105 protein-coding genes and 1 tRNA gene are annotated in these 110,289 nt (G+C 73.7%); 48 read left to right on the top strand and 58 right to left on the bottom strand.

The features are described from left to right. Positions 1 to 60: 60 nt before the first annotated feature. Positions 61 to 729 carry an FHA domain-containing protein gene (locus AC1UE4_RS20355; RefSeq protein WP_482919160.1) on the top strand — a complete coding sequence of 223 codons (669 nt, stop codon included), beginning with the start codon at positions 61 to 63 and terminating at the stop codon, positions 727 to 729. A gap of 4 nt (positions 730 to 733) precedes the next feature. On the opposite strand, the gene AC1UE4_RS20350 is transcribed toward AC1UE4_RS20355, so the two are convergent. The 5 genes from AC1UE4_RS20350 to AC1UE4_RS20330 all read right to left on the bottom strand — a co-directional run bounded on the left by AC1UE4_RS20350 (position 734) and on the right by AC1UE4_RS20330 (position 5,970). Continuing rightward, positions 734 to 2,188, bottom strand: a complete 1,455-nt coding sequence (locus tag AC1UE4_RS20350; RefSeq protein ID WP_482919159.1) for a protein kinase domain-containing protein — start codon at positions 2,186 to 2,188, stop codon at positions 734 to 736. Continuing rightward, complete coding sequence (locus AC1UE4_RS20345) at positions 2,166 to 4,070, bottom strand: serine/threonine-protein kinase (RefSeq protein ID WP_482919158.1); 1,905 nt, start codon at positions 4,068 to 4,070, stop codon at positions 2,166 to 2,168. Before AC1UE4_RS20345 ends, AC1UE4_RS20350 begins: the two co-directional genes overlap by 23 nt. 96 nt (positions 4,071 to 4,166) lie before the next feature. Beyond that, positions 4,167 to 4,490: a thioredoxin gene (trxA, locus tag AC1UE4_RS20340; protein WP_482919157.1), complete on the bottom strand. Its 324-nt coding sequence runs from the start codon at positions 4,488 to 4,490 to the stop codon at positions 4,167 to 4,169. Between the two features lie 8 nt (positions 4,491 to 4,498). Further along, positions 4,499 to 5,200 (bottom strand): hypothetical protein, encoded by a 702-nt coding sequence (locus AC1UE4_RS20335; protein WP_482919156.1) that lies wholly within the window; start codon positions 5,198 to 5,200, stop codon positions 4,499 to 4,501. After that, positions 5,197 to 5,970, bottom strand: a complete 774-nt coding sequence (locus AC1UE4_RS20330) for a polyprenol monophosphomannose synthase (RefSeq protein ID WP_482919155.1) — start codon at positions 5,968 to 5,970, stop codon at positions 5,197 to 5,199. Before AC1UE4_RS20330 ends, AC1UE4_RS20335 begins: the two co-directional genes overlap by 4 nt. Positions 5,971 to 5,992: 22 nt before the next feature. On the opposite strand from AC1UE4_RS20330, the gene polX reads away from it, so the two are divergent. Continuing rightward, a complete protein-coding gene (gene polX / locus AC1UE4_RS20325) occupies positions 5,993 to 7,729 on the top strand; it encodes a DNA polymerase/3'-5' exonuclease PolX (RefSeq protein WP_482919154.1) in 1,737 nt (578 codons plus the stop codon). Here polX and pdxR read toward each other — a convergent pair. Further along, entirely contained in the window at positions 7,656 to 9,086 is a 1,431-nt protein-coding gene (pdxR, locus tag AC1UE4_RS20320) for a MocR-like pyridoxine biosynthesis transcription factor PdxR (protein ID WP_482919153.1), read from the bottom strand. The genes polX and pdxR overlap by 74 nt on opposite strands. A 68-nt stretch (positions 9,087 to 9,154) precedes the next feature. Between pdxR and AC1UE4_RS20315 the strand changes: the two genes are divergently transcribed. Continuing rightward, positions 9,155 to 9,892, top strand: a complete 738-nt coding sequence (locus tag AC1UE4_RS20315; protein ID WP_482919152.1) for a pyridoxamine 5'-phosphate oxidase family protein — start codon at positions 9,155 to 9,157, stop codon at positions 9,890 to 9,892. On the opposite strand, the gene AC1UE4_RS20310 is transcribed toward AC1UE4_RS20315, so the two are convergent. The 3 genes from AC1UE4_RS20310 to otsB are packed head-to-tail and all read right to left on the bottom strand — an operon-like array spanning position 9,781 to position 12,087. Then, positions 9,781 to 10,746, bottom strand: coding sequence for a glycosyltransferase (locus tag AC1UE4_RS20310; protein WP_482919151.1), 966 nt, complete (start codon positions 10,744 to 10,746; stop codon positions 9,781 to 9,783). The genes AC1UE4_RS20315 and AC1UE4_RS20310 overlap by 112 nt on opposite strands. Then, complete coding sequence (locus tag AC1UE4_RS20305) at positions 10,743 to 11,273, bottom strand: hypothetical protein (protein ID WP_482919150.1); 531 nt, start codon at positions 11,271 to 11,273, stop codon at positions 10,743 to 10,745. The genes AC1UE4_RS20310 and AC1UE4_RS20305 overlap by 4 nt, the downstream gene beginning before the upstream one ends. Positions 11,274 to 11,280: 7 nt before the next feature. Further along, positions 11,281 to 12,087 carry a trehalose-phosphatase gene (gene otsB, locus AC1UE4_RS20300; RefSeq protein ID WP_482919149.1) on the bottom strand — a complete coding sequence of 269 codons (807 nt, stop codon included), beginning with the start codon at positions 12,085 to 12,087 and terminating at the stop codon, positions 11,281 to 11,283. An 18-nt stretch (positions 12,088 to 12,105) separates the two neighbouring features. Here otsB and AC1UE4_RS20295 point away from each other — a divergent pair, with 18 nt between their 5' ends. Genes AC1UE4_RS20295 through AC1UE4_RS20285 form a run of 3 tightly spaced genes read left to right on the top strand, consistent with a single transcriptional unit; the run spans position 12,106 to position 13,175 of the window. Then, positions 12,106 to 12,468, top strand: a complete 363-nt coding sequence (locus AC1UE4_RS20295) for a sulfite exporter TauE/SafE family protein (RefSeq protein ID WP_482919148.1) — start codon at positions 12,106 to 12,108, stop codon at positions 12,466 to 12,468. Continuing rightward, a complete protein-coding gene (locus AC1UE4_RS20290) occupies positions 12,469 to 12,852 on the top strand; it encodes a sulfite exporter TauE/SafE family protein (RefSeq protein WP_482919147.1) in 384 nt (127 codons plus the stop codon). It begins immediately after the preceding gene. 20 nt (positions 12,853 to 12,872) lie between these two features. After that, positions 12,873 to 13,175: a hypothetical protein gene (locus AC1UE4_RS20285; RefSeq protein WP_482919146.1), complete on the top strand. Its 303-nt coding sequence runs from the start codon at positions 12,873 to 12,875 to the stop codon at positions 13,173 to 13,175. Here AC1UE4_RS20285 and AC1UE4_RS20280 read toward each other — a convergent pair. Both AC1UE4_RS20280 and AC1UE4_RS20275 read right to left on the bottom strand, forming a co-directional pair. Further along, positions 13,172 to 14,080 (bottom strand): SGNH hydrolase domain-containing protein, encoded by a 909-nt coding sequence (locus tag AC1UE4_RS20280; protein ID WP_482919145.1) that lies wholly within the window; start codon positions 14,078 to 14,080, stop codon positions 13,172 to 13,174. The two genes, AC1UE4_RS20285 and AC1UE4_RS20280, sit on opposite strands and share 4 nt — an antisense overlap. A gap of 94 nt (positions 14,081 to 14,174) precedes the next feature. Further along, complete coding sequence (locus tag AC1UE4_RS20275) at positions 14,175 to 15,491, bottom strand: glycosyltransferase (RefSeq protein ID WP_482919144.1); 1,317 nt, start codon at positions 15,489 to 15,491, stop codon at positions 14,175 to 14,177. A 133-nt stretch (positions 15,492 to 15,624) separates the two neighbouring features. Here AC1UE4_RS20275 and AC1UE4_RS20270 point away from each other — a divergent pair, with 133 nt between their 5' ends. Together AC1UE4_RS20270 and AC1UE4_RS20265 are read left to right on the top strand one after the other, a co-directional pair. Then, positions 15,625 to 18,402, top strand: a complete 2,778-nt coding sequence (locus AC1UE4_RS20270; protein WP_482919143.1) for an ATP-binding protein — start codon at positions 15,625 to 15,627, stop codon at positions 18,400 to 18,402. A 43-nt stretch (positions 18,403 to 18,445) separates the two neighbouring features. Continuing rightward, the gene (locus AC1UE4_RS20265) at positions 18,446 to 19,915 is read left to right on the top strand and encodes a calcium-binding protein (protein ID WP_482919142.1); all 1,470 of its coding nucleotides are present in this window, start codon (positions 18,446 to 18,448) and stop codon (positions 19,913 to 19,915) included. A gap of 5 nt (positions 19,916 to 19,920) precedes the next feature. On the opposite strand, the gene AC1UE4_RS20260 is transcribed toward AC1UE4_RS20265, so the two are convergent. Continuing rightward, complete coding sequence (locus AC1UE4_RS20260) at positions 19,921 to 21,369, bottom strand: phospholipase D-like domain-containing protein (RefSeq protein ID WP_482919141.1); 1,449 nt, start codon at positions 21,367 to 21,369, stop codon at positions 19,921 to 19,923. Positions 21,370 to 21,441: 72 nt separating this feature from the next. Between AC1UE4_RS20260 and AC1UE4_RS20255 the strand changes: the two genes are divergently transcribed. Then, positions 21,442 to 21,612 carry a hypothetical protein gene (locus tag AC1UE4_RS20255; protein WP_482919140.1) on the top strand — a complete coding sequence of 57 codons (171 nt, stop codon included), beginning with the start codon at positions 21,442 to 21,444 and terminating at the stop codon, positions 21,610 to 21,612. Positions 21,613 to 21,660: 48 nt separating this feature from the next. Here AC1UE4_RS20255 and AC1UE4_RS20250 read toward each other — a convergent pair whose 3' ends face one another. From AC1UE4_RS20250 to AC1UE4_RS20235, 4 genes are all read right to left on the bottom strand, one after another. Next, positions 21,661 to 21,828: a hypothetical protein gene (locus tag AC1UE4_RS20250; protein ID WP_482919139.1), complete on the bottom strand. Its 168-nt coding sequence runs from the start codon at positions 21,826 to 21,828 to the stop codon at positions 21,661 to 21,663. A 154-nt stretch (positions 21,829 to 21,982) separates the two neighbouring features. Next, positions 21,983 to 22,065 (bottom strand) — tRNA-Sec (locus tag AC1UE4_RS20245). 23 nt (positions 22,066 to 22,088) lie between these two features. Then, positions 22,089 to 22,262 (bottom strand): hypothetical protein, encoded by a 174-nt coding sequence (locus AC1UE4_RS20240; RefSeq protein ID WP_482919138.1) that lies wholly within the window; start codon positions 22,260 to 22,262, stop codon positions 22,089 to 22,091. A 25-nt stretch (positions 22,263 to 22,287) separates the two neighbouring features. Continuing rightward, the gene (locus tag AC1UE4_RS20235; RefSeq protein ID WP_482919137.1) at positions 22,288 to 23,154 is read right to left on the bottom strand and encodes an HDIG domain-containing metalloprotein; all 867 of its coding nucleotides are present in this window, start codon (positions 23,152 to 23,154) and stop codon (positions 22,288 to 22,290) included. Positions 23,155 to 23,182: 28 nt separating this feature from the next. Between AC1UE4_RS20235 and AC1UE4_RS20230 the strand changes: the two genes are divergently transcribed. Next, on the top strand, positions 23,183 to 24,064 hold the full coding sequence (locus tag AC1UE4_RS20230; protein WP_482919136.1) for a PAC2 family protein: 882 nt from the start codon (positions 23,183 to 23,185) through the stop codon (positions 24,062 to 24,064). Position 24,065: 1 nt separating this feature from the next. On the opposite strand, the gene AC1UE4_RS20225 is transcribed toward AC1UE4_RS20230, so the two are convergent. Beyond that, entirely contained in the window at positions 24,066 to 27,185 is a 3,120-nt protein-coding gene (locus AC1UE4_RS20225; RefSeq protein ID WP_482919135.1) for an ATP-dependent helicase, read from the bottom strand. 26 nt (positions 27,186 to 27,211) lie between these two features. Between AC1UE4_RS20225 and AC1UE4_RS20220 the strand changes: the two genes are divergently transcribed. The 4 genes from AC1UE4_RS20220 to AC1UE4_RS20205 all read left to right on the top strand — a co-directional run bounded on the left by AC1UE4_RS20220 (position 27,212) and on the right by AC1UE4_RS20205 (position 31,767). Beyond that, positions 27,212 to 28,054 (top strand): inositol monophosphatase family protein, encoded by an 843-nt coding sequence (locus tag AC1UE4_RS20220; protein ID WP_482919134.1) that lies wholly within the window; start codon positions 27,212 to 27,214, stop codon positions 28,052 to 28,054. Continuing rightward, positions 28,051 to 29,100, top strand: coding sequence for a zinc-dependent metalloprotease (locus AC1UE4_RS20215; protein WP_482919133.1), 1,050 nt, complete (start codon positions 28,051 to 28,053; stop codon positions 29,098 to 29,100). The genes AC1UE4_RS20220 and AC1UE4_RS20215 overlap by 4 nt, the downstream gene beginning before the upstream one ends. 632 nt (positions 29,101 to 29,732) lie before the next feature. After that, a complete protein-coding gene (locus tag AC1UE4_RS20210; protein ID WP_482919132.1) occupies positions 29,733 to 30,446 on the top strand; it encodes a hypothetical protein in 714 nt (237 codons plus the stop codon). A gap of 166 nt (positions 30,447 to 30,612) precedes the next feature. After that, positions 30,613 to 31,767, top strand: coding sequence for an Mrp/NBP35 family ATP-binding protein (locus AC1UE4_RS20205; protein WP_482919131.1), 1,155 nt, complete (start codon positions 30,613 to 30,615; stop codon positions 31,765 to 31,767). Here the strand turns inward: AC1UE4_RS20205 and mug are convergent. Then, the gene (gene mug / locus AC1UE4_RS20200; RefSeq protein WP_482919130.1) at positions 31,764 to 32,333 is read right to left on the bottom strand and encodes a G/U mismatch-specific DNA glycosylase; all 570 of its coding nucleotides are present in this window, start codon (positions 32,331 to 32,333) and stop codon (positions 31,764 to 31,766) included. The two genes, AC1UE4_RS20205 and mug, sit on opposite strands and share 4 nt — an antisense overlap. After that, positions 32,282 to 32,548 carry a 4Fe-4S dicluster domain-containing protein gene (locus tag AC1UE4_RS20195; RefSeq protein ID WP_482919129.1) on the bottom strand — a complete coding sequence of 89 codons (267 nt, stop codon included), beginning with the start codon at positions 32,546 to 32,548 and terminating at the stop codon, positions 32,282 to 32,284. Before AC1UE4_RS20195 ends, mug begins: the two co-directional genes overlap by 52 nt. A 35-nt stretch (positions 32,549 to 32,583) precedes the next feature. Between AC1UE4_RS20195 and AC1UE4_RS20190 the strand changes: the two genes are divergently transcribed. Further along, on the top strand, positions 32,584 to 33,207 hold the full coding sequence (locus tag AC1UE4_RS20190; RefSeq protein ID WP_482919128.1) for a sulfite oxidase-like oxidoreductase: 624 nt from the start codon (positions 32,584 to 32,586) through the stop codon (positions 33,205 to 33,207). Positions 33,208 to 33,220: 13 nt separating this feature from the next. Then, positions 33,221 to 34,105 (top strand): NAD(P)H-binding protein, encoded by an 885-nt coding sequence (locus AC1UE4_RS20185; protein WP_482919127.1) that lies wholly within the window; start codon positions 33,221 to 33,223, stop codon positions 34,103 to 34,105. Here AC1UE4_RS20185 and AC1UE4_RS20180 read toward each other — a convergent pair whose 3' ends face one another. Both AC1UE4_RS20180 and AC1UE4_RS20175 read right to left on the bottom strand, forming a co-directional pair. Then, complete coding sequence (locus AC1UE4_RS20180) at positions 34,106 to 34,492, bottom strand: cupin domain-containing protein (RefSeq protein ID WP_482919126.1); 387 nt, start codon at positions 34,490 to 34,492, stop codon at positions 34,106 to 34,108. Positions 34,493 to 34,512: 20 nt separating this feature from the next. After that, positions 34,513 to 35,946, bottom strand: a complete 1,434-nt coding sequence (locus tag AC1UE4_RS20175) for an amidase (RefSeq protein ID WP_482919125.1) — start codon at positions 35,944 to 35,946, stop codon at positions 34,513 to 34,515. A 73-nt stretch (positions 35,947 to 36,019) separates the two neighbouring features. On the opposite strand from AC1UE4_RS20175, the gene AC1UE4_RS20170 reads away from it, so the two are divergent. Next, positions 36,020 to 37,114, top strand: coding sequence for a citrate synthase 2 (locus AC1UE4_RS20170; RefSeq protein WP_482919124.1), 1,095 nt, complete (start codon positions 36,020 to 36,022; stop codon positions 37,112 to 37,114). Positions 37,115 to 37,118: 4 nt separating this feature from the next. On the opposite strand, the gene AC1UE4_RS20165 is transcribed toward AC1UE4_RS20170, so the two are convergent. Continuing rightward, entirely contained in the window at positions 37,119 to 38,603 is a 1,485-nt protein-coding gene (locus AC1UE4_RS20165) for a hypothetical protein (protein WP_482919123.1), read from the bottom strand. 51 nt (positions 38,604 to 38,654) lie between these two features. Continuing rightward, positions 38,655 to 39,083, bottom strand: coding sequence for a MarR family winged helix-turn-helix transcriptional regulator (locus AC1UE4_RS20160; RefSeq protein WP_482919122.1), 429 nt, complete (start codon positions 39,081 to 39,083; stop codon positions 38,655 to 38,657). 69 nt (positions 39,084 to 39,152) lie between these two features. Between AC1UE4_RS20160 and AC1UE4_RS20155 the strand changes: the two genes are divergently transcribed. Genes AC1UE4_RS20155 through AC1UE4_RS20145 form a run of 3 tightly spaced genes read left to right on the top strand, consistent with a single transcriptional unit; the run spans position 39,153 to position 41,691 of the window. Next, positions 39,153 to 40,166, top strand: a complete 1,014-nt coding sequence (locus AC1UE4_RS20155; RefSeq protein WP_482919121.1) for an ATP-binding cassette domain-containing protein — start codon at positions 39,153 to 39,155, stop codon at positions 40,164 to 40,166. Next, the gene (locus AC1UE4_RS20150; protein WP_482919120.1) at positions 40,163 to 40,939 is read left to right on the top strand and encodes an ABC transporter permease; all 777 of its coding nucleotides are present in this window, start codon (positions 40,163 to 40,165) and stop codon (positions 40,937 to 40,939) included. The genes AC1UE4_RS20155 and AC1UE4_RS20150 overlap by 4 nt, the downstream gene beginning before the upstream one ends. Next, positions 40,936 to 41,691, top strand: a complete 756-nt coding sequence (locus AC1UE4_RS20145; RefSeq protein ID WP_482919119.1) for an ABC transporter permease — start codon at positions 40,936 to 40,938, stop codon at positions 41,689 to 41,691. The genes AC1UE4_RS20150 and AC1UE4_RS20145 overlap by 4 nt, the downstream gene beginning before the upstream one ends. A 3-nt stretch (positions 41,692 to 41,694) precedes the next feature. Here the strand turns inward: AC1UE4_RS20145 and AC1UE4_RS20140 are convergent, their stop codons facing one another. From AC1UE4_RS20140 to AC1UE4_RS20120, 5 genes are all read right to left on the bottom strand, one after another. Beyond that, complete coding sequence (locus tag AC1UE4_RS20140; RefSeq protein WP_482919118.1) at positions 41,695 to 43,479, bottom strand: DUF4394 domain-containing protein; 1,785 nt, start codon at positions 43,477 to 43,479, stop codon at positions 41,695 to 41,697. A gap of 31 nt (positions 43,480 to 43,510) precedes the next feature. Then, positions 43,511 to 44,710 carry an MFS transporter gene (locus AC1UE4_RS20135; protein ID WP_482919117.1) on the bottom strand — a complete coding sequence of 400 codons (1,200 nt, stop codon included), beginning with the start codon at positions 44,708 to 44,710 and terminating at the stop codon, positions 43,511 to 43,513. A gap of 75 nt (positions 44,711 to 44,785) precedes the next feature. Then, complete coding sequence (locus AC1UE4_RS20130; RefSeq protein WP_482919116.1) at positions 44,786 to 46,426, bottom strand: bifunctional AfsR/SARP family transcriptional regulator/alpha/beta hydrolase; 1,641 nt, start codon at positions 46,424 to 46,426, stop codon at positions 44,786 to 44,788. 4 nt (positions 46,427 to 46,430) lie between these two features. Beyond that, positions 46,431 to 46,607 carry a hypothetical protein gene (locus AC1UE4_RS20125; RefSeq protein WP_482919115.1) on the bottom strand — a complete coding sequence of 59 codons (177 nt, stop codon included), beginning with the start codon at positions 46,605 to 46,607 and terminating at the stop codon, positions 46,431 to 46,433. 3 nt (positions 46,608 to 46,610) lie between these two features. Next, positions 46,611 to 47,297, bottom strand: a complete 687-nt coding sequence (locus AC1UE4_RS20120) for an MOSC domain-containing protein (RefSeq protein WP_482919114.1) — start codon at positions 47,295 to 47,297, stop codon at positions 46,611 to 46,613. 22 nt (positions 47,298 to 47,319) lie between these two features. Here AC1UE4_RS20120 and AC1UE4_RS20115 point away from each other — a divergent pair, with 22 nt between their 5' ends. Then, on the top strand, positions 47,320 to 47,724 hold the full coding sequence (locus AC1UE4_RS20115) for a PPOX class F420-dependent oxidoreductase (protein ID WP_482919113.1): 405 nt from the start codon (positions 47,320 to 47,322) through the stop codon (positions 47,722 to 47,724). A 61-nt stretch (positions 47,725 to 47,785) separates the two neighbouring features. Here AC1UE4_RS20115 and groL read toward each other — a convergent pair whose 3' ends face one another. Both groL and groES read right to left on the bottom strand, forming a co-directional pair. Continuing rightward, complete coding sequence (groL, locus tag AC1UE4_RS20110; RefSeq protein WP_482919112.1) at positions 47,786 to 49,411, bottom strand: chaperonin GroEL; 1,626 nt, start codon at positions 49,409 to 49,411, stop codon at positions 47,786 to 47,788. Positions 49,412 to 49,428: 17 nt separating this feature from the next. Then, positions 49,429 to 49,716 carry a co-chaperone GroES gene (gene groES, locus AC1UE4_RS20105; protein ID WP_482919111.1) on the bottom strand — a complete coding sequence of 96 codons (288 nt, stop codon included), beginning with the start codon at positions 49,714 to 49,716 and terminating at the stop codon, positions 49,429 to 49,431. A 190-nt stretch (positions 49,717 to 49,906) separates the two neighbouring features. Here groES and AC1UE4_RS20100 point away from each other — a divergent pair, with 190 nt between their 5' ends. After that, positions 49,907 to 50,758, top strand: a complete 852-nt coding sequence (locus AC1UE4_RS20100; protein ID WP_482919110.1) for an alpha/beta fold hydrolase — start codon at positions 49,907 to 49,909, stop codon at positions 50,756 to 50,758. Positions 50,759 to 50,765: 7 nt separating this feature from the next. Next, on the top strand, positions 50,766 to 51,359 hold the full coding sequence (locus tag AC1UE4_RS20095) for a TetR/AcrR family transcriptional regulator (protein WP_482919109.1): 594 nt from the start codon (positions 50,766 to 50,768) through the stop codon (positions 51,357 to 51,359). On the opposite strand, the gene AC1UE4_RS20090 is transcribed toward AC1UE4_RS20095, so the two are convergent. Further along, positions 51,356 to 51,871 (bottom strand): hypothetical protein, encoded by a 516-nt coding sequence (locus AC1UE4_RS20090; protein WP_482919108.1) that lies wholly within the window; start codon positions 51,869 to 51,871, stop codon positions 51,356 to 51,358. The two genes, AC1UE4_RS20095 and AC1UE4_RS20090, sit on opposite strands and share 4 nt — an antisense overlap. Positions 51,872 to 51,930: 59 nt before the next feature. Here AC1UE4_RS20090 and AC1UE4_RS20085 point away from each other — a divergent pair, with 59 nt between their 5' ends. Next, positions 51,931 to 53,007, top strand: a complete 1,077-nt coding sequence (locus tag AC1UE4_RS20085) for an AbrB family transcriptional regulator (protein ID WP_482919107.1) — start codon at positions 51,931 to 51,933, stop codon at positions 53,005 to 53,007. Here the strand turns inward: AC1UE4_RS20085 and AC1UE4_RS20080 are convergent. The 7 genes from AC1UE4_RS20080 to AC1UE4_RS20050 form a co-directional block, all read right to left on the bottom strand. Continuing rightward, on the bottom strand, positions 52,986 to 53,717 hold the full coding sequence (locus tag AC1UE4_RS20080) for a hypothetical protein (RefSeq protein WP_482919106.1): 732 nt from the start codon (positions 53,715 to 53,717) through the stop codon (positions 52,986 to 52,988). The genes AC1UE4_RS20085 and AC1UE4_RS20080 overlap by 22 nt on opposite strands. Before the next feature lie 99 nt (positions 53,718 to 53,816). After that, complete coding sequence (locus AC1UE4_RS20075) at positions 53,817 to 55,295, bottom strand: HD domain-containing phosphohydrolase (RefSeq protein ID WP_482919105.1); 1,479 nt, start codon at positions 55,293 to 55,295, stop codon at positions 53,817 to 53,819. Positions 55,296 to 55,378: 83 nt separating this feature from the next. Next, positions 55,379 to 55,777 (bottom strand): ASCH domain-containing protein, encoded by a 399-nt coding sequence (locus AC1UE4_RS20070; RefSeq protein ID WP_482919104.1) that lies wholly within the window; start codon positions 55,775 to 55,777, stop codon positions 55,379 to 55,381. A 12-nt stretch (positions 55,778 to 55,789) separates the two neighbouring features. Further along, positions 55,790 to 56,227: an NUDIX hydrolase gene (locus AC1UE4_RS20065; protein ID WP_482919103.1), complete on the bottom strand. Its 438-nt coding sequence runs from the start codon at positions 56,225 to 56,227 to the stop codon at positions 55,790 to 55,792. Then, positions 56,193 to 56,888 (bottom strand): Crp/Fnr family transcriptional regulator, encoded by a 696-nt coding sequence (locus AC1UE4_RS20060; RefSeq protein ID WP_482919102.1) that lies wholly within the window; start codon positions 56,886 to 56,888, stop codon positions 56,193 to 56,195. Before AC1UE4_RS20060 ends, AC1UE4_RS20065 begins: the two co-directional genes overlap by 35 nt. Positions 56,889 to 56,897: 9 nt before the next feature. Beyond that, a complete protein-coding gene (locus tag AC1UE4_RS20055; RefSeq protein ID WP_482919101.1) occupies positions 56,898 to 57,977 on the bottom strand; it encodes a DUF4349 domain-containing protein in 1,080 nt (359 codons plus the stop codon). Continuing rightward, the gene (locus tag AC1UE4_RS20050) at positions 57,970 to 58,476 is read right to left on the bottom strand and encodes an RNA polymerase sigma factor (protein ID WP_482919100.1); all 507 of its coding nucleotides are present in this window, start codon (positions 58,474 to 58,476) and stop codon (positions 57,970 to 57,972) included. Before AC1UE4_RS20050 ends, AC1UE4_RS20055 begins: the two co-directional genes overlap by 8 nt. Before the next feature lie 36 nt (positions 58,477 to 58,512). Here AC1UE4_RS20050 and AC1UE4_RS20045 point away from each other — a divergent pair, with 36 nt between their 5' ends. Next, complete coding sequence (locus AC1UE4_RS20045) at positions 58,513 to 59,013, top strand: hypothetical protein (protein WP_482919099.1); 501 nt, start codon at positions 58,513 to 58,515, stop codon at positions 59,011 to 59,013. On the opposite strand, the gene AC1UE4_RS20040 is transcribed toward AC1UE4_RS20045, so the two are convergent. Both AC1UE4_RS20040 and AC1UE4_RS20035 read right to left on the bottom strand, forming a co-directional pair. Beyond that, positions 59,003 to 59,704: a glycerophosphodiester phosphodiesterase gene (locus AC1UE4_RS20040; protein WP_482919098.1), complete on the bottom strand. Its 702-nt coding sequence runs from the start codon at positions 59,702 to 59,704 to the stop codon at positions 59,003 to 59,005. The genes AC1UE4_RS20045 and AC1UE4_RS20040 overlap by 11 nt on opposite strands. Continuing rightward, complete coding sequence (locus AC1UE4_RS20035) at positions 59,701 to 60,477, bottom strand: DNA-formamidopyrimidine glycosylase family protein (RefSeq protein ID WP_482919097.1); 777 nt, start codon at positions 60,475 to 60,477, stop codon at positions 59,701 to 59,703. Before AC1UE4_RS20035 ends, AC1UE4_RS20040 begins: the two co-directional genes overlap by 4 nt. Positions 60,478 to 60,507: 30 nt before the next feature. On the opposite strand from AC1UE4_RS20035, the gene AC1UE4_RS20030 reads away from it, so the two are divergent. Further along, entirely contained in the window at positions 60,508 to 61,221 is a 714-nt protein-coding gene (locus tag AC1UE4_RS20030; RefSeq protein ID WP_482919096.1) for an MBL fold metallo-hydrolase, read from the top strand. On the opposite strand, the gene AC1UE4_RS20025 is transcribed toward AC1UE4_RS20030, so the two are convergent. Then, the gene (locus tag AC1UE4_RS20025) at positions 61,218 to 66,149 is read right to left on the bottom strand and encodes a S8 family serine peptidase (protein ID WP_482919095.1); all 4,932 of its coding nucleotides are present in this window, start codon (positions 66,147 to 66,149) and stop codon (positions 61,218 to 61,220) included. The genes AC1UE4_RS20030 and AC1UE4_RS20025 overlap by 4 nt on opposite strands. A 140-nt stretch (positions 66,150 to 66,289) precedes the next feature. Here AC1UE4_RS20025 and AC1UE4_RS20020 point away from each other — a divergent pair, with 140 nt between their 5' ends. Together AC1UE4_RS20020 and AC1UE4_RS20015 are read left to right on the top strand one after the other, a co-directional pair. Next, positions 66,290 to 67,639, top strand: a complete 1,350-nt coding sequence (locus AC1UE4_RS20020; protein WP_482919094.1) for an FAD-binding oxidoreductase — start codon at positions 66,290 to 66,292, stop codon at positions 67,637 to 67,639. Between the two features lie 9 nt (positions 67,640 to 67,648). Further along, on the top strand, positions 67,649 to 68,365 hold the full coding sequence (locus AC1UE4_RS20015; RefSeq protein ID WP_482919093.1) for a metallophosphoesterase family protein: 717 nt from the start codon (positions 67,649 to 67,651) through the stop codon (positions 68,363 to 68,365). On the opposite strand, the gene AC1UE4_RS20010 is transcribed toward AC1UE4_RS20015, so the two are convergent. Continuing rightward, positions 68,362 to 68,784 carry an NUDIX hydrolase gene (locus tag AC1UE4_RS20010; protein WP_482919092.1) on the bottom strand — a complete coding sequence of 141 codons (423 nt, stop codon included), beginning with the start codon at positions 68,782 to 68,784 and terminating at the stop codon, positions 68,362 to 68,364. The genes AC1UE4_RS20015 and AC1UE4_RS20010 overlap by 4 nt on opposite strands. Before the next feature lie 58 nt (positions 68,785 to 68,842). On the opposite strand from AC1UE4_RS20010, the gene AC1UE4_RS20005 reads away from it, so the two are divergent. Next, positions 68,843 to 69,289: a COG4315 family predicted lipoprotein gene (locus AC1UE4_RS20005; protein ID WP_482919091.1), complete on the top strand. Its 447-nt coding sequence runs from the start codon at positions 68,843 to 68,845 to the stop codon at positions 69,287 to 69,289. A 28-nt stretch (positions 69,290 to 69,317) separates the two neighbouring features. Here AC1UE4_RS20005 and AC1UE4_RS20000 read toward each other — a convergent pair whose 3' ends face one another. Beyond that, a complete protein-coding gene (locus tag AC1UE4_RS20000; protein ID WP_482919090.1) occupies positions 69,318 to 73,727 on the bottom strand; it encodes a DEAD/DEAH box helicase in 4,410 nt (1,469 codons plus the stop codon). A 96-nt stretch (positions 73,728 to 73,823) separates the two neighbouring features. Between AC1UE4_RS20000 and AC1UE4_RS19995 the strand changes: the two genes are divergently transcribed. The 3 genes from AC1UE4_RS19995 (at position 73,824) to AC1UE4_RS19985 (ending at position 78,874) form a co-directional block, all read left to right on the top strand. Next, complete coding sequence (locus tag AC1UE4_RS19995; RefSeq protein WP_482919089.1) at positions 73,824 to 77,717, top strand: hypothetical protein; 3,894 nt, start codon at positions 73,824 to 73,826, stop codon at positions 77,715 to 77,717. 82 nt (positions 77,718 to 77,799) lie between these two features. Next, positions 77,800 to 78,042: a hypothetical protein gene (locus AC1UE4_RS19990; protein ID WP_482919088.1), complete on the top strand. Its 243-nt coding sequence runs from the start codon at positions 77,800 to 77,802 to the stop codon at positions 78,040 to 78,042. A gap of 31 nt (positions 78,043 to 78,073) precedes the next feature. Next, positions 78,074 to 78,874, top strand: coding sequence for an SDR family NAD(P)-dependent oxidoreductase (locus AC1UE4_RS19985; protein ID WP_482919087.1), 801 nt, complete (start codon positions 78,074 to 78,076; stop codon positions 78,872 to 78,874). Here the strand turns inward: AC1UE4_RS19985 and AC1UE4_RS19980 are convergent. Both AC1UE4_RS19980 and AC1UE4_RS19975 read right to left on the bottom strand, forming a co-directional pair. Beyond that, entirely contained in the window at positions 78,867 to 79,529 is a 663-nt protein-coding gene (locus tag AC1UE4_RS19980; RefSeq protein WP_482919797.1) for a uracil-DNA glycosylase, read from the bottom strand. The two genes, AC1UE4_RS19985 and AC1UE4_RS19980, sit on opposite strands and share 8 nt — an antisense overlap. Next, a complete protein-coding gene (locus tag AC1UE4_RS19975) occupies positions 79,526 to 80,188 on the bottom strand; it encodes a TetR/AcrR family transcriptional regulator (protein ID WP_482919086.1) in 663 nt (220 codons plus the stop codon). Before AC1UE4_RS19975 ends, AC1UE4_RS19980 begins: the two co-directional genes overlap by 4 nt. 28 nt (positions 80,189 to 80,216) lie before the next feature. Here AC1UE4_RS19975 and AC1UE4_RS19970 point away from each other — a divergent pair, with 28 nt between their 5' ends. Further along, a complete protein-coding gene (locus AC1UE4_RS19970; protein WP_482919085.1) occupies positions 80,217 to 80,612 on the top strand; it encodes a hypothetical protein in 396 nt (131 codons plus the stop codon). Positions 80,613 to 80,621: 9 nt separating this feature from the next. Here the strand turns inward: AC1UE4_RS19970 and rfbB are convergent, their stop codons facing one another. The 5 genes from rfbB to AC1UE4_RS19945 all read right to left on the bottom strand — a co-directional run bounded on the left by rfbB (position 80,622) and on the right by AC1UE4_RS19945 (position 85,622). Then, positions 80,622 to 81,608 (bottom strand): dTDP-glucose 4,6-dehydratase, encoded by a 987-nt coding sequence (rfbB, locus tag AC1UE4_RS19965; RefSeq protein WP_482919084.1) that lies wholly within the window; start codon positions 81,606 to 81,608, stop codon positions 80,622 to 80,624. Then, the gene (gene rfbD, locus AC1UE4_RS19960; RefSeq protein WP_482919083.1) at positions 81,605 to 82,417 is read right to left on the bottom strand and encodes a dTDP-4-dehydrorhamnose reductase; all 813 of its coding nucleotides are present in this window, start codon (positions 82,415 to 82,417) and stop codon (positions 81,605 to 81,607) included. Before rfbD ends, rfbB begins: the two co-directional genes overlap by 4 nt. Positions 82,418 to 82,421: 4 nt before the next feature. Then, entirely contained in the window at positions 82,422 to 83,486 is a 1,065-nt protein-coding gene (locus tag AC1UE4_RS19955) for a glucose-1-phosphate thymidylyltransferase (protein ID WP_482919796.1), read from the bottom strand. Between the two features lie 35 nt (positions 83,487 to 83,521). Beyond that, positions 83,522 to 85,081, bottom strand: coding sequence for a hypothetical protein (locus AC1UE4_RS19950; protein WP_482919082.1), 1,560 nt, complete (start codon positions 85,079 to 85,081; stop codon positions 83,522 to 83,524). A 73-nt stretch (positions 85,082 to 85,154) separates the two neighbouring features. Beyond that, complete coding sequence (locus AC1UE4_RS19945; RefSeq protein WP_482919081.1) at positions 85,155 to 85,622, bottom strand: pyridoxamine 5'-phosphate oxidase family protein; 468 nt, start codon at positions 85,620 to 85,622, stop codon at positions 85,155 to 85,157. Positions 85,623 to 85,672: 50 nt separating this feature from the next. Here AC1UE4_RS19945 and AC1UE4_RS19940 point away from each other — a divergent pair, with 50 nt between their 5' ends. Further along, positions 85,673 to 86,287 carry a glutathione S-transferase family protein gene (locus AC1UE4_RS19940; protein ID WP_482919080.1) on the top strand — a complete coding sequence of 205 codons (615 nt, stop codon included), beginning with the start codon at positions 85,673 to 85,675 and terminating at the stop codon, positions 86,285 to 86,287. A 41-nt stretch (positions 86,288 to 86,328) separates the two neighbouring features. Here AC1UE4_RS19940 and AC1UE4_RS19935 read toward each other — a convergent pair whose 3' ends face one another. Continuing rightward, the gene (locus tag AC1UE4_RS19935; protein WP_482919079.1) at positions 86,329 to 88,371 is read right to left on the bottom strand and encodes a helix-turn-helix transcriptional regulator; all 2,043 of its coding nucleotides are present in this window, start codon (positions 88,369 to 88,371) and stop codon (positions 86,329 to 86,331) included. Positions 88,372 to 88,479: 108 nt separating this feature from the next. Between AC1UE4_RS19935 and AC1UE4_RS19930 the strand changes: the two genes are divergently transcribed. Both AC1UE4_RS19930 and AC1UE4_RS19925 read left to right on the top strand, forming a co-directional pair. Continuing rightward, the gene (locus tag AC1UE4_RS19930) at positions 88,480 to 89,151 is read left to right on the top strand and encodes a response regulator (protein WP_482919078.1); all 672 of its coding nucleotides are present in this window, start codon (positions 88,480 to 88,482) and stop codon (positions 89,149 to 89,151) included. Continuing rightward, a complete protein-coding gene (locus AC1UE4_RS19925; RefSeq protein WP_482919077.1) occupies positions 89,144 to 89,326 on the top strand; it encodes a histidine kinase dimerization/phospho-acceptor domain-containing protein in 183 nt (60 codons plus the stop codon). Before AC1UE4_RS19930 ends, AC1UE4_RS19925 begins: the two co-directional genes overlap by 8 nt. Here AC1UE4_RS19925 and AC1UE4_RS19920 read toward each other — a convergent pair. Together AC1UE4_RS19920 and AC1UE4_RS19915 are read right to left on the bottom strand one after the other, a co-directional pair. Beyond that, entirely contained in the window at positions 89,323 to 90,015 is a 693-nt protein-coding gene (locus AC1UE4_RS19920) for an HD domain-containing protein (RefSeq protein WP_482919076.1), read from the bottom strand. The two genes, AC1UE4_RS19925 and AC1UE4_RS19920, sit on opposite strands and share 4 nt — an antisense overlap. 30 nt (positions 90,016 to 90,045) lie before the next feature. Beyond that, positions 90,046 to 90,681 (bottom strand): EcsC family protein, encoded by a 636-nt coding sequence (locus AC1UE4_RS19915; RefSeq protein WP_482919075.1) that lies wholly within the window; start codon positions 90,679 to 90,681, stop codon positions 90,046 to 90,048. Positions 90,682 to 90,701: 20 nt separating this feature from the next. Between AC1UE4_RS19915 and AC1UE4_RS19910 the strand changes: the two genes are divergently transcribed. Genes AC1UE4_RS19910 through AC1UE4_RS19890 form a run of 5 tightly spaced genes read left to right on the top strand, consistent with a single transcriptional unit; the run spans position 90,702 to position 97,312 of the window. Continuing rightward, positions 90,702 to 92,234 carry an MFS transporter gene (locus AC1UE4_RS19910; RefSeq protein ID WP_482919074.1) on the top strand — a complete coding sequence of 511 codons (1,533 nt, stop codon included), beginning with the start codon at positions 90,702 to 90,704 and terminating at the stop codon, positions 92,232 to 92,234. A gap of 6 nt (positions 92,235 to 92,240) precedes the next feature. Beyond that, positions 92,241 to 93,089 (top strand): alpha/beta fold hydrolase, encoded by an 849-nt coding sequence (locus AC1UE4_RS19905; protein ID WP_482919073.1) that lies wholly within the window; start codon positions 92,241 to 92,243, stop codon positions 93,087 to 93,089. 43 nt (positions 93,090 to 93,132) lie between these two features. Further along, positions 93,133 to 95,148: an ATP-binding protein gene (locus tag AC1UE4_RS19900; RefSeq protein WP_482919072.1), complete on the top strand. Its 2,016-nt coding sequence runs from the start codon at positions 93,133 to 93,135 to the stop codon at positions 95,146 to 95,148. Between the two features lie 38 nt (positions 95,149 to 95,186). After that, positions 95,187 to 96,284 carry an alpha/beta fold hydrolase gene (locus AC1UE4_RS19895; RefSeq protein WP_482919071.1) on the top strand — a complete coding sequence of 366 codons (1,098 nt, stop codon included), beginning with the start codon at positions 95,187 to 95,189 and terminating at the stop codon, positions 96,282 to 96,284. Between the two features lie 26 nt (positions 96,285 to 96,310). Beyond that, the gene (locus tag AC1UE4_RS19890; RefSeq protein WP_482919070.1) at positions 96,311 to 97,312 is read left to right on the top strand and encodes a L,D-transpeptidase family protein; all 1,002 of its coding nucleotides are present in this window, start codon (positions 96,311 to 96,313) and stop codon (positions 97,310 to 97,312) included. On the opposite strand, the gene AC1UE4_RS19885 is transcribed toward AC1UE4_RS19890, so the two are convergent. Both AC1UE4_RS19885 and AC1UE4_RS19880 read right to left on the bottom strand, forming a co-directional pair. Next, the gene (locus AC1UE4_RS19885) at positions 97,305 to 97,742 is read right to left on the bottom strand and encodes a Fur family transcriptional regulator (RefSeq protein ID WP_482919069.1); all 438 of its coding nucleotides are present in this window, start codon (positions 97,740 to 97,742) and stop codon (positions 97,305 to 97,307) included. The two genes, AC1UE4_RS19890 and AC1UE4_RS19885, sit on opposite strands and share 8 nt — an antisense overlap. Further along, positions 97,739 to 98,662, bottom strand: coding sequence for a LysR family transcriptional regulator (locus tag AC1UE4_RS19880; protein ID WP_482919068.1), 924 nt, complete (start codon positions 98,660 to 98,662; stop codon positions 97,739 to 97,741). Before AC1UE4_RS19880 ends, AC1UE4_RS19885 begins: the two co-directional genes overlap by 4 nt. A 71-nt stretch (positions 98,663 to 98,733) precedes the next feature. On the opposite strand from AC1UE4_RS19880, the gene AC1UE4_RS19875 reads away from it, so the two are divergent. After that, a complete protein-coding gene (locus AC1UE4_RS19875; protein WP_482919067.1) occupies positions 98,734 to 99,660 on the top strand; it encodes an EamA family transporter in 927 nt (308 codons plus the stop codon). A gap of 13 nt (positions 99,661 to 99,673) precedes the next feature. Here the strand turns inward: AC1UE4_RS19875 and AC1UE4_RS19870 are convergent, their stop codons facing one another. Next, complete coding sequence (locus AC1UE4_RS19870; protein WP_482919066.1) at positions 99,674 to 100,627, bottom strand: YihY/virulence factor BrkB family protein; 954 nt, start codon at positions 100,625 to 100,627, stop codon at positions 99,674 to 99,676. Positions 100,628 to 100,704: 77 nt separating this feature from the next. Here AC1UE4_RS19870 and AC1UE4_RS19865 point away from each other — a divergent pair, with 77 nt between their 5' ends. Beyond that, positions 100,705 to 102,156, top strand: coding sequence for a TLP1 C-terminal extension domain-containing protein (locus tag AC1UE4_RS19865; RefSeq protein WP_482919065.1), 1,452 nt, complete (start codon positions 100,705 to 100,707; stop codon positions 102,154 to 102,156). A gap of 265 nt (positions 102,157 to 102,421) precedes the next feature. Here the strand turns inward: AC1UE4_RS19865 and AC1UE4_RS19860 are convergent, their stop codons facing one another. Next, complete coding sequence (locus AC1UE4_RS19860) at positions 102,422 to 103,117, bottom strand: VOC family protein (protein WP_482919064.1); 696 nt, start codon at positions 103,115 to 103,117, stop codon at positions 102,422 to 102,424. Between the two features lie 22 nt (positions 103,118 to 103,139). Here AC1UE4_RS19860 and AC1UE4_RS19855 point away from each other — a divergent pair, with 22 nt between their 5' ends. From AC1UE4_RS19855 to AC1UE4_RS19840, 4 genes are read left to right on the top strand one after another with little or no spacing between them, the layout of a single operon-like run. Then, complete coding sequence (locus AC1UE4_RS19855; RefSeq protein WP_482919063.1) at positions 103,140 to 103,949, top strand: enoyl-CoA hydratase; 810 nt, start codon at positions 103,140 to 103,142, stop codon at positions 103,947 to 103,949. After that, the gene (locus tag AC1UE4_RS19850) at positions 103,946 to 105,079 is read left to right on the top strand and encodes an aminotransferase-like domain-containing protein (protein WP_482919062.1); all 1,134 of its coding nucleotides are present in this window, start codon (positions 103,946 to 103,948) and stop codon (positions 105,077 to 105,079) included. The genes AC1UE4_RS19855 and AC1UE4_RS19850 overlap by 4 nt, the downstream gene beginning before the upstream one ends. 48 nt (positions 105,080 to 105,127) lie before the next feature. Next, positions 105,128 to 106,867 (top strand): S15 peptidase family protein, encoded by a 1,740-nt coding sequence (locus tag AC1UE4_RS19845; RefSeq protein WP_482919061.1) that lies wholly within the window; start codon positions 105,128 to 105,130, stop codon positions 106,865 to 106,867. A 2-nt stretch (positions 106,868 to 106,869) separates the two neighbouring features. Beyond that, a complete protein-coding gene (locus tag AC1UE4_RS19840; protein WP_482919060.1) occupies positions 106,870 to 108,351 on the top strand; it encodes a peptidoglycan-binding domain-containing protein in 1,482 nt (493 codons plus the stop codon). Between the two features lie 43 nt (positions 108,352 to 108,394). Here AC1UE4_RS19840 and AC1UE4_RS19835 read toward each other — a convergent pair whose 3' ends face one another. Beyond that, a complete protein-coding gene (locus AC1UE4_RS19835; protein WP_482919059.1) occupies positions 108,395 to 108,988 on the bottom strand; it encodes a dihydrofolate reductase family protein in 594 nt (197 codons plus the stop codon). 60 nt (positions 108,989 to 109,048) lie between these two features. On the opposite strand from AC1UE4_RS19835, the gene AC1UE4_RS19830 reads away from it, so the two are divergent. Then, the gene (locus tag AC1UE4_RS19830) at positions 109,049 to 109,789 is read left to right on the top strand and encodes a dienelactone hydrolase family protein (protein ID WP_482919058.1); all 741 of its coding nucleotides are present in this window, start codon (positions 109,049 to 109,051) and stop codon (positions 109,787 to 109,789) included. The last annotated feature ends 500 nt before the right edge of the window (positions 109,790 to 110,289 follow it).

The raw sequence follows: 110,289 nt of genomic DNA, 5'->3' as shown, positions 1-110,289 counted from the left end.
GGCGCGGATCCAGCCCCCAGAGGGATGGAATCCCGCATCCCGCCCCGGGAGGATCGGGCCGTGGAGCCACCGGTCCCGCAGACGCCGTCGGAGCTCAAGCGCATCGTCGAGGCGGGCCGCCAGGGCGCACCCTTCCTCGCGTACCGCGATGACGGCGACGCGCTGCGCGTCGAGCCGCTCGGCGGGCGCGCCTCCGTGACGATCGGGCGGTCCACCGACAACGACCTCGCGCTGGTCTGGGACGGCGCCGCGTCGCGCGTGCACGCGCAGCTCGAGCGGCTCGCCGACGCCTGGACGCTCGTCGACGACGGGCTCTCGCGGAACGGGTCCTACGTCAACGGCGAGCGCGTCCTCGGGCGCTGTCGCCTGGCCGACGGCGACGTGGTGCGCCTCGGGCACACGGCGTTCGCGTTCCACGCTCCGCCGCGGGCGATGGAGAGCACGTCGGCCGCCGAGCCGGCAGCGCTCGTGCGGTTGACGCCGGCCGAGCACCGGGTCCTGGCCGCGCTGTGCCGCCCCGTCGTGGTCCCCGGCGGCAGCGGCATGCCGGCCACGAACCGTGAGATCGCCGAGCAGCTGCATCTCACGATCCCGGGAGTGAAGACCCACATCCGCTCGCTGTTCACCAAGCTCGGGGTCGACGCGCTGCCGCAGTACAGCAAGCGGGCGGAGCTTGCGAAGCGCGCGATCGGCGCCGGGCTCGTGCGCCCACGCGACCTCGAGGGCTGACCGCTCAGCTGCGCGGCGTCAGCGTTGCCGCCCCGATGCCGTAGTCGTGGCTGACGATGCGGCCGGCCCGGTTGCGCCACTCCACCCGGGCGACCGGCCGGGTCAGCACCGCGAGCCCGAGCGGTGCCCCGCGCGGGTCGGCGCCGTCCACCGGGACGCGGCTCGAACGCCGCGTCCCCGCGAAGAGGTCGAGCGCCACGCGATCGCCGAGGCGCACGAGCACGAGCCGACGACCGCCCGCGAGCTCGGCCGTGGCCACGCGGCGACCCGGCAGCGCAGCGGCCGCCGTGCGGCCGGTCAGCCGTCCGGGGACCTGCCAGCGCGCGCCGGGTTGGTGCTCGACGCGGAGGAGGAGCTCGTGGTCGAACCCGCTGCCGGGCGGTCCCTCCGGTGCACGCGGCGTCGCGGAGAGCGGGCCGAGCCAGCGCCCGGTCGCCGCTCCGCGCGCGCCCGGACGCACGCCGACCGCGGCGCCGGGCGTGACGACGAGGCCGACGAGATCGCCGCGCCGCACGGGGAGGTTCGTGCGGAAGGCGTGGACGCCGCCGTCCGGGACGTGCTCGTAGACGCTGCGCGCCACGGAGTCGAACCGCGTTCCGAGCGGGCGGAGGACCTGCAGGGCGAGATCGCCGCGGGCCGCGCGCACGACCCACCGCCGCACGACGCCGCTGCGCGGCACGGCGACGGCCCGGCCGCCGAGTCGCACCTGCGCCACCGTGCAGGCGACGGACGCCCCGGACGGCGGGCCGCCCGTGCAGTCGACCGACCGCGCGTCGCCGGCGGCGACGTCGCTGCCCATCGGCTCGGTGCCACGGAGGACCGGCGGCGCGGCCGCCGGCTCGTCGCCGGGGAGCACGAGGAGCGCCGCCGCCCCCGCCGCAACGACGACGAGCCCCGCGAGGGCGACCGGCGCGAACCGCCGCCCCGGCCGCCGCGACGCGCTCACGGCGGCCTCGAGCCCGGCGAAGGCCGCGCGATCGGCCGCCGCGGTCGCGGCGCCGGCCGCGCCGAAGTCGGACAGCAGGGCGTGGCCGTCCGCGTCGATGAGGACGTTGTTCGCGTGCACGGCCCCGTGGGCGCCGCCCGCGCGGTGCAGCGCGTCGAGCACGGCGGCGACGTCGCGGAGGATCGTGGCCGCTGCTTCGCGGTCGAGATCGCCGCGGTCCAGCCGCTCGGCCAGCGTCGGGCCGGGCACGAGCTGCATCGCGAGGAAGCGGTGGCCGCGCTCCGTGCCGGCGGCGTAGAGGCTGACGGCGTTGCGGTGCTCCGGCCAGCGCGGCGCGACGGCCGGCTCCGCGCCCGCGGGAAGGACCTTCAGCGCGACGCGGCGGCCGAGGCTGAGCTGGGTGGCCTCGTAGACCACCGCACGGCGGCTGCATCCGAGGACGCGCTCGATGCGGAAGTCGTCGATCTCCGTTCCGAGGTCGAGCGCCCGCTCAGTTGACCTGCTGGAAGCCACCGGGCAGGACGGCGTAGTAGTGGCTCAGGACGCGCGCGCTGTCGGCGTTGACGTACTCGATGTAGAGGCCGAAGTCGTTGACGCCCGGGTCGTTCGGCGTCAGCTCGAAGATGAGGACTCGACCGTCCGCGGGCCGGAAGTCGGGCACCTCGATGCGTGCGAGGCGGCGGCCGTCGCGCAGCTGGTCGGCGGCGACGCGGCCGCCGACCGCGACGAGGCGGTGCTCGTAGACCTCGCCGTTGGGGAACCGCGTCGTTCGCTTGGCGAGGACGCGCCCGCGGGGCAGCGATGCGGCGGCCGCTCCGGCAACGCGATCGGGCATGCGCTGCCGGGCGCCCGGCACGACTTCGGCGCGCAGCAGCAGCTCACCCTCGGCGCCGCCGCCGCGATCCGGCGGCTCGACGGTGCCGCTGAGGCGCGGGGTCCAGTGCAGCGTCGTCGCGCCGTCGACGCCGGGCCGGGTGCCGGCGGCCGAGCCGGCGGTCGCCACGACCCCGAGCCGGTCCCCCTGCTCGACGGCGACGTCGGTCGGGAAGGCGTGCACGCGTCCGTCCTCGACGAACTCGTTGCGCGAGCGCGCGACCTGGAACTGACCGCCTTCTCGCGAGCGCAGCACCACGAGCGCGAGCTCGCCCCGGGCGGAGCGCACGGCCCAGCGGCGCACGACCCCGTTCTCGGGAACCACGACGGTGCGCTGCGGCAGCGCGTCCTGGGCGATGGTGCAGCTCGGCGAACGCGGTCCCGGTGCCTCGCCGCGGCAGTCGAGCGCGCGTCCCGGTTCCGCGAGGTCGCTCCCGAGGACGGTGGCGCCGCGCAGCGGGGCGGGCGCCGGGTCCGCGGCCGGCTCGGCGGACGTGTCCGGGTCGTCGAGCGCGAGCGTCACCGCGGTGGCGACCCCTGCGGCGGCGAGCGCGACCGCGGCGAACGCGAGGAGGCGGCGCCACGGGCGCGCGGCCGCGACGATCGGCGGCGACGCGGCGGCGGGCGGCTCGATCGTCGCCGTGTCCGTGTCGCCCGTGGGTGGGTGGGACGGCGGCGGGCCGAGCTCCGCGCCGCCGCCGCGTTCGAGGGCTCGGGTGACGGCGTCCACGAGCGCGACGGCGGTCGCCGGCCGGCGCGCCGGGTCCTTGGCCAGAGCGCGGTCGAAGACGGGATCGAGCGCGGCGGGCAGCTCGGGGCGCCGCCCGCTGATCGGCGGCGGCGGCTCGCTGACGTGCGCGAACATCGTCGCCGCCGCCGAGCGCCAGGGGAAGACGCGGCTGCCGGCGAGGCACTCGAACGCGATCGCGGCGAACGCGTACCGGTCCGAGGCCGGCGTCGCCGCGCCGCCGCGGATGACCTCGGGCGCGAGGTAGGCGACGGTGCCGAGCAGGCGCCCGGTCGCCGTCAGCGCCTCCGTGTCGCCGACCCTCGTGAGCCCGAAGTCGCCGAGGTACGCGTCGTGGTTCTCGTCGACGAGGACGTTCTGGGGCTTGACGTCGCGATGCACGAGGCCGGCCGCGTGCGCCGCGTCGAGCGCGCCGGCGACTTGGCGCAGCAGCCGCAGCGCGCCGGCCGCGGTGAGGCCGCCGGCGTGCAGCAGCTCGGCGAGCGTCGAGCCGGGCACGAGCTGCATCGCGAGGTACAGCCCGTCCTCGGCTTCGCCCGCCTCGTAGACGGTCACGACATGCGGGTGCTCGAGCGAGGCCTGCAGCCGCCCCTCGCGGCGGAAGCGCGCGGCGAACTCCGGATCGTCGCTCAGATCGGCCGACAGGACCTTGAGCGCGACGTCCCGGTCGAGCGAGCGCTGGTGCGCCCGGTACACGACGCCCATGCCGCCGCGCCCGAGGACCTCCTCGATCCGGAATCCGGGAACGGTGACCGTGCCGAGCACGAGTCGCATGGCTCCTCCTGCTTCGCCATGCCAAGTAGACCACGGCGGACGGGGCCGCGGCAAGGCCCGGCGCCGATGGCACCGGGCCGTGAGCCTGCCGGAGGGCTAGGCGAGGACCGGCTCGAGCTCCGCCTCGAGCCGCTTCTTCGGGTAGGCGCCGACGATCGTCTTCGCGGGCTGGCCGTTCTTGAAGACGATCATCGTGGGGATCGACATGACGCCGTACTGCGCGGCGGTGCGCTGGTTCTCGTCGACGTTCAGCTTCACGATCCGGAGGTCCTGGCGCTCACCCGCGATCTCCTCGAGGACCGGGGCGACCACGCGGCACGGACCGCACCACGGCGCCCAGAAGTCCACGAGCACGGGCTGCTCGGACTCGAGCACCTCGGCCTGGAAGTTCGTGTCGGTGACGGCAAGGAGGTCGCTCATGAGACCCACTATACGAAGTGAAGCGCCAGAAGGAGACGTGGCGTGAGGTAGACCTCGACGAACGCCGCGAGGACCAGGACGGGCAGCGCGATCGCCGTCGTGGCGAACGTCGCGGCCATCAGCTGGTGCCACGCCTGCGCACGTGCGGCGACCAGCCAGGCGGCGAGCGGGAGGAACAGCGCAACGAGCTCCGGGATCGCGTGGGGCAGCAGCCCGAGCAGCAGCGGCGCGGGCTGCGTCTGCAGCTGGTTGGCCAGCGACGAGAGGCCGAAGCCGAGCGCCCACGCCTGGGTGGCGAGCGAGAAGAGCGTGGCGCCGGCGACGAACGCGATCGCGAGCGGCCCGGCGTGGTCGTGGACCTTGCGCCACACGCCGCTGTAGTCCTCGGCCTCGAGCGGCAGCGACGACTTCGCGATGAACCCGGCGAGGCACGCCATCGCGTGCAGCGCGAGCACGAGCAGGTTGCGCCCGAGCACCTCGGCGACGTCGCGCACCGACGGCGGCGTCATCAGGCCATGGAGGAAGCGCGGGGTGCTGTCGGGCGTCGAGACGGACGCGATGAGGACGACAGAGAGGAGCAGGAGCCCGGCGATGCCGGCGCTGACGCCGACCCACGGGATCAGCACCGACCCCGGCGTGCGGTTCCACGCGCGGAGCGTCCGGCGGGTGTCCTCCCAGCCACGGGCGACGGCGAGCTCGCGTCCGGTCACCCCCGAGCGATCGGCTGCTCCGCCCGTTCCTTGATCGGCGGCGACGGCGGGCCGGGCGCCTTGCGCAGCTGCGGCAGCAGCCACACGGCCTCGCGTGCGATCCGCCAGTTCATCTTCGACCGGCCGAGCTGTCGCTCGCGGAACGTGATCGGCACCTCGACGACGTTGAAGCCGGCGTTGAGCGCGCGGTAGGTCAGCTCGACCTGGAACGCGTAGCCGCGCGAGCGCACGGTGGGCAGGTCGATCGCCTCGAGCACCTCGCGGCGGAAGCACTTGAAGCCGCCCGTGAGGTCGCGGACCGGGACGCCGAGCACGGCGCGCGCGTACCAGCACCCGCCGCGGCTGATGACCCGCCGCATGAGGCCCCAGTCGGACACGCCGCCGCCGGAGACGTACCGCGACCCGAGCGCCAGGTCCGCGCCGTCGGCGACCGCCGCGATGAGGCCCTCGACCGCGGCCGGGTCATGCGAGAAGTCGGCGTCCATCTCCAGGAGGAGCTCGGCGCCGTGCTCCAGCGCGTACGCGAACCCGGCGAGGTACGCGGGCCCGAGCCCCTCCGGCGTCGCGCGGTGCAGCACCTCGACGGCGTCGATCTCGGCCGCCAGCCGGTCCGCGATCTCTCCCGTCCCGTCCGGCGACCCGTCGTCGACCACCAGCACCTTGTGCCCGTCGCAGCGGCTGCGCTCCAGCACGGGCAGCACGGCGCGGACGATGCGCTCGAGGTTCTCGCGCTCGTCGTACGTGGGCAGGATGAGCCAAGCCGGACCCATGAGGGCGACGTAGCCTAGAGCCATGCCCGAGTTCTCCAACGCGGCGATCGCGCAGTACTTCGACGAGCTCGGCGACCTCTACGAGCTCGACGGCGCGGTCATCCACCGGGTGCTCGCGTACCGCAACGGTGCGAAGGCGGTTCGCGACGCGCCGGTGAGCGTCGCGTCGATGACGCGGCAGGGCCGGGTGACCGAGCTGCCGGGGATCGGCAAGACGCTCGAGGAGAAGATCACGGCGCTGCTCGACACCGGGACGATCCCGGCGCTCGAGAAGCTGCGGGCGAAGTTCCCGCCCGGGCTCGTCGACATGACGCGGCTGCCCGGGCTGGGGCCGAAGCGGGCGCGCAAGCTGTTCGACGAGCTCGGCATCGACTCGCTCGAGGCGCTGCGCGCGGCGGCGGAGGGAGAGAAGCTGCGCGACGTCCGTGGCTTCGGCCGGAAGTTCGAGGAGACGGTGCTCGCGGCGTTCGCGGCCGGGATCGCCGAGAAGCCCGCTCCGCGGACGCTGCTGCCGAAGGCGCTGGCGATCGGGGCGCAGATCGAGGACGGGCTGCGCGCGGCGGGCGCGGTCGACGTGGCGGTCGCCGGCTCGGCGCGGCGGCTGGCCGACAGCGTCAAGGACCTCGACGTGATCGCCGCCGCCTCCGATCCGGCCGCGCTGACGCGGGCGTTCGCCGAGCTCGACGTCATCGAGTCGTCGGGCACCGCCGGCGAGAACGCGGTGCGCGGCCGCACGCACACCGGGCTCGCCGTCGACGTCCGGGTGGTCGAGCCGGACCAGTTCGGCAACCTGCTGCAGCACTTCACGGGGTCGAAGGACCACAACATGCAGCTGCGCGACGCCGCCGTCCGCCGCGGGCTGCACGTCTCCGAGTACGGGATCCTCGACGACGCGACCGGCGAGACGACGCGGTGCGCGACGGAGGAGGAGGTCTACGAGCGGCTCGGCCTCGAGTGGATCCCGCCGGAGCTGCGCGAGGGGCGCGGCGAGCTGGAGGCGGCGCTCAACGGCGGCCTGCCCGACCTGGTCGTCGAGGACGACCTGCGCGGCGACCTGCACTCGCACACCGTCGCCAGCGACGGGCGCAACACGATCGAGCAGATGGCCGAGGCGGCCATCAAGCGCGGCTACGAGTACCTGGCGATCACCGACCACTCGGCGACGCACGGCTTCGGCAACCACGTCGAGCCCGACGAGCTGCGCCGGCAGATCGAGCGCGTCCGGGCGATCAACGCCGAGCTCGACGGCTTCGAGCTGCTGATCGGCACCGAGACGAACATCCTCCCGGACGGCTCGCCCGACTACGAGGACGACCTGCTCGCCGAGCTCGACTGGGTCGTCGGGTCGGTCCACACCTCGTTCGGGATGGCCGAGGCGGAGATGACGAAGCGCATCGTCGCCGCGTGCGAGCACCCCTGGATCGACGCGATCGGCCACCCGACCGGCCGCAAGATCGAGCGGCGCAAGCCCTACGCCGTGGACATGCACCAGGTCATCGACGCGGCGGCGCGGTCGGGCACGATGCTCGAGATCAACGCCGCGCCCGACCGCCGCGACCTCAACGACGTCCACGCTCGCCACGCCGCCGAGGCCGGCGTCCCGATCCTCATCGACTCGGACGCCCACGGGATCCGCGAGCTCGCCCTCGTCCGCTGGGGCATCGCCACCGCCCGCCGCGCGTGGCTCACGCGCGACCAGGTCGCGAACACCCGCTCGTGGGCGGAGTTCGCGCCACTCCGCAAGCACGCGCGCCGCTGACCGCGAGCTCCCTCGCGGCTCTCTCGAGCGCGGGTTCGGCGACGGCGGCGTAGCCGAGGAGGAGCGCGGGCGGCCGGGGAGCGACGCAGGTGACGTCGTCGTGGAGAGTCTGGACGGCGATGCCTCGTTCTCGCGCTTTCGCTGCGACCGCTCGGGCGTCGGTGCCCTCCGGCAGCCAGGCGACGAGGTGGAGGCCGGCGGCGGCGCCGCCGATGCGCCAGCCGGGGGCGTGCTCTTCGAGTGCGGCGACGAGCGCGTCGCGGCGGGCCCGGTAGCGGCGGCGGTTGCGGCGCAGGTGACGGTCGACGTCGCCGCGGTCGAGGAGGTCGGCGAGCGCCGCCTGCTCGAGCACCGCGGTGCCGCGGTCGGTGAGGTCCTTCTCGCGCGCGACCTCGTGGGCGAGCCACGGCGGCAGCGCCAGCCAGCCGAGCCGCAGCCCCGGCGCGAGCGTCTTGCTGGTGCTGCCGGCGAACACGACGCGGTCCGGGTCGAGCCCCTGGAGCGCGCCGACCGGCTCGCGGTCGTACCGGTACTCCGCGTCGTAGTCGTCCTCGATCACGACCGCGTCGCGGCGGCGGGCCCAGTCGAGCAGCGCGGCGCGCCGCTCGGGCGCGAGCACCATCCCGAGCGGGTACTGGTGCGCCGGCGTCACCGCGACCGCGCCCGCGTCGTCGGGCAGCTCGTCGACCACGAGGCCGCGGTCGTCGACGCGGACGAGGACCGGCTCCAGGCCCGCCTGCTCGACGGCCCGCCGCTGCCCGCGCCAGCCGGGGTCCTCGATCGCGACCTTCCTGACGCCGCGCTCGCGCAGGACGCGGAGGAGGATCGGCAGGCCCTGGTAGAGCCCGCCCGTGACCACGATGTGCTCGGCGTCGGTGACGACCCCGCGCGTCCGCCCGAGCGTCGCGGCCAGCGCCTCCCGAAGCGCGGCGAGCCCGCGCGGGTCCCCGTAGCCGAGCGCCTCGTCCGGCAGCGTCCGCAACGCCCGCCCGAGCGCCGCCAGCCACGCCGCGCGCGGGAAGGCAGAGAGGTCCGGCCGCCCCGTCCGGAGATCGATCTCGATCCGCGGGGCCGTCTCCAACGACTTGGTGACTGGGGGCGCCGGCGACTCGATCGGCGCGCGCGGGGCGACGCGCGTCCCCGCGCCGGTCTTCGCGACGAGCCAGCCCTCGGCGACGAGCTGCTCGTACGCCTCGACGACGACGCCCCGGGAGACGCCGAGCTCGGTGGCGAGCGCGCGGGTCGCCGGGAGGCGCGTGCCGGGGCGCAGGCGGGCGTCGCGGATCGCCTCGCGGAGCTGGCGCTCGAGCTGGGGGCGGCGCGGCCGGGTGCGGTCGAGGTCGAGGTGGAGGGCCACTTGGTCCTCTGTTCTACCGCGTGATTGGACCTTCCCGCAAGACCAATTCGCGCCTACCGTCTCGGACCATGGCTCGCATCGACCCCACGCCGAAGACCCGCGTCAAGCGCGTGCCGCAGCGGGCCGACTACGACCGCTCCACCGTCGAGGCCATCCTCGACGAGGCCATCGTCTGCCACCTTGCGTTCGTCCACGAGGGCCAGCCGTTCTGCATCCCGACGCTGCACGCTCGCGTGGGAGACACGATCTACCTCCACGGCTCGGCGGCGAGCCGGATGCTCCGCACGCTCGAGCAGGGCGTTCCCGCGTGCCTGACCGTGACGCACGTCGACGCGCTCGTGCTCGCGCGGTCCGCGTTCCACCACTCGATCAACTACCGCTCGGCCGTCGTCGTCGGGACGCTGACGAACGTGCCCGACCCGGAGGAGAAGGAACGGGCGCTCGAGGCGTTCACCGAGCAGCTCGTCCCCGGCCGCTGGGCCGACATCCGATGGCCGAACCGCAAGGAGCTGAAGGGGACGAAGGTGCTGGCGATGCGGCTCGACGAGGCGTCCGCGAAGGTCCGCACCGGCGGGCCGGTCGACGACGAGGAGGACTACGCGCTCGACGCGTGGGCCGGCGTCGTGCCGCTGACGCTCACCGCCGGCGCTCCGGTCGCCGACGACCGGCTGCGCCCCGGCATCGAGCGCCCCGCCTACGTCGACGACTGGGACCCGAGCAGCCGCGGCAGCAGCTCGGACGCCACGGTGGCGTCGACCGCGCCGGGCGCGAACGGGGCGAGCAGCTCCGCCGCTCGTGCCGCGTAGCCCGGCGCCGGATCGTCGAGCGCCGTCCGCAGCGCGCCCGCGAGGTCGTCGCCGACGAGCCGCGGGTCAAGCTGCCGCGCGAGCTCGCGCGCCTCGTACGGACCGGGCGCGTCGGTCGTCACGAGCAGGCACCCGTCGGCGAGCGCCTCGAGCTGCGTGATCCCGAAGTCCTCGCGCCGCGGCGCGACGACGTAGACGCGCGTGCGGCGCAACAGCGCGCGGAACGCCTCGCCGCGCGCCTGCTCCACCCGTACGCCGGGCGCGCGGACGTCGTGCTCGGTGACGACGACGAGCTCCTCGCCGTCGCGCCGGACCTGCTGCCAGGCGGCGAGCACGCGCGCGAGCCCCTTCTTCACCGGATCCGACGCGTAGATGAGCGCGGCGATGTCGCGGTCGCCCGTGCCGGGCGGAGAGGGCGCGATCGGCGGCGGGACGACGACGCGCTTCGCGAGGTCTCCACCCTCGGCGACGCGGCTCATCGGAACGAGCAGCGGCGCCTGCGCGAGACGGCGCCGCTCGACTGGGCGCTGCCAGAGTCCATGCCGCCCCGGCCGGTTCTCCAGCGCGAGCGCGTCGTACCGGATCGCCCCCGGCCGCGGCCACAGGAGCGCGGCCGTGGTCGTCGAGTAGAGGATCGAGCGCGGGCCATGCTCGGCGATCGCCCGCGCCGCCGAGCGCCGGGCCGCCCGGGCCTGGAGGAAGTCGGTCGCCATGAACGTCCGCACCTCGGAAGGGAGCGGGACCGAGGCGACCTCGACCGTCGCGCCCGCCCGCCGCATGGAGGCCGCCAGCGCATCGTCCGCGACCCGCCACCCGTGCGTCGAGCCGAGCGAGACGAGCAGGACGTCGATCACACCGGGTCCGGGAGAGCCGGCGGTGCGACGCGGCGGAAGCCCGGCGTCCGGACGAGCTGGATCGGCCGGAACGGGGAGGTGCGCTCGAGGTAGAAGGCGACGCCGTCACGCTCCTCGATCGCCGTCACGGCGGCGTCCTGCTTGCGCCACGACAGCGACCAGATGACCGCGAAGCCCGCCGCGATCGCCGGCACCTGCGGCGTCACGAGCGCCAGCGCCGCGGACAGCAGCAGCACGACGAGCAGCGGCCACAGGCGGTTCAGCAGCACGCGCGTCGCGCTCTGCTGGTCGGGCAGCGACGACGACGCGCGCGCGCCGGCGAGCAGCCGCGCGATCGGCGGCGTCGTCTCCCCGCGCCGGCCCAGCACGATCCCGATCCCCGCCGCGACCGTCCACCACGCGGCCGCGAACGCGAGCAGCCCGATGTCCTGATCGGCGGCCGCCGCGGCGACGGACGCCGCCGCAAGCGCGGTCGCGGCCGCGGCGCACGCCAGGACGGTGGCCTTCAGGAAGTCGACGAACCGCACCGCCGTGTCAGTCCAGCAGCGCTTGGAGGAGCTCGCGCACCCCGCGCGTGCCGTCGACGAGCACGTCGGACGCGGACTCGAGCTCGGCGGGCGTCTCGTCGTCCGAGCGCACGCCCACGCAGACCGCGCTGTTCAGGCGGCCGCCGTCGACGAGCTCCCGCAGCCCGCGGAACGCGTCGAGGTCCGTGCGGTCGTCGCCGACGTAGAGCGCGGCGTCGAGGTCGGCGTCGCGCAGCAGCCAGTGGATCCCGCGGCCCTTGTCGAGCGCGACCGGCGGCCGCACCTCGAGCACCTTGCGGCCCCAGTGGATCGCGAGCCCGGCCGCCTCGGCCTGCGCCGCCAGCTCCTTCACCGCGACCTCCGCGGCGTCCTCGTCGGGCGCGCCGCGCCAGTGGAACGCGACGATCGGGCCTTTGTCCTCGACGCGCACGCGGAGGAACTGCAGCTGCTCGCCCGAGTGCTGCTCGACGAACTGGTGCACGCGGCGCTGCCACGCGGCGGCCTCGCGCTCCTGCTCGACGCGGGTGCTGCCGGGGCGCAGGAGCTCGGCGCCGTGGTTGCCGAGGTACGCGATCGACCCGAGCGACACGATCTGCCGCGCCATCGCCGCGCGCCGGCCGCTGACGCAGGCGACGACGCCGTACTTGCGGGCGACCTGGATGAGCACCGCCCGGGTGCCCTCCGGGACCTGCGCGTCGTCGGCATGACGGACGATCGGCGCGAGCGTCCCGTCGACGTCGAGGAGGACGGCCGAACGGGTCGGATCGGCGCGCAGCGGCGTCAGTGCCTCGCTGAGCGTGGCGGCGGGTGGCACGGGACCTAGTATGCCGCCATGCGCGGTCGCCGCACGTGGACCCTCGCGGCGATCGGGACGGCCGGCGGCCTGTTCAGCGGGCTCTTCGGCGTCGGCGGCGGGATCGTGATGGTGCCGCTGCTGATCCTGTGGCTCGGGTACGAGGAGCGGCTCGCGACGGGCACTTCGCTCGGCGCGATCGTGCTGATCGCCGGGTTCGCCGCGCTCGTCCAGGGCGTGTACGGGAACGTCGACGTCGGCAAGGGGCTGCTCGTCGGCGTGCCGGCGGTCGGCGGCGTGCTCGCCGGCACCTGGCTGCAACAGCGCGTGCACGTGCGGTGGATCTCGATCCTGTTCGCGCTGCTGCTCGTGGCGGTCGCGATCGACCTCGTCGTGTCGTAGGTGCTCTGGGCCGTCGTCATCGGCGTCCTCGCCGGCGTCGTCGCGGGGATGCTCGGCGTGGGCGGCGGGTCGCTGTTCGTGCCCGCGCTGGTCATCTTCCTCGGGCTGAGCCACGTCGAGGCTGAGGCGACGTCGCTGCTGGCGATCGTGCCGGTGGCGCTCGTCGGGTCGTGGCGCCAGCACCGGTACGGCAACGTCGACGTCCGCGACGCCGTGCTCCTCGGGGTGCTGGCGACCGTCGGTGCGGGCGCGGGGGTCGTCCTCGCGAACACGCTGCCGGAGCGCGCGCTGAAGCTCGGCTTCGCCGCCGTCCTGGTCTACGCCGCGTGGCGGCTGGCACGATCGGCGCTCCGCGGGGAGCCGGCCGCGACGGCGGAGCGGTAGCGCCGCCTACGCTGTCGGGCATGCCCACCTGGCCCGTCGCCGCCGGATCGATGGTGCTCGCCTTCGCCGTCGCGGACGTCACCGAGGTCCGCGGTTTCGGCGGTCTCGTGCTCGTCCTCGCCGCCGTGTGGTGCGCCCAACGCTGGATGGAGCGCGTCGGCCGCGCGGCCGCGATCGGCCTCATGACGTTCTGGCTCGTCGCGTTCGTCGTCTCGCACCTGCTCGGCGACGTGCTCGGCACGTGGGGGGCGGTGCTCTTCACGTCCTCGGCGGTCGGCGCCGCGGCGTGGTCGGTCGCCGACGCGCGGCCGGCCCGCGTCTAGCGCAGCAGCGGGAGCAGCTTGCGCCGCAGGTACGGCGCCAGCGTCGCGCCGTACGTCGCCGTGATGTGGCTCTCGTCCTTGTGCACGAGCGCGCCGCCGATCACCGGGTAGCAGAGCTGCGCGTCGCAGAACCAGCGCGTCATGTCGATCAGCCGGACGCGGCGGTCGGTCGAGCGGCGAGCGGCGATGGCGGCGGGATCGACGGCGAGGACGCGCGAGCGGCTGACGGCGCAGAGCCTGCCGGCGTCGCGCCCCCTCGCGAGCGCGGCCGTGACGCAGGACCGCACGTCGCCGGGGTTGCCGGGCGTGTCGCGGATGACGATCACGCGCTTCACCGACGGGGGCAGCGCGTGCCACGCGTCGAGGTACCCGTCGATCTCGGCCTCGAGGCCGCCCGCGACGTGCGGGCGGTGCTGCGAGACGATCACGGTGCGGACCTCGTCGTGCGCGCTCAGCCACGCGGCGAGCGCCGGTCGCCACTGCAGGCACTTCGCGCGCACGAACGGATCGAGCACCGGCGGCGCCGCCGAGAGCGGGCAGCCGAGCCGCGACATCCGGTAGCCGTGCCACTTCCGGTCGAGCGCGATCGGCCCAAGCGCGGCGCCCCAGTGCACGGCGTGGCTGTCGCCGATCAGCGCCACGAACCCCTTCGCCCGGTCCTCCGGCACCCCGAAGTGGCAGACCATCGGGAACGATCGCCGCCGGACCGAGCACGGCGCGTTCGGCAGCCGCAGCGCCTGCCGCGGCGTCGGCGTGACCATCGCCCGCAGCTTCGCGTTCGAGCACGGCTTCAACGGGTCCAGCGACGCCGCCCCGAAGCAGCGAGGGACGGCCTTCCCCGCGGCCGCCGAGGGCAGCGCGAGGAGGAGGAGCACGGCGAACAGCGAGAGCGGCAGACGACGCATCCGGGTTGCGGCAGTCTGCCGGAGCCCCGCCCGAACGCGCAACCGCCCCTCACCGCGGCGACCCTCCGAAGACCCTCTGGTGGCGGCGAGGCTCTCACCGCCGGGCGCGGGCGGCGAGGTCCTCGAGCTCCGCGACGGCGAGGTCGGTGCGGCGCTCCTCCTCCATCACCGCGGCGACCCTCCGGGCGTTCTCGGCGAAGGCGGGGCGCTCGAGGACGTCCCTCACGGCGCGGGCGATCTTCTCCGCGGGGGCGGTCTTCGGGAGGCGGAGTCCGGCGCCGGCCGCGACGACGCGGGCGGCGACGTCGGGCTGGTCGCGGCCCATCGGGAGGACGACGAGGGGGACGCCCGCCGCGAGGGCCTTCGCGGTCGTGCCGTGGCCTCCGTGGGTGACGACGAGGGACGCATGGCGCAGCACCTCGGTGTGCGGCGCGGACCGGACGACGCGGACGTTCGGCGGGGCGTCGATCGTCGCCGGGTCGATCGCGGGACCCGTCGTGACGAGCCCGCGGACGGGCAGCCCGCCGAGCGTGGCGGCCGCGCGCGCCAGGAGGTCCTGCTGGTCCATGAAGCTCGAGCTGAGCGCGACGAGGACGAGCGGCCCCTCGCCGGCCGGCGGCTCGAAGGGCGCCGCCCACGCCGGGTCGTCGAGCCGCGCGCCGGCGATCCGCACGTGCTCCGGCGGCGACCAGGTCGGCAGCTCGATCGCGCGGCTGGTCAGGACGAGCAGGCGGTCCCAGTCCTCGAAGATCCCGAACGCGTCGTGGAGCTCGGGCAGCCCGAAGGACCGCCGCGCGGCGTTCAGCGGCACGAGGCCCTGGCCCCAGATCCGGATGAGCACCCGTGCGGCGATCGCCCGTCGCAGCCGGGCGAGCGGACCGTTCTGCAGGCCGAGGCCGGTGCCCGCCGGCGGGACGCCCCAGCCGGGGACGCCCATGATCGTCGTCGCGATCCCGGCCGTCCGGACGCCCGCCGCTCGGGCGCCGACCAGCACGCCGGGCAGTAGGTGGTCCGCGGCCACGACGTCAGCGGGCCGGCGACGCAGCTCCGCCGCGGTGTCCTCCGCGAACAGCGCCGCCGGCCCGCACGTCAGCGCGTCGCGCAGCCGCGTGCCCGCCTGCATCGGGCTGCCCACCTCCCAGTCGCGCAGCACCGCCCCGACCCGCTCCTCCGAAGAAGACCGGTGCGGCGCCCGCTGCCACGGGACGAACGTGGCCCCCGACGCCTCGACCTCGTCGCGCAGCACCGGATCGGCGAGCACCCGGACGGCATGGCCGCGGGCAAGCAGAGAGCGGGCGATCGAGAGCATCGGCCCGGCGTGGCCGCCGCCGTCCCAGGTGGCGAGCAGGACGTCGCGCGGCGACGGAAGAGCGGCCTCGGAGGCGGGCGGGCGGAGGAGCGTCGTGGTCATGACGGCGACGCTCCCACCGGCGGAGAGACCCCGGAAGAAGCGAACCCCCCGCGGAACCCCCGCGCGCGGAGAGTGGGCGGCGGGCGGAGATCGCACGGGCGCGTGCGATGACGGTTAGGGTTCGCTGACCCGGATGACCCTCGTCGGACGCGACACGGAGCTGGGGGCCGTCGCCCGCGCGCTGGATGGCGTTCGGGCCGGTGGGTTCCACGCGCTCGTGATCACGGGGGAGCCGGGGATCGGGAAGACCTCCTTGCTTGCGGCGGCCGCGGAGGAGGCGACGGCGAAGGGCCTGACCGTGCTCAGCGCCCGCGCGGTGGCCCACGAGCGCGACGTGCCGTTCGCGCTGGCGGCCGCGCTGCTCGACGACCACGCCGGAAGCGCATCGACGGTGACGCTCGAGGCGTTCGCGCCCGACCTCGCCGCGGCGCTGCCGTCGATCGCCGCGCCCGCCGCCGCCCCGCCCGACTCCGCGGGAGAGCGCTTCCGCTACCACCGGGCACTGCGCGCGCTGCTCGACGACGTCGCCGCCGGACAGCCGTTCCTGCTCGTCGCCGACGACGTCCAGTGGGCCGACGAGGGATCGTTCGAGTGGCTGCTGCACCTCCTCCGTCGCCCCCCGAAGGCACCCGCCCTTCTCCTGCTCGGAGCCCGGCCGGGGGACGCGGCGCTCGCGCTCGTCGCCGCCGCGCGCGAGAGCGGCGAGCACCTCCCGCTCGCCCCGCTGACGAACGACGACGCGAAGGCGGTGCTCGGCGGGATCGACGACGCGCCGCTCATCGAGAAGCTCGTCGCGGAAGCCGGCGGCAACCCGCTCTTCCTGCATGAGCTCGGCCGCGCCGCCGCGCGCCACCCGGACGAGCTCCCCGCGACGATCGCGGCGGCCGTGCAGCAGGAGGCGGCGGACCTCCCGGACGATGCCCGCGCGCTGCTCGCCGCCGCGGCGGTCGCCGGCGACCCGTTCGACGACGACATCGCCGCGGCCGTCGCCGGGCTGGACCGGCCCGGCCCGGCGCTCGACGCGCTCGTCCGCGCCGACCTCGTCCGGCCCGCGCCGACGGGCCGCCGGTTCTCGTTCCGCCACCCGCTCGTCCGCCGCGCCGCCTACGACGTCGTCCCGCCCGCGCAGCAGCTCGAGCTGCACGCGAAGATCGCCCGCGAGCTGGGCCGGCGCGGCGCCTCGGCCGCCCTGCGCGCGCCCCACGTCGAGCGCAGCGCCGTCACCGGCGACACCGCAGCCGCCGACCTCCTCGACGCGGCCGCGACCGAGGCCGCCGACACCGCGCCCGCCAGCGCGGCGGGATGGTGGGCGACGGCGCTGACGCTCCTCGGCACCGCCGAACCGGAACGACGCCGGGAGCTGCTCACCAAGCGCGCCAACGCGCTCGCCGCCGCCGGCCGGCCCGACGAGGCGCTTTCCGCGTTCGACGCAGCGCAGCAGCTGGGCCCCGACGCGGCCGCCGCCGCCGCGGCAGCGGCGATCGAGCGGATGACCGGCCGCAACGGCGCGGCGCGCGGCCGGCTGCTGGCCGCGCTCGACCACGCGGAGGGGGAAGAGCGCGCGCAGGTCGAGCTGGAGCTCGGCGTCACCGCGTTCAGCACCGGCGACCTCGACGGCGCGCAGCACCACCTCCGCGAGGCGATCACCGCCTGGCCCGACGACAGCCTCGCCGCCCGCACGCTGCGCGGCGCCTTCGAGGTCTTCGCGGGGATGCTCTCCGGCGAGCGGCCGACCGAGGACCTGGCGCCGTTCGAGCGCGGCGCCCTGGAGCTGCCGCCCGACCGCTTCGACGTCGTCGGCTGGGTCGGCACGCTCGCGTTCCAGTGCGAGCGCTACCACCACGCGGCCCGCCTGCTCGCGCGCGCGACGGCGCCGTCGCGCAACCAGCGCGCCGGCACGATCGTCGCCCAGTACCGCGCGTTGCTCGCCGTCTCCCTGCTCTTCGACCTGCGCCCCGCCGAAGCGCTCGCCGAGGCCGAGGCCGCCGAGGAGGGCGGGCGCCTCCACGGCTCGCCGCTGCAGGCGGCGTGGGCGGGCTCCACGCGGGCGCTCGCGCTCGACGTCCTCGGCCGGCGCGCGGAGGCGGAGGCGGCCGCGACGACCGGGGCCGCGGACCTCACGGCCGCGGAGCCGGGGATCATCGCCAGCGTCTCGTCCGCGCTGAACGCGTCGATCCTGCACGCGCACGACCCCGAGCGGATGCTCGCCGAGATCCACGCGCTCGTCGGCCCGATGCTCGCCCGAGTCTCGAGCCTGCTCGGCCCGATGGTCGACGCCGCCATCGCGACGGGCCGGCTCGACGAGGCCGAGCAGTGGGTGGACGAGCTCGGCCGCGAGACCGACCGGTTGCGCCTGCAGGCCGGCCGCTCGCGCGTCGCCCGCGCGCGAGCCGAGCTGCGGCTCGCCCGTGGCGATGCCGCCGCCGCCCTGCCCCACGCCCGGACGGCCGTGCACATCGCGGACGAGGCGGTGCTCAGGCACGACGGCGTCCGGGCGGCGACGACCTACGGCCGGGTGCTGGTGGCGGCGGATGAGCGCAACGAGGCGCACGAGGTGCTCGAGGCCGCGCTGGCGGAGGCGAGCCGCGCCGGCGCCGAGGCCCTCGCCGCCGAGGCGTCGCGGGCGCTGCGCGCCGCAGGCCTGCGCCGCACCGCGCGCGGGCTGCGCGCGAGCGCCGCCGGAGGCGCCGCCGATCTGACGCCGCGCGAGCACGCGATCGCCGACCTCGTGGCCCGCGGTCGCTCCAACAAGGAGGTCGCCGCGGAGCTGTTCCTCTCGGCCAAGACCGTCGAGAACAACCTCTCGCGGATCTACGCCAAGCTCGGCGTGCGCTCGCGCGCGCAGCTCGCGAGCACCCTCGCGGCCGAACGGGAGAACGGCGGGGGATCCCCCTCTTCCGGCGGGGGGTGATCGACGGGGATCGTGGCTCCACCCACCCGGCAGGAGCCACCCGATGATCCACAAGACACCCATCACCCTCTTCACCGGCGCCGTCCTCGCGGCGGCCGTCTCCGCCGGCCTGCCCGCCGCCGCGAGCGCCTCGACCGTGTCGCTCGAGGGCGACGTGCTCGTCGTTCGCGCCGCGCCGGGCGAGACGAACTGGCTGACCGTCGGCCCCAGTGAGGACGAGCCCGGCAAGCTGCAGATCGGCGACAACAGCCTGCCCGAGGCGGACCCGTCGCTCTGCACGACGCCCGAGTGGTCGTACTCCTTCATCACCTGCGTCGCGCCCCCCGGCGGCGTCCGGCTCGAGGCCGGCGACGGCCAGGACATCATCGACGTCCACGACAAGCTGCCGGCGAGCGTCCACGTCGTCGGCGACGGCGGCGCGGGCAACGACACGCTCCGCGGCGCGAGCTTCACCGAGACGACGGACGAGCTGCTCGGCGGCGCCGGCAACGACAAGGTCTACGGCGGCCTCGGCGCCGACGCCATCGACGGCGGCCCGGGCGACGACGAGGTGGAGGGCCGCGGCGGCCCCGACGCCGTGCGCGGCGGCGACGGCAACGACAAGCTGCTCGCCGACTACTGGGAGGAGATGAGCACCGACGTCGTCGACGGCGGGCCGGGCTACGACCAGATCGAGATGAACTGGCAATCCGGTGGCTCGAGCACGTACCAGCCCCCGATCGACGTCTCGGTCGACGGCGTCGCCAACGACGGGCGGCCGGGCGAGAACGACGACGTGACGGGGATCGAGCGGATCTACCTGACCGCAGCGGCGACGCTGACCGGCTCGGACGGCAACGACGAGCTGACCGTCTTCAACACCGACGGCACCGGCAGCAAGCTCGTCGGCCGCGGCGGCGACGACCAGCTCTCCGGGTTCGACCTCGACGACGTCATCGACGGCGGAGCGGGCGCGGACGCGATCGAGGGCGGCTACGGCAACGACACGATCGTCGGAGGGCCCGGCCGCGACGTCATCAACGGCGACGTCAGCGGGACGTCGTGCCACTGGATCCAGTGCCGCATGCCGTACGGCAACGACACGATCGACGCCCGCGACGGCGAGGCCGATCAGGTCACCTGCGGCATCGGCGAGGACAGCGTGAAGGCCGACGCCGCCGACACCGTCGCACCGGACTGCGAGACGGTCGACAAGGGCGGCGCCGCTCCCACCGGCCCGACGGGCCCCGGCGGCGACCAGCAGTCGCAGGGCGGCCCGACCACGACCGCGGGCAAGCCGGTCGTGATCTCCTCGGTGCGCGCCCGCCGCCGCGGCGCGAGGATCACCGTCACCGGCCGCGCGACCGGCGCGGCGAAGGTGACGGTCACCGCGACGCGCGCAGGGCGCAGGGTGGCTCGCGCCTCGGCGCGCGTGCGCGGCGGCCGCTTCACCGCCCGCCTGCGGACGCGGGCGAAGCGCCTCAAGGTGACCGTCGCTGCCGGCGCGACGAAGGCTGCGCTCACCGTCAGGTGAGCGGCTCAGCTGTCGACGACGATCGCGTCCATCGGCCCCAGCAGCCGTTCGATCCTGCGCGAGCTCGGCTTGAGCTCGCGCAGGCGGTGGGTGCGCGGGCGACCCGCCGCGCGAAGCTCGTGCTCGCGCCGGGCGATCGGGATCCAGTGGCGATCGACCACGTCGGCCGGGTCGCCCTCGATCTGCTCAGCGGGCAGCGCGAGGTGCTCGCTCCACAGCCGCAGCCGGGTCTGGCGGGCGAGGCGCGGGTCGTGCACCTGGACGTTGACCTCGGTGTCGTTGAGGAACGAGTGGGCGTTGAGGTTCGCCGAGCCGATCGTCAGCCAGCGGTCGTCGACGATGCCGATCTTCGCGTGCACGTACACGGGATCGACGGTCGCGCCCGTCATCGCGTCGATCGTCGTGGCCAGGAAGCGCCCGCGCCCGTCGTCCGCGTCGGCCAGCAGGGCGAGCATGCCGCGCGTGTCCTCCTCGCCGTTGTTGGCCTTCGACGGCAGCAGCACCACGACGCGGAACCGGTCGCTCGGCGGGTCGCGCAGCTTCGCGCTCACCGCGTCGACGAGCTCGGGCAGCCAGAAGAACTGCGACTCGAGGTAGATGAGCTCGCGGGCACCGCGGATGGCGCGCAGGTAGCTCTCGAGGACGCCGAAGGCACCGTCGGGCAGCTCGTCGTAGGTCCGCTCGGGGATCGTGCGCACGAGCTGCACGGTGACGTCGCCCGCCGGCTCCGGAACCGGGACCGGCGGCAGCCGCTCGCCCGTCACCGCCGTCCAGCGCAGGTCGAGGTGCTCGGCGACGTCCGCGACGATCGGGCCGCGCAAGCGAGTCCCGGCGTCGTGCCAGCCGAGGCGCCCGCGCGCCGGATGGTCGGAGGTGTCCCAGCGGTCGCCGCCGAGGTCGGTCAGGTCGACGCCGCCGACGAACGCGAGCTCGTCGTCGACCACGACGAGCTTCTCGTGATGGCAGTGCAGCAGCCGCTCGCGGTCGTCGACGGCGACGCGGATCCCCGTGCCGTCGCTCAGCTCGCGGGCGTCGGCGCGGACGTCGGCTCGCGACGGGGTGAACGCGTGGAACGGGGCGCCGGCCCAGAGGAGCACGCGCACGTCGACACCGCGCGCGACGGCCTCGCGCAGCAGCTCCCGCAGGACGGCCGGCGGCTCGCCGCGCTCGAGCGCGAAGTGCGGCGCCGAGTGCCAACCGGCGATCCGCACCGATCGCCGTGCCGCGCGGATCGCCTCCGCGATGGCCGGCAGCACCGTGGCGCCGTCGATGAGCACCTCGAGCGAGCAGCCATCGCGCGGGGGCGGCGCCTCGCGGCACCACAGCGTGCCGTCGTCGGGCGGGTCCAGCGCGTCCATCCGGCCGTGCCGCCGCAGCCGGTACCGGTGATGGGCCGCCAGGGAGCGCTCGAGCGCGCGCCCGATGGCGAGGTCGACGCTGCCGAGCGGATCCACGCGTCTGATCATCGCGGGCCGGGCGGGATCGCGACGCTTCGCGGACCACGAAGCGGTACGGTCGAGGTCGACATGCCCGATCAGAGACCGCAGCAGTCGAATCGGCGACCGCCGAGCAAGACCCCGGCCGAGCGGTCGGAGGAGTTCACCTCCACGCAGCGCCGCCTCAAGGAGGAGGCCGCCCAGCGACGGGAGGCAGCCGCCGAGAAGGCGGCCGCCGAGAAGCCCGCCCGCGACGACTGACCGGCGCGGGGCGTCCTCCGGCGAACGCCCCGCCCACCCACTGCGTCGCTACTTGCAGAGCCCGTTCGAGCCGGGCGGCGTGTTCGGCCCGTGCGTGTGGCAGTCGCTGCTGCCCGGGGCGTCGTTGGCGCCCGGCAGCGTCGTCTGGGCGGCGAACGCGGTGCCCGACAGCGCGAACAGGCACGCGAGGGTGCCGGCCACGACCTTCTTGCGCATGGCTGCTCCTTTGGTTGAACAGTTGACAGCCAACGACGCGATCCTCTCTTCTGCCGCTGCGTGACCGACGGGGATCTTCCGTCTCGCTGAAGCGACGGCCGCCGCTCCCGTTGGTCAGGCGCCTCCCCGGGGGTGAGGGTCGATCAGCACGAGGCGGCGAAGGAATCGAACCTTCCAAGCGCGGGGTTGCCGCGCCCTGCCGGTTTTGAAGACCGGATCGGCCACCAGGCCGGTGCCGCCCCGCGGCGCAACCTAGATGGTCAGCGCGCGAAGCGGCCCGTGCGCTCCTCGAGCGCCGGGAAGACCTGCCGCGTCTCGACGCGGCCGCCGATCAGCGCGGCGTCGCGCTCGGCGTCCGCGCGCACGTCGTAGACCGCGCACTGGGCAGTGCCGTCGTCGTCGGTCCAGAGCAGGACGTGCACCTCGCGGTCCATGCCGCACGTCCTACCCCGAAGCGGTTCACGGCAAGCCGTGCTCCAGCGCGCCCTTGATCGAGGCGTCGAGGGCGTTCAGCCGGTACAGCGCCAGCGCCTCGGGCGAGACGAAGCGGCGCGCCGGGGCGCGGTCCGGACCGTGGTGCGTCAGGACGCAGTGCGACAGCGCCAGCCAGCGCGGCTCGTCGAGCACTCCGCGCGCCCGGTCGCGCAGCAGCTCCAGCCCCAGCTCCACGTGGCCGAGCAGCCGGCCGGCGTCGCTCACGGCGATCTCCGCGCCGTACGTGAACTCGCGCGTCTTGCCGAGGTCGTGGACGATCGCCGCCGTGATGAGCAGGTCGCTGTTGAGCCGCACGTGCAGCGTGCATGTCTCGAGCGCCAGCTGGGCGACCGCGACCGTGTGCTCCAACAGGCCGCCGAGGTACGCATGGTGCCCGTCGCGCGTACACGGCGCGCGCCGCCACTCCGCCCGCAGCTCCTCGTTGGCCAGCAGCCCCTCGAGCAGCGCGAGGAACGGCTTGTCGTGGACCTCGCGGGCGAGGTGCTCGAGGAAGCCGTCGAGCTCCTCGACGTCGCGGTAGGCGACGGGCAGGAACGCGGCCGGGTCGGCGGTCTCCTCCGGCGCCTTCGCGATGTCGGCGAGCTCGACCTGCAGCTCGTCGCGGAAGCGCTCGACGCGTCCGCGGACGCGCACGAGGTCGCCGCGCTCGAACCGCCCTGCCAGCACGTCGGCATCGCGGAACGCGCGGGCGCCGATGCGCCCAGTTGCGTCGCGGAGCTCGACCGCGAGGTACGGCGAGCCGGTCCGCGTCGTGAGGCGGTCCTTGCGGGTGCAGGCGAAGACGCCGGAGACGTCCTGGCCCGCGCGAAGCGTGGCGACGGAGTCGGCCATGGGCTGACCATCTTCTACTCTGACCCGGATGCCGCCGCTCGAATGGGAGAGCCGGCCGGACGGCCTCCGCGCCCCCGCGCTGGTGTGCGCGTTCAAGGGCTGGAACGACGCAGGAGACGCGGCCTCGGCGGCCGTGTCGTACGTGGCCTCGTCGCTGGGCGCGACCCGCTTCGCGCGCATCGATCCCGAGGAGTTCTTCGACTTCCAGGCGACCCGCCCGAAGGTCCGGATCGACGACGGCGCGACGCGCCAGATCGACTGGCCCGAGGTCGAGGTCTTCGCCGCTCGCATCCCGCGCGCCCCGCGGGACCTCGTGATCATCCAGGGCAGCGAGCCCTCGATGCGCTGGCGCACGTTCTGCCGCCTCGTGATCGAGCTGGCCGAGGCGCTCGGCACGCAGCTCATCGTCACGCTCGGCGCGCTGCTCGCCGACGTGCCGCACTCGCGGCCCGTCTCGGTGACCGGTATCACGACCGATCCGATGCTCACCGACCGGCTCAGCCTGATCCAGGCGACCTACGAGGGCCCGACGGGGATCGTCGGCGTCCTGCAGGACGCGTGCTCCAAGGCCGGCATGCCCGCCGCCAGCCTGTGGGCGAGCGTCCCGCACTACGTCGCGGCCGCGCCGAACCCCAAGGCGGCGCTCGCGCTCGTGCGCAAGCTCGAGCAGCTCGTCGGCGTGTCGGTCGACGCGGAGGAGCTCGAGTCCGCCGCCGCCGACTACGAGCGCCAGGTGAGCCTCGCGGTGCAGAGCGATCCGGACGTGCAGGCCTTCGTCGAGCGGCTCGAGGCCGCCGTCGAGGAGGAGGAGGCCGAGGCCGCGGCCGGCGACCTGCCGAGCGGTGACGTCCTCGCCCGCGAGTTCCAGCGGTTCCTGCGCCAGCGCGGCAACGAGCCGCCGCGGCAGTAGCTCAGCGCTCCGACGCCGGGCAGACGATCCGGTAGTCGCACATCGAGCATGCCGCGTACGACGGCGTCGGCTCGAAGCCCTGCGACAGGATCCCGTCGGCGACGGTGAAGACGGTCTCGCTGACCCACTCGCGGTCGACCGCGCCGGGCGGCAGCGGGACCTTCTCGTCGTCGAGCACGTAGAGGTAGGACTGCGACGACGCGTCGAGGTCCCACGCCTCCCGCGCCGCCATCGCGTAGACCGCGAGCTGCACGTCGTCGCGCAGCTGCGCCGGCGTCTTCGGGCGGCCGGTCTTGTAGTCGATGAGCTCGTAGCCGCCGTCGGGCAGCCGGTCGACGCGGTCGACGCGGCCGCGCAGCATGTGCGGGCCGAGGCGGAACGAGAACGAGCGCTCGAACCACACCGGCTCGGCGTCGGACGCCGACCAGCGCTCGAGGTAGCGCTGCAGCGCGCTGACGGCCTTGCCGTGCAGCTGGCGCTCCTGGTCGGTCGCGCCGAACCCGCTGCGCCGCCAGCCCGCCTCGAGCAGCCCCGCCATGTCGTCCCAGCTCGTCATGCCGCCGACGTGGAAGCGCTCGAGCACCTGGTGGACGACGATGCCGAAGCGCTGGTTGATCGTCGGCTCCTGCGGGATGCGGAAGACGCGCGCGAACTTGTACTTCAGCGGGCACGTCCGGTACGTCTCGATGTCCGAGGCGCTCAGCATCAGCCCGTCGCCGCGCTTGGGGAGGAACGGCTCGAGCGACGGCTCGGCTCGCGCGGCGATGGCGGCGGCGCGGGCGCGCTCGTCGCGCTCGGCCTCGAGCAGCGCGTCGTCGAGCGCGCTGGTCTGGAGGATGTCGCGCTGCTGCGGCGTGACCGCCTCGAGCAGCCGCGCGTTGACGCCGGGCAGCGCGTCGGCGACGGACTGGCCCGCCGGACGCTCGAGCAGCGCGGCGAGCTTGACGAGCTCGAGGTAGCGGACGACCGCGTGCGAGATGTCGAGGTCGGTGTCGAAGCGCAGCTCGCCGAGGCGGGTGCCGACTCGCGGCAGCTCCTCGAGCAGCTCGTCGCGCAACCCGCGGAACGTCGCGTGCAGCGTCTCGTCAGGGCCGAAGAGCTGCTCCTCGCGCTCCGCCCAGTCGGCGTGCGCGGCCACGCGCGCCTCCTCGAGGAACGGCGACGGCACCTGCTGCGTGCCGCGGTCCGAGCGCTCCGCGTACGCGAGCACGAGCCCGCGCCGCGCCCGTGTCATCGCCACGTGCAGCAGCCGCCGCATCTCGGCGACGTGGGCGGCGCGGCTGTCGGGCGGGAGGCGCTCGTGCAGCAGCGCGTCCGGGAGCGGCTCGTACGCGTGGCGCCGGGCGCCCGGCATGCGCGCGCTGTGGAGGCCGAGCACGAAGACGTGGTCGAACTCCATGCCCTTCGCCGCGCGCATCGTCATGACGGCAACCGACCGCGGACGGCCCTCGGGCGCCGCCTCCTCCTCGCGCAGCCCGGCCTCGGCGACGGCGGCGATCTGGCGGGCGAACTCGCGCGGCGTGGCCTGCGGCGCGCGGCGGACGTAGGCGGCGGCGAGCTCGCCGAGGCGGGCGAGGTTCTGCAGCCGCTCGACGACGTCGGCGCTGGCGCTGAAGAGCTGCTGGCGGCGCAGGCCGAGCCGCTCGACGAGCCGGTGGATGAAGAGGTCCGGCCGCGTGGTGTCGAGCTGGGCGACGGCTTGGCGGTGGAGCTTCAGGAAGCCGAGGATGCGCTCGCGCGCCTCGGGCGGCAGCTGGGGCGACTCGGTGGCGGCGACGAGCGCGCTGACCATGTCGAGCTTGCGCCGCCGGGCGATCTGGATGCAGCGGGCGAGGTCGGCGCTGCGCAGCTCGATCGGCGGGCGGGCGAGCGCCCTGACCGCCGCGCCGGCGTCGGCGGGGTCGACGAGCAGCCGCAGCCACGCGAGGACGTCGCGCACCTCGGCGCGCTGGAAGAACGCGGCGGCGCCGACGACGCGGAACGGCACGGCCCGCTCCTCCAAGGCAAGCGCGACGGCCTGGCCCTCGTTGCGGACGGACCGGACGAGCACCCCGATGCGCTCCGGCTTCTCGCCCTCGCGGATGAGCCGCTCGATCTCGGCGGCCGCGCCCTGGGCCTGGGCGCGCTCGTTCGCGCAGCGCCAGAACGCGATGTCGCCGCCGGGCGCGGCGTCCTCGATCTTCAGCCCGAGCCGGTCGGGGATCGGGGTGACGACCGAGCGGGCCGCCTCGAGGATCTTCTCGCGCGACCGGAACGACTTCTCGAGCGAGATGACCGTCGCCTGCGGGCGCCTTGCCGTGAAGTCGCGGAGGTTCTTCGTCGCGGCGGCGCGGAAGCGCGTGACCGCGGCGTCGTCGTCGCCGGCCGCCGCGATGGTGCCGCCGGCGGCGAGGAGGTCGAGCAGCTCGAGGTGCGCGAGGTCGAGGTCCTGGTACTCGTCGACGAGCAGGTGGCGGACGCGCGCGGTGACCCGCTCGCCCGCTCCCCCCTTCAGCAGCGCGATCGTGCGCAGGACGAGGTCGCCGGTGTCGAGGCTGCCCTCGGAGGCGAGCAGCTCGTCGTGGTCGGCGAAGAGCTGGGCGAACTCGCGCTCGCGCTCTCCCCGCTCCCCCTCGATGTCGGCGGCCCACCGCGCGTAGTCGTCGGCGGAGACGAGCTCGAGCTTGCAGCGGTCGATGCGCTCGATCACCGACGCGAGCAGGGCGCTCGGGTTGCCGAGGAAGTCGTGGCGGCGCAGCGTCAGCTCCTCGACGCGGTCGAGCAGCAGCGCGAGCCGGTCGGCTCCCGTGGCCGGCACGAAGAACGGATCCAGGCCGGCGGCGGGTGCGTGCTCGCGCAGGATCCGGGCGCAGAGGTCGGGGACCGTGGTGACGTTGAGCTCGCCGAACGGCGGGTTCAGGACGTCCTCGATCGTCCTGCGGAGCGTCTCGGCGGCGGCCGCGGTGGCGGTCACGGCGACGACGTCCTCGGCCGGCGCTCCCTGGTCGACCAGCCAGGCGAAGCGGTCCACGAGCACCCTCGTCTTGCCGGTGCCGGAGCCCCCGAGGACGAGCAGCGCATCGCCCTCGTGGGTGACCGCCCGCCGCTGGGCGGCGGTCAGCTGATCGAGGCGCTCGGACACGGCGCCTATCGTATGGAGCGGTGACCGTGACGCCGGAGGCTCTTCAGGCGGACTGGCTGGGAGCGTCCCGCCGGGCCACCGACGTCCTGCGCGGGATCCTGCGCGACAACCCGACGAGCCGCGAGCGCGTCGAGGAGACGGGCGAGCGCGGGGAGGGCGGCGATCGGACGCTGGTCATCGACCAGGCGTCCGAGGACGGCGTGTTCGCCGAGCTCTCGCGGCTGCACGACGCCGGCGCGCGGTTCTCCGCTGTCTCGGAGGAGCGCGGCGAGGTCGACTTCGGCGGCGACGACGTGCTCGTCGTCATCGATCCGATCGACGGGTCGCTGAACGCCAAGCGCGGGCTGCCGCACGTGGGCATCTCGATCGCCGTGGCCGACGGGCCGACGATGGCCGACGTCGCGTTCGGGTTCGTCGCCGACCTCGGGACCGGCGAGGAGTGGGTCGCCCGCCGTGGAGGGGGCGTGCTCTACAACGGCGCTCCGCTGCCCGCGCCGCCGCCCGAGCGCCGCGACCGCAACGGCCGGCTCGAGGTCGTGGCGATCGAGTCCGCCGACCCCCGCTGGATCGCGCCGCACATCGGCGCCCTCGAGGATCGCGTCCACCGCCTGCGGGCGATCGGGTCGATCGCGATCTCGCTGTGCCAGGTGTCCATGACCCGCGTCGACGGGATGCTGACGCTGTGGCGCACTCGCGCGGTCGACTGCGCTGCGGCGCAGCTGATCGTGCGCGAGAGCGGCGGCGTGGTCGCGTTCCCGGCGTGTTCCGACCCGCTCGGCGCGCCCCTCGACCTCGCTCCCCATTCGCCGCTCGTCGCGGCGCGAACCCCGGACGGACTCGAGGTGCTCAAGGCGGTGCTCGACCGATGATCGACTGGAAGCTCGCCCGGCGCATCGGCGGCTACGTCGCCGGCGACGAGCCGACCGAGAAGGCGTCGCTGCCGAACGACCTCCAGGGGCTCGTCGACGACGCGCGCACGCGGGTGAGCGACTACACGGGCCTGCAGCCGGCGCGCCCGGTCCCGCCGCCCGAGGCGGTCGACCGCGGGCGCTGGCTCGACTTGAACCTCGTGTCGATGCAGGCGGTCGTCGAGCCGCTGACCAAGAAGGTCGACAAGGGCACCACCGCGGCGTCGCACTTCCTGCGCGCCGTGACGGGCGCGCTGCTGGCCGCCGAGGTCGGCGTGCTCAGCGGCTACCTCTCGCAGCGCGTGCTCGGGCAGTACGAGCTCGTCCTGCTCGACCCCGACGCGCCCGAGCGGCTGCTGCTGGTCGCTCCCAACCTGAAGCAGGCGGCCGACCGGCTCGACGTCCCCGAGCACGACCTCGTCGCGTGGGTGGCGATCCACGAGGTCACGCACGCGGTGCAGTTCACGTCGGTGCCGTGGCTGCGCGAGCACCTCGCCGGCGAGCTGCGCGGCCTGCTGGAGAGCGTCGACGTGAAGATCGACTACGGCGCCGCGATCAAGCGGCTGCCGTCGACGGGCCTCGACGACGTGAAGGAGCTCGTCGCGCGCGTGAAGGAGGGCGGCCTCGTGACGCTCGTCGCCGGCCGCGACCGGATGGCGATCATCGACCGCGTCCAGGCGACGATGGCGCTGATCGAGGGGCACGCCGAGCACGTCATGGACGCCGTCGGCCGCGACGTCCTGCCCTCGTTGGACTCCCTCCGCGATGCTTTGGACCGCCGCCGGACCGAGAAGTCCCCCGCGGTCCGGCTGCTCGAGAAGCTCCTCGGCCTCGAGCTCAAGATGAAGCAGTACGAGCTCGGCCGCGCGTTCTGCGACGAGGTCGTCGAGATCGGCGGCATCGAGGCGCTCAACCGAGCCTGGTCGTCCCCCGAGGCGCTCCCCTCCCTGGAGGAGATCTCCGCGCCCCGCCGCTGGCTCGACCGCACCGCCAAGCTCGCCGCCTAGGCCCGCCCCGCGCCGCGCCGGCCGCCCCGGGGGTCCCCATCCGGGCGGCAACGGCCCGCCCGCCCACCCGAACCTCCCGGCCCATCTACGCACCGCCGCCGCTGGCTCGAACCGGTGCGACATCGTCGCGGCCACCCGAAGTCGCCTCCTCGCGGCCACGCGAAGTCGCCTCCCCCGGGTGCCTGTCACTCGGGTGCCTGGTACCTCGGTGCCACCCGGGCCGGTGGAGTCGCGCTCGAAGGTCAACAACGCGACAAGCGGCGCGCTCCCGAGACGCCGTGTCGCGTTAGGCACCGCATAGGTCAACAACGCGACACGCCCTCGATCCGGCGGTCGCCGTGTCGCGTTGTCCTCCCTCCAACGCCAAAAACGCAGCACGCGCGCACCTCGCGAGGAGGCTTGTCGCGTTCTGGGGCGCTCTACGCCCACTACGCAACACGGGCGAAGAAACCGGGGGGCGCCGTTCCCCTGACGCCACGGACGCCCCACAGAAGATGAGGAGCGAACCCTTGTGGCCGAGACGGGCGAACGGGCGTTCTGTGACGTAGGTCACTTGGGCGTTTCTCCGAACGCGTGTTCTGGTACCTTGTTCTACGGAGCTTAGATGTAAGCAAGTTACCGAGAGGGTGACCATGGCTACCACCAACGGCAGCACGAAGACCACGAAGACCACGACCAACCGGTCCACCGCGTCGCGCAGCGGCTCGACTCGCAGCGCTTCTACGCGCAGCACGTCGCGCAGCACCGCGCAGCGAAAGACCACCGCGACGCGTCGCAGCACCACGGCGAAGAAGGCCCGCACGACGGCCAACTCGCGCGCCGCTTCGCGGAACACGAGCCGTGCGACCGCGCGCACGCAGACGACCGTCGCCCGCGAGGCCGCTCAGGCTCGCAACGAGGCGAACACGATCGTCACCCGCGTGGGCGACGTCGCCGAGCGCACCGTCCTGACGTACGTCGGCGCGACCCTGACCGCGCGTGACGCCGTCACCGGCTTCGTCGGCACGTACAGCGACAGCGCCAAGCTGCAGCGCGAGCTGAAGTCGCGCCGCACCAAGCTCGAGCGCACCTTCAAGGGCTTCGAGCGCCGCGGCACGACCGCCCGCAACCGCGTCGAGCGTGAGCTCAAGCGCCGCCGCACGCGCCTCGAGCGCGAGATGCGCCAGCGCACCGGCCGCTTCGAGCGCGACGTCAACAAGCTCGTCGCCGACGCCCGCAAGTCGGACGTCGCCCAGCAGGCGAACCTCGTCGGCGCCACCGTCGAGAACGTCGCGCAGGGCGCCGCGCTGGCCGGCACGAAGGCCGCCCGCGAGGTCACGGCGCGCGTCGCCAAGGCCGTCGCGTAGCGACCGGCGCTTCCCCGCCCGCCGCGACCGGAGAGGCGCGGCGGTGCGGTAGAGCTCGCCGATGTGGAAGTCGGTGAGAGCAGCACCCTCTCCTCCCCAGACGGGCCGCCCTCGGGCGGCCCGTCGTCGTTCGGGGCCGAAGGGACCCTTCTCCTACACTCGAAGCATGTCCAGCCGCGACCACATCGTCGACGCGCTCCGGTCCGTCATCGACCCGGAGCTGCACAACAACATCGTCGAGCTGGACATGGTCCGGTCGATCGACATCGCCGAGGACGGGGCGGTCGCCATCACGGTGTCGCTCACGACCCCTGGCTGCCCGATCCGCAACCACTTCCAGACCGCCGTGCACGACTCCGTGATGGGGCTGCCCGGCGTCTCGCGCGTCGACGTCTCGTTCGACGTCCTCACCGACCAGCAGAAGGCGGCGCTGCAGCGCAAGCTCGGCCGCCCGCAGGGCCTTCCCGAGGGCGCGCTCGCCCAGGTCCACAACGTCATCTGCGTCGGCTCGGGCAAGGGCGGCGTCGGCAAGTCGTCGCTGACCGTCAACCTCGCCGCGGCGCTCACCGCCGAGGGCAAGCGCGTCGGCATCCTCGACGCCGACGTCTGGGGCTACTCGATCCCGCGCATGCTCGGGCTGGGCGGCCAGCGTCCGCCGGTCTCGCCGCAGCGGAAGATCATCCCCCTGGAGGCGGGCGGCATCAAGGTGATGTCGATCGGCTTCTTCGTGCAGGAGGACTCCGCTGTCGTCTGGCGCGGGCCGATGCTGCACAAGGCGCTCACCCAGTTCCTCGAGGACGTCGACTGGGGGGAGCTCGACTTCCTGCTCGTCGACCTCCCGCCGGGCACCGGCGACGTGTCGATGACGCTGTCGCAGCTGCTGCCGCAGGCGAAGTTCCTGCTCGTCACCACGCCGCAGCCGACGGCCCAGAAGGTCGCCCGCCGCGCCGCCGAGATGGCGAACAAGGTCGACCTCGAGATCGCCGGCGTCGTCGAGAACATGTCCGGCTTCACGACGCCGGGCGGCGAGCGCTTCCAGATCTTCGGCGAGGGCGGCGGGCAGGAGCTCGCCGACGACCTCGGCGTCCCGCTGCTCGGCAAGGTGCCGCTGACGATGGCCCTGCGCGAGCAGGCCGACGCCGGCGTGCCGCTCAACGCGGTCGACCCCGACGACGCCGCCGCGGTGGGGATCCACCAGGCCGCGCGCGGGCTCATCGCGATGACGCCGCAGACGCTCCCGCTCCTGGCGGTCAGCCAGGTCGGCGGGGACCTCCCGACGGGTCCCGCGCCCGCCGGCACGGCGCTGCCGATGGCCGGCTAGCCAGCGCGCAGGCCCTCCGCGAACACCCGCGCCTCCGCGTACACCTCCGCCAGGCGGGGGAGCTGGTAGTGCGCGTTCAGGCCGCTCGGGTTCGGCAGCACCCACGCGGGCCGGCCGCCGACGTCCTCCGGCTGCAGCCCGAAGGCCGCCTTCGGGCGCGCGAACGCGACGCGCCACGCGGTGACGCCGACGATGGCGACGAGACGCGGCGCCCACGCGCGCACCTTCGCCTCCAGCACGGTGGCGCCGGCGCGCAGCTCCTCCGCCGACAGCTCGCTCGCCGCGCGCGTCGGTCGCGCGACGAGGTTCGTGATCCCGGCTCCGAACGACGGCAGCAGGCCGTCCTCGTCGGGCTGCAGCCGACGCGGCGTGAAGCCGGCGGCGTGCAGCGTGGGCCAGAACCGGTTGCCCGGCCTGGCGAAGTGGTGTCCGACCTCGGCAGAGCGCAGGGACGGGTTGATCCCGACGAAGAGGACCCGGAGGCCGGGCCCGCCGACGTCGGGAAGCGGCTGCTCTACGCCTTCGACTTGAAGTAGTCGGCGTTGATCTGGATGAACCGGGTCCACTCGTCGGGGACCTGGTCCTCCGCGAAGCACGCGTCGACGGGGCACGCCTCGACGCAGGCGTCGCAGTCGATGCACTCCTCGGGGTCGATGTACAGCTGCTCAACCGAGTCGTAGTCGGGCTCGTCGGGGGTCGGGTGGATGCAGTCGACCGGGCAGACCTCCACGCAGGAGTTGTCCTTCTGACCGATGCAGGGTTCAGCGATGACGTAGGCCATTGGTCGCCGGATGCTAACGCCTAGAGTTCGGGTCCATGGCCATCACCTCGAAGATGCTCGGGGCCCGCGGGCAGAAGCAGGCGAAGGAGCGCGGGATCGACCCGGGCCGCATCCCGCCCGGCCAGTACCTGACCGAGCGCTTCCCGGTCCTGACGTACGGCCCGAACCCCGCCTACGACCTCAACGACTGGTCGCTGTCGATCTGGGGCGAGGTCGAGGAGCCGTACTCGCTGCGCTGGGACGAGCTCATGGCGCTGCCCCAGCACGAGATCACCGTCGACATCCACTGCGTCACCCGCTGGTCGAAGCTCGACACCACGTGGGTCGGGGTGAAGGTGAGCGACCTGCTCGACCGCGCGAAGGTCAAGCCGGCCGGGACGCACGTGATGGCGCACAGCGACGGCGGCTACACGACGAACATCCCGCTCGCGGCGCTCTACGACGACGACGTGATCGTCGCCCACACCTACGCGGGCGAGCCGCTCGAGCACGACCACGGCGCCCCGCTGCGTCTCATCGTCCCGAAGCGCTACTTCTGGAAGTCGGCGAAGTTCCTCCGCCAGCTCGAGGTGATGCCCAAGGACAAGGAGGGCTTCTGGGAGCTGAACGGCTACCACAACGACGCCGACCCCTGGCAGGAGCAGCGGCATTGGTTCTAGTCGCTGACTCCCGATGATCCTGCTCACGGGAGCGAGCGGGGACGTCGGCGTGCCGCTGCTGCGCCGGCTCGTGGCGCTGGGGCACCCGGTGCGCTGCCTCGTGCGCGACCCGCGCCGGCTGGGGAGCGAGCGCGTGCGCGTGCAGATCGCGCTCGGCGACCTCACCGACCCGCCGTCGTTCCGCAACGCGCTGCGCGGCGTCAAGACGGTCGTGCACCTCGCGGCGTCCGGGCGCGACCAGCCGCGCGGCTCGATCGAGGAGCTCAACGGCATCGCGACCTGGCGCCTCGTGCAGGCGGCCGAGCGCGCGGGCGTCGAGCACTTCATCTTCTTCAGCGCGCTGTCGGCCTCGATCCACGACCGCACGCGGTTCCTGCGCGCGAAGGCGCTCGCCGAGCAGGCCGTCGTCGAGTCGGGACTGCGCCACACCGTCTTCGCGCCGTCGCTCGTGTTCGCCGAGGGCGACCGGCTGCTGCGCTGGCTCGACCGGCTCTCGCTGCTGCCCGTCGTGCCGATGCCGGGCGGCACGCGCGCGCACTTCCAGCCGATCTGGGCCGACGACGTCGCGGCGTGCGTGGTCAACGCGCTCGACGGCCCGGCCGACCGCAGCAGCATGCGCTACGAGCTCGCCGGCCCCGAGACGATGACGGGCAACGAGGTGGCCGAGGCCATCCTTGCCGTCCGCCACCACGGCCGCCGCGTCCTGCCGGTGCCCGAGCCCGTCACGCGCGCCGGGCTGCGCGCCGCCGAGACGCTCATGAAGTCCAAGGCGCCCGCGACGTGGGACGAGGCCGAGCTGCTGCTCGTCTCGATGACGACCCCGCGCGGTACGGCGGACGCGGAGGCGCTCGGCGTGTCACCGCGCCCGATCCGCACCGTCCTCGCGGCCGTCGCCTAGCTAGTCGGTCCAGAAGCCGGGCTCGATCGCCCCGTCGCCCTCGTGGTGCGGGCCGAACGCGAGCACCTCGAGCCCGTCGTCCCCCGCCTCGAACGCGCGCATCACCTTCGGCGCGACCCGGATCGCGTCGAGCCGGCCGACCTCGCGGATCTCGTCGTCGAGCTTGATGCGGCCCGAGCCGCCCACGATGACGTAGACCTCCTCGGCCTCGTCGTGCACGTGCCCGAACCCCTGCCGCTTGCCGGGCTTGACGACGTGGAAGCTCACGCCGGTGGACTCGGCGCCGAGCGCCTTCATCGCGAAGCGCGCCTCCTGCCGGTCCTCGTAGCCGAACTTCGGCGCCGAGTCATCCACCTCGCGCAGGTTCGTGATCGTGAAGTCGCTCATGGCGACGGATGATGCCGCGGTCAGCTGATCCGCGGGCGCCGGTCGCGCCATGGCAGCGCCGCCTCGAGCTGCGCGGCCAGCGCGAGCAGAACGCCCTCGCCGGCGGGCTGGCCGGCGAGCTGGATGCCGATCGGCAGGCCGCTCGCGCTCTCGTGCAGCGGCAGCGAGATGCCGGGCGAGCCGGTGATGTTCAGCAGCGCCGTGAACGGCGTGAAGCGGCCGGCGCGCGCGAACGTCCCCTGCGGGTCGGGCCCGTCGGGATCGAGCACGCCCAGCTCCAGCGGCAGCTCGGCGAGCGTCGGGCTGAGCACGACGTCGACCTGCGCCGCCCACTGCACGAACGCGCGCGCGGCCCCCTGCAGCTGCAGCATCGCGCTGTACGCGTCGACCGACGAGATGGCCTGGCACGTCTCCCACAGCCAGAGCGTCAGCCGCTCGACGTCGTCCTCGGTCGGCGGCCGGCCGGCCATCATCGCGGCGAGGCTGATGAGCGAGCAGTTCATCGGCCCGAACACCGCGGTGAACCTCCGCAGGAGGTCCTTCGACGCGAGCTCGGTGTGCAGCTCGACGACCTCGTGGCCGAGCTGCTCGAGCAGCTCCGCCGTCGCGCGCGTCGCGGCGACGACCTCGGGGTCGAGCGGCGCGTCGGGCAGCGGCGGCTCGAGCATGAGGCCGATCCGCAGGCCCTTCGGCTCGTGGCCCATCGCCGCGGCGAACGGCTCGGCGGGCGGCGGCGCCCACGACGAGTCGCCCAGCTCGGGGCCGGCGAGGAGGTCGAGCGCCAGCGCCGTCTCGCGCACGGTGTGCGTCAGGACGCCGTCGATGGCGAGGAACTGCTCGCCCGCGCCGGGCGCCTGCGAGATCCGGCCGCGCTGCGGCTTGAGCCCGACCAGCCCGCAGCACGACGCGGGGATGCGCGTCGACCCGCCGCCGTCGTTGCCGTGCGCGAGCGGCACCATCCCCGACGCGACCGCCGCGGCGCTGCCGCCGGACGAGCCGCCCGGCGTGCGCGACGGGTCCCATGGGTTGCGCGTCGCGCCGAAGCGGCGCGTCTCGGTCGTGGGCTGGATGCCGTACTCCGGCAGCGTCGTGGTGCCCACGACGATCGCGCCGGCACGATCGCGCAGGCGCGTGACGACGTTGTGGTCGAAGGGCGCGATCAGGTCGCCGACGAACGGCGAGCAGAACGTGATCCGCTTGCCCGCGATCGGGATGTTGTTCTTGATCGCGATCGGCACGCCGGCGAGCGGGCGCTCGTCACCGGGCTTGACCGCCTCCGCGGCGGCCAGCGCCTCCTCGGCGAACACGTCGACGAACGCGTTGAGCTGCGGGTTGAGCGCCTCGATGCGATCGAGCGACGCCTGGACGAGCTCGCGCGACGACAGCTCGCCCGATCGCACCAGCCCCGCCAGCTCGTCGACGGGGCGGAAGAGCAGGGCTTCGGCGGTCGACATGCCGTCGAACCCTACGAGGGCGGGCACGTGGGCGCCCCGGGGCACTCGCGTAAGCGGCGTACGCTGTCCACATATGAGCGCGACCGTAGACACGTCCGGCGTCCAGTCGGGCCTCGAAGGCGTCGTCGCCTTCGCCACCGAGATCGCCGAGCCCGACAAGGCCGGCGGCTCGCTCCGATACCGCGGGGTCGACATCGAGGACCTCGTGGGCAAGGTCCCGTACGAGAAGGTGTGGGGCCTGCTGGTGGACGGCTCGTTCGAACCGGGCCTCCCGCCCGCCGAGCCGTGGCCGCTGTACGTCCGCTCCGGCGACCCGCGCGTCGACGTGCAGTCCGCGCTCGCCATGCTCGCGCCCGAGTGGGGCTTCGGCCAGCTGATCGACATCTCCGACGAGCAGGCCCGCGAGCAGCTGGCGCGCGCGTCGGTCATGGCGCTGTCGTTCGTCGCGCAGTCCGCGCGCGGCGCCGGCAAGCCGCCCGTCCCGCAGACGACCGTCGACCAGGGCACGTCGATCCCGGAGCGGTTCCTCATCCGCTGGCGCGGCGAGGCGGATCCGGATCACGTCAAGGCGATCGACGCGTACTGGATCTCCGCGGCGGAGCACGGCATGAACGCGTCGACGTTCACCGCGCGCGTCGTCGCATCGACCGGCGCCGACGTCGCCGCCGCGCTGTCGAGCGCGGTCGGCGCGCTGTCCGGCCCGCTGCACGGCGGCGCCCCGTCGCGCGTGCTGAAGATGATCGACGACGTCGAGCAGATGGGCGACGCCGAGAAGTACGTCAAGGACCTCCTCGACCGCGGCGAGCGGCTCATGGGCTTCGGCCACCGCGTCTACCGCGCCGAGGACCCCCGTGCCCGCGTGCTGCGCCGCACCGCCCGCGAGATCGGGTCGCAGCGCTTCGAGGTCGCCGAGGCGCTCGAGAAGGCCGCGCTCGCCGAGCTCCAGGCCCGCAAGCCCGACCGCGTGCTCGCGACGAACGTCGAGTTCTGGTCCGCGGTCGTGCTCGACACCGCCGAGGTGCCGGCCGACCTGTTCACCTCGATGTTCACCTGCGCGCGCGTCGCCGGCTGGTCGGCTCACATCCTCGAGCAGAAGCGCGAGGCCCGGCTCATCCGGCCGACCGCGAAGTACGTCGGCGAGGGGCCCCGCGGCATCGACGCGGTCTGAGGACCTAGGCGCAGATCGTGATCTTGGCCTGCACGGTCTTGGTGGGCGACTTCAGCTTGTTGCGCGTCGCGAGCTTCGCCTTCACCCGGACCGTGTAGGTCGCGCCCGGCTTCGGGCTCTTGATCGTCAGCTGCTGGACGAAGGGCGCCTTGCGGTCGGTCTTGACCCGCTTGGTCCCGATGAAGAAGTCGGCCTTCTTCACCCTGAGGACCACGAGCCGCCCGCGCGCGTTGCGGCGGAACCGCTTGAACGCGAGCTTCGCGTAGATCTTCCGGCCGAGCGGCACGCACGCCTTCGGCACGCTGAAGCTGAGCTGGCCGCCGGGCACGTCGCTCTTGACCGTCTTCGTCACCGGCGTGCCCGAGCCCGAGCCGCCGCCGCCCGTGCCGGACGTCGTCGACGGCGGGCCGTCGATCGGGACGACGCGGATCTGCGACGTCGCGCCGCCGCCCGTGCCCTCGTAGGTGGCGAAGCCCTTGAGGTCGCCGGCGATCGCGACGTCCATCGAGGCCATGACGACGTCCTCGCGGGCGATCGGCGCGTTCGTGAACGACGCGCCGCCGTTCGTCGACAGCGCGTACATCAGCCGGTGCGGGTCGTCGTTGCCCCGCCAGATCGCGGCGACCGCGCCCGACGGACCGACGAAGACGTCGTTGATGTACGGCTGCTCCGCCGCGACGACGACCGGGTCGCTCCAGCCGCTGCCGGTCCACTTGCGGACCTGGACGGTCTTGTTGCCCGGCGTGCCGGACGAGATCAGGACGTACGCGCCGCCGGAGCCGCCGGCCACGCGCGAGTCCTCGCCTTGCGCGAGCGGGAAGGGCCCGGTCCAGCTGGCGGTCAGGCTCGGGTCCGCGCTCGGCGCCATCCGCCACCAGCTGACGTTCGTCCCGTCGTGCGCGACCGCGACGAGACCTCCGTCGCCGGTGGGCGCGACCTGGAGGTCGCGGCCGCCGCCGGGCAGCGTGGCGTGGTCGGCCGCCGCCACCTCGCTGCCGTCGAACGCGGCCGACCACACGGCGTTGGCCGGGTTCGCGCCGGCAAGCGTGAAGCTTCCCGCCTGCGGGCCGAGGATCGGCTCGGTCGGGTCAGTGACGTTCGCGAACTTGTAGACGTCCTGCGCGGAGCCCCAGCTCGTGCCGCCGTCGTTCGACGTGAAGACGGCGGTCTTGTTCTGCGCGTAGATCGACTCGACGATCCGGACGGTCGAGCCGTCGAGCAGGACGAACGGGGTGCCGGGGCCGAGACCGCCGTTGGAAGCGTCGAGGTCGACCCGCGCGTCGCACGCGGCGGCGCCGCGCGGGATGCGGCAGTACGTGAGCTTGTTGCCCGGGCTGTTGCTCCAGACCAGGTGCGCGGTGCCGGAGGCGGGATCGACCGCGAGATGCGGCACCTTGCCGTCGCCGACGGTGAAGGGATCGGCGGCCGACGCCGTGGGGGCTGCCATCGCGAAGGCGGCGAGCGCGATGACCGGGAGCAGCTTCTTCATGCCCGCGGACCGTACGGGGGCGACGCACCGTTCGCCAGTGTCGAATGGGTCTCAGGCGCCAAGCGCGCGGCGGAGGATGTCGCGCAGCGCCTGCGCGTCCTCCGGCGCGAGAGCGCGCAGCGGCTCGGGCGGCTCGGCCATCCGCCGGGCGATCTTGCGCCGCAGCTCGGCGCCTTCCTCGGTCACCTCGAGCATCTTCACGCGGCGGTCGCGCTCGCCGGGCCGGCGCTCGACGAGCCCGCGCTTCTCGAGCCGGTCGACGATGCCGGTGACGTTCGAGTTGTCGCAGCGCAGCGCGCTCGCGAGCTCGCTCATCGGGCGCGGCTGCCCGGGCTCGAGAGCCTTCAGCGCCATGAGCTGCGCAGGCGCCAGCTCGAACTCCGAGGCGAGCGCGAGCATCCGCCCGCGCTGGCCGAGCATGAGCCGCCCGAGCAGCTCCCAGGCCTCGGCGATGGCCGGATCGGCGGTCCTCGTCGCCATCTGAGGTGGATGCTAGTTGACGGAGCGGACGGTTGGCAACTTCAACCATCGTGCTCTAGTCTCGCCGCCATGGACGCACGAGGGGGGACGGAGCGCCGGGGGATCGAGGTCGAGGGCCTCGTCCGCGAGTTCAAGGGCGGGATCCGGGCGGTCGATGGCATCGACCTGCACGTCGAGCCCGGTGAGATCTACGGGTTCCTCGGGCCGAACGGCGCGGGGAAGTCGACGACGGTGCTGATGCTCACGACGCTGCTGCCGCCCACGGCGGGGCGCGCGACGGTGGCGGGCTTCGACGTCGCGCGCGAGGGCCCGGAGGTGCGGCGCCGCATCGGCGCGGCGCTGCAGGAGGCCGCGCTCGACGGGTTCCTCACGGGCCGCGAGCACATGGAGCTGCAGGGCGGCCTGCACGGCCTGCCGGCGGCCGAGCGCCGCGCGCGCGGCGACGAGCTGCTCGCGCGCGTCGGGCTGACCGAGGCGGCGGACCGCAAGGTCGGCGGCTACTCCGGCGGCATGAAGCGGCGGCTGGACCTCGCGCTGGCGCTCGTGCACCGCCCGTCGATCCTCTTCCTCGACGAGCCCACGACGGGCCTGGACCCGCAGAGCCGGTCCGCGCTGTGGGACGAGGTCGCGCGGCTGGCGCGCGAGGACGGGGTGACCGTCTTCCTCACCACGCAGTACCTCGAGGAGGCCGACCAGCTCGCCAACCGGGTCGGCATCATCGACCGCGGCCACATCGTCGCCGAGGACACGCCGGTCGCGCTGAAGGCGCAGATCGGCAAGCCGACGCTGGACGTCGTGCCGGCGGAAGGCGTCGACCCGGCCGCGGTCGCGCGCGTGCTCGAGCGCTTCGGCGAGGAGTGCGGCGGCGCGCACGGCGCGCAGTCGGTGCGGCTGGCCGCGGGCACCGAGGGCCTCGCCGAGGTCGTCCGCGCGCTGGACGGCGAGGGGCTGCGCATCGCGAACCTCCAGCTGCACGCGCCGACGCTCGACGACGTCTTCCTCGCGAAGACCGGCCGCTCGCTCGAGGGCGCGGGCGCCGCGGACGACGGCACGGACGAGCAGGCCGAGGCGCTCGTCGCGTGAGCGGCGTCCTCGGGCAGGTCGGCTGGATCGCCCGGCGGTCCGTCCGCCGGGCGCTGCGCCAGCCCGCGATCGTGATCCCGACCATCACGTTCCCGCTGCTGCTGATGGCGGTGAACACCGCGGGCCTCGGCGACGTGACGCAGCTGCCCGGCTTCCCCACCGACGACTACATCAACTTCGCGGTGGTCGTCTGCTTCATGCAGGGCGCGCTGTTCGCGACGACATCGGCGGGGCTGGAGCTGGCGCACGACATCGAGACCGGGTTCCTCAACCGGCTGTCGCTGACGCCGCTGCAGGGCGTCGCGGTGCTCGTCGGGCAGCTCGCCGGCGCGGTCGTCGTCGGCGTGCTCGGCGCGCTCGTCTACCTGGGCGTCGGGCTGGCGTTCGGCGTGCACATCGAGGCGGGCCCCGGCGGCGTGCTCGTGCTGCTCGCGCTCAGCGTGCTCATCTGCGTCGCATTCGCCTCGATCGGGTCGGTCATGGCGCTGCAGACGGGCTCCGGCGAGGCGGTCCAGGGCGTCTTCCCGCTGCTGTTCGTCCTCTTCTTCCTCTCGTCCGCGAGCCTGCCGCGGCCGTTCATCGAGAACGAGTGGTTCCGCACGGTCGCGACGTGGAACCCGATCTCGTACATGGTCGAGGGGCTGCGGTCGCTCGTCATCACGGGCTGGGACGGCACGGCGCTGTGGCGCGGCTTCGCGGTCTCGATCGTCGTCGCGGGGCTGTTCTTCGCGGGCGCGAGCTCGCTGCTGCGCACGAGGATGGCCCGCACATGAGCGTCGCCCTCGCCGTCGCCCGGCGCAACCTCAAGCACGCGTTCACGAACCCGGCGCTGCTGCTGCCGTCGATCCTCTTCCCGCTCATCTTCCTCATCTCGTTCGCGGGCGGCCTGAGCGCGGTCGACGACGTGCCCGACTTCGGGTTCCGGTCCGGCTACACGTCGTTCCAGTTCGTCTTCGTCTACCTGCAGTCGGCGGCGTTCGGCGGGCTGTTCACCGGCATCGGGATCGCCGCGGACTTCGAGTCGAAGTTCATGCGCCGGCTCATGCTCGCGGCGCCGAAGCGCACCGGGCTGCTGCTCGGCTACGTGATCGCCGGGCTCGGGCGCTTCGCGTTCACGACGGTCTTCCTGACGGTCGTCGGGCTGCTCGCCGGCATGGACGTCGACGGCACGGCGGGCCAGTACTTCGGGCTCATCGGGCTCGGGTTCCTGCTGAACGTCGCCTCGACGCTCTTCTCGTGCGGGTTCTCCCTGCGCGCGCAGAGCATGCAGGCGGCGCCGGCGATGCAGACGCCGATCTTCCTGGCGCTCTTCCTCGCCCCGGTCTACGTGCCGCTGAAGCTGCTCGACGGGTGGATCCACGCCGTCGCGAGCTGGAACCCGCTGACCGCGCTGCTCGAGGGCGGCCGCGGGCTCATCTCCGGCGTGCCGGACCACACGGGCCTGGCCGTCGCCGTCGGGGTCGGGCTGGCCGCGGTGATGCTGGTGTGGGCGCTGACGGGGCTGCGGCGCGCCGAGCAGGGCTGACGCTCAGCGCTTGAGGCGGATCGTCCGCCTGCGCGTCGTGCTCTCGCCGCCGGCGTTCGAGCACGTCGCGGCGACGACCAGCTTCTGGCCCGCCCTCAGGCGCTTGCGGTGACGCTTGGCGATCTTCACGCGCACGCGGGTCGAGCCCTTGGGCAGCGACCGCTGCAGTCGCCCGATCCGCGTGCGGCCCTTGCGCACCGTGGCGGTCAGCGTGCAGGCAGCGTCGGCGGTGAGCGCGAGCGCCACGCCGCGACGGCGCACGGTCGCGACCCGCTGGCGGGCGGACCCGCCGAGGGTCACCTTCGGCCGGACGGCCGGTGCGACCAGCCCGTCGTTCGCGGGCACCAGGACCGCGAACGACGACGGGCTCCCGATCGTCGCGCCGGTCGGGCTGCTCAGCGCGACGGTGAAGCTCTCGTCCCCTTCGGCGAGGAGGTCGTCGGCGACCTGCACCGTGACCGTCTTGGACGCGCCGTCGCCCGCCTCCCACGTCACCAGGCCGCTCGTCGGCGTGTAATCCGCATCCGTCGCGGTGCCCGGCGCGGTCGCGACCGTCACGCTGACGGGACGCGTGACCGAGCCGACGCGGTCGACGGTGAGCGTTGCCTTCCCGCCCTCTGCGACCGTGGCGCCCGCGGACGAGAACTGCACGACGGGATCGGGGTCGCCGGTGTTGGCGGGGATGGTCACGCTCGTCGACGACGGCGCCCCGAGCGCGGCGTTCGCCCCGTTGAGCGCCGACAGCGTCAGCGAGAACGTCTCGTCGCCCTCGGTCGCGAGATCCGCGGAGACCGGGACGGTGATCGTCTTCGGACCGGACTCCGCCGCGCCCCACGACAGCGTGCCGGTCGTCGGCGTGAAGTCGTCGCCGCTCGTGGCCGTGCCGGGCGCCGTCGCGTACTCGACGCTCACCGCGCCGGACGGCAGCGCGCTGCGCGTGACCTGGAAGGTGGCGGTGCCGCCCTCGTTGACCGAGGCGGGCGCGGACGAGATGCGGATCCGGGCCGGCATGCCGGTGAGCCCGGGGTACGGGGTGGTTCCGGTTCCGATCGTGCCCGCCAACGTCGCGGCGCCGGTGGTGAGGTTGATGGTGAAGAGCCTGGTGCTCCCTGCGAAGACGATCGACGCGAACGCGGTGTTGCCCAGCGTGATGTCGAAGCCGATCGCCTCGGCGAGGTTCGTCCCGAGCCCGAGCGAGCCGATCGTCGTGAGAGCGCCGCCGTTGGGCGATGGCGGCGCGCCTGCCGCGCCGCCCTGGCGGACGAGCGTCCCCGCCGCCGAGTCGATGTCGAACAGCGTCGTGGACGTCGCGCCGGCGACGTTGCTCGTGTACGCCGCGGCTACGACGTTGCCGGCCGGGTTCAGCGCCGCATCCGTCGCGGTCAGCAACCCGTCGTTGGGGTTGAGCCGCAGGTTCTGCTCCGTGGTGGACACCTGGCGGATCCGATCGGCCACCGGGTTGAAGTCAGTCCCGAACCCGGTGCCGCTCAGCGTGAACGCGCCGGGGTTGCCGACTTGGGTGGCTACGCCTGTGATGGGGTCGAGCAGGTAGAGGCGGCTCGACGATCCAACGCCGTAGAGCTGGCCGGTGGCGGGGCGCTGGTCGATGCCGACGAGGGTCTCGCCTCCTTGCATGCCCGTCACGGGCACGGTCGTGGTGGTGCCGAGCGTGGTCGTGTCGAACCTGGTGAGGCTCATCCCGTTCGTCGCGACGACCGGCTCAGCGCTCGCCGCGGCGGGCACCGCGAGCATCACTGCGGTGCAGGTCATGGCGAGGAGGCGGCGCATCGGCCGACCCTCTCCGGCGGCCGTGGCGAAGTCAAGCCACGCCGCTCGCCTCGGCAGCCCACGGTGCGTGAAGGCGCCGCGCGGCGGGGCGTGTTCCGGCTCCCATGCTCCCGTGGGTGATCGCGCTGAGGGTGAAGAGGACGGCGAGGGTGGCGCCCCATGCGCTCCACCCGCCGGCACCGAGAGCGAGACCGCCGAGCGCGGCGCCGACGATCGCGCCGACCTGGACGGTGGCGGAGCGCAGACCGCTGACCTCGACGGGCCGGTCGGGCGCCGCCTGGAGGCCGAGCACGGCGCCGGCGAGGCCGCGGGCGCCGACGACCGCCATGAGCAGCGCGAGCAGCGTGACAGACGTCGCGGGCGTGTCCTCGACGGCGCCGAGCGCGGCGACGCCGGCGGCCGCGACGAGCGCGGTGCCCGTCGCCACACCACGGGCCGAGGCCGCGAGTGCCTTGCGCGCGACGAGCGTGGCGGGGAAGTAGGCCACGGCGACAGCGCCGAGCACGAGGCCGACGGTCGCGAGCGCCATCCCGTCGCCGTCATGCAACCGCGCGCCGGCGTAGACGAGCGTCCCGCTCCACGCCGACGACGCGAGCACCTCGCCGGCGACGTACGACTGGATCGCGGGGCGCCGCCAGGCGCGGACGCCTTCAACGGAGCGCTGCTCGCGGGCGACGTCGGGGCGGTGCTTCGCGCGGAGCTTGACGCCGGCGGCGGCGATGACGCTCGCAGTCAGCGGGACGGCGAGGAACGCGAGCCGCCAGCTGACGCCGGCCACGGCCCCGATCAGCGGCATCCCAAGCACCCACGCACCCGGCTGGCCGAGCAGCGCCCAGGCGAGCGTCCGCGACCGGCGCTCCTCGGCCGACCACGCGGGGACGGCGGCAACCCCGCCGGTCACCGCGGTCGCGAGCCCGGCGCCGAGCAGCGCCTCAGCGGGGAGGAAGAGCGCGTACGACGGCGCGGCCGCGCACCACACGCTTGCCACCGCGAGGGTCGTCAGGCCGGCGAGCAGCAGCCGGGATGGCACGACGCGCTCGCCGACCGCGGTGAGCACGAGGGCGACGATCGCGCCGCTCGCCCCGGCGACGGTATGAAGCTGGCCGGCGGTGGCGATCGAGACGCCGAACTCGCGCGCGACGTCGGGCAGCACGGGCGAGAGCGTCAGGAACGATGCCTGCGCGGCGAAGAAGCACGCGAAGAGGAGAGCGGCGGGGCGGTCGGGTCTCATGCGGCGCATCCGACCGGCGCCCGGTGAACCGGCGACTAACGGCCGGTGAACGCCTCTCCGTCTCCCGTGGCGAAGTCAAGCCGCGCCGCCGGGCACCTCACCGCGGTCGAGGAACGCGTCGAGCGTTCCGAGGAAGACGCCCCAAGCCATCTCGTCCGAAAGCAGGATGTGGTTGCGACTGTCCAGCTCGACGTACTGGGCGCCGGGGATCGTCGCCGCGATGAGCCGGCCCTCGTCGACCGGCACCATCCGGTCGCCGCCGGCATGGACGACGAGGGTCGGATGCGTGACCTGCCTCGCCAAGTCCGTCACCTCCATCCGGTCGCGCGCCTCGCGGAGCGTCGCGGCCGTATCGCCATCCGTCGTGCGCAGCTGCAGCTCGTCGAACCAGCGCATCTGCTCCTCGGTGCCGTCCGGCAGGTAGCGGCTCGTGAAGACGCGCCGGTAGGCGGGGCTGTCGGTGCCCCAGCCCGAGCGCATGAGCGCGGCAAGCGCCGCGGAGTCGCGCATCTGCATGGGGTCGCCGCGCCGCAGGCGGCCGCGCAGGTACGCGCCGTAGAGCACGATCCGCCGGACCCGCTCCGGATGGCGCACCGCGTAGGCGATGCCGATCGCGCCGCCCTGCGAGATGCCGAGCAGGTCGACGGTCTCGAGCCCCGCATCGTCGATGATCGCGGCGAGGTCGCCGACCCACTGATCGACCGAAGGCTCTCCCAGGGTACGGCCCGACAGGCCGCACCCGCGCTCGTCGTAGCGCAGCACCGTGCGCCGCGCGCCGAGCCCTTCGAGCCAGTGCCGCCAGACCGGGCTCTGCCAATCGAGGTCGAGCCTCGTCAGCCAGGTCGCGACGCGGACCAGCGGCGGTCCGCTGCCGTGGACGGCGTAGGCGAGCCGGCCGCCCGGGACGTCGACGTAACGGACCTCTTCCTCCGCGGTGCTCCGCGGCTGTCCCGTCGCACTGGGGCGCGCGGCCGGCGGATCGAGCGCCGGGTCCTGACGGAGGATCTGGGCCTGCAGCTGCTGCAGCCCGGGAGACGGCACCAGGCCGAGCTGCTCGTCCAGGACCGTCCGGTGGCGCGCGTACGCGTCGAGCGCCTCGGCCTGCCGTCCGGCTCGGTACAGCGCGAGCATCAGCTGGCGGCGCAGGCGCTCACGCAGTGGGTGCCGCGCGACGAGCGTCTCGAGCTCGCCGACGAGGTCTCCGCCGCGGCCGAGCGCGAGGTCCGCGTCAATCCGGTCCTCCAAGCAGGCGAGCCGCGCCTCCTCGAGGCGGGTCGCCTCCGTGGCCGCGAACGGCTCCGGGAACTCGGTCAGGGCGGGGCCGCGCCACAGCGCCAGCGCCTCGCGCAGCCGGGTCGCCGCGCGGGCTGCGTCGCCGCTCGCCAACGCGTCGGCGCCGTCGTCGCGCAGCCGGTGGAACCGGTGCACGTCGAGCGCCTCGGGATCGGCCTCGAGCGCGTAGCCGTTCCCGCGCGTGAGCAGCATCCCGTCCGGCAGCACCTTGCGCAGCTGCGAGACGTAGACCTGGATCATCTTGGCCGCCGTCGGCGGCTGGTCCTCGCCCCACAGGTCGTCCAGCAGCCGCGCCGCCGAGACCGGGCGGCCGAGATCGAGCGCGAGCCGCGCGATCAGCGCCTGCTTGCGCGGGCTGCCGAGCGGGAGCTGCCGGTCGCCGTCACGGACCTCGACCGGTCCCAGCACCCGGAGCTCGAGCACGGCGTCAGGGGCGCGGCGGCTCGCCGGTCGGGGCCTCGTCGGGCCAGTGGCCGTGGCGGTCGAAGTACGCGCGGGCGCGGTCCTCCTCGGTGCGCTCGCCGCGCCCGCTCGAGACCACCTTGATGAACCAGATGATCGAGGCGATCGCGAGCACGACGGAGATGATGTCCCAGACTGCCATCCCTCAGATCACCTCCACCGGATCGCCGACGCGGATGGTCGCCTCGCCGAGCGGGCGTGCGTTGATGCCGTACACCGAGGAGTGCTGCCGGTGCAGGTGGCGCAGCAGCTGCGGCCAGGCCTCCTGCGTGTCGGGGTCGCGGACGATCATCACGCAGCGCACGCACGGGTGCAGCAGGTCGAGCTCGGCGTCGCCGATGCGCAGCTTCCGGCCCTCCCAGCCGAGCTCCGCGAAGGGCTCGGCGTCCTCGAGGCGCACGTGCACGTTCGTGCGGAACCGGCGCCGGTCGATCTCGCGCTGCAGCTCCTCCTCCAGGAGGGCGTGCGTGCCCTCGAAGGTGACGAGGAGGCTGTCGTTCAGGTCCTGCATGAGCGCCGGGTCGCGGACGAGCTTGACCTCCTTGCCGAGGTCTTCGGAGATCGCCTCCTCGAGGCCCTCGTCGTCCCACTCGAACTCGCGCCCGTCGGGAGCGGTGACGTGCGCGAGGTCGCCGCCGTTGTAGACGGCGCTCCACGCCAGCATGCGCGGCGCGGCGCGCGCGGTCAGCCGCCGGCCGCCGCGCCAGTACAGCGCGTGCTGTCGGTCGCCGATCGCTCCGTGCTCGAACAGCTCGAGCGTCTCCACGCGCTGGCCCGCCATCGACTTGACGGGATAGCGGTTCAGCTCGAGGACGGTGCCGGTCGGGCCCACGTCGCCAGAGTAGTGTCGCGTGATGCCCCTGTCAGACGACGTGCGCGCCCTCTTCGAGAAGGCGAACTTCGTCCACCTCGCCACGGTGCTCCCCAGCGGGGCCCCGCACAGCGTCCCCGTCTGGATGGGGATGGAGGGCGAGCGGCTCGCGTTCTTCACCCAGCCGCAGTCCCGGAAGGCGCGGAACGTCGCCCGCGACCCGCGCGTCGCGATCAGCGTCGTCGACCGCGACGACCCCTACGCGATGGCGCAGGTCCGCGGCACCGTCGTCGAGCGCCTCCAGGGCGAGGAGGCGCTGGCGATCATCGACCGCCTGAGCCTCGCCTACACGGGCGCCCCGTTCCCCATGCGCACCGGCGAGGTGTTCCTCGTCGAGCCCGAGCGGGAGTTCTCGATGAAGCTGCCGTTCGAGGACACGCCCTCGTAGAACGACGAAGGGCCCGCCGGAGCGGGCCCTTCGAAGAACTTCGGTCGGCGTGAGCCGCTGGCTACATCATCCCGCTCATGTCGGGCATGCCGCCGCCGGCGCCGCCGCCATCCTTCTCCGGCACCTCGGCCACGATGGCCTCGGTCGTGAGGATGTTCTTGGCGATCGACGCCGCGTTCTGCAGCGCGGAGCGGGTCACCATGGCCGGGTCGATGACGCCCTCGGCGACGAGGTCGACGATCTCGCCGGTGGCCGCGTTCAGGCCCTGGCCCTCGGGCGCCTTGCGGACGTCGTTGACGACGACCGAGCCCTCGAGGCCGGAGTTGTGGGCGATCTGACGGAGCGGCTCCTCGAGCGCGCGGAGCACGATCTGCGCACCGGTGCGCTCGTCGCCCTCGAACCCGTCGATCTTGACGGCCGCCGACGCGCGCAGGAGCGCGACGCCGCCGCCCGGCACGATGCCCTCCTCGAGGGCCGCGCGGGTGGCCTGCAGCGCGTCCTCGACGCGGTGCTTCTTCTCCTTCATCTCCGTCTCGGTGGCCGCGCCGACCTTCACGACGGCAACGCCGCCGGAGAGCTTGGCGAGGCGCTCCTGGAGCTTCTCCCGATCGAAGTCCGAGTCGGTGTTCTCGATCTCGGTCTTGATCTGGTTGATGCGGCCCTTGATGGCCTCGGCGTCACCGGAGCCGTCGACGATCGTCGTGTTGTCCTTCGCGACGACGACGCGGCGGGCACGGCCGAGCTGCGAGATCTGGGTGTTCTCGAGCTTGAGGCCCATCTCCTCGGTGATGACCTCGCCACCGGTGAGGATCGCGATGTCCTCGAGCATCCGCTTGCGGCGGTCGCCGAAGCCCGGCGCCTTGACGGCGACGCCGGTGAAGGTGCCGCGCAGCTTGTTCACGACGAGCGTCGCGAGGGTCTCGCCCTCGACGTCCTCGGCGATGATCAGGAGCGGCTTGCCCGACTGGATCGTCTGCTCGAGGATCGGGAGGATGTCCCGGACCGAGCCGATCTTCTGGTTGGCGATGAGGACGTACGGGTCCTCGAGCACGGCCTCCATGCGGTCCTGGTCGGTGACCATGTAGGGCGAGATGTAGCCCTTGTCGAACTGCATGCCCTCGGTGAACTCGAGGTCCATCCCGAAGGTCTGGCCCTCCTCGACGTTCACGACGCCGTCCTTGCCGACCTTCTCGATGGCGTCGGCGATGACGTCGCCGATCTCCTCGTCGCCGGCCGAGATCGTCGCGACGCGAGCGATCTGGTCCTTGCCCGAGATCTCCTTGGCCTGGGACTTGATCTCGTCGACGACCTGGTCGACGGCCTTCTCGATGCCGCGCTTGAGCGCCAGCGGGTTCGCGCCCGCGGTGACGTTCTTCAGGCCGCTGCGGACGATCTGCTGCGCGAGGACCGTGGCGGTCGTCGTGCCGTCGCCGGCGACGTCGTTCGTGGCCGTGGCGACCTCGCGGACGAGCTGGGCGCCCTGGTTCTCGAAGACGTCCTCGACCTCGATCTCACGAGCGATGGTCACACCGTCGTTCGTGATCGTGGGAGCACCGAACTTCTTGTCCAGGACGACGTAGCGGCCCTTCGGGCCGAGCGTGACCTTGACGGCGTTGGCGACGGCGTCGACGCCGGCCTCCAGGGCGCGACGGGCCTCGCCCTCGTACTTCAGTTCCTTGTGAGCCATGTTCTCTCTGGTTCTCCTTAGACGACCTTGGCGAGGACGTCCGACTCGCGGAGGACCAGCAGGTCCTCGCCCTCGACCTTGATCTCGGTGCCGCCGTACTTGCTGTAGAGGACGGTCTCGCCCTCCTTGACGTCGATCGGCTTGCGGTTGCCGTTGTCGTCGAACGCGCCGTCGCCCACGGCGATGACCTCGCCGCGCTGGGGCTTCTCCTTCGCGGTGTCGGGGAGGACGATGCCGCTGGCGGTCGTCTCCTCCTCCTCGATGGCGCGCACGATCAGCCGATCACCAAGCGGCTTGAGCTTCATGTGCAGTTGACCTCCGATGGACTCTGCTGGGTCTGGCACTCTCGACTGCAGAGTGCCAATACAGGCTTTCGCGGACGCACGATAGCGGCCTCGACGCGCTCGTCAAGGGCGAAATGGCACTCCGGCAACATGAGTGCCAACGTGACGATCGGCACACATGGATACATGCAGTCTGTATGTACTACGCAGCATGAGAGAACGAGAGGTCGTGCTGCAGCAGGGGACCGTCCACGTCCGCGAGACGGGGAGCGGCCCGCCGGTGGTGTTCGTCCACGGCGTGCTCGTGGATGGGCGGCTGTGGGATCCGGTGGTCGAGTCGCTCGCGGGCGCGGGTGTGCGCTGCGTCGTCCCCGATCTCCCGCTCGGCGCGCATCGCACGCCGATGCGCGCCGATGCGGACCTGTCCCCGCTCGGCGTGGCGCGGCTCGTCGCGGGTCTGCTCGAGGCGCTCGACCTGGACGACGTGACGCTCGTCGGCAACGACTCGGGCGGTGCGATCAGCCAGCTCGTCGCCGCCCATCACCCGGAGCGGATCGGCCGGCTCGTGCTGACGAACTGCGACGCGTTCGAGGTCTTCCCGCCCGCCTTCTTCAAGCCGCTGTTCTGGACCATCGGCTACGTGCCCGGCGCCGCATGGGAGTCGGCGCAGCTCATGCGCCTGCGGGTCCTGCGCCATGGGCCGCTCGGCTACGGCCCGCTGGCGGCGACGCCGTTCGACCCGGAGCTGACCGGCTCGTGGGTCGCCGCGCTGCGCGCCGACGCCGGCGTCCGGCGCGACCTGCGCAAGCTCATCCGCGGCGTCCGTCCGAGCCTGCTGGTCGAGGCGGCCGAGCGGCTGCGCGCGTTCGACAGGCCGGCCCGGCTCGTGTGGGGGGCCGCCGACCCCTTCTTCAAGGTGGAGCTCGGCCGGCGTCTCGCCGCGACGATCCCCGGCGCGGCGATCGACGAGGTCGACGGCGCGCGCACGTTCGTGTCCTTCGACCGCCCGGACCGCGTCGCCGCCGCCGTGCGCGAGCTCATCCCGCAGCCCGCCACGGCATGATCCGGGCGTGCCCGCCCCCCGCCGCCAGGCCGATCGCTCGGAGGCGACCCGGCGCGCCCTGCTCGACGCGGGGCGCGCGCTGTTCGCCGAGCGGGGGTACTCCGGCGTCGGCACCGAGGAGATCGTCCGCGCGGCGCAGGTGACGCGCGGCGCGCTCTACCACCACTTCAGCGACAAGCGAGATCTCTTCCGCGCGGTCTTCGAGGACCTCGAGGCCGAGATGATGGGCGCGCTCGGGAAGCGGATCCTCGGCATCGAGGATCCACTCGAGCTGCTGCGCGAGGGCGTGCGCGCGTTCCTCGAGCTGTCCACGCAGCCGACCGTCGCGCGGATAGCGCTCGTCGACGCCCCGTCCGTCCTCGGCTGGGCCGAGTGGCGTGAGATCGACATGCGGCACGGACTCGGGCTCGTGAAGATCGGGCTGCAGCGCGCGATGGACGAGGGCGTGATGCAGCGGCGGGCGATCGACCCGCTCGCCCACCTGCTGACCGGCGCGCTCGGGGAGGCGGGGATGCTCGTCGCGCACGCCGACGACCCGGCACGCGCGAGCGCGGAGGTCGAGCCCGAGCTCCTCGCCCTGCTCGACGGCCTGCGCGCCTAGGGCGTCGTCTGCGTCGTCGTGCCCGCCGGCGGCTGCTGCTGCAGCTGTTGCTGCTGCTGCTCGAGGTCGTCGACCTGCTGCTGCAGCTGCTTGACGTCGTCCTCGATGTCGCTCACCGCCTGCGCCGTCTCGTCGTCGCCGCTGGCCGACTTGAGCTTCGCGACGTCCTCCGAGAGCGTCTTCTGCTGGTCCCGCAGCTCCGAGACGCTCGACTTCGACGCCTTGTCGTCGACCTTCGTCTCGAGCTCGTCGACGCGGTCCTCGAGACGCGACACGCGGGAGCTGCTCGCGCCCTGCGGCGCGGTGTCGTTCGACGTGTCGTCCTCACGGAACGCCGCGTAGAGCGCCAGCCCGAGAGCGGCGGCGACGACGATCGCGAGGATGATCAGGCTCGTCCGCATCGTGTCGAGCCGGTCGACGACGATCTGGCGCCACGCGGCGTCGTCGACCTCCGGGGCACCCGGCGGCGGTGGGATCGGATCGATGCGGCGTCCGTGCGGGTCGTAGCTCATCGCGCCCCTCTGTGCCCACTGCCACCTGTCGTCATGCGCGCGCACGCTAGTTGTGGGTGATGAGCAGACCGGCGTCCTGGGTGGTGCTGGGCGCGGCGACAGTGGCCGCGGGGTGGCTGCTCGGACGCATCTCGCTGCCCTCGTCGTACCTGTTCGCGGCGCTCCTGCTCGGGATCGCGGTCGCGCTGCGGGCGCGCGATCCGCTCGTTCTGTCGCCGCCGGCGTTCTCGGCCGCCCAGGCCGTCACCGGGGTCGTGCTCGGCGCCTACCTGCAGTCGGGTGCGCTGGAGGCGCTCGGACGGGACTGGCTGCCAGTGGCGCTGGTCAGCGCGGCGACGCTCCTCCTGACGCTCGCCGGCGGCGTCGCGCTGGCCCGCGCGACCGAGCTGGACGAGCCCACCGCCGCGCTCGGCATGATCGCCGGCGGCGCTTCGGGCATCGTCGCCATGGCGCGCGAGCTCGGCGGCGACGACCGGCTCGTCGCGTTCATGCAGTACGTGCGCGTGCTCCTCGTTGTGTTGCTCACGCCGCTGCTCGTCGCGGTCGCGTTCCCCGGTCACATGCACGAGCCGGGCGGCGCGGCGACCGGCGGTGACGGTCCGATCCTCGGGGACGCCGCTGGCTGGGCGATCACCATCGGCGCCGCGGTCGCCGGCGCCGCGCTCGGTCGGGCGACGCGGCTGCCGGCCGGGATCCTGCTCGGGCCGCTCTTCGTGGCGGCCGGGATCGAGCTGGGGATCACCGACTTCCAGGGCCCGCCCGTGCTGCGCGAGGCGGGCTTCATCCTCATCGGCTGGCAGGTCGGCCTGCGCTTCACGATGGAGACGATCCGGCAGGCCGGCCGGCTGTTCGTCCCGGTGCTCGTCGCGATGACGGCCCTGCTGGTGGCCTGCTTCGGGCTCGCGGTCGCCCTCGACGCGACGACCTCGGTCTCGCTGCTCGACGCCTACCTCGCGACGACGCCGGGCGGCCTGTACGCGGTGCTCGCCGCCGCGGTCGGCGCCGGCGCGAACACGACCTTCATCGTTGCAGTCCAGGGGCTCCGGCTGCTCGTGATGGTCCTGCTCGCACCGGCGGCCGTGCGGCTGCTGCACGCCCGGCGCCGCGTGGCGGCTCAGGCGACCGTCGCGCAGTAGGCGTGCGCGCGGATGGTGACGGTGCCGTCGTAGGAGTCGTCGGAGCGGACGCTGACGTTGACGTTCCAGCGGTCGTAGGCGACGCCGCTGGCGTACACGGGCCCCGAGCTCGAGATCTTGGCGACCGACGAGGTGTTCGTGGCGCCGCCGCCGATCAGCCGCGTCCCGTCCGGGCAGTACGCGGTGACGAACTGCTGCGTGCTCCACCCGGACTTCATCGTGAACGTCTTCTCGGCGGTGACGACCTTGAAGTTCGAGATGCCGGGGGAGCCCGTCGGGCCGGCCGGGCCGGTCGCGCCGACCGATCCCCTCGGACCCTGGGGGCCGGTGGCGCCGGTCGCGCCCGTATCGCCCTTCGCGCCCTGCTCGCCCTTCGGGCCGGCGGCGCCGGTTTCGCCGCGGGGGCCCTGCGGCCCGGCTGCGCCGGTGTCTCCCTGCGGGCCCTGCTCGCCCTGCGGACCGGCCGGGCCGGCCTGACCCTGCGGGCCGCGCTCGCCGGCGGGCAGCTGGCCGGGCGCGAAGTCGCGCGCCATCAGCGAACGATCGGCGACCTTGGAGGAGACGATGGCGTCCTTGCGGAGCTCGCGCTTGCCGACGCTGTTGGCCGGCAGCTCGAGCGCGGCGTAGGCGCCGCCCGTCAGCGCGATGAAGAGCGACGTGCTCGCGACGGCAATCGCGGGGCTGGGGCGGAACTTCGAGATGGAGGGCATGTGGGTCCTTTCCGTGACCGACTGCTGGGACGACCCGCACTCTGCGCTCCGCACGACTGACGGACAATCGGGAATACACCCCACGTGGGGTGCGCGACCTCACGCGGCGACGAGGTCGTGCTGCACCGCGAAGAGCGTCGCCGCCGCCCGGGTCGACACGCCCGCCTTCGCGTAGATGTTCTGCACGTGGCGGTCGGCGGTCTTCGGCGAGATGCCGAGCTGGAACGCCACCTGCTTCGTCGCCAGCCCGCGCGCGAGCAGGCCCAGGACCTCGGCCTCGCGGTCCGTGAGCCCCGCCGGGCGCTCGGCCCGCGCGGTCCGCGTCGCGTGCCCGGCCGCGGCGAGCACCGCGTCGACCGCGGCGGGATCGAGCCGGCCGGCGGAGGCCTCGGCGGCCAGCGCGTCGGCGGCCGCCGACGGCTCGTGCGGTGCACGGCCGGGGGCCGGCTCGAGCAGGACGCGGTACGCGTCGGCAGCCGCGAGCAGCCGCGCCTCGCGCGGCAGCTCGCCGCCGCGCAGCCCGCGGTAGTGGCCCGAGCCGTCGCAGCGCTCCTGGTGCGACCCGGCCAGCCGGGAGACCGGCCGCAGGTGCTCCGACCGGTCGAGGACGCGCTCGGTGTAGTACGGCGCGAGCCGCACCCGCTCGAGCTCGTCGCGGGTCAACGGCGTCGTCTTCGTCCACGTCCGCGCGCTCACCGACACGCGACCGAGGTCGTGGACGAGGCCCGCGTGGCGCAGCGTCGCGGAGTCGAGTCCCGCCTGCTCGGCCGCCGCGCCGGCGAGCTCCGCGACCGCGCGCGAGTGCCCGGCCGTGTGGACGGTCTTGAGGTCGGCGAAGTCGCCGATCGCCTTCAGGCACGCCTCCAGCTCCGCCTCGTCGCCGACGAGCGCGTGCTGCCCCGGCTCGGCGGCGAGCAGGTCGTCCCACAGCGTCGCCGAGTCGAGGCCGTCGAGGACCTCGGCCGCGCGGCGCCCGCACAGCTCGGCGATCTGCGGGTCGAGCCCGTGCCCGCCGCGCTTGGCCATGCGCTCCGCCGCTGCGGGCGCCCCGCCGTCGCGCCACGCGATCTCCGCGTCCTGGGCCACCTGCATGATCCGCACCGCCAGGGGGAGCCCCTCGCCCTCCGCGCGGCCGGGGAAGCCCTTGCCGTCCCAGCGCTCGTACAGGTACCCGAGCCCCTCGCGCACGTCGCCGCCGAGCGCGAGCCCGTCGCTCAGCAGCTGGGCGACCTCGCAGTGGCTCTGAGCCCAGCGCCGGAACTCGCTCAGCATCGAGGGCGCGCGCCGCGCGGCGAGCACCGTGCGGCGCAGCAGCGGCTCCTCCGGGTGCATGTTGCGCAGCCCGACGCCCGCCATCTCGGTGCGCGTGCCGAACATCGTCCCGACCATCTCGGTGCGAGCGCGGATCTCGTCGCCGAAGAACGCCGAGTCGATCTGCCCCTCCGCCGTGCAGCCGACGTAATGCAGGAGCGCGACGTAGAAGACCTGCCGGCGCTCGTCCTCGCTCAGCTCGAGCAGCTCGGCCAGTCGCAGCGCCGCCGACGTGGTGCGCAGGCCGTGCTCCAGCGGCTGGCCCATGCCCAGGTCGCTGGCGAGCGACAGGACGAAGACGATCTCCGCGAGCCGCAGCCGACCGCGCTGTGGCTCCGTCGCGGCGATGGCTAGTTCTGCGCGCCGCCGATGCCGAGCCGTCGCTCGGTGAACTCGGGCGGGTTCTCGATGATCTGCGAGAAGCGCACGACCGTGACGATGTCGTCGTCGGCGACCTCGCGCCCGTAGATCTGCTCGAGGAAGTGCTTCATCTCCTCGTGCCGGCGGAACTCGGGGTTGTCGTGCTCGATGTCGCGCGGCGAGAGGTCCTTGAACTTCTTGACCTCCACCTGGTCGATGACCGCATGGAAGACCTTCTCGCGCGGGGAGTGCTGGTAGCCGATGGTGACGAGGACGGCCTCGTTCTTCCGGTACCGGTGGGACTTGTCGCCGAGCCGGATCGTGGCCGTCTTGCGGCCGCGCTTCAGCTGGTCGGCGAAGATGCGCGAGTAGAAGTTCAGGACTTGCACGAATTCCCTTTCCTAGCGGCGGAACCCTAGCGCCCGTGTCACCATCTCGCGCTCACCCTTGTAGCTCAAGGCGCGGGCCGCCTCCTCGAGCGGGATCCACCTCGCCTCCTCGACCTCGTCGTCGTGCTCGTCGATGTCGCCGGAGCGGTACTCGAAGAGGAAGAACGTCACGACCTTGGCGATCTTCATGCCGTTGCGCTGGTACCAGTAGCGGACCTGGCCGAGCTCCTCGACGAGGTCAGCCTCGACGCCCGCCTCCTCGCGCACCTCGCGCGTCGCGGCCTCGACCGGCGTCTCGCCGGGGTCGACGTGGCCCTTCGGCAGGGCGAGCACCTTCGCCCCGCTCGCGGCGCGCCGCGTCGGCACGATCACCACCACCTCGTCACCGCGGACGACGACGCCGCCCGCGCTGACCTCAGTAGACGTAGCGCTGGAGCGCCGCGAGGTCATGCACCGTCAACTTCCCGCGTCCCTGCGTCACCACTCCCGCACGCTCGAGGACGGCGAGGAACCGGCTCGCGGACTCACGGCTCGAGCCGGCCAGCTGCGCCACCTCGGCCTGGGTGGCGGTGACGAGCACGTCGCCGTCGCCGGCTCCCTCGGCGCGGGCCTGCTCGACGAGGCCGGTGAGCACGGAGGCGACGCGGCTCTGGACGGTCTGGAACGACTGGCGCGCGAGCCGCTCGTTGGCGGCGCGCAGCCGGCGGCCGAGCGAGATGACGAGCTTGACCGCGATGTCGGGGTGCTCGCGCAGCAGCCGCCGGAAGTCCGAGCCGAGGATCGCCAGCGCCTGCAGGTCGTCGAGCGCCTCGATCGTGGCCGACCGCCGCTCGTCGTCGAACATCGCGAGCTCGCCGAAGATGTCGCCGGGCCCGAAGCGCGCGAGCGCGATCGTGCGCCCGTCGCCGTGCCCCCGCAGCGCCCGCGCGTGGCCCTCCGCGACGACGTAGCACGTGTCGCTCTGGTCGCCTTCGCGGAAGATGATCTGCCCCGGCTCGAACCGCCGGGGCACCGCGACCTCGGCGACGCGCTCCAGGTCGTCCTTGCCGAGCGTCTCGAAGACCGGGACGCTCGACAGGAGGGTGACGACATGCTGACCCGCCGTCGGCATGCGCGGAGGCTACCCCAGCGCGGCCTCCCTGCGGCGACGGCGCACGATCCGGCTCGTGGCCGCCCCCAGGAGGGCGAGCACGGCGAGCGGCGCGAGCACCGCCAGCGCGATGACCGTGACGCCCGCGACGACCTCGAGCACGCGGCCCGCGTCGTCGACCGCGTCGCCCGGCGTCCAGGCGCCGCCGGTCGACCGCTTGCCCGTGCTCTCGACGGTCACGGCGAGGCGCGCGCGGTCGCTGCGGGCGCGCAGGGCGCGGATCTCCGCCTCGGCGCCGCTGATGCGCGCGCGCGCGTCGCGGATGCGGGCCCTGAGCGCGGCGGCCTCGGCGTCGGTGTCCGCGCGCTCGAGCGCCTTGAGCAGCGCGTTGCGCTCGTCCCGCGCGTCCTCGAGGCGTGCCTGCGCGGAGACGTACGGCGCGGTGATGTCGTTGCTCGACGAGCTGCGCGAGCGGACATGCGCGAGCCGGCTGAGGCTCGCGAGCGTCTCGTCGAGGCGTGAGGCCGGGACGCGCAGGTCGTACGTCGCGTACCCGCGGCCATCGCGCTGCTCGACGCTCGACGAGGCGACGATCGCGTCGTTCTCGTCGGCGATGCGCAGCACGCCGTCGGTCGTGTCGTCGAAGTCGTCGGCCGACGGCGTCAGCTCGAGCGCCGTCGAGCGCTCGACGAGCCTGCGCCGGTCGCGGCCGCCGGCGACGTCGGACGCCGGGGGCGACGCCGTGACGCTCGACGGCGCCGGCTCGGCTGCGCCGCTCGAGGCGGCGCTGTCGGCGGCCTTGCCCGCCGACTCGCTCTCCGGCGCCGCCTGGCTCATCGCCGCGCTGCCGCCGCCGCTGCCGGCGTCGTCGTCACCGCTCCCGCCGCTCGTGATGAGCGCCGCGACGCCGACGAGGCAGACGAGCGACACCGCGAACACGAGCTGCGGCTTGAAGAGCCAGTCGCCGAGACGCGTGCGGCGCGACGGCGAGGCCGGCTCGCCGTCGTCGGCGAAGCCGGCCTCGACCCGGCGCTCCAGGCGGGCGAGGAAGTCGTCGTCCGGCTGCGGCGCGGTGGCGCGGATGTCCTCGATGAGATCGAGCTCAGGCATCGCAGGCCTCCCGGAGCTTCGTCATGGCCCGATGAAGTCGGGTCCCCACGTTGGACTCGCTGGTGGAGAGCAGCTTGGCGATCTCGCTGTTGGCGAGGCCGCCGTGGTACTTGAGCGCGATGAGCTCGCGCTCGCGGGGCTCCATGCCCTTCAGGGCGGCGCGGACGACGGTGCGGCGCACGACGTCCTCGGAGGTCGACGGTTCCTCGCTCGGCTCCTCCACGAGCGCGGCGGTGCGCTTGCGGCGGCGCAGCTCGTCCAGCGCGGCGTTGCGCGCGATGCCGAAGAGCCACGCGCGCTCCGTGCCGCGCCGGCGGTCGAACGAGCGGCGCTTGCGGTACGCGCGCTCGTAGGTCTGGGCCACGACGTCCTCGGCCGCGGAGCGGTCGTGGAGCAGCGTCGCCACGTAGGCGTAGAGGTCGCGGACCGTCTCCCGGTACAGGTCCGTGAAGCTCGCCGGCTCTGCCTCTGTCCGTAGAGGGGTCACGGTGGCGGTCACATCACAACTACGGTGGAAGTCGTGGGTTCATCACACGTGCGCGTTCTCGCTCTTTCGATCGTCCTGTGCCTCGCCCTGCCCGCGGTGGCGGGCGCCAGCCTGAAGTCGACTCTCGCGAAGTCCCGCCATCTGTGGGCGACCGTGAACATCTGCGACACCGCCGGCCACCCGGACGAGGTCGGCATCCGCGCCTCGATGCCCGGCACGGGGAAGAAGTCGACATGGCGCATGTACATGCGCTTCCGCCTCGAGTACAAGAACGCCGAGGGGAAGTGGACGAAGTTCTCCGGCCGCGGCCCGAACTCCGGCTACCAGCCCGTCGGCCCGGCGCGGTTCAAGGCGCGCCAGTCCGGCTGGCTCTTCCCGTTCTCGCCGGACGCCGGCCAGACCTTCACGCTGCGCGGCGTCGTCGACTTCCAGTGGCGCAAGGGCGCGCGGGTGCTCGCGACGCTGACCGAGGTCACGACCTCCGGCCACCACGTCACGATCGCCGAGCCCGAGGGCTACTCGGCGGCCAGCTGCGAGATCAAGGGCTAGAGGGCTGGAGCAGCCGGGGGTCGTTGCTGATGACCCCCGTCACGCCGAGCTCGCGCAGCCACGCGATGCGCGGCGCCTCGTCGACGGTCCAGACGTAGAGCTCGCCGTCCGCCGCGGCGATCGCCTCGACGAGCGCCGGCGTGACGAGGTGGTGGTTGGCCATGATCGCGTCGACGCGGCCGTCGCGGATGGCGGCGGCGGCCTTGCGCGGCATCGTCCGGCGCAGGACCTGCAGCATCCCGTAGGCGGGGACGGCGGTGAAGGGGGAGCGGAACGGGTCCTTGCGCACGCGCGGCACCGACCAGCCGAGCCGGATCTCCGGCGCCAGCTCGCGCATCCGGCGCAGCGACGCCTCCTCCATCGTGGAGACGAGCGTGCGGTCGGTCGCGTCCCGGTCGCGCAGCGCGGCGACGACGCGGTCCTCGTAGCCGGGCAGCTTGAGATCCAGGTCGAGGTCGATCCCGGTGGCGCACAGGTGGTCGAGCCCGGCCTCGAGCGTCATCGCCGTGTCGCGCCGCCTCTCGAGGTCCCTGTAGTCGTGGGCGAGGAACAGGTCGCCGGTGCCGTCCGGGTGCTCGCTGAGGACGTCGAACTCGATCATGTCGACGCCGGCCTCGACCGCGGCGTCGAAGCTCGCCGCCGTGTTGCCCGGCGCGATGAGGTCCGCTCCCTTGTGGCCGATCCGCTTCATGCCTGGCATCCAGTGCACCAGAACGTCGGGCGGTTGTCGTCCCACTGGCCGCGCACGCGAACGCGCCCGCCGCACCGCGGGCAGGGGCGGTCGTGCTTGCCGTAGATCGTCCTGTACGCGTCCTGCATCCCGTGCATCGCCGACTCTTGCATCAACGGGCGAATCCCGTGGATGATGCTGAGGACCTCCTCGTCGCTGACGTTCGAGGTGCGCCGCCAGGGGTCGATGCCGGCCAGGAAGCAGCCCTCGACCTTCCACAGGTTCCCGATCCCCGCGATCGTGCGCTGGTCGAGCAGCGCGTCGCCGATCGGGCGCGTCGGATCGTCCCGGCGCAGGCGGCGCAGCACCTCGTCCTCGTCGAAGTCCGGCTTGATGATGTCGGGGCCGAGGCCGGCGATCCGGCGGTCCAGGCGCGTGCGCGAGTCGGTCATGAGCTCGAGCACCGGGCCGTCGAACTGCACGACCTCGCCCGTGCCGTGCCGCGCGACAAGCCACGCCCGCCGCGGGCTGCGGCGCCAGCGGTCGCCCTTCGCGTACGTGCCCCACGAGCCCGTCATGCGCAGGTGCGAGTGGATCGTCAAGTTGCCTTCGAACCGGAGGAACAGGTGCTTGCCGTGGGCGTCGACGGATCGCACCGCACGGCCCGCGAGCTTCTCGGGCCAGCGGTCGCGCCCGAAGCGCGGGTGCGGCGTCAACAGCTCGTCCGGGACGTGGCCCTCGAGGATCGGGCGGATCCGGTTCGCCGCGTAGTGGATCGTGTCGCCCTCCGGCATGACCTCGTCATCTGAGGGTACGGCTGAGGGATGCTCGTGGCCGAAGGCGTGACGCAGTTCGTCGACCAGGACGTCGTCAACTGGTACCTGGTCGAGACCGACGAAGGACCCGTCGCCGTGGATGCGGGGTTCCCGACCGCGTACAAGCAGGTCGAGGCGCGCGCGGCGGAGCTGAAGGCGATCGTCATCACGCACGCGCACGTCGACCACCTCGGGTTCGCGGAGAAGGTGCGCAAGGAGCACGGCGTCCCCGTCTTCATGCCGGAAGGCGACGCCGAACTGGCGCGCCACACCCTGCGCTACGCCAAGTCCGAGCGCCTGCCGCTCGTGTACGTCGCGAAGTACGGCCCGACGCGGCGGCTCTACTGGAAGGCGCTCAAGTCCGGTTCCATCCGCGGCGAGACGCTCTCCGAGTTCCAGACCTACCGGGACGGCGACGTCCTGCCCGGCGGCTTGCGCGCCGTGGCCACGCCCGGCCACACCGACGGTCACACGGCGCTGCATCTCGAGGACCGGTCCGTGCTCTTCGCCGGCGATGCGTTCGTCACGAAGGACCCCTACACCGACCGCGAGGGCCCGCGCATCGTCGCCCGCGCGGCCACGAAGGACTCGGAGCGGGCGATCCGCTCCCTCGACGCGATCGCGGCCACCGGCGCCCGGACGGTCGTGACCGGCCACGGCCCGGCCTGGACCGACGGCGCCGAGATGGCCGCCGCGCAGGCGCGCGCGAACGGCGTGGCCTAGCGCCGGACGACCGCCCGCGTCACCAGCCGCTGCCGCGTCGTCGTCACGACCGCGCGGACGCGGCCCGTCACCTGCGGGCCGAGGACGACCCGCGTCCGCCCCGTCGCCGCGCGGACCGTGCGGACGCGGCCGAAGCGGACGCACCGCCCGTGACGGCAGCGCTCGAGCCGCACCCTGACCGAGATCGCGCGGTCGGCGTCGAGCGCGACGACGAACCGCCCACGCGACGCGGTGAGGATCGCGCGGAGGAGCCCCTTCGGCGCGGCCGTCGATGACGCCGCGACCGTCGCCGAAGTCGTCCCGCCGCCGTCCGCCGGCAGCGAGGAGGGGCCGGCGCTGGTCCGTGGTGGCGGCGAGACGTCGTTCGTCGTCGTCGTCGGAGACGGGTCGGTCGTCGTCGGCGGAGAGGGATCGCTCGTGGACGGCGGAGTCGCCGCGACCGTCCACGAGCGGGTCGCCGGCGTGGCGTCGATGTTCCCGGCCGCGTCGTGCGCACGCACCTCGAACGTGTGCGCGCCGTCGACGAGGTCGCCGAGCGCCTTCGGCGACGCGCACGGGAACCACGCGGTCCCGTCGAAGCGGCACTCGAAGCCGCCGGGCTCGCTCGCGGTGAACGTGAACGTCGCCGACCGCGTCGTCACCGTCCCGGACGGGCCGCCGGTCAGCGTCGTCTCCGGCGCCGTCGTGTCCGGCGGTGGGGGAGGCGGCGGCGGGGGAGCCGTCGTCGAGGTGATCGTCCAGCGCCGCTCGGCAGGCGTCGGGTCGAGGTTCCCGGCGACGTCCGTCGCACGCACGAGGAAGACGTGCTCGCCGATCGCCAGCCCGCCCAGCCGCAGCGGCGACGCGCAGGCCTTCCACCGCTCGTTGTCGAGACGGCACTCGAGCAGGGCGCCCGGCTCGCTGCCGAACCGCAGGTCCGCGTCGCGGGCCGTCGTGGTCGATGGCGGCCCGGCGGTGATCGTCGCGTTCGGCGACGTCGTGTCGACGGCGAACTCGAGGTGCGCGGGCGTCGGATCCCGGATGCCCGTCGGGCTGACCGCGCGGACGTCGAAGACGTGCCGGCCCTCCGCCAGGCCCGTGTAGCGGGTGTTCGTCACGCAGCCGGCCCACGCCGACCCGTCGAGCCGGCATTCGAAGGTGACCTCGGTCGACGGGCCGGCCCCGTTGTAGTCGGCGGAGAAGGAGGGGGTGATCTCCTTCGCGGAGACGAGCTCCGGGACGCTCGCGAACGTCTGAGGTGGTGCGGGGTCCCGGTAGTCGAAGACGTGGGACGCGGGTGTCGGGTCGGCGTTCCCCGCGTGGTCGATCGCGCGCACGAAGAACGTGTGGCGGCCCGTCGAAGGCGCCGCCGGCCGCGGATCGGTCCCGGGCCCGCACGCCCACCACGCCTCGCTGTCCACACGGCACTCGAAGCGCGCCCCGTACTCGGAGACGAAGTCCCCGCCGAAGCCGAGCTCGCCCTTCGGGACGTTGAAGATCCGCGTCTCCGGCGGCGTCGTGTCGGGCGTGGTCGCGAACGACCACCGCAGGATCGCGACCCCCTGGGCGTTGCCGGCGTGCTCGCCGTACCCGTCGACGAAGACGTACACCGTCTCGCCGCTCCTCACGCCGAGCACCACGCGGCTCGTCAGCCCCGGCCCGCTGTCGTCGTCGAACGCGATCGACCTGCCGATGCCGCCGCCCGGCGCCGTGTCCTCCACGTCGAGGATCGTGTCGAGGGCGCTGCCCTCGGTGTCGAGCGTCAGCGTTCCCGCGGACGGCGCGGTGAACGAGTGCAGCGTCGCGTACTCGGTGCGGGTGTCGACCGCCCTCGACCCGCTCGTTCCGGTGAGGGTGACCTTGGGCTGGCCGGTCCCCGGCTGGGGGACGTGGATGACGCCCAGCGCGGGCGTGGCGTCGACGTTCCCCGCCGCGTCCTTCGCGCGGATCGACATGCGGTGCTCGCCCGGCAGGATGTCGCTCGACCGGACCACCACGGGCGGGACGCACGGCTTGTACGCGCCGGCGTCGAACGAGCACTCGAAGCGCACGCCGCGTTCGGGCGCCCAGAAGTCGAACGTGGCGTCGCCGTACGGCCGCTTCCACACCGCGGACAGCAGCCGGGTGTCGGGCGGCGTCGTGTCGGCGGATCGCGAACCGACCGTGAAGCGCACGGTCCGCCGCCCCTCGATCCGCACGCCGCGCAGATCGACGACGCCCTCCACCACGAGGTCGTAGCTCCCCGCGACGAGCGCGGACGACGGCTTCACCGTCGCCCGCTGCGCCCCGGCGTCGTACGCGACCGATGCCGGGACGGCGTCGTCGGACCCGGCCGGCTCGACCCGCACGGTCACGGGCGTCACGGACGCCGGGTCGAGCGCGCGGCCGAAGTGCACGCTCGGCGTGGCCGTCGTGGCGACGCCGTCGACGCCGGGCCGCGGGCTCGTGTCCAGGATCCACGCCGGCCGGGGCCACGTCGCGGACTGCGGAGCGAGCACGACCCCTCCGATGATCAGGTCGAGCAGCCCGTCGTCCGTCATGTCGGTGGCGAGGATCGACAGGCCGGTCCTCGGCAGCTGCTCGGGCGCGGCGAGGGTCCCGTCGCTGCGACCGAGCAGGAGGCTGCTCATCTCCGGTCCGCCACTCACGACGTCCTTGCGGCCGTCGCGGTCGACGTCCGCGATCGCCAGTGCGCCCGTGATGGGCGCCGGGTAGGCCGTCGGCGGCGCAAGGCCGTGTCCGGCGTCCTGCGGGTAGACGAGCACGCGCTGCTCGAGGTCGGGGGCGACGACGAGATCGCCGAAGCCGTCGCCCGTGACATCGCCGATGGCGACGGCGTCCGGGAGGCCGGCACGCGTCTCGGTCGACCACGTCCCATCGGTGCGCTGCCGGAAGACGACGAGCGACTGGGATCCGTTCTCGATCCGGCCGCCCGCGATGTCGAGGCGCCCGTCGCCGGTGAGATCGCCGATGGCGAGGTCCGTCGGGAAGACGTAGGCGGTGCTGAGCACCGTCTTCGTCCAGCCAGTCGTGCGATTGCGCAGGACGGCCAGCTCCCATGGCCCTCCGCCGCCCTCCGCGTCGCTGCGCACCACGAGGTCGGTTCTGCCGTCCCCGTCGAGGTCGGCCGCGTCGACGAGGCGGGCACGGGCGGTGCCGGGCACGATCACCGGCTCGCCGAACCCGGCGGCCGTGCCCCGCGCCGTCCGCACGTCGCTGCCCGTCGCCACTGCGGCGTCCGCCTTGCCGTCCGCGTCGAAGTCGCCGCCGGCGACGTCGAGCGCCTGCGGGACGGCGACGTGCCGGCTCTCCTCGAAGGTGCCATCGCCGTCCTGACGCCACCAGCCGACGCCGCCGTGCTCGTCGAACGGGTCCGGGCCGATCAGGTCGCGGCGCCCGTCGCCGTCCACGTCACCGGCCGCGGCCGGGCGCACGTCGTCGGGCAGGGGAACGGCGAGGAACCGCACCGGGGCACCGTCGCGCGCGATCGACGCTACCCGCAGGGTGTACGTCTCGGAGGACCGCGAGGCGAGCTCGTTGACGACGTGCAGGTAGACCGACCGCGGGCCATCGGTGTCGAGCGGCCCGGATCCGAGCGGCTGCAAGGTGGCGCTGAAGAGGTCGAGATCGAGGATCGCTCCCTCCGGGTCGGAGCTTCGCCACTCGACGGAGAACGCGTACCGGCCGGCCGCCGGGAGCGAGACCCGGTACCAGTCCTCGTCGGTCGGGCCGTCGATCGAGCCGAGCGTGTCGCCGACGCCGGCCGTCGTCGCGCTCTCCGGCGTGTCGTTGCCGTCGACGGGAGGCGGCGGCTTGGTCACCGCGCCGGCGCCGAGCGCGGCGGCGGCGTCGAGCGTTCCCGCCCCGTAGAACGGATCGCGGCCGATCGGGCCGGCGTCGACGGCGGTGGAAGTGAGCTGCTGCGCGACGCGCGCCTGCGTCCACTCCGGGTGCTGCGTGCGCAGCAGGACGGCGACGCCGGAGACGACCGGGGCGGAGAACGAGGTGCCGCCGTTGTGCTCCGCCCACGGGTGCGGGGCGAGCAGCGACGGCGACCCCGCGACGTCCCAGCCGGGAGCCGCGAGGTCGACCCAGTCGCCCCAGCTCGAGAACGAGGTCAGGTCGCCCGCCCACGTCGTCGCGCCGACGGCGACGACGCCGGGGTACGCGGCCGGGAACTGCTCCTCGTCCGTTCCCTCGTTGCCGGCGGCCGCGACGACGAGGACGTCCTTGCTCTGCGCGTACGCGACGGCCTGGCGCATCGCCTCGGACGCCTCGGGGCCGCCGAGCGAGAGGTTGATGACCTTCGCGCCCTGGTCGGCGGCCCAGACGATCCCCTCGACGATGTCGAGGTCCGTCGCCTGATCCTGCTCGTCGATGACGCGCACGGGCAGGATCGACGCGCGCCACGCCGCGCCCGCGATCCCGTAGTCGTTGTCGGCGCGGGCGGCGGCGACCGCGGCGACCTGCGTCGCGTGCGAGTCGGGCGGCGCCCAGGGCTGGTCGACGACGTCGCTGCGGACCGCGTCGTAGCCGGGCAGGAGGTCGGCCGCGAGGTCGGGCTGCGTGGAGTCGATCGCGGTGTCGACGATGGCCAGCTTCACGGTCCCGGTGCCCTTCGCGAGGTCCCACGCCTCGGGCATGCGCACCGTCTCGAGCCAGCCCTGCCGCCCCTTCGCGATGAGCGGATCGTTCGGGAGGGCGAACGGCCTGCGGATGAAGTTGCGCTCGACGGCGGTGACGTCGCGGTCGCGCTCGAGGAGCCGCTCGATGTCGCGCGGGCGCTTGCCGCGCGTCCCGACGACGGTGAAGCGGGTGCCCTTCAGCCGCTTGCCGAGCCGCACGTGGTGTCGCCGGGCGACCCCAGCCGCCTTCGTCCTGCTCACGCCGGCGTCGAAGCGGACGAGCACGGTGCCGGGGTCGACGGCCGCCCGGGCAGCGGAGGGCACGCTTGTCCCGAGCAGAGCCAGAACGACCGCCGCCACGACTCTCCGCTGCAACCGACCCCTCCGTGATCGTTGACTGCTCGTCACCGTACTGCTTGCTGTCGCGTCGTGCGCCGCACTCCCGAGCGGTACCGTGCGCCGCCATGCTGGAGGACCTGGCCGGCATCGTCGGCGCCGATCACGCGTTCGCTCCGCGGGCGCCGTACCTCGAGGACGCGTCGGTCGCGTCCGGGGTGCGCGGGCACGCCGACGCGGTCGTGGTGCCGGGGACGGCCGAGGAGGTCGCCGCGGTCGTGGCGTGGTGCTACGAGCGCGGCGTCGCGGTCATCCCGCGCGGCGGGGGGACCGGGTTCGCGGGCGGCGCCGTGCCCGTCGGTGGCGGCGTGGTGCTGTCGGTCGAGCGGCTGCGGCGCATCCGCCAGTTCGACCCGCTCTTGTGGCGGATCGAGGTCGAGGCCGGCGTGCGGACGTCCGACGTGGCGCGGCTGGCGCGCGAGAACGGGCTCTTCTACCCGCCCGATCCGGGCGCGTCGGAGTCGTCGATGATCGGCGGGAACATCGCGACGAACGCGGGCGGCCCGCACACGTTCAAGTACGGCGTCACCGGCGCGTGGGTGACGGGGCTCGAGGCGGTCGTCGCGCCGGGGCGGCTCGTCCAGGTCGGCGGGCCGCTGCGCAAGGACGTCGCCGGCTACGACCTGAAGGCGCTGCTCATCGGATCCGAGGGGACGCTCGGGATCATCACGAGCGCGTGGCTGCGCTTGATCCCGGCGCCCGAGGCGGCGGCGCCCGTCGCCGCGTTCTTCGCGTCGGTCGCGGAGGGCACCGAGGCGATCCAGGCGGTGATGGCGTCCGGCGTCGTGCCCGCCGCGATCGAGTACCTCGACGGCGCGACGTTCGCCGCGGCGCGCGACACGTTCCCCATCGAGGCGCCGCCGGACCCGGCGCTCGTGCTGCTCGTGGAGGTCGACGGGACCGAGCAGGAGGTCGAGCGCGCCCGCGCCGAGGTCGTCGAGGCGCTCGGGGAGCACGTCCACGCGCCCGCCGACGCCGCCGGCGTGCGGCGGCTGTGGGAGTGGCGCGGCGGCGTGTCGCACGCGGTCACCGCGCAGCAGGGCGGCAAGCTCTCCGAGGACGTCGCGGTGCCGCTCGACAAGCTCGGCGAGGCGATCTCCGGGACGCTCGAGATCGGCGCCAACCACGGCCTCAACGCCTGCTCGTGGGGCCACGCCGGCGATGGCAACCTCCACTCGACGTTCCTCCTCACACCGGGCGACTCCGACGAGGCGGCCCGCGCCGCGGCCGCCGCCGAGGACCTCTTCGCGATGGCTGTCCGCCTCGGCGGAACGGTCAGCGGCGAGCACGGCGTCGGCCTGCTCAAGAACGGCCAGCTCGCCCACCAGTGGGACGAGGCCGCCGTCGGCGTCCACCGCGCGATCAAGCGCGCTCTCGATCCCGCGGACCTCCTCAACCCGGGCAAGAAGCTGGCGTAGGCTGCGCGCGTGCGGGTGCTCGCGCTCTACGACGTGCACGGCAACGACGACGCGCTCCGGGCGGTGCTCGAGGATGCGCCGGTGTCCGCGGCCGACGCGGTCGTGGTCGGCGGCGACGTGGTGCCGGGGCCGTTCGCGCTCGAGGTGCTCGCCCGGCTCGATGGCATCGCCACGCACTGGTTGCGGGGGAACGGCGAGCGTGAGGTCGCCGGCGGGACGAAGCCGGGCGCGGACGAGCTCGTCGTCCGGTACGCCGCGATCACCCGCGAGGCGATCGGCGCCGAGCGCGCGGCGCAGCTCGGGGCGCTGCCGCTGACGGTCGAGCTCGACGGCGTCCTCTACTGCCACGCGACGCCGCGCGACGACGAGGAGATCCTCACGCGCCGGTCGTCGGACGACCGCTTCGCCGACGCCCTCGCCGGCGTGGACGCGCGGCTCGTGGTCGCCGGCCACACCCACCAGCAGGACGACCGCCGTGTCGGCCACGTCCGGTGGGTCAACGCCGGCAGCGTCGGCCTCCCGTACGAGGGCGACGCCGCGGCGCGCTGGGCGTGGATCGCCGACGGCGAGCCCGAGCTGCGCCGCACGCCGTACGACGCCGCAGCCGCCGGCCGGAAGATGCTCGATGCCGGCTGGCCGGACGAGCAGTCCGTCGCCGCGGCGCTGATCGATCCCGTCGCGGCGGACTTCGTGACGGAGCTCTTCGAGTCGCGCGCGGCGGGCTAGGCGCCGGGGCGGCCGGCGGCGAGACCGGCGACGAGCTCCTGGTCGTGCTCGTAGGTGAGGCGCTGGGCGGCGGCGTGGAGCTCGAGCCACTCGAGGACGTCCACCTCGTCGTTCGGGGCGAAGCCGTGGTCCTCGCGGGGTTCCATGATCCAGTAGCGCACGATCTTGGGCCGGCCCTTCTGGTCGACGTAGCGGACCGGCTCGAGCTCCTGGTGCAGGCGGCAGCGCAGGCCCGTCTCCTCGAGCACCTCGCGGACCGCGGCCTGCTCGAAGCTCTCCCGGCGTTCGAGCTTGCCCTTCGGCAGCGACCAGTCGTCGTACCGGGGGCGGTGGACGATCAGCACCTCGACGCCGCCGCCCTCGCGAGACCGCAGGACGATCCCGCCCGCTGCCCTGACCTCGCGCCTGCCCAGCACCATCGATCGGCACGGTACCCGCCGCGTGTAACGCTCGGACCGCCTGCAGGACAGGTTGCGCATGTTCACGCTCGTGCACGTCCTCGCGGCGGTCGCGATCGCCGCGCCGGCCCCCGCGGCGGAGGCCCCGAAGGCGGCGGCCGAGGCGGGCGCGACGGTCGCCGTCGCGAAGACCCGCTACGGCCGCATCCTCGTCGACGGGCGCGGCTTCGCGCTCTACGCGTTCACGCGCGACGGCCGCGGCCCGAGCCGCTGCTCCGGCGACTGCGCCGTCGCCTGGCCCCCGCTGTTGACGTCGTCGAAGCGGGTCGCCGCCCGCAAGCCCGCCCGCCGGTCGCTGGTCGGGACGGTGAAGCGCGCGGACGGGACGCTGCAGGTGACCTACCGCGGCCGGCCGCTCTACTTCTACGTCGGCGACCGCAAACCCCGGCAGGTCCTCTGCCAGGACGTCTTCGAGTTCGGCGGGACGTGGCTGGTCGTGCGCGCGAGCGGTCGGCTGGTCCGTTGACCGAGCGCACCTTCGACCGCGGGCTGCTCTACGCGGTCAGCGTCAGCTTGCGCGGGCCGAGGCGGAACCCGAGGTCGACGAGGAGCGGCTCGAGCGAGGAGCCGAGGATCGGCTCGCCGTCGACCTTCTCGAGGTCGAGCTTCTTGAGCCGCCCGGCGCGCACGAAGTCGGCGAGCGCCTCGAGCGACGGCGCGATGCGCGGGTCGTCGCCGGAGACGAGCAGCGCGAGGCCCTTCCCGCCTCGCTCGACGAACAGCACCGGCCGGGCGCCGGCGAGGACGACGTACGCGCCGGCGACGCGGCGCGGAGAGCCCGGACGCGGCGGACGCGGCGCCTCGCCGGCCGGCGAAGCGTCGTCGCGCTTGGGCCACGGCAGCGCGGCGCCGTACGGCTGGGCCGGGTCGGTGGCGGCGAGCACGACCGGCGCGCTCTCGGCCGCCTCGCGCTGGGAGCGCAGCCGCTCGACCGCGCCGGGCAGCGCGAACTGCGCGCCGCCGAGCCCCTCGACGAAGTAGCCGCGCCGCGCGACGCCCAGCGTCTCGAGCTGGCCGAGCGCGTCGTAGAGCATCGAGAACCCGCCGGGGAAGCCCTCGGCGAGGACCTGCTCGCGGGTCACGACCCCGTACCGCTCGAGCAGGAGCTCGGCCCACGCGCGGCGCCGCTCGCCCGGGTCGGCTACGGCGCCGAAGAGGTTCTCGGTCAGCGACCACCGGCCCTGGACGGGAGCCTGGGCGCCGGTGCGGCGGGACCCGAAGCGGCGGCGCGAGGACGCGCGCGACGCCGTCGACTTCGCGCGGGCGAGCGTGAGCCGCGGGGCGCGCAGCGGCGCGAACGCATCGTTCGTCACCTCGCCCGCCCACACGAGGTCCCACAGCGCCTCCTGCAGCATCTCGGGCGCGAGATCGAGCTCGGCGAGGAGGTCGGTGAAGAAGCAGGGCGAGCGGGCGAGCCGCTCACGGAGGAGGTCGTGCTCCGCCTCGGCCGGGCGCTCGATCCCCTTCGCGCCCGGCGGGCCGAGCAGCGCGGCGTCCTCGCGGAAGTACAGAGCGACCCGGCCCGAGTTGCGCCCCAGCGCACCCGCGCCGACCCACACCAGCTCGCCGGACGCGCACAGCTGGTCGAGCCACGTCGTCGAGTACGCGCCGGTGCGCCGCGGCAGCACGTCGCGCTCCCACACGTCGGCGGGCAGCGCGATCCCCTGCAGCGGGACGAGCACCTCGCGCAGCCGGTCGATCCCCGCACCGGCCGGCGGATGGCGATCGACGCCCTGCCACGACGGCAGGAACGCGGCGAGGGCCTCCTGGTCGACCGCCTCGACCTCCTTGCGCAGCACCGCGAGCGACGCCCGGCGCAGCCGGCGCAGGACCTCGGGGTCGCACCACTCGCGCTCGGACCCGCCCGGGCGCAGCTCGCCGCGGACGAGCTCGCCGTCGTGCTCCAGCGCACTCAGAGCGGCGGAGGAGTCGACGCGGTAGCGCTCCGACAGCTCGGCCGTCGTGAACGGCCCGTGCGTGCGCGCCCAGCGCGCGACGAGCTTGACCAGCGCGTTGTCGACGTCGGCGGTGAACGCCTCGGGCAGGCCGCTCGGCGGCACCGCGCCCAGCGCGTCCCGGTACAGGCCGGCGTCGTCAGCGGCGATCCACCGCTCCTCGCCCGCGATGCGCAGCCGCACCGCGCGGCGCTCGCCCGCGAGGTCCAGCAGCATCGTCTCGGCGTCGAGCCCCGGCAGCACGCGCGCCGACGCCTCCGACACCGTGAGGTCGCCCACCCGCCGCAGCACGTCGGCCAGCGCGTCGCGCGTCTCGGCCCGCGTGCGCGGCGACCGGTGCTGGAGGTCGTCCTCGACCTGCTGCAGCGCATCGGGGTCGATGAGGTCGCGGAGCTCCTCCTGGCCGAGCAGCTCGCGCAGCAGGTCGCGGTCGAGCGACAGGGCGGCCGCGCGGCGCTCGGCGTTCGGCGTGTCGCCCTCGTACATGTACGTCGCGACGTAGTCGAAGAGCAGCGACGACGCGAACGGCGACGCGGTCGGCGTCTCGACCTCGACGAGCGACAGCTCGCGCGAGTGGAGCTTGGTCATCAGCTCCTCGAGGCCCGGCAGGTCGAGCACGTCGCGCAGGCACTCGCGGTACGTCTCGAGGATCACCGGGAAGTCGCCGTACCGCTTGGCGACCTCGAGCAGCGACTGCGACTTCAGCCGCTGCTGCCACAGCGGCGTGCGCTTCCCGGGGTACGCGCGCGGGATCAGCAGCGACCGCGACGCGTTCTCGCGGAACCGCGCGCCGAAGAGCGCGCTGCCGCCGAGCTCGCCGACGATCTTGTCCTCGAGCTCGTCGGGCTGCAGCAGCACGAGGTCGGCGCCCGGCGGCTCGTCCGCGTCGGGCAGGTGGACGATGATCCCGTCGTCCGACCAGATCGCGTCGGACTCGAGGCCGAACTCGTCGCGGATGTGCGCGCTCAGCGCCAGCGCCCACGCCGCGTGCACGCGGCCGCCGTACGGAGACAGCACGCAGACCCGCCAGTCGCCGATCTCGTCGCGGAAGCGCTCGATGACGATCGTGCGGTCGCTCGGGACGACGCGCGTGGCCTCCTGCTGCTCGCGCAGGAAGTCGAGGAGGTTCTTCGCGGCGAGCGGGTCGAGGTCGTAGTCGCGCTCCAGCACGTCGGCGCTCTGGTCGACCGCCCAGCGGCTGAACGCGCCGATCGCGATGCCGAGCTCCTTCGGCCGGCCGACGCTGTCGCCCCGCCAGAACGGCACGGCACCCGGCGCGCCCGGCGCCGGCGTCACGACGACGCGGTCGCGGCCGATCTCCTCGATCCGCCACGTGGACGCACCGAGGAGGAACGTCTGGCCGGCGCGCGCCTCGTAGACCATCTCCTCGTCGAGCTCGCCGACCTTGCGGCCGTCGGGCAGCGTGACCATGAAGAGGCCGCGGTCGGGGATCGTGCCCGCGTTCGTGACCGCGAGCTGGCGCGAGCCCTTGCGCGCGCGGATCGTGCCGCCGACGCGGTCCCAGACGATGCGCGGGCGCAGCTCGCCGAACTCCTGCGACGGGTACCGGCCGTCGAGCATGTCGAGCACGTTCTCGAGCAGCGGCCGCGGCAGCTCCCCGTACGTGTGCGTGCGGGTGACCATCGCGAAGAGGTCGTCGACGGACACGACGCCGTCGCCGCCGCTCTCCGCGGACGCCGCGATCGAGACGACGTGCTGGGCGAGCACGTCGAGCGGGTTGCGCGGCACGACCGTCGGCTCGATCTTCCCCTCGCGCATGAGCCGGGTGACGACCGCGCACTCGAGCAGGTCCGCGCGGAACTTCGGGAAGATCCGGCCCTTCGACGTCGCGCCGACGCCGTGGCCCGCGCGGCCGATCCGCTGCAGGCCGCGCGCGACCGACTTCGGCGACTCGACCTGCAGCACGAGGTCGACGGCGCCCATGTCGATGCCGAGCTCCAGCGACGACGTCGCCACGAGGCACGGCAGCTCGCCCGCCTTGAGCATCTCCTCGATGACCGTCCGCTCCTCGCGCGCGAGGGAGCCGTGGTGCGCCCGGGCGATGTCCTCCTCGGCGAGCTCGTTCAGCCGCAGCGCCAGCCGCTCGGCCCCGCGACGGTTGTTCACGAAGACGATCGTCGAGCGGTGCTCGCGGACGAGCTCGAGGATCTGCGGGTAGATCGCCGGCCAGATCGACTTGCGCGTCGCCTCGCCGCCCTGGAGCGGATCGATCTCCACGTCCGAAGTCGGCTCGACCATCGACTCGACCGGCACCTGGATCTTCAGGTCGAGGTCCTTGCGCACGCCGGCGTCGACGATCTTCGCCTGCCGCCGCGGCCCGACCATGAACCGCGCGACCTCCTCGAGCGGGTTCTGCGTCGCGCTGAGGCCGATGCGCTGCGGGTCGTGGCCGTCCTCCTGCTGGGCGGCGAGCCGCTCGAGGGTCAGCGCGAGGTGCGCGCCGCGCTTCGTCGAGGCGACCGCGTGGATCTCGTCGACGATCACGGCGCGGACGTCGGTGAGGATCTCGCGCGTCTGCGAGGTGAGGATGAGGTAGAGCGACTCCGGCGTCGTGATGAGGACGTCCGGCGGGTTGCGCCGCATGTCGGCGCGCTCCTTCTGCGACGTGTCGCCGGTCCGGATCGCGACCTTCAGATCGGCGCCGATCCCGCGCAGCGGGGCGCGCAGGTTCCGCTCGACGTCGTAGGAGAGCGCCTTGAGCGGCGAGACGTAGACGAGCCTCGTCTTGCCCGTCGACGGCTCGGACGAGAGAGCGTCGAGACCCCACAGGAACGCGGCGAGCGTCTTGCCCGATCCGGTCGGCGCCGAGATGAGCACGTGCTCGCCCCCGGCGATGGCCGGCCAGGCCTGCTCCTGCGCCGGCGTCGGCCGCTCGAACGCCCCCGTGAACCACTCGCGCGTGCGTGGAGAGAAGGCGGACAGCGGCATGCATCAGAGGGTACGAGCGGGCACCCACCCCGGGATTAGGTCCATCGGCTGACTGACGCTCAACATCCGGTGGATCGGTGCCGATGCACGGCCCCGATGCGTCAGCTGCCCGTTGCCCTGCTCGCGGCCCTCGCCGCCCTGCTCCTCCCCGCCACCGCCCTCGCCGACCTCGGCGACCCCGAGGCCACCTCCTACCCGCTCGCCGACGTCCACGGCGACAGCTGGATCAAGGACGTGGCCCGCGGGCCCGACGGCTCCATCTACCTCCTCGACGAGTTCGGCCTGTCCGTCACGAAGGTCAAGCCGGACGGGACGCGGGACACCGCGTGGGGCGCCGACGGCACGGCGACGGTCGCGGATCCGAACCCGCTCGGCTACGCGCTGCAGCTCAACGGGGTCGACGTCGCGGCGGACGGCATGGTCTACGTCGGCGGGACGCGCAGCGTCAAGGGCCTGCCATGGGGGACGTACGACCTCGAGATGGCGGCCGCGAAGATCGACACGTCGGGTGCGCAGGACCTCACCTTCGGCGACGCCGATCACGACGGGACGGCCGACGGCGTCGCGACGTACCAGGGGCAGCTCGCCTACAACATGGGCTTCGACGTCGCGGCGTTCGACGGCGGCGTCGCCGTCGGCGGCGCGATGAAGATCACGACGCAAAGCGGCTCGGAGTACCGGATGGCCGCCTTCGCGTGGAACGCCGACGGCACGCCGAACCCGCAGTTCTCGACCTACGGCACCGCCGGCCTCGGGCTCACCGACCTCGTCGACTCCAACGGCGAGACGATGGAGGTCGAGCACACCGAGGACGGCGACCGGATCGTGATGGCGGGCTACAAGGTGGTCGACAGCCAGACGCACTGGACCGTCGCGCGCCTCGACACCGACGGCGTGCCGGACACGTCGTTCGACGGCGACGGCCACCTGCTGTCGCCGGACGCGTGGCCGAGCGGCTACGGCGGCACGCGCCCCGCGGACGTCGACGTCGTCAACGGCGACGTCTACGTCGGCGGCAACGTCGACGGCCAGTGGGGCGTCGCGAAGTTCTCCGGCGCGGGCGAGCCCGCCGCCGGCTTCGGAGACGACGGGCTCGCGCGCCCGTCGCTCGTTCCCGCCGAGGGCGGCGGCGAGCTGCGCCGCATCGAGGTCGATCCGACGACGGGCGAGGTCTACGCCGTCGGGACGCACCACGCGAAGGTCACCGGCGCGTGGGCGGCGGTCCATGTGGGGATCGTCCGGCTCGGGGCTGACGGCGAGACCGACCCGGTCTACCGCGGCGGCGGCGGCTCGCTCTTCGAGCCGGCGTTCAGCGAGAGCAACTACAACCACGCGGGCGACGTGTACCTCCTCGCGGACGGCGAGGCGCTCGTCGTCGCCGGGACGTACGACTACTACCCCGGCGACGAGGACGGCGGGTACGCGCTGCGCCCGACGATCGCGCGCCTGTCGGCGACGCGGACGGCCCCGGCGAACACCGCCGCGCCGCAGCTGAGCGGCAACGGCCTCGCGGCGTTCGGCGACACCGTCACCGTCTCCGGCGCGACGTGGTCGGGCTACGGCACGATCGACGAGACGTACGCGTGGGAGCGCTGCACCACCTCGCACGCGCAGGGTGCGTGGGCGGCGGACGACTGCTCGCCCATCTCGAACGCGACCGCCGCGTCCCACGTCATCAAGGAGGCCGACGTCGCCAAGCACGTGCGCGCGAAGGTCACCGCGACGAACGAAGCGGGCCTGTCGACGGCGTGGGTCAGCTCGACCGTGGAGCCGAGCGCGGCCGACGCCGTCAGCGACGGCGCGCCGGTGCTCGCGCCGAACCGCGACGTGAACGTCGGCGAGACGCTGCAGGTGACCGACGAGAACTTCTCGGGCGGCCCGATCGACCACTACGAGTACCAGTGGCAGCGCTGCCCGACGGCGGACGCCGGCCACTGGCCGGACCCGGATCCGTGCCAGTACCTGCCCTCGATGGCCGCGTCCCACGTGGTCACCGCCGCGGACGCGGGCTCGTGGCTGCGCGTGGTGGTCACCGCCATCCCGGTGGGCAACGGCGCCGCGAGCGCGTTCTCCTACTCGGCGACGCGCAAGGTCAACGGCGCCGGCGGGGGCGCCCCGGCCGGCACCGCGCCGGCGCGGACGGCCGACCCGGTCATCGCGCCGGACGGCACGCTCACCGAGGGCGACACGGTGCGCGAGACGGCGGCCGCGACGTTCAGCGGCACGCCGGCGCCGACCGCGGCGCGCCAGTGGCAGCGCTGCTCCGGCACCGCCGCCGCGCCGAGCGGCTGCGGGGCGATCTCCGGCGCGACCGGCCACAGCTACACGACGACGTCGGCCGACGTGGGCCGCGTCGTGCGGCTGCACGTGACCGCCGAAAACGGCGTCGGGACGGCGACCGCCGACTCGACGGGCCGGCTGGTGCAGGAGAAGCCCGCGCCGCCGGCGCCCCCGGCGCCGCAGCCGACGACCCCCGCGCCGCGTCCGGTCGACACGAAGCAGACGATCAAGATGCCGAGCGTCCTGGGCAAGACCGCCGACGAGGCCGTCGACGCGATCGCGAAGGCGGGGATCTTCGCCGACGTGAAGGTCGACGCGCAGGCGCGCAAGAAGCCGCTCGTGCTCAAGGGCAAGGCGCTCGACCCCGGTCAGGTGCACTCGCAGTCGACCGCGGCGGGGACGCCGGTGACGAGCTCGATCGGCGAGAAGCTGAAGATCAAGCTCGTCGTGGAGGCCGGCAAGCCGGGCTTCAAGGCGTGCACCGCCGGCAGCTTCACGAGGGAGCTGAAGGGCATCGACCTCGAGGAGACGTGGACGCTGCTCAAGGAGAAGGGCTGCGGCGACCGCGTCAACTTCGACTTCAAGATCGCCGGCGACGGCGATGACCCGGAGGTGCGCTCGGCGAGCAAGGACGGCCGCGAGCTGCGCGTCGCCGTCACGCTGCCGAAGAGCCAGGCCGAGTACGACCTGTTCCCGTTCCACGGTCAGGGCGGCTACCCGGGCGACCCGATGCCGAGCTTCGGCATCGACGACCTCGCGCTCACCGCCGACGCGGACAACGTCTTCGGCGTGCGCGTCTTCGACCGCTACATCGGCAACGGCACCGCGAACACCGGGGCGCGGCGCGTCATCGGCGCGAAGGTGTACGTCGACGGCGACGCGGTCGGCGCGGACGACGTCGAGCGCCCGACCCGCGAGGACACCGGCAGCGCCGCGATCTTCTCGAAGTTCCGGCCGTCGAAGGGCGGCAAGGTCGTGTACCTCGTCCAGGCGCAGGACGCCGCGGGGAACAAGATCTTCGGCTTCGGCACCTTCCTGGTGAAGCAGCGCGCGGGCAAGTTCCGCTCGATCTCCGGTGAGACGTGGAGCGCGTCGGGCAAGCGCGTCGCGAACGCCGCCGGCGGGCCGACCGCCCGTGCCGCCGGCGTCGACCAGATGTGGAGCTGGATGCAGGACCTCTTCCGCGGCGGCCCGCTGCAGGCGCTCGCCACGGTCGGCAAGTCGGCGGCCGAGGGGCTCGTCACGCTCGCGAAGAAGGCGGCCGGCCCGCTCGTCTTCGCGGCGAGCGGCGTCGCGAACGCGCTGACCCAGCCGATCCAGCTGAACCCCGCGCAGGTGGTGGCCTCGGGCGGAGCGAACGTCGTCGCTGCCGGCGGAGCGAACGTCGTGTCGGCCGGTGGCGCGAACGTCGTCGCGGCGGGCGGCATGAACCTCATCGGCGCGGCGGGCGGCAACGTCGTGTCGGCCGGCGGGGCGAACGTCGTCGCCGCGGGCGGGATGAACCTGCTCGGTCGCGAGAAGCTCGTCAGCGGTACCGGGTCGATGCGCGCGGTCCCGGAGGCGAAGCTCATCTCCGACAACGGCCTCGGGCTGCTCTCGGACAACGGGCTCGGCCTGCAGGGCGCCAGCAAGGTGATCGCGCCGTCGGCGGGCGCGCAAGTGGTCGCCGCCGGCGGCGGCAACCTGATCGGGACGGCAGCCGGGAACTAGGTCGTCCGGCACCCGGGGGATCCTGTGCAGGAACCAGCGACGTTCCCGCCAACTAGTGCGGGGGAAGGACGTTGTCGTGGGCATGCACGGGGTCACCGGTCGTCTCGCCTCCCTGACGGGACGATCCGCGATGGTCGCGCTCGAGGCGGCATGGCTGTCCCTGCTGCTCGCAGGGTGCCTGTCGGTGCTCCACCACGACGCGGCGGGCGAGTGGCTGCGCCTCGCCGCGAGCTTCGGCGCCGTCTTCGCGTTGTGCGGCACCGTGACGCTGGGCGCGATCGTCCTGTCGGCGACGGTCGTCGCCACCTCGCGCGTGCGCCGATAGCCCGGTCGGGGCGGCGGGTACCGCCTCCGGCATGGCCTGGCTGCCCGATCCCTCTCCCTCTTCGACCGCGCTCGTGACCGGTGCCTCGGCCGGGATCGGCGCCGAGCTCGCCAAGGAGCTCGCGTCGCGCGGTCACGGCGTGACGCTCGTCGCCCGCCGGGCCGACCGGCTCGAGGCGCTCGCCGAGGAGCTCTCCGGCGGCTACGGCGTCCGGGCCGAGGCACTGGCGTGCGACCTCACCGACGACGCCGCCCGCCGTGAGCTGCCCGATCGCATCGCCGCGCTCGGCCTCGACGTCGAGGTGCTCGTCAACAACGCCGGCTTCGGGACCGCGGGCCCGTTCCACGAGGCCGAGGTCGAGCGCGAGGTGGAGCTCGTCCGCCTGCTCATCGAGGCAGTCGCCGACCTCACTGGCCGCTTCGTGCGCCCGATGGTCGAGCGCGGCCGCGGCGCCATCCTCAACGTCGCCTCCACCGCCGGCTTCACGCCGCTGCCGAACATGGCGAGCTACGGCGCGGCCAAGGCGTGGAACCGGTCGTTCACCGCGGCGCTGCACGAGGAGCTGCGCCCGCACGGCATCGCGGTGACGGCGCTCTGCCCCGGCCCGGTGAACACCGAGTTCTTCGACGTCGCCGGCCCGACGCCGATCGAGCGCGTCATCCCGCGCCCGCTGTGGGTCGACCCCGACCACATCGCGCGGACCGCGCTCGACGCGCTCGCCCGCAACCGGGCGGAGGTGGTGCCGGGTCGGCCGATGAGCGCGCTCGTCGTCGGTGCGCGGCTCATCCCGCAGGAGCTGCGCAACCCCGTCGCGGGCCGCGTCTTCAGGTAGCGAGCTCGCGCGCGCGGCGCAGGACGCCGTCGAGCATCGCCGGCGTCAGCACGCCGGTGAACGTGTTCTGCTGGCTCGGGTGGAAGCAGCCGAGCAGCGTCCATGGCTCGGCGTCGACGACGACGTCGTGGCCGAACCTCGGCTTCGGCCGGATCCGCTCCGGCAGGAGCCGCAGCGCGTTGTCCCACGCGAACTGACCGAGGCAGACGATCACGCGGACGTGCTCGAGCAGAACGAGCTCCTGCACCGTCCAAGGCAGGCACGTGTCGCGCTCCTCCGGCGTCGGCTTGTTCGCGGGCGGCGCGCAGCGGACCGCCGCGGTGATCCAGGCGTCCGTCAGCCGCAGGCCGTCGCCGCGGTGGCGCGACGTCGGCTGGTTCGCGAAGCCGGTGCGGTGCAGCGCGGCGAAGAGGAAGTCGCCCGAGCGGTCGCCGGTGAAGATGCGGCCGGTCCGGTTGGCGCCGTGCGCGGCGGGCGCGAGGCCGAGCAGCAGGACGCGGGCGCGCGGGTCGCCGAAGCCGGGGATCGGCCGCGCCCAGTACTCCTCGTCGGCGTACGCGGCGCGCTTCACCGCCGCCACCTCCTCGCGCCAGGCGACGAGCCGCGGGCAGCGCCGGCAGGCGACGACCTCGGCTTCGAGCGCCTCGAGGGTCAGCTCTTCGTGATCCCCTGGTCGATCACGCCGCGCACGAGGCGCAGGATGACCGGCTCGAGATCGAGGATCCGCGCCGGGCGGCCGTGGCGTAGCTGGCGCGACGCGAGCTCGACGATCGCGCCGACGAGCGCGAAGGCATCGTCGCGCGACGCGAAGCGCGGGGCGCCGTAGCGCTCGTGCGCGGCGGCGTTCTGCTGGTCGAGGCGCTCGGCGAACGCCTCCAGCACCGCGTCCCGGCGCTCGTTCGCGCGCGGGCCCGCGCCGATGATCTCGACGAGCAGCGTGCGCGCGTGGTCGGGGTACGCCTCGAGCGCGGAGAGGAACGCGCGGATGCCCGCGCCGATCCGCTCCTCGGGCGTGCTCACGTCGCCGCGCTCGGTCGCGACGCCGAGCGACTCCGTCACCGACGCGCCGAGCTGCGCTGCCGACGCGTCGAACAGCGCGAGGATGCACTCCTCCTTGTTGGCGAAGTGCTCGTAGAACGTCGCCTTCGACATGCCGGCCTCGCGGCTGATCGACTCGGCGCTGGCCTCGGCGTAGCCGACGCGCGCGAAGACGGCTGCCGCGGCTGCGAACAGGCGTGCGCGCTGGCGCTCGAGGCGAACCTCGAGCGGCGGTGCATGGCGTCCACGCGGGACCGAGGGGGCGGCATCGGTCATCCACCGGCAGGATAGGATGCGCCGCCTCGTGCGTACGACAGTCGTCCTGCTCCTCGCGCTGCTCGCGCTCGCCGGCTGCGGCCAGGCCGCCAACTCCAGCGGCGACTTCAGCGGCGAGCAGGAGAAGGTCGCGCAGGTCATCGAGGACCTGCAGGAGGCCGCGCAGCAGGACGACGCAGGCAAGATCTGCAAGGACATCCTCGATCCGGACGCCATCCAGGGCATCCCGGGCGGCGACTGCGACAAGGCGATGAAGCAGGCGATCGACGAGGCCGACAACTACGACCTCACCGTCGACTCCGTCCGGGTGACCGGCACGACCGCGCGCGCCCGCGTGAAGGCGGGCCGCGACGAGGATCAGGTCGAGACGATCGAACTGCGCAAGCGCAGCGACCTCTGGAAGATCACCCGCCTCGCGGGCTGATCCTCCGGCTCAGCCGAGCGCGCGGCCGTACTGGCGCTCGTAGTAGGCGCGGTAGTCGCCGGAGCGGATCGGCTCCCACCACCAGGTGTTCTCCTGGTACCAGGCGACGGTCTGCGGGAGGCCCTGCTCGAAGGAGACCTGCGCCTCCCAGCCGAGCGCGCGGACCTTCTCCGAGCCGAGGCTGTAGCGGCGGTCGTGGCCGGGGCGGTCGGTGACGTACTCGATCAGCGACTCGTCGCGGCCGGTGAGCTCGATGATGCGCCGCACGACGTCGAGGTTGTAGGTCTCGTCGGGGCCGCCGACGTTGTAGGCCTCGCCGGGCGTGCCGTGCTCGAGGACGTGGCCGATGCCGCGCGCGAAGTCCTCGACGTAGAGCCAGTTGCGGACCTGCTTGCCGTCGCCGTAGACGGGCAGCCGGTCGCCGTGCAGCGCGTTGAGGATCATCAGCGGGATGAGCTTCTCGGGGTACTGGTAGGGCCCGTAGTTGTTCGATCCGCGGCAGATCAGCGTCTCGGTCCCGAACGTGTGGAAGTACGAGCCGACGAGCAGGTCGGCGCCGGCCTTCGTCGCGCTGTACGGCGAGGACGGGGCGAGGGGGGACTGCTCGGTGAACGAGCCCTCCTCGATCGAGCCGTACACCTCGTCGGTCGAGACCTGCAGGTAGCGCAGCTTGCGCCGGCGCGCCTCCTCGAGCAGCACGTAGGTGCCCTGCGCGTGGGTGCGCACGAACGCGTCGGGTTCGGCGATCGAGCGGTCGACGTGCGTCTCGGCGGCGAAGTTCACGACGGCGTCGACGCCGTCCATCGCGCCGGCGACCGCGTCGGGGTCCTCGATCGCGCCGTGCACGAAGCTGTGCTCGACGTCGGAGAGGTTCTCCCGCCGGCCGGCGTAGGTCAGCTTGTCGAGCACCACGACCTCGTCACCGAAGTCGCGCACGCGCACCCGGCAGAAGTTCGAGCCGATGAACCCGGCTCCACCGCACACGAGCAGCTTCATCGCAGATGTCCTTTCACGCCCTCTTGCCAGGGCGGCAGATGCACGCCGTCGGCGCGCTCGGTCGCCAGCACGCTGAACGCGGGGCGCTTGGTCGGGGTCGGGAACTCCTCGCTCGGGATCGCCACCACGCGGCAGTCGAGGTCCGCGAGGCGCATGGCCTCGACGGCGAGCTCGAACCACGAGCACTGGCCGGCGCCGGTGGCGTGGAAGATCCCGCTGCCGCGGCGCTCGGCGACGTCGACGAGCACGGGGGCGAGGTGGCCGGTCCACGTGGGGGAGCCGACCTGGTCGAAGACGACGCGGACCTCATCGCGCTCGCGCCCGAGGCCGATCATCGTGTCCACGAAGTTCTTGCCGCCCTCGCCGAACAGCCACGCGGTGCGGACGATCGCGTGGCCGTCGCCCGCGGCGAGCACCGCGCGCTCGCCCGCGAGCTTGCTGCGGCCGTACGCGCCGGTGGGCGCGGGGGACGACGACTCGACGTACGGCTCGCTCGCCTCGCCGTCGAAGACGTAGTCGGTCGAGACGTGCACGAGGTACGGGGCGCTGCGGGCGAGCGTCGCGACGGCGTCGCCGTTGATCCGCGTCGCGAGCTCCTCCTCGCTCTCCGCCTGGTCGACCGCCGTGTACGCCGCGCAGTTGACGACCGCGTCGGGCCGCTGCTCGGCGAGGAACGCCGCGACGGCGTCCGCGTCGGTGAGGTCGAGCTCGGGGAGGTCGACGCCGACCACGTCGTGGCCGCGCTCGCGCGCCGCGTCGGCGACGCGGTGGCCGAGCATCCCCGCGGCGCCGGTGACCACGAGCCGCATGGGACTAGAGGATCCCGATCTCGCTGTTGTCGCCGACCATGAAGCGGTACGCGCGCGGCTGGCCGTCGGAGCGGCCGATCGCGACGTTGCGCCCGAGCAGGCTCGATTCCATCCGGCCGTCCAGCGCGCGGACCGACGACCCCTCGAGGAGGATGGAGTGCTCGACCTCGGCGCGTTCGATGACGCAGCCCTCGCCGACGGCGGTGTACGGGCCGATGTACGCGTCGGTCAGGGTGGCGCCGGCGCCGATGATCGCCGGGCCGCGCACGGTCGAGCGCGTCAGGGTGGCGCCGGGTTCGATGATCACGCGTCCGTGAGTGGTCGAGTCGACGACGTCGCCCTCGATGCGGCTCTCGATGGTGTCGAGGATCAGCCGGTTGGCCTCGAGCATGTCGTCCAGGCGGCCGGTGTCCTTCCACCAGCCCTTGACGACGTGCGGCTCGACGCGCTGGGCGTGGTCGACGAGGTGCTGGATCGCGTCGGTGATCTCCAGCTCGCCGCGCGGCGATGGCTCGATCGCGCGGGCGGCGTCGTGGATGCCGGCGGTGAACATGTACACGCCGCACAACGCCAGGTCGGTCCTCGGCTCCTTGGGCTTCTCGACCAGGCGCGTGACGCGCCCGTCGGTCAGCTCGGCGACGCCGTAGTTCTCCGGATCGGGGACGGGGGTGAGCAGGATGAGCGCGTCCGGCTCGCTGGTCTTGAACGCCTCGACCAGATCGGTCATGCCGCCCTGCAGCAGGTTGTCGCCGAGGTACATCACGAACGGGCTGTCGCCGAGGAACGGCTCGGCGGTCAGCACCGCATGCGCCAGCCCGGCGGGCTCGTCCTGCAGGATGTACGTGATCTTCACGCCGAAGCGCGAGCCGTCGCCGGTCACCTCGCGGATCTCGTCGCCCGTCTCGGGGGCGATGATGATCCCGACCTCCTCGATGCCGGCAGCGGCCATCGCCTCGATGCCGAAGAACAGCACCGGCTTGTTGGCGACGGGCACGAGCTGCTTCGCGCTCGTGTAGGTGATCGGCCGCAGACGAGTGCCGCGACCGCCCGAGAGGATGAGCCCCTTCAGCGGCTGCACGGCGCGAGAGGCTAGCGAGGAACCCGCTAGCAGCCGTCCGGATGCCAGAGCGCGCGCTGCTCGATCACCGTGCCGTCCTGGCGTTTCACGGCGGCCGTGAGCGGCGCGTCGCAGAAGGGCTCGAACGTCACGGGCGCGACGAGGAGGACGTCCTGCGTGGTCGGCGCGAAGGCAGCCACGCCGATGCCGGCGACGACGTCGCACTGCGTCGGCGTCTGGGCCGAGCCGAGGTAGAGGCTGCAGTCGACGGCGTCCTCGGCGGGGTCGAGCCAGCCGCCGACGACCGTGCCGCAGCCCTGCGCGAGGAACGCCGTGTCGGCGAGGCTGCTCTCGAGGTGGCCGACGGTGATGGTGCAGCCGGCGGGCGGCGCGATCTCCGAGCTCTCGCTCGTGTCGGAGGCGCTCGTGCAGCCGGGGTCGGGCGTCGTCGCGCCGGCGGCGCCGATCGCGTCGGCCTGGCCGTCGCCGTCGTCGTCGGCGCCGTTCGAGCACTGCGCGGGATCGGGATCGCCGCCGCCGGCGCAGGTCTGCGGCCACGGGCGCTCGAGCTCGATCGCGAACCCGTTCTGGTCGATGATCGTGATGGTCGTCTTCGCGGTGCAGTCGACCGGGCCGCTCAGGGTGATCGCCGGGAAGTCGAGCTGGCTGCCGATCGGGCCGCCGGTGCGCTTCGCGTGCAGGTAGCCGTTCTCGGCGGCGCACGAGTAGTTCGAGTCGGCGCTGGCGACGGTGCAGCTCGCGACGCCGGGCCGGATCGTCATCCAGACCTCCTCGATGAGCGGGCAGCTGCCGTTGATCGCTGCGGAGATCCCGCCGCTCTGCGTCTTGAAGAGCCCCGAGCTCTGCGCGCAGTCGTCGCCGAAGAGCAGCTCGTCGCCCTCGCTCGCATCCGTGGCGCTCGAGCAGCCGGAGTCGGGGTTGACCACGCCCGGGCCGCGGGCGTCGATCTGCCCGTCGCCGTCGTCGTCCTTGCCGTTCTTGCACGCGTCCGCGGGCGGCGTCGTCGTGCCGCCGCTCGGCTTCGCCGGTGTGGTCGGGGTCGTGGGCGTGGTGGTCGCCGGCTTCGTCGTGCCGGCCGGCAGGCCGGTGCCGTTGCTCGGCAGCTGCACGCCGTTCGCCGGCTGCGGGTTGCCGCCGCACCCGGTGATCGCGAGGTCGCTGCCGAGCTTCGCCGCGACCGCGGGATCGGTGCCCTTCGGGACACGCAGCGTCTTCGCGAACAGCTCGGTGAGGCCGGTGCAGAACTGCGTCGGGACCGTCCCCTTCTCGACCTTCTTGAGCGTCCACTTCAGCGACGGGCGGCCACCCTTGAGGACGACGACGACCGGGTTCTTCGAGCCCTTGGAGCCCGCCGGGCGCGACGCCGCCAGCGCGAGCGACTTGCCCTTGACCCCGCCGACGACGGTGACGTCCTTGGGCGCGCCCTTGACGGCGACCTTCGTGACCTTGCCCTTGAGGTTCGCGAAGACGGCGCTCGACTGGCCGGCGCCCGGGAGCGGCACCTTGACCGAGACGGGCTTCGCGGAGGCCTGCGCCGCGCCGAGGACGAGCAGGAGGAGGAAGGCGATGGAGACGCTGCGGAGCATGGTGCGGCGACGCTACGGCCGCACCGGAGGGGTGGCATCGGGGAGGCTCCCAACGCCGTCCCCGGGGTAGCCGTCAGTACACCCCGGCGCCGAGCTTGCGGTGATCCCAGGTCGCCCGCTCGCGCTCGGCGAACCGCATCGCCACGCGCTTGGACGCCTGCTTGAGGACCATCTGGCGCACCTCGTCGCCCAGCGCCGCGCCGGTGTACTTGGCGAAGATCTCCATGCCGAGGTCCGCCACGCGCTCGGTGTCGCGGATCAGCTCGGCCTCGCACTTGAGCATCACGCCGCGCAGCTGGTCGTAGCTGTCGCCCGCCTCGACCTGCAGCGTCGCGCGGGCGTCGCGCTCGAGGTTCTTGACCTTCTGAGACTTCGCGAACGTCCACGCCCACAGCTCGCCGTCGCGCACGACGTACCAGAGCGGCATGAGATGGGGGAACCCGTCCCTGCCGTTCGTCGCGCACACGACGATGCGCTCGTCCTGGAGGAACGCGAGCGCCTCCTCATCGGTCATCTTGATCCGGTCGCGCTTGCTGGCCACGCCGGGACCGTACACGTCCGGTCCGGCCGTCCACCGTCGTCTTGTCCGTCGTGCAGCTGCTCCGCTTCCGCCACTCCACCAACGTCGATCGCATCCGCCTCGCGCTCGCCCACAAGGGCCTCGAGACCGAGTCGGTGTGGGTCGATCCCGAGGACCGCTCGCTCGCCGTCGAGGTCTCCGGCCAGCCGCTCGTGCCCGTGCTCGTCGACGGCGGGCGCGTCATCGCCGACTCGCCCGCGATCGTCGAGCATCTCGAGCGCGAGCATCCCGACCCGCCGCTCTTCCCGGCCGACCCCGCCGCGGCCGCGCAGGTGCGGCTCTTCATCGACTGGTTCAACCGCGTCTGGAAGGTCGAGCCGAACCGCCTCGCCGACGAGCCGGACGCGCCCGCCGAGGACCGCCGCGCGTGGGCGGAGGCGATGCACGCCCGCCAGGCCTGGTTCGACGCTCTCCTGACCGATCGCGCCCACCTCTTCGGCGACTACACGGCCGCCGACGTGATCGCCTGGCCCTTCCTCCGCTACGCCGCGTTCTGCGACGACGACGACACCGAGGAGTTCCACCTCGTCCTCACCCGCGAGCTCCCGCTCGACGGGTTCCCGAACCTCGCGAGGTGGATCGAGCGGGTGCGCGCGGAGAGATGGGAGGCCGCGGCGAAGATCTGACGGCGGCGCCGCGTCCGGCGCGGGCGCCGAGACCTGGTCTCTCAGACGGTCGCGGCCCGGAGGCGCTCGACGGCCTCGCGGAGCGCGTCGCGCGCGTCGGCGGGCTCGAGGATCGCGGCGTCGCCGCTCTCGAGCAGGATCTCGCGGACGAGCCAGTCGGTGCCCTTGAAGCCGCGCTCGATGACGATCGCGCCGTCCTCGAGCTCGCGGGCCACGCGGTGCTCCTCGCGCTCCCAGCGGGCGCGCTCGGGCGAGACCCAGATGCGGGCGACGCGGGACGCCTCGAGCTCGCCGGTCCGGGCCCAGCCCTCGAGGTCGGCGGCGGCCGCGACCTCCGGCCGCGGCTCGAACGGCTCGTCGGTGACCTCGGCGGTCTTGATCCGGTCCAGCCGGAAGTGCCGGACGTCGTCGCGGCGCGGGTCGAAGGCGGCGACGTACCAGCCCTCGCGGCCGTTCATGAGGTGGTACGGCTCGACCAAGCGCTCGGAGAACTGGTCCTCGGAGGCCTTGTAGTACTCGATGCGCAGCACCCGCCGCTCCTGGATCGCGACCGAGATCCGGCGCGCGACGTCGGGGTCGTCGGCGGTGGCGTCGGCGATGTGTAGCTGCTCGCGCGGGTCCTCGCCGCCGAGCGCGGCGACGACCTTGTCGCGTGCGCTCGTCAGCGCGCCCGACGGCAGGTGCGGCCCGATGAGGTCGATCGCGGCGACGAGCGCCTTCGCCTCGACCGGCAGCAGCCGCGCGGGGCGCGCGAAGTTGTCGGCGTACGGCTCGGGGTCGACCTCGATCGTCCCGTCGTCGTTGACCTCGGCGTAGAGCACGTAGGTGCCGCCGCCGAACGAGACGACGTTCAGGACGTTGATGTCCTCGCGCAGCTCCTGCGCGGAGACCTGCAGCCGCTCGCGGACGTCGGTCTCTCGCAGGTTCTCGCCACGCCGCCCGGCGTCGATGAGGATGGTCGCCAGCGTGACGAGGCGGGCGAAGCGCTCGGGCCGGATCGACGTCTCGCGCTTCGGCGGCGACGGCTCCTCGGCCGCCTCCTCCTCCTCGCGCTGCGGCACCGGGGCGGCCGGCTCGAACGTGCCGGCGTGGCGCTCGGCCAGCAGCTCGACGCGGTCGGACACCTCGTCGGCGAGCTCGCGCGGCGACAGCACGCGGGCGTGCTCGCGCAGGCCGAGCACGAAGCTCGCCAGCTGCCGCGCGTCGGCGTAGTCGGTGACGAAGACGATCCCGTCGTCGGCGGGGCGCACCTCGCCGAAGCGGCCGTATTGGCGCTCGATCTGCCAGGCGATCCGGTTCGAGACCCAGATCTCGGCGGTCGCGACGGTCGACCCGAACTGCCAGCCGGCGCGGCCCGCGTACTCGCGCGGGTCGAAGTCCTCGGGCCGCTTGAAGTCGTGCTCGGCCTTCGTCGCGTACGCGACCTTGCCGCGGATCCGGTCGAGGCGGAACACGCGCATCGCGTCGCGCTCGTGCGCGCGGCCGACGAGGTAGAACTGGCCGTCGCGGAAGAGCAGGTGGTACGGGTCGACCTTGCGCGCGTCGAGCGAGTCGCGCTGCAGCGAGTAGTAGTCGAAGGTGATCGTCTTGTGGCGGAAGATCGCCGTCTCGATCTTCGCGAGCCGCTGGCTCAGCTCGTGGCCGCCGGCGGAGGCGGTGACGTGGAGCTTCAGCCCGTCGGTCGTGTCGAGCGGGCTCGGCCGGCCCCAGCTGATCTGCTGCAGCGCGAGGCGCAGCGGCTCGGCGTAGGCGAACTCGCCGTCGAGCAGGCCGAGGGCGGTGTGCAGCGCCGCCAGCTCGGAGTCGCTGAACTCGATCGGCGGGAGGTGGAAGTTCTCCGGGCGCAGGGAGTACGTCTCCTGCTCGCCGCCGGCGTCGAGCGGGCGGTCGACCGTCAGCTGGATCCCCAGCGACTCCAGCTCCGCGCGGTCGGCGTAGAACCGCCGCGCGAACGCGTCCTCGTTCATCCCGCTGTAGCCCTCGACGTCGCGGCGGATCTCGAGGGCCGTCACCGGCCGCCGCTCCGCCATGAGGTACGAGATGAGGGAGAGCTGCCGGATCAGCTTCTCGGTGTCCTTCGCCATCGTCGGTCAACGATAGGGGGGTGCGCCATGCAGGGCAGCGCGCCGAAAGCCGGAGGGGCCGCTCTTTGCGGTCTTTCTTGACAGGTTGGAGGCTTATGCTTGGCACGGATGACGAAGCTCGTCCTGATCGATGACCACGAGGCGCTCCGGGCGGGGCTCGAGGCGCTGCTCGAGCGCGCCGGTCACGAGGTCGTCGGCTCGGCGGGCAACCTCGCCGCGGGCGTCGATCTCGTCGAGCACGGCGATCCCGAGGTGGCGATCATCGACATCGGGCTGCCCGACGGGTCGGGCATCGAGCTCGCGCGCCGGCTGCTCGCCGTGGACCCCGGGCTCGGCATCGTCCTCTACACGGGCGAGGTCGACGCCGAGTCGCTGTACGAGGGCCTCGACTCGGGTGCGCGCGGGTACGCGCTCAAGGCCGGCTCGCTGGACGAGCTGCTCGCCGCGATCGAGCGCGTCGCCGCCGGCGGCTCGTACGTCGACCCGCGGCTGGACCGCGTCCTGCTGTCCCCGCGCGCGACCGCGAAGGTGCCGCAGCTCTCGCCGCGCGAGCGGGAGATCATGCACCTGATGGCCGAGGGGAACACGGCCGAGCAGATCGGCGGCCGGATCCGGCCCGAGGTCTCCGTCGAGACCGTCCGCACCCACGTCCGCAACGTCATCCGCAAGCTCCAGGCGCGCAACCGCGTGCACGCGATCGCCATCGCGCTCGAGCGCGGCGAGATCCAGCTCGAGGACGACGACGACCGCGACGAGGGCCGCTTCACCCGCGATGCGTGACGACCACGTCGCTCAGCTCGTCCACGACCTCCGCAACCCGCTCGCCGTGATCTACACGTTCGCGCGGATCCTCGAGGACGACGGCGCGAAGCTCGACGCGCAGCGCCGCGAGGAGTACATCCGCCGCATCCGCGTCGCCGCCGAGGAGATGACGGGTCTGCTCGACCGCGTCTAGGCGGCGCGCGGGAGGCCGAACCAGGCCCCGCCGCCGATGCCGCGGTCGAACCGCGACCACGACGTGCCGTCGGGCAGCTCGCGCTCGACGCGGTCGAACGATCCGAGCCGGCCGCCGAGGTTGTCGACGAAGTGCACGAGCGTCGCCTCGCGCGTGCACGGGATCACGGGGCTGCCGTGCTCGAGCCGGCCGTGGTGGCTGAGGATGATGTGCAGCACCGCCTGCGCGAGCTGCGGCGGGAAGCCGTCGATGGCCTCGATCGCGCTGCGCACGCGGAAGTACCCGAGCGGGATCTCGCCCTGCAGCCGGCCGTGGTCGGTGAGGTCGATCTCGACCGGGTCGCTGCTGTACGCCTCGATCTTCCCGATGTCGTGCAGCAGCGCGCCCGTGACCGCGATGTCGCGGTCGATGCCGGGGAACGTCGCGCTGATCGCGCTGACCGCCTGGGCGACCGACAGCGAGTGCTCGAGCAGGCCGTGCAGGTAGGCCTGGTGGAAGTGCTTCGCGGCGGGCGCGATGCGGTAGCGATGCCACGTCTCCGTGTCCTCGCCGAGCAGCCGGTCGAGCAGCGCGCGCAGCGGCGGCCGCTGGACCGTCGCGATGAGCTCGCGCAGGTCCTGCTCCATCGCCTCGACGGGTCGCGTGGGACCCTCGATCTGCACGTCTTCCCTGCTCTCACCCGCCTTCATCGCCGCACAAGGTAGGTCCGCGGGCGGACGCTATCCGCCGTAGAACGCCATCGCGCGGTCCGCGAGCTCGCGCGTCGACCGCTCGTTCCCGACGGCGTTGAAGAGGATCGCGACGCCGGGGATCATCCGCCCGGCCAGATGCCGTGCGCCGCGGGCCGCGCCGGCCCGCGCGAGCCGCGCGATCAGCGCCTCCTGGTCGGACCGCGACACCGCGTTGCGCGCCGCCGTCTCCGCGATGGTCTTGCCCATCCCGTCGAGCGTCTTGCGCGCCTCGAGCGGATCGTCGTAGAGGCCCCACAGCACGAGCAGCTCCGCCGGGCGCATCTGGTCCATCGGGTCGAAGCCGTAGGCGGCGGCGATGTAGAAGACCATCCGCGACTGGATCCAGCCGGTCGCGGCGATGTCGGGCAGGATCGTCATCCAGCCGCCGACGCCGGTCGCCGCGCCGCCGTAGCGCGAGAGGCGCGCATGGATCCGCTTGGCCCGCTTCGCCAGCCGCGTCCCGTCCCGGCCGTGCTCCGCCGCCCACCGCAGCGCGGCGGGCCCGTGCACGTCGGCCGCGGCCAGCGCGATCGTCTCCGGCGCGCGCACCGGGTCGGCGCGCAGGCGGCCGAGCAGCCCATCGGGCGCGTTCGGGGCGTCCTCGAGAGGTGTCGAACCTTCCACGCCGGGCATCATGACCAGCCATGGCCATCGAGGAAGCCGCAGCACCGCCGCCGGGTGCGGCGCCCGCCGACGACGACGGCGCGAAGTGGTGGACGCTCGTCGCGGTCTGCGTCGCGACGTTCATGCTGCTGATCGACGTCACGGTCGTGAACGTCGCCCTCCCGGACATCCAGGCCGATCTGCAGTCGAGCTTCACCGATCTGCAGTGGGTCGTCGACGCCTACGCGCTCGGCCTCGCGGCGCTCCTGCTCACCGCCGGGTCGCTCGCCGACCGCCTCGGCCGCCGGCTCATCTTCATCGGCGGCCTCGCGCTCTTCGTCGCCGCCTCGGTCCTCTGCGGGCTCGCCACGACGCCGTTGTTCCTCAACGTCGCGCGCGGCATCCAGGGCGTCGGGGCGTCGGCGATGTTCGCCACGAGCCTCGCGCTGCTGGCCGGCGCGTTCCACGGGCGCGAGCGCGGCACGGCGATCGGCATCTGGGGCGCGACGATCGGCGGCGCGGTCGCGGTCGGGCCGCTCATCGGCGGCGCGCTGACCGAGGGCTTCGGCTGGGAGTACATCTTCTTCGTCAACGTCCCGATCGGCGCGCTGGCGATCCTCGTCACGGTCCGCTACGTCCGCGAGTCGCGCGCGCCCGGCGTGCACCGCGTCGACCTGCCCGGCGTCGTGCTGTTCAGCGCGTCGCTCTTCCTGCTCGTGTTCGCCCTGGTGCGCGGCAACGGGGAGGGCTGGGGCAGCCCGCTCATCAGCGGCTTCCTCATCGGCAGCGTCGTGATGATGGTGCTCTTCGTCCTCGTCGAGCGGCGAACGGCGGACCCGATGCTCGACCTGACGCTGTTCCGCAAGCCCGCGTTCGCGGGCGCGTCGATCGCCGCCTTCGCGCTGTCGGCGTCGGCGTTCGCGATGTTCCTCTACCAGACGCTCTACCTGCAGAACCAGCTCGGATACGAGCCGCTCGAGGCCGGCCTGCGCTTCCTGCCGACGACGCTCGTCTCGTTCTTCGTCGCACCGGTCAGCGGCCGGCTGTCGTCGCGCGTGCCGGTGCGCTGGCTGATGGGCGGCGGCCTGCTGCTGGTCGCGATCGGCCTGTTCTCCATGCGCGCGGTGGAGCCCTCGTCGGACTGGACCGTGCTGCTGCCCGGCTTCCTGATCATGGGCGTCGGCGTGGGCCTGACGAACCCGGCGCTCGCGTCGTCGGCCGTCGGCGTCGTCGAGCCCGCGCGGGCGGGCATGGCGAGCGGCATCAACTCGACGTTCCGGCAGGTCGGCATCGCGACCGGCATCGCGGGGCTCGGCGCGATCTTCCAGCACCGGATCGTCGCCGAGACGCCGGTGCAGGGGATCAGGCCCGAGGGCGCCGAGAACCTCGGCGAGTTCCTCTCCTCGGTGCCGCTGAGCAGGCTGCCCGAGCCGCTGCGCGAGCCCGTCCACGTCGGCTTCGTCGGCGCGTTCGACGACATCCTCCTCGTGGCGTTCATCGTCGCGCTGGTCGGTGCGATCCTCACCGCCGCGCTGGTGCGGCAGGAGGACTTCGTGGCCCCGCCGTCGCACTGAACTTCCATGCAGCCGCTCTTCGAGCACCGCCTCGAGCTCGCGGGCTTCGGGACGAGGGTGCTCGAGCTCGAAGGCGACGGGCCGCCGCTCGTGCTGCTGCACGGCTTCGCGGACTCGGCGGACACGTGGCGGCTCGTGCTCGACCGGCTCGCGCGCGCGGGCCGGCGGGCGATCGCGGTCGACCTGCCGGGCTTCGGCACGGCCGACCGGCTCGACGCGGACGCGGCGGTGCTGCCGCAGCTCGACGCGTTCGCGCGCGAGGCGATCGCCTATGCGCTCGAGGACGATCCCGGCGGCGAGGCGATCGTCGCGGGCAACTCGCTCGGCGGCTGCCTGGCGCTGCGCGCGGGGGAGGACCCGGACCTGCCGATCGCGGGCATCGCGCCCATCGCACCGGCCGGGTTCGACATGCCGGCGTGGTTCTCGATCATCGAGCGCGACCCGATCGTACGCTGGATCCTCGCCTCGCCCGTCCCGCTGCCCGAGCCCGTCCTGCGCAACGCCGTCGGCGAGGCGTACCGGCAGCTCGCGTTCGCGCGTCCGCGCGCGGCGCAGCGCGAGGTCGTGCGCGCGTTCACCGACCACCACCGCCGCAAGGACCGGCTGGAGAGCGCGCTCGCCACCGGCCGGCGGATGCTGCCCGAGCTGAAGGCGCCGTTCCGGCTGGAGGAGGTCGCGTGCCCGGTGCTCCTCATCTGGGGCGATCGGGACCGCATGGTCACCCACCGCGGATCGCGCCATGTGATCGAGGCGCTGCCGGACACGGAGGTGCTGCTGCTGGAGGGGATCGGCCACTGCCCGCAGATCGAGGCGTCCGAGCGGGTCGCCCGGGCGCTGCTCGACTTCCGGCCATAGCCCTTCACAGCGGTCCTGCCGATCGGGCATGATCGACCGGAACATGGCAACGCTCGCCGACCGCCTCGCCGCCCGGGACGCGCAGCGCTTCGTCGGACGCGAGCGTGAGCTCGCGTTCTTCGAGGAGCTCCTCGACGCCGGGCAGCACCCGAACGTCGTGCTCGTCCACGGGCCCGGCGGGATCGGGAAGAGCACGCTGCTGCGCGAGGTCTCGCGCCGCGCGGCCGCGCGCGGCTGGCAGCCGCGGCTCGTCGAGGGCCGCGAGCTGGCGCCGGCGCCGGGGGAGCTGGAACGGACGCTGAGCGGGGTCACCGACGACGACCACCCGCTCGTCGTCTTCGACACCTACGAGCGCATGGCGGCCGTCGGCGGCTGGCTGCGCCAGCGGCTGCTGCCGAGCCTGCCCGAGGACGCGCTCGTCGTGCTGTCCGGGCGCCGCCGGCCCGAGCCGGAGTGGTTCCAGGGCGGCTGGGAGGACGTCGTCGTCGAGCTCGAGCTCAAGCCGTTCGACGACGAGGAGGCGCTGGAGCTCGCCCGCCAGCGCGGCCTCGACGACCGCGAGACTGTCGGGCGGCTGCTCGACTGGGCGGAGGGCTCGCCGCTCGCGCTGTCGCTCGGCGCCGACGCCGCGCGCGACGGCGGCTGGCGGCCGGAGTGGCTGGAGGGCCGGCCCGACCTGACGCAGGCGATCCTCCGCCGCCTCACCGAGGAGGAGATGCTGCAGGGCGACGGCGACGTGCTCGCCGTCGCGTCGATCGCGCGCGTCGTCACCGCGCGGCTGCTGCGCGAGGTGCTGCCCGGCGTCGACGCCGACGAGGCGCAGTCGTGGCTGCGGGCCCGCTCGTTCGCCGAGCACATCGGCGAGGGCGTCGCGCTGCACGACCTCGTCCGCAAGGCGCTGCGCGCCGACCTCAAGCGCAAGCGGCCCGACCACGAGCGCGAGCTGCGCCGCCGGATCGCCGACCACGTCCACGCCCGCGCGACGCGGGGCGAGCTGCGGCTGCTGCCCGACCTCGCCGACCTCGTCGAGAACCCGGCGCTGCGGTGGGGGATGGGCGCGGAGGGCTCGGTGCGCCACCGCATCGATCGCGTGCGCGAGGACGACCTGCCCGCGCTCGAGCAGCGGCTGCGCGGCCGCATCGAGATGGACGACGAGGCGTGGCTGTCGTGGTGGCAGCCGACGGCGCGGCTGCTGCGCGAGACGCCGGACCGCGCGCTCGTCGTGCGTGACGCCGACGAGCGGCTGTGCGGCGTGGCCTACGCGGTGACGCCGCAGAACGCCCCGCGCCAGGCGGCGGTCGACGGGATGCTCGGGCCGTGGCTCGTCCACGCGCGCGCGCACGCGCCGGAAGGCCAGGCGCTGCTGTGGCGCGACTCGATCGACATGACGACCTCGCGCGAGGGCGACATCTCGTCGCCGATCCTCGCGCTCATGAACACGGGCGTCGTCATGCGCTCCGGCCTGCGCAACCCGCGCTGGTCGTACCTGCCGATCGACCCGCACAACGAGGCGGCGGTCGCGTTCGCCCGCGGCGTCCGGGCGCGCCACGTCGAGGAGCTCGATCTCAAGTACGGCGGCGGCCGCGCGGTCCAGTGCTGGATCCTCGACCACGGCGAGGGCGGCCTGCTCGGCGGCATCCTCGCCACCGTCTACGCGGAGCTGGGGCTGCCGCGCCCGCGGCCCGCCGCCGACGGGCCGGCCGCCGCGCCCGCAGCGGACGAGCCCGCCCGCGAGGTGACCGCCGACGACGTCCGCGACGCGCTGCGCAACCTCGACCAGCCGACCGAGCTCGTCGCCAGCCCGCTCGCGCGCGGCACGACGCCCGAGCAGCGCGCGGCCTCGGTGCGCGAGGCGCTCGAGCGGGCGGTCGAGCAGGCCTTCGGCGAAGGCAGCGAGGAGGACCTCCTGCGCCAGGTGCTGCGCCGCGGCTACCTCGATCCGTCCGGCAGCCACGAGTCCGCGTGGTGGGACCTCCACCTCTCGCGTGCCACCTACTTCCGCAAGCTGAGAACGGCCAGCGCGCGCGTCGCCGAGTGGCTGCTCGCGCACCCTTCGTAGCCGCCAGTTCTCGCGGGTAGTGTCGTTGCATCTGATCCATGCTCCCGACGCTGCCCACACCCGGACAGGTGGCCGACGCCGCGGCGAACGTGTTCGACAAGGTCGTGCGCGGCGGCGTGGCGGACCTGCGCCCGACCCCCGCGCGCATCATCCGCGAGGAGCCGAAGGGCACGGTCTTCAAGTTCATGCGCCCGGCCTCCGCGCCCGACGTCGACGCGCTGCCGGTGCTGCTCATCCCGCCGCTGGCCGCGCCCGCGCTGTGCTTCGACCTGCGCCGCGGCCACTCGCTCGCCGAGCACCTCGTGCGCCACGGCCATCCGACGTACCTCGTCGAGTACGGGGAGATCTCGTTCTCCGACCGCGACCTCGGAGTCGAGCACTGGGTCGAGGACGTCATCCCCACCGCCGTCCGCGCCGTCTCCGAGGACGCCGGCGGCGCGCCGGTGCAGCTCGTCGGCTGGTGCCTCGGCGGGATCATGTCGCTGCTGTCGGTGGCGGGCGGCGAGACGCTGCCGGTCAACAGCGTCGCCTGCGTCGCGAGCCCGTTCGACTTCACGCAGGTGCGGCTCATGGCGCCGATCCGGCCGCTCGCGAACCTCACGAACGGCGCGATCGTCACGCAGCTGTACCGCGCGCTCGGCGGCGCGCCGTCGCCGCTCGTCCGCCGTGCGTTCCAGCTGACGTCGATCGACAAGGAGATCACGCGCCCGTACGCGATCGCGCGGCACCTGCACGACCGCGACTGGCTCGCGCAGCTCGAGGCCGTCGACCGCTTCATGGCCCACATGCACGCCTACCCGGGGCGCACGTTCGGCCAGCTCTACCACCAGTTCTTCCGCGTCAACGACCTCGCCGACGGCCACCTCGTGCTCTCCGACCAGGAGATCGACCTCGCCGAGGTTCGCGTCCCCGTCCTGTCGGTGGCGGGCGAGACCGACGTCCTCGCGCCGCGCCCCGCGGTGCACCACGTCGCCGAGCTGCTGCCGAACTCGCCGCAGGTGCGCCTCGAGCGCGCGCCCGGCGGCCACCTCGGCGTCCTCACCGGCCGCGCCGCCCGCCGGACCACGTGGCGGTACCTCGACGAGTTCTTCACGGAGCACGGCGCCGAGATGCAGGACGGCTTGCAAGCGGCCTGAGCGGCACAGCTACCCTGCCGCCGACCGTGACCCTTCGCCGCCGCCTGCTCACTTCCTTCCTCGTCGTCCTCGCGTTCCCGGCCGCCGCGTCCGCGCAGGACGAGGACGTCTCGCAGAAGGTCATCCGTCCGGGCTACAGCGCCGGCGGGATCGATCTCGGCGGCCAGACCGTCGAGAGCGCGACGACGAACCTGCAGCTCGCGCTCGGCGGCCAGTACGCCCGGCCGATCCTCGTCAAGGCGGCGAACAAGCAGTACTCGCTCGACCCGATCAGCCAGGCGAAGCTCGTCTTCGACGCCGCGCTGACCGCCAAGCGCGCGTACTACGCCGGCCTGCGCAGCGACCCGGCGACCGACGTCCCGCTGGCGGTGACGTTCTCGAAGAAGGCGGTCAAGCGATTCGCGGTCGACGTCGACCGCGACGTCTCGATCAAGCCGCGCAACGCCACGCTGCGGATCACGCTGCGCCACATGCTCGTCTCGAAGACGAAGAACGGCCGCACGATCAACGAGGTCTCGCTCGCCCGGCGCCTGAACCTGACGCTCGTCGACATGAGCCGCCCGCGCCAGCTGCGCTCGCGCATCAACGTCGACCATCCCGAGGTCACGAAGCGCACGCTGCAGCACCGCAACCCGACGATCCTCACCGTCGACCGCAACAACCTGAAGCTGCGGCTCTTCAAGCGGCTGAAGATCTCGAAGCGCTACCCGATCGCGATCGGCGCCGCGGGCTTCGACACGCCGACCGGGCTCTTCAGCATCCAGAGCAGGCAGGTCAACCCGGCCTGGCACGTGCCCGACAGCGACTGGGCCGGCTCGATGCGCGGCCAGACGGTCCCCGGCGGCGCGCCGAACAACCCGCTCAAGGCGCGGTGGCTCGGCGTCAACGGCTCGGTCGGCATCCACGGCACGGCCGAGGACTGGTCGATCGGCTCGCGCGCGTCGCACGGCTGCATCCGCATGCACGTCTCCGACGTCATCGACCTGTATCCGCGCGTGCCGCTCGGCACGCCGGTCCTGATCAGGTAGCGCCGGTGCAGCGCGGGCACGTCCCGCGCAGGACGACGTCGTGGGAGGCGACCTGCCAGCTCAGCTTGCCGGCGAGCTTGCCGATCGCGCCCTCGAGCTCCTCGTCCTCGAACGTCGCGAAGCCGCCGCAGCGCTCGCAGACGATGTGGTGATGGTGGTGGCCGGTGCTGTGCGCGGGCTCGTACCGGACGACGCCCTCGCCGGCATCCAGGCGCTGGACGAGCTTGAGCTGGTCGAGCACCTCGAGCGCGCGGTACACCGACGCGAGGCCGACCTCGCGGCCCTCGTCCCGCAGCGCCTCCTCGATCTCCTTCGCGCTGAGGCAGCAGCGCTGGCGGCCGAGCAGCTCGACGACCGTGCGCCGCGCCGATCCGGCGCGGTAGCCCTCGCGCTCGAGGACGTCGAGGGCGTGGTCGGTCCACTCCGTCATGCCACGGCGAGCATAGGCCCGCGGGTCGCGGCGGCGCCGAGCGCGTCGAGCACCGCGGCGATCGCGGGGCGGTGCTCGGCGCCCCCGAGCGAGACGCCGATGAGGTGACGGCACGGCGGGTGGCCCTCGAGCGGCCGGACGACGACGCCCGGCGGCGGCGCGAGCTGCGCGAGGCGCGGCACGAGCGAGACGCCGAGGCCGGCGTCGACGAGCGCGACGACCGCGTGCCAGTCCGACGTGCGGTGCTCGACCCGCGGGAGGAAGCCCGCGGCCTGGCAGCCGGCGCGGACGACCTCGTCGCACGACCAGCCGACGGGCGGGCAGACCCACGGCTCGGCCGCGAGCGCCTGCAGCGGCAGTGGGCCGGCGCCCTTCGCCAGCGGGTGCGCGGCGGGGAGCACGGCATCGAGGACGTCGGACGCGAGCTCGCGCCGGTGGAAGCGGGCGTCGCCGGCGCGCGGCGCGCTGGGCGCCTCCATCGACACGGCGATGTCGATCTCGCGGCGGCCGAGGCGGTCGAACACCTCGGGCGCCTCCATCTCCATGACGCGCAGGCGGATGCCGGGGGAGCGCTGCTCGAGCAGGCGGACGGCGGGCGCGACGAGCCCGACGATGCCGGTCGGGAACGCGCCGATGCGGACGATGCCGGCGGTGCCGTCGGCGTGGGCGTCGAGCTCGGCGCGCAGGCGCTCGAGCTGGGCGAAGAGCGGATCGGCGTGCTCCAGCAGCAGCTCGGCCGCCGGGGTGAGGCGGACGCGGCGACCGTCGGGCTCGATCAGCTGCACGCCGGCCTCGCGCTCGAGCGCGGCGAGCTGCTGGGAGACGGCCGAGGGCGTGAGGTGGAGCGCGTCGGCCGCGGCGGCGATCGTGCCCCGGTCGGCGAGCTCCCGCAGCGAGCGCAGGCGGCGGACGTCAAGCACAAGCTCAGCTTACGGATCATCCCCGCGAAGTCGAATCGCTCTGTCGGTTCCGGCGGCTCAGACTGAGGCCCATGCCCGCCCGCCACGCCGCTCTCGCCGCCGCCGTCGCCGTCGTGTGGGGCGTGAACTTCGTCGTCATCGACGTCGGGCTCGACACGTTCCCGCCGCTGCTCTTCGCCGCCCTGCGCTTCGCGCTCATCGCGCTGCCGGGCCTGCTGCTCGTCGGCCGCCCCGGCGTGCGCTGGCCGTACGTGGTGGGCGTCGGCGTCTTCATCTGCACCGGCCAGTTCGCGCTGCTCTTCGTCGGGATGCACGAGGGCCTCCCGGCCGGGCTCGCGTCGCTCGTGCTCCAGCTGCAGGTGATCTTCACCATCGCGCTGGCCGTGGTGGCGCTGGGCGAGCGGCCGGCCCCGCGGCAGGTCGCCGGCGCCGCCGTTGCGCTCGCCGGGATGGGCGTCATCGCGACGGGCCGGTCGGCCGACGTGCCGCTCGTCGCGCTGCTGCTCGGCGTCGCCGCGGCGTTGTCGTGGGGGATCGGCAACGTCATCACGCGGCGCGCGCAGGCGCCAGACGCGGTCGCGCTGCTCGTGTGGGCCAGCCTGATCCCACCGCTGCCGCTCGCCGGGCTGTCGTGGGCGCTCGAGGACCACGGCGAGATCGAGCACGCGCTGACGACGTTCGACGCCGGCGGGCTGCTCGCGCTGCTCTACGTCGTCGTGCTCGCGACGGCGTTCGGCTTCGGCGCGTGGACGTGGCTCATCGGCCGGCACGCCGCGTCCGTGGTCGTGCCGTACGCGCTCATCGTCCCGGTCGCCGGGATCGCGGCGGCGTGGCTGCTCCTCGACGAGGTGCCCAACAGCGGCGAGCTGACCGGCGCGGCCGTCGTCCTCGCCGGGCTGGCCGTGGCCGTGTGGCCGAGGGCGCGCTTGACAGGGCGGGCGCGAGCGACGCCCCTCGCCGCCCCATGTCCCGCTCGCTCCCCGTCGTCGCCGTCCTGACGCTGCTGGTGGCTCAGGCGGTAGTCGGCCGCTTCTTCTCGGGCGCCTCGTCGCGCTCGGTGAGGCGCAGCTCGCGCTCGGCGTCCGGCACGCCGTCGCGGATCTGGATGTCGCGCTCGCGCTCGGCGTTCAGCTGCATCCCGAAGAGGATCGCGACGTTCGAGATCCACAGCCACACGAGGAAGAGCACGACGCCCGCGAGGCTGCCGTACGTCTTGTCGTACGAGCCGAAGTTCGACACGTACAGCGCGAAGAGGGCCGACGCGACGATCCACACGACGACCGCGACCACGCCGCCGGGAGTGATGAACTTGAAGCCGCGCAGCTTCGCGTTCGGCGACGCGTAGTAGAGGACCGACAGCATGAGCATCACGACGGCGACGATGACCGGCCACTTCGCGATGTTGAACACGGTGATCGCGGTGTCGCCCATGCCGACGCTCTCACCGAGCGCACGGGCGAGCGGCCCGGTGACGATGACGGCGATGGCCGAGATCGCGAGCAGCAGGATCAGGAACAGCGTCACCAGCATCTGCAGCGGGCGCAGCTTCCAGATCGGGCGGCCCTCGTCGACCTCGAACATGACGTTCGACGCGCGCATGAACGCGCCGACGTAGCCCGAGGCCGACCACAGCGCGGCGAGGACGCCGACGATCAGGAAGACGCCGGACTTGCTCTTGCTCGACGTGACGGACTCGATCGGGCCCTTGAGAGCATCGACAGATGAACCCGGGCTGATCGCAGTGACCGTGTCGGTGAGCGTCTTCGTGACCTGCTGAGGGTCGAAGACGAGGCCGACGATCGACACGAGGGCGATGAGCGCCGGGAACAGGGCGAGCACCCCGTAGTAGGTCAGGGCGGCCGCCCAGTCGGTGAGGTTGTCCTGCTGGAACTCCTTGAAGGTGCGCTTGAGCGTCGGGACCAGACCCGTCTTGCGCTCGTAGCCGGTTTCCGTCGCTGTGGGCATGTAAATCACGTTGCCCACTGCGTCCCGGCATCATGCCCCCGGTGCACCTCCGCAACAGGCTTCCCGTCGTCGTTGGCGTGTCGGAACGGACCGATCGGGGCGAGGACGGCGACGTCCTGTCACCGCTCGTTGCGCTCGAGCGCGTGGCGCGCGCTGCGGCGGACGACGCGGGGGCGCCGGCGCTGCTCGACCGCGCCGGCGTCGTCGCCGTCGTCGACTGCTTCTCCTGGCCGGTGCCGGACCCCGCACGCGACCTCGCCGCGCAGCTCGGGATCTCGCCGCGCGAGACGTGGCGCAGCGCGCGCGGGGGAACGGGTCCGCTGGCGCTGCTGCAGGCGGCGTGCACGGCGATCGCGGACGGCGACGCCGACGTCGTGCTCATCGCGGGCGCGGAGGCGATGACGCCGTACATGCGGGCGGTCAAGGCGGGCGAGGCGACCGGCTGGCCCGAGCAGCCCGAGGGCACCGAGCCGTCTCGCGTCGTCGGCGTCGACGCCGACGCGTCGCATCCGGCCGAGACAGCGGCCGGGCTGATCGCGCCGATCTTCTACTACCCGCTGTTCGAGCACGCGCACCGGGCGGCCGCGGGCCGCGGGGTGCGCGAGCACGTCGAGTGGATCGCGTCGTGGTGGGCGCCGTACGCGCAGGTGGCGGCGGGGCACGAGCACGCCTGGTCGCGCGAGGCGCTGACGGCGGAGCAGGTCGCGACGCCCGGCCCGGGGAACCGGCTGGTGTCGAGCCCCTACACGAAGGTCATGAACGCGAACATCCAGGTCGACCAGGCCGCGGCGCTGCTGGTGTGCAGCGCTGAGACGGCCGAGGCGGCGGGAGTGCCGCGCGACCGCTGGGTGTTCCCCGAGGCGACTGCGGGCGCCCACGACCACTGGTTCGCGGGCGAGCGGCCCGAGCTCCACCGCTCCCCGGCGCTGGCCGCCTCCGCCGCGGCGGCGCTCGGGCACGCGGGCGCCGAGGCGGTCGACGTCGAGCACGTCGACCTCTACTCGTGCTTCCCCAGCGCGGTGCAGACCGCGTCGCTCGAGCTGGGGATCCCGCTCGGCGACGGAGCGCCGGCGCCGACCGTCACCGGCGGCCTCGCGTTCTTCGGCGGCCCCGCGAACGACTACGTCACCCACAGCGTCGCGACGCTCGTCCGGCGCCTGCGCGAGAGCGGCGGGCGCGGTCTCGCCACCGCGGTCGGCTGGTACCTGACCAAGCACCACGTCGCCGTCCTGTCGGCCGACCCGCCCGAGCAGGAGTACCGCGGCTTCGACGTCCAGGCCGAGGTCGACGCGCAGCCGAAGGTGGCGATCGCCGAAGGCTGGTCCGGCGAGGCGCCGATCGAGTCCTACACGGCGCTCTACGACCGGGACGGCACGGCGACGATGGGGGTCGTCAGCGTCCGCACGCCCGATGGCGCCCGCGCGTTCGCGAAGACCCACGAGCCGGGCGCCTGCGCCGCCCTCGCCGGAGACGACGACCCGATCGGCCGCCCGGCGAAGCTCGACGGCGACGCCGGCTTCAGCCTCTGACTCACCGGGCGTGATCCAACGTCGCGAGCGCGCCCGGCTTGCGCCTGTTCTCAGGTTCTTCACCGGTGCGCGCGCCAAGCCGCCCAAGATCGTCTCAGCGCCTCCCGGAGGGCGCTACAGCGAAGTTGTCGATCAAATGAGTCGACAAACGTGCCGTCTGGTCGTCTCTCCTCGACCGGCGGAGGGGGCGGCGGTGGCTTGACCCACCATCGCCGAGCGCGCCGGGGCGGACGGGACAGCCGCCCCGGCGCCGCCCCCGTCACTGTCAGACGAGACGGAAGGTCACGCCGCCGATCTCGGCGGTCTCCCCGGCGCGGCCGGGCACCTCGAGATCGAAGCCGGTGACGCCCTCGGCGTCGCTCTCCACGAACCGGATCGCTCCGCCGTCGACGGGCACCTCGGGGGCGCCGTTGTCATCGCGGACGGGCAGGCCGAGGACGTTCGCCCATCGCCGCGCCATCGCGGGCGGGTTGGCGGCGGCGACGGTCGCGCCGCGGACGCCCCCGGGTTCGTGCCCGGGCACGCGACCCTCCCACGCGGGGCCGCCCCAGCGCCACGAGCCCGCCGGCTCGGGCCGGTCGAGCGCCACGATCGCGCCGCCCATGTCGCGCGGGTGGAGGTGGTCGTCGGCGATGTCGTCGAGCTCGAGGCTCCACACCGTCCGCACGCCCAGCGCCTGCACGCGCTCGCGCGCGGAAGCGAGGTCGTCGAGCTGGAACATGACCATGTAGCCGCCGTCTCCGCCGCGGCGATCGAGGTAGCGGCCGGCCGCGGTGCCGTCCTGCACGGGCGAGACGACCTCGACGAACGTGTCGCCGAGCGCCATCACGGCGTTGCGCAGGCCGAAGTGCCCGACGCCGGGGTCGTGGAACGGCTCGCCGAGGCCGAGCTGCTCACGCAGCGCGCCGGCGACCGCATCGAGGTCGCGCGCGACGAGGACGGCTTGGCGAAGGCGGACCATGCGCGGCGCGTAGGGTACGCGGATGGCTCCCATCGACACCGGCACCGACGAGCTGCTCGCCCACGTCGAGGACGGAGTCGCCGTCCTGACGCTCAACCGGCCCGAGCGCCGCAACGCCCTCACGCGCTCCCTGCTCGAGGCGCTCGCCGCCACGATCGCCGCCGTCGAGATCCGCGAGGACGTCCGCTGCGTCGTCCTCACCGGCGCGGGCGGCGCGTTCTGCGCGGGCGGCGACGTCAAGGACATGGCCGCCGGCCTCGATGACGCGCCGTTCGACACGCAGGTCCAGCGCCAGCGGCTCAACCACCACGCGACCGCCGGCCGCCTGCACCGGATGGCCAAGCCGACGATCGCCGTCCTGCCGGGCCCGGCGGCGGGCGCCGGGCTGTCGCTCGCGCTGTCGTGCGACCTGCGCTACGCCGCCGACACCGCCTTCCTGACGACCGCGTTCGCGCGCGTCGGGTTCGCCGGCGACTACGGCGGGACGTGGTTCCTCACGCAGCTCGTCGGCCCGGCCAAGGCGCGCGAGCTCTACTTCTTCAGCGAGCGCCTCGACGCGCACGCCGCGCTCGAGCTCGGTCTCCTCAACGCCGTCGTCCCCGCCGGCGAGCTCGAGGGGTTCGCGCTCGACAAGGCGCGCCGGCTCGCCGCCGGTCCCGCGCTCGCGCTGCGGTACATGAAGGAGAACCTCAACCGCGCGCTGACCGGGACGCTCGAGGAGGCGCTCGACCTCGAGGCGACGCACCACCTCCACACCGGGACGACGAACGACCACCGGGAGGCCGCGCAGGCGTTCGTCGAGAAGCGCGAGCCGGTGTTCACCGGGCGATGAGCAGCCGCACGCCCACCTCGTCCCCGGTCCGCGACCTCCTCGCGCGGACGCTCGACCGCGACGTCATCCCGCTCGCCGGCGGCCTGCCCGACCCCGAGCTCTTCGATCGCGAGGGGATCGCCGAGGCGTTCCAGCAGGCGCTCGCCGATCGCGGCACGCTGCAGTACGGCCCGACCGAGGGGAACCCCACGCTGCGCGCGCTGCTCGCCGGCGACGGCGATCCGGACCGCATCGTCGTCACCACCGGCTCGCAGCAGGCGGTCGCGCTGGCCGCGCTGTCGCTGCTCGAGCCCGGCGACGTCGTGCTCGTCGAGGAGCCGACGTACCTCGCCGCGCTGCAGGCGTTCACCCTCGCCGGCGCGCGCTGCGTCGGCGTGGCCGCCGACGACGAGGGGATGCTGCCCGACGCGCTCATCGCGCAGGCCGCGCGCCACGACGCGAAGCTCGTCTACGTCGTCCCGACGTTCGCGAACCCGACCGGCAAGACGCTGGGGCTGGAGCGCCGGCGCGCGCTCGCCGAGGCGGTCGACCGCGCCGGGCTGTGGCTGATCGAGGACGACCCCTACGGCGCGCTGCGCTACGAGGGCGAGTCGCCGCCGCCGATCGCGTCGCTCGACGGCGCGGCCGAGCGGACGCTGCGCTTCTCGTCGCTCTCGAAGATCGTCGCGCCGGGGCTGCGCATCGGCTGGGCCGACGTCCCGGACGAGGTGCGCCCGGCGTACGTCGTGGCCAAGCAGGCGCTCGACCTCCACACCTCCTCCGTCGTCCAGGCGGCCGCCGCCGCGTACCTCGGGTCCGCCGACCTCGCGCCCGGGCTGCAGCGCGCGTGCGACGCCTACCGCGACCGCCGCGACGTCCTGCTCGCCGGCCTGCCCGACGTCCTGCCGGGCGGGTCGACGTGGACGCGCCCCGACGGCGGCATGTTCGTCTGGGCCCGCCTCGCCGGCGCGCCGGACACCGCGCGGCTGCTCGAGGACGCGCTCGAGGAAGGCGTCTCGTTCGTCCCCGGCGCGCCGTTCTACGCAGCCGAACCCGACCGCGCCACGTTGCGCCTCGCGTTCACCTGCACGCCGCCCGACGCGATCCGCGAGGGGCTGCAGCGGCTGAAGGCAGCGCTGGACCGAGGCTGAGAGCCGGCACCCGGGGGTGGAACGAGCGGTTCTCTAGGCTGCCCCGCCATGGGTCTGCTCCGCCGGGCGCTGCCGCTTGCCGCGCTCCTCCTCGTCTCCGCGGCCGCGCCGGCGTCCGCTGCCCCCACTCCGTTCGGTCACGCCTGCACCGCGCAGGACGGCGTCCGCTTCTGCCCGACGACCGATCTCGCGTCGCGCATCCCGAGCTGGGACGGCACGCCGATCGACGCCGACGTCACGCTGCCCGCCGAGGGCGACGGGCCGTTCCCGACCGTCGTCCTGCACCACGGCCTCGGCGGCACGAAGACGTCGTTCGAGGGCGTGGGGAGCGGCGACCCGCTCTACAACAACGTCGAGCTCGCGAGGCGCGGCTTCGCCGTTCTCACCCCGACCGCGCGCGGCTTCGGCAACTCGTGCGGCAAGCCCGAGTCGCGCACCGCCGATTGCGCGAACGGCTTCGCCCGCCTCATGGACATCCGCTACGAGGTGCGCGACGTGCAGCACCTGCTCGGGCTGCTCGTCGACGACGGCACCGCGAAGGCCGACGCGATCGGCGCGACCGGCGTCTCGTACGGCGGCGGCATGTCGATGATGCTCGCGTTCCTGCACAACCGCGTCAGGCAGGTCAACGGATCCGAGGGGCCGTGGACCTCGCCGAAGGGCACCCCGATCTCGCTGGCCGCCGCCTGGCCCCGCTGGGGCTGGACCAACGGCGCCGCGATCTTCACACGCAACGGCCGCGACACCACGTCTTCGCTGCCGTTCGGCGTCGTGACGAAGGCCTACGCCGACGGGATCTTCGCCGTCGGCGGCCTCGGCTACATCGCGCCGCCCGGCGGCAGCGACCTGTCAGCCGACGTGACGGCGTGGAAGCAGGCGCTCGACAGCGGCCGCATCACCGCGCGGTCGCGGGCGATCCTCGACAACGCGTACCGCAACCACGGCGTCACCCTGCTCCAGGGCGAGCCGGCGCCGTTGATGATCCAGCAGGGGTGGACCGACGCGCTCTTCCCCGCGCCGCAGGCGCTCGGCGCCTACACCCGGCTGATCAAGGCGAACCCGAGCTTCCCGGTCTCGCTGCAGCTCGGCGACCTTGGGCACAACCCGGGGGCGAACCACCCGAACGACGTCGCCGCGTTCGATCGCCAGGGCATCGCGTTCCTCGAGTCCCACCTCCTCGGCAAGGGCACCAAGCCGGCGGCGGGCTCGGTCACCGCGTACGCGATGACCTGCCCGAGGTCCGCGCCCTCCGGCGGAGGCCCGTTCACCGCGTCGCGCTACTCCAAGCTCGCCGCGCGCCAGCTGCGCATCACCACGAAGGCGTCGTTCCGCATCACGTCCAAGGGCGCGAGCCAGGCGCTCGCCGACGAGCTCGCTCCGGTCAGCGGCAAGGGCGCGGACCTCTGCACGCCGCATCGCAACGACCCCAAGAGCAAGGCGAAGCTGTCGGTCAAGTCGCCCGGCATGACGCTCATCGGCCAGCCCGTCCTGACCGGCCGCGCCGTCACGCGCGGCGCGTACGCGTCGATCATCGCGCGGCTCTGGGACTACGACCCGACCACGAAGACGCAGCGGCTGATCACCCGCGGCGCGTACCGGCTCGACCAGGGTTCGCACCGCTTCAGGTTCCCGCTCGACGGCAACGCCTGGAAGTTCGCGAAGGGCCATCTGATCGTGCTCGAGATGCTCGGCCGCGACAGCCCGACGTACCTCCCGGCGCCGAACGCGTTCTCCGCCAAGCTGTCCGGCCTGCGCTTCGCGCTGCCGGTGCGGGAGGCCGCCCGGTAGTCGTGCGCCGTCTCCTCCTGCCCTCGCTGCTCGCGCTGCTCGTCGCGGGGAGCACGAGCACGAGCGCCTTCGCCGCATCGGCGCCGCGACTGCGCGACGTGCGCTGCGTCCCGCCGACCGCGAAGGCGTGCAAGGGCGGCAAGATCCGCGTGCAGGTCGGCCGCTCGGTCCAGCTGCGCGGCACGCGGCTGACCGCGGGCATGCGCGTGACGTTCCGCTGGCAGCTCGGCGCGCTCGTGTCGAAGCTCAAGCGCACCCGCGCGGGCTACATCGCGCGCGTCCCGGCCGGCACGCGCGCCGGGAAGGTGCTCGTCTACGTCCGTGACAAGCGCAGGCACTACTCGAACCGCATCGCGATCACCGTGACGGCGCCGCCGATCGTCCGCGCGCCGGCGCCCGCCACGCGGGACGCCCGTCTGCCCGACGCCTTCGCCGGCAACGGGATGTGGATCTGGCAGCTGCCGAAGAGCGAGGGCGGCAACCTCGACGCGATCGCCGCCCGCGCGCAGGCGGCCGGCATCCGCACCGTGTTCGTGAAGGCGGGCGACGGGACGTCGGCGTGGACGCAGTTCTCGCCGCAGCTCGTCGCCGCACTGCACGAGCGCGGCCTGACCGCGTGCGCCTGGCAGTACGTCTACGGCAAGGACCCCGAGGGCGAGGCCGCGGTCGCCGCCGCCGCGGTGACCGCCGGCGCGGACTGCTTCGTCATCGACGCGGAGTCGGAGTACCAGAGCCGGTACGCGCAGGCGCAGCGGTACATGACGGCGCTGCGCGGCCGCGTCGGCAGCGCGTACCCGATCGGGCTGACCTCGTTCCCGTACGTCGACTACCACCCGGGGCTGCCGTACTCGGTGTTCCTCGGGCCCGGCGGCGCGCAGGCGAACCTGCCGCAGGTCTACTGGAAGGACATCGGCGACACCGTCGACGCCGCGAGCGCGCACACGTTCGCCCACAACCGCCTCTACGGCGTGCCGATCGCGCCGCTCGGGCAGACCTACCAGTCGCCGACCGCGGACGAGCTGTCGCGCTTCCGCGCCGTGTGGCGCGCGTACGGGGCCGGCGGGCTGTCGTGGTGGTCGTGGCAGGCGACGGCGGAGTCCGGCTGGCAGGCGCTGGCCGCCGCGGAGCCCGAGCCGGCCGCCCTGACCGACCCCGGCTACCCCGTCCTGCGCAAGGGCGCGAAGGGCGACGAGGTCGTCTGGGTCCAGCAGCACCTCGCGTCCTCCGACCCCTCCGTCGTCATCGACGGCCAGTTCTTCACCGGCACCGACCAGTCGCTGCGCGCGTTCCAGGAGCGCAGCGGCATCCAGCCGACCGGCGTCACCGACGACGCGACGTGGGCGGCGCTGCTCGCCCAGCCGGTCACGGCCGCCGACTGGGCCGGCACCGGCACGACCGCCCGGGCGGCGTCGCGGCGGGCGCCCGCCTCCGCCTCGCTTCGCGCGAAGGAGAACGAGATCCCGCCGCCGGCCGAGCGCCGGTGAGGGCCGCCGCCGGAGGGTCTCCGGCGGGGCCTCGCTCCGACGGCTAGGCCGGGCGGTACGTGCAGACGAGGACGCCGGTCTTCGCCTGCTCGACGCCGACGAGCTCGAGCGGTCGCGCGTTCCCGTCGGTCGGGAAGATCGTCTTGCCGCCGCCGAGGAGGATCGGCTCGAGGAGCAGGCGGAACTCGTCGACGAGGTCCGCCTCGATGAGCTGGCGGGTGAGCGACGAGCTGCCCCAGATCTGCATCGCGCCGTCGCCGTCGCGGGCGCGGAGCTTCCGGATGCCGTCGATGGCGTCGCCCTCGATGAGGTGCGAGTTGTTCCACCGCTCGGCGACCTCGCCGGCGCTGAGCGTCGTCGACGCGACGTGCTTCTCGATCGCGTTCATGGCGTCGGCGAACGGGTCGCCGGCGCGGCCGGGCCACGCGGCCGCCATGCCCTCCCATGTGCGCCGGCCGTAGAGCAGCGCTTGGCTCTCCTGCATGACGCCGTCGATGGCGGGGCCCATGACGTCCTCGTCGAAGAACTGCTGCGACCAGCCGCCGTGGGCGAAGCCGCCGTCGTCGTCCTCGCCCTTGCCGCCGGGGGCCTGGACGACGCCGTCGAGGGAGATGAAGTCGATCACGATGATCCGCATGCCGCATATGACAGCGGACTGCGAGCGAACTCATCGGCGCCGCTGTCAACCTGTGGCGCGATGCGCAGCTCGACCATCGAGATCCGCACCGCGGACGGCGTCGCGGACGCCTACCTGACGCGGCCCGACGAGGGCGACCGGCACCCCGGCGTGCTCTTCCTCATGGACGCCTTCGGGCTGCGGCCGCAGATCGAGGCGATGGCCAACCGCATCGCCGAGCGCGGGTACGCGGTGCTCGCGCCGAACGTCTTCTACCGCGCCGGCCGCGCGCCCGTCCTGCCGTTCCCGGACATGAGCGCCGAGGGCGCGCGCGAGGAGTTCTTCAAGGGCGTCATGCCGCTCATGCGCGCGCTCGGGCCCGAGGCGATGGCGCGCGACGGCGCGGCGTACCTGGATGCGCTCGCCGAGGTCGCCGACGAACCCGTCGCGATCACCGGCTACTGCATGGGCGTGCGGCTCGGCATCCGCATCGCCGCGGCCCACCCCGACCGCGTCGCGGCGCTCGCCGGGTTCCACGGCGGCGGGCTCGTCACGGACGCCGCGGACAGCCCGCACCTCCAGGTCGGCGCCCTGCGCGGCGAGGTGCTGCTCGGCCACGCCGACCGCGACCACGGCAACTCACCCGAGCAGATCGCCGCGCTCGACGCAGCGCTGGACGAGGCCGGCGTGCGGCGCACGAGCGCGGTGTACGCGGGCGCGCTGCACGGCTACACGATGGCCGACACGCCGGTGTACAACGAGGCGGCCGCTGAGCGGCACTTCGACGAGCTGTTCGCGCTGCTGGACCGGACGTTGCGCTAGCGCGAGGCTTCCCCGGCGCGCCGGTACGCCGCCGGTTGGCCTTCGTCGCTCGCGGTCGCGGGGGCCGGCGAGGGAGGGGTTCTGCAGTTGTGGTCGTTCGGTCCGTCGTCCGCGCGCCAGTGGGGTTAGCAACGTGCCACACCGCCCAGCCGCGCCCGCGCCTCGTTCTTTCGTGTCGCGCCCGGCGCGCTCCGTTGCCCCGGCCGTCCCGGGCCCGGGCGAGTGCTCCCGGGGATGGTTTCGCGACGGGAACTCGCCCACCGCCCGCTCCCGGGGCGAGAAACGGCCGAAGGGAACGTGCACCGCCGGCGCCCCTGGCGGCCGCGGTGCACGAAACCTTCGCTATGCGAACGAAACGTGCACCGAGCCCGCCGAAACCGATGGCGGTGCACGAACCTTTCGCTATGCGATCGAAACGTGCACCGAGCCCGCGGAAACCGATGGCGGTGCACGAACCTTTCGCTATGCGATCGAAACGTGCACCGAGCCCGCGGAAACCG

The organism is Parviterribacter kavangonensis, from assembly GCF_056863335.1.
This window is presented reverse-complemented; position numbering and strand designations above follow the sequence as displayed.

Excerpts from the sequence above, each read along its gene's own strand:
- AC1UE4_RS20040 (WP_482919098.1), bottom strand. The coding sequence starts at position 59,704 with ATGAAGCGGATCGGCCACAAGGGAGCGGACCTCATCGCGCCGGGCAAC.
- AC1UE4_RS20065 (WP_482919103.1), bottom strand. The coding sequence starts at position 56,227 with ATGACCTCGCGGCGCTCCAGCGCTACGTCTACTGAGGTCAGCGCGGGC.
- AC1UE4_RS20100 (WP_482919110.1), top strand. The coding sequence starts at position 49,907 with ATGAGAGAACGAGAGGTCGTGCTGCAGCAGGGGACCGTCCACGTCCGC.
- AC1UE4_RS20255 (WP_482919140.1), top strand. The coding sequence starts at position 21,442 with ATGCCCGATCAGAGACCGCAGCAGTCGAATCGGCGACCGCCGAGCAAG.
- AC1UE4_RS20205 (WP_482919131.1), top strand. The coding sequence starts at position 30,613 with ATGTCCAGCCGCGACCACATCGTCGACGCGCTCCGGTCCGTCATCGAC.
- AC1UE4_RS20170 (WP_482919124.1), top strand. The coding sequence starts at position 36,020 with ATGAGCGCGACCGTAGACACGTCCGGCGTCCAGTCGGGCCTCGAAGGC.
- AC1UE4_RS20210 (WP_482919132.1), top strand. The coding sequence starts at position 29,733 with ATGGCTACCACCAACGGCAGCACGAAGACCACGAAGACCACGACCAAC.
- AC1UE4_RS20190 (WP_482919128.1), top strand. The coding sequence starts at position 32,584 with ATGGCCATCACCTCGAAGATGCTCGGGGCCCGCGGGCAGAAGCAGGCG.
- AC1UE4_RS20215 (WP_482919133.1), top strand. The coding sequence starts at position 28,051 with ATGATCGACTGGAAGCTCGCCCGGCGCATCGGCGGCTACGTCGCCGGC.
- groL (WP_482919112.1), bottom strand. The coding sequence starts at position 49,411 with ATGGCTCACAAGGAACTGAAGTACGAGGGCGAGGCCCGTCGCGCCCTG.
- AC1UE4_RS20235 (WP_482919137.1), bottom strand. The coding sequence starts at position 23,154 with ATGGCCGACTCCGTCGCCACGCTTCGCGCGGGCCAGGACGTCTCCGGC.
- AC1UE4_RS20140 (WP_482919118.1), bottom strand. The coding sequence starts at position 43,479 with ATGCGCCGCCTCCTCGCCATGACCTGCACCGCAGTGATGCTCGCGGTG.
- AC1UE4_RS20000 (WP_482919090.1), bottom strand. The coding sequence starts at position 73,727 with ATGCCGCTGTCCGCCTTCTCTCCACGCACGCGCGAGTGGTTCACGGGG.
- AC1UE4_RS20185 (WP_482919127.1), top strand. The coding sequence starts at position 33,221 with ATGATCCTGCTCACGGGAGCGAGCGGGGACGTCGGCGTGCCGCTGCTG.
- AC1UE4_RS20060 (WP_482919102.1), bottom strand. The coding sequence starts at position 56,888 with ATGCCGACGGCGGGTCAGCATGTCGTCACCCTCCTGTCGAGCGTCCCG.
- AC1UE4_RS19855 (WP_482919063.1), top strand. The coding sequence starts at position 103,140 with ATGGCTCCCATCGACACCGGCACCGACGAGCTGCTCGCCCACGTCGAG.
- AC1UE4_RS20315 (WP_482919152.1), top strand. The coding sequence starts at position 9,155 with ATGGCTCGCATCGACCCCACGCCGAAGACCCGCGTCAAGCGCGTGCCG.
- AC1UE4_RS20020 (WP_482919094.1), top strand. The coding sequence starts at position 66,290 with ATGCTGGAGGACCTGGCCGGCATCGTCGGCGCCGATCACGCGTTCGCT.
- AC1UE4_RS19935 (WP_482919079.1), bottom strand. The coding sequence starts at position 88,371 with ATGGCGAAGGACACCGAGAAGCTGATCCGGCAGCTCTCCCTCATCTCG.
- AC1UE4_RS20240 (WP_482919138.1), bottom strand. The coding sequence starts at position 22,262 with ATGGACCGCGAGGTGCACGTCCTGCTCTGGACCGACGACGACGGCACT.
- AC1UE4_RS19975 (WP_482919086.1), bottom strand. The coding sequence starts at position 80,188 with ATGACCGATGCCGCCCCCTCGGTCCCGCGTGGACGCCATGCACCGCCG.
- rfbB (WP_482919084.1), bottom strand. The coding sequence starts at position 81,608 with ATGAAGCTGCTCGTGTGCGGTGGAGCCGGGTTCATCGGCTCGAACTTC.
- AC1UE4_RS19950 (WP_482919082.1), bottom strand. The coding sequence starts at position 85,081 with ATGCTCCGCAGCGTCTCCATCGCCTTCCTCCTCCTGCTCGTCCTCGGC.
- AC1UE4_RS19985 (WP_482919087.1), top strand. The coding sequence starts at position 78,074 with ATGGCCTGGCTGCCCGATCCCTCTCCCTCTTCGACCGCGCTCGTGACC.
- rfbD (WP_482919083.1), bottom strand. The coding sequence starts at position 82,417 with ATGCGGCTCGTGGTCACCGGCGCCGCGGGGATGCTCGGCCACCGCGTC.
- AC1UE4_RS19850 (WP_482919062.1), top strand. The coding sequence starts at position 103,946 with ATGAGCAGCCGCACGCCCACCTCGTCCCCGGTCCGCGACCTCCTCGCG.
- AC1UE4_RS20285 (WP_482919146.1), top strand. The coding sequence starts at position 12,873 with ATGCCCACCTGGCCCGTCGCCGCCGGATCGATGGTGCTCGCCTTCGCC.
- AC1UE4_RS19930 (WP_482919078.1), top strand. The coding sequence starts at position 88,480 with ATGACGAAGCTCGTCCTGATCGATGACCACGAGGCGCTCCGGGCGGGG.
- AC1UE4_RS19875 (WP_482919067.1), top strand. The coding sequence starts at position 98,734 with ATGCCCGCCCGCCACGCCGCTCTCGCCGCCGCCGTCGCCGTCGTGTGG.
- AC1UE4_RS19925 (WP_482919077.1), top strand. The coding sequence starts at position 89,144 with ATGCGTGACGACCACGTCGCTCAGCTCGTCCACGACCTCCGCAACCCG.
- AC1UE4_RS19870 (WP_482919066.1), bottom strand. The coding sequence starts at position 100,627 with ATGCCCACAGCGACGGAAACCGGCTACGAGCGCAAGACGGGTCTGGTC.
- AC1UE4_RS20135 (WP_482919117.1), bottom strand. The coding sequence starts at position 44,710 with ATGAGACCCGACCGCCCCGCCGCTCTCCTCTTCGCGTGCTTCTTCGCC.
- AC1UE4_RS19910 (WP_482919074.1), top strand. The coding sequence starts at position 90,702 with ATGGCCATCGAGGAAGCCGCAGCACCGCCGCCGGGTGCGGCGCCCGCC.
- AC1UE4_RS20295 (WP_482919148.1), top strand. The coding sequence starts at position 12,106 with ATGCGCGGTCGCCGCACGTGGACCCTCGCGGCGATCGGGACGGCCGGC.
- AC1UE4_RS20345 (WP_482919158.1), bottom strand. The coding sequence starts at position 4,070 with ATGCGACTCGTGCTCGGCACGGTCACCGTTCCCGGATTCCGGATCGAG.
- AC1UE4_RS20075 (WP_482919105.1), bottom strand. The coding sequence starts at position 55,295 with ATGGGCCAGCCGCTGGAGCACGGCCTGCGCACCACGTCGGCGGCGCTG.
- AC1UE4_RS20230 (WP_482919136.1), top strand. The coding sequence starts at position 23,183 with ATGCCGCCGCTCGAATGGGAGAGCCGGCCGGACGGCCTCCGCGCCCCC.
- AC1UE4_RS19905 (WP_482919073.1), top strand. The coding sequence starts at position 92,241 with ATGCAGCCGCTCTTCGAGCACCGCCTCGAGCTCGCGGGCTTCGGGACG.
- AC1UE4_RS20055 (WP_482919101.1), bottom strand. The coding sequence starts at position 57,977 with ATGCCTGAGCTCGATCTCATCGAGGACATCCGCGCCACCGCGCCGCAG.
- AC1UE4_RS20005 (WP_482919091.1), top strand. The coding sequence starts at position 68,843 with ATGTTCACGCTCGTGCACGTCCTCGCGGCGGTCGCGATCGCCGCGCCG.
- AC1UE4_RS20165 (WP_482919123.1), bottom strand. The coding sequence starts at position 38,603 with ATGAAGAAGCTGCTCCCGGTCATCGCGCTCGCCGCCTTCGCGATGGCA.
- AC1UE4_RS19835 (WP_482919059.1), bottom strand. The coding sequence starts at position 108,988 with ATGCGGATCATCGTGATCGACTTCATCTCCCTCGACGGCGTCGTCCAG.
- polX (WP_482919154.1), top strand. The coding sequence starts at position 5,993 with ATGCCCGAGTTCTCCAACGCGGCGATCGCGCAGTACTTCGACGAGCTC.
- AC1UE4_RS20115 (WP_482919113.1), top strand. The coding sequence starts at position 47,320 with ATGCCCCTGTCAGACGACGTGCGCGCCCTCTTCGAGAAGGCGAACTTC.
- AC1UE4_RS20030 (WP_482919096.1), top strand. The coding sequence starts at position 60,508 with ATGCTCGTGGCCGAAGGCGTGACGCAGTTCGTCGACCAGGACGTCGTC.
- AC1UE4_RS19845 (WP_482919061.1), top strand. The coding sequence starts at position 105,128 with ATGGGTCTGCTCCGCCGGGCGCTGCCGCTTGCCGCGCTCCTCCTCGTC.
- AC1UE4_RS19830 (WP_482919058.1), top strand. The coding sequence starts at position 109,049 with ATGCGCAGCTCGACCATCGAGATCCGCACCGCGGACGGCGTCGCGGAC.
- AC1UE4_RS20265 (WP_482919142.1), top strand. The coding sequence starts at position 18,446 with ATGATCCACAAGACACCCATCACCCTCTTCACCGGCGCCGTCCTCGCG.
- AC1UE4_RS20085 (WP_482919107.1), top strand. The coding sequence starts at position 51,931 with ATGAGCAGACCGGCGTCCTGGGTGGTGCTGGGCGCGGCGACAGTGGCC.
- AC1UE4_RS19995 (WP_482919089.1), top strand. The coding sequence starts at position 73,824 with ATGCGTCAGCTGCCCGTTGCCCTGCTCGCGGCCCTCGCCGCCCTGCTC.
- AC1UE4_RS20330 (WP_482919155.1), bottom strand. The coding sequence starts at position 5,970 with ATGGGTCCGGCTTGGCTCATCCTGCCCACGTACGACGAGCGCGAGAAC.
- AC1UE4_RS19895 (WP_482919071.1), top strand. The coding sequence starts at position 95,187 with ATGCTCCCGACGCTGCCCACACCCGGACAGGTGGCCGACGCCGCGGCG.
- AC1UE4_RS20280 (WP_482919145.1), bottom strand. The coding sequence starts at position 14,080 with ATGCGTCGTCTGCCGCTCTCGCTGTTCGCCGTGCTCCTCCTCCTCGCG.
- AC1UE4_RS20195 (WP_482919129.1), bottom strand. The coding sequence starts at position 32,548 with ATGGCCTACGTCATCGCTGAACCCTGCATCGGTCAGAAGGACAACTCC.
- AC1UE4_RS20270 (WP_482919143.1), top strand. The coding sequence starts at position 15,625 with ATGACCCTCGTCGGACGCGACACGGAGCTGGGGGCCGTCGCCCGCGCG.
- groES (WP_482919111.1), bottom strand. The coding sequence starts at position 49,716 with ATGAAGCTCAAGCCGCTTGGTGATCGGCTGATCGTGCGCGCCATCGAG.
- AC1UE4_RS20155 (WP_482919121.1), top strand. The coding sequence starts at position 39,153 with ATGGACGCACGAGGGGGGACGGAGCGCCGGGGGATCGAGGTCGAGGGC.
- AC1UE4_RS20275 (WP_482919144.1), bottom strand. The coding sequence starts at position 15,491 with ATGACCACGACGCTCCTCCGCCCGCCCGCCTCCGAGGCCGCTCTTCCG.
- AC1UE4_RS20175 (WP_482919125.1), bottom strand. The coding sequence starts at position 35,946 with ATGTCGACCGCCGAAGCCCTGCTCTTCCGCCCCGTCGACGAGCTGGCG.
- AC1UE4_RS19990 (WP_482919088.1), top strand. The coding sequence starts at position 77,800 with ATGCACGGGGTCACCGGTCGTCTCGCCTCCCTGACGGGACGATCCGCG.
- AC1UE4_RS20250 (WP_482919139.1), bottom strand. The coding sequence starts at position 21,828 with ATGCGCAAGAAGGTCGTGGCCGGCACCCTCGCGTGCCTGTTCGCGCTG.
- AC1UE4_RS20180 (WP_482919126.1), bottom strand. The coding sequence starts at position 34,492 with ATGAGCGACTTCACGATCACGAACCTGCGCGAGGTGGATGACTCGGCG.
- AC1UE4_RS20035 (WP_482919097.1), bottom strand. The coding sequence starts at position 60,477 with ATGCCGGAGGGCGACACGATCCACTACGCGGCGAACCGGATCCGCCCG.
- AC1UE4_RS20090 (WP_482919108.1), bottom strand. The coding sequence starts at position 51,871 with ATGAGCTACGACCCGCACGGACGCCGCATCGATCCGATCCCACCGCCG.
- AC1UE4_RS20145 (WP_482919119.1), top strand. The coding sequence starts at position 40,936 with ATGAGCGTCGCCCTCGCCGTCGCCCGGCGCAACCTCAAGCACGCGTTC.
- AC1UE4_RS20125 (WP_482919115.1), bottom strand. The coding sequence starts at position 46,607 with ATGGCAGTCTGGGACATCATCTCCGTCGTGCTCGCGATCGCCTCGATC.
- AC1UE4_RS20160 (WP_482919122.1), bottom strand. The coding sequence starts at position 39,083 with ATGGCGACGAGGACCGCCGATCCGGCCATCGCCGAGGCCTGGGAGCTG.
- AC1UE4_RS20010 (WP_482919092.1), bottom strand. The coding sequence starts at position 68,784 with ATGGTGCTGGGCAGGCGCGAGGTCAGGGCAGCGGGCGGGATCGTCCTG.
- AC1UE4_RS20080 (WP_482919106.1), bottom strand. The coding sequence starts at position 53,717 with ATGCCCTCCATCTCGAAGTTCCGCCCCAGCCCCGCGATTGCCGTCGCG.
- AC1UE4_RS19900 (WP_482919072.1), top strand. The coding sequence starts at position 93,133 with ATGGCAACGCTCGCCGACCGCCTCGCCGCCCGGGACGCGCAGCGCTTC.
- AC1UE4_RS19860 (WP_482919064.1), bottom strand. The coding sequence starts at position 103,117 with ATGGTCCGCCTTCGCCAAGCCGTCCTCGTCGCGCGCGACCTCGATGCG.
- AC1UE4_RS19885 (WP_482919069.1), bottom strand. The coding sequence starts at position 97,742 with ATGACGGAGTGGACCGACCACGCCCTCGACGTCCTCGAGCGCGAGGGC.
- AC1UE4_RS19920 (WP_482919076.1), bottom strand. The coding sequence starts at position 90,015 with ATGAAGGCGGGTGAGAGCAGGGAAGACGTGCAGATCGAGGGTCCCACG.
- trxA (WP_482919157.1), bottom strand. The coding sequence starts at position 4,490 with ATGAGCGACCTCCTTGCCGTCACCGACACGAACTTCCAGGCCGAGGTG.